At 36.0% G+C, this 98,726-nt stretch carries 95 protein-coding genes, 5 tRNA genes and 1 pseudogene (1 of these 101 only partly in view); 39 read left to right on the top strand and 62 right to left on the bottom strand.

Going from position 1 to position 98,726, the window contains the following annotated elements:
- Together ACUTSE_RS10820 and ACUTSE_RS10815 are read left to right on the top strand one after the other, a co-directional pair.
- Nucleotides 1-314 (top strand): annotated as a pseudogene (locus ACUTSE_RS10820) (hypothetical protein); the annotation flags it as partial.
- Nucleotides 315-407: 93 nt separating this feature from the next.
- The gene (locus ACUTSE_RS10815) at nucleotides 408-2,177 is read left to right on the top strand and encodes a hypothetical protein (protein WP_445640238.1); all 1,770 of its coding nucleotides are present in this window, start codon (nucleotides 408-410) and stop codon (nucleotides 2,175-2,177) included.
- 109 nt (nucleotides 2,178-2,286) lie between these two features.
- Here the strand turns inward: ACUTSE_RS10815 and pstB are convergent, their stop codons facing one another.
- The 6 genes from pstB to ACUTSE_RS10785 form a co-directional block, all read right to left on the bottom strand.
- Nucleotides 2,287-3,033 (bottom strand): phosphate ABC transporter ATP-binding protein PstB, encoded by a 747-nt coding sequence (pstB, locus tag ACUTSE_RS10810; RefSeq protein WP_002991260.1) that lies wholly within the window; start codon nucleotides 3,031-3,033, stop codon nucleotides 2,287-2,289.
- A complete protein-coding gene (gene pstA, locus ACUTSE_RS10805) occupies nucleotides 3,023-3,880 on the bottom strand; it encodes a phosphate ABC transporter permease PstA (RefSeq protein WP_445640237.1) in 858 nt (285 codons plus the stop codon). The genes pstB and pstA overlap by 11 nt, the downstream gene beginning before the upstream one ends.
- Nucleotides 3,870-4,760, bottom strand: a complete 891-nt coding sequence (gene pstC, locus ACUTSE_RS10800) for a phosphate ABC transporter permease subunit PstC (RefSeq protein WP_002991264.1) — start codon at nucleotides 4,758-4,760, stop codon at nucleotides 3,870-3,872. The genes pstA and pstC overlap by 11 nt, the downstream gene beginning before the upstream one ends.
- On the bottom strand, nucleotides 4,750-5,532 hold the full coding sequence (locus ACUTSE_RS10795; protein ID WP_445640236.1) for a substrate-binding domain-containing protein: 783 nt from the start codon (nucleotides 5,530-5,532) through the stop codon (nucleotides 4,750-4,752). The genes pstC and ACUTSE_RS10795 overlap by 11 nt, the downstream gene beginning before the upstream one ends.
- A 303-nt stretch (nucleotides 5,533-5,835) precedes the next feature.
- The gene (locus tag ACUTSE_RS10790) at nucleotides 5,836-6,657 is read right to left on the bottom strand and encodes a hypothetical protein (RefSeq protein ID WP_445640235.1); all 822 of its coding nucleotides are present in this window, start codon (nucleotides 6,655-6,657) and stop codon (nucleotides 5,836-5,838) included.
- A gap of 1 nt (nucleotide 6,658) precedes the next feature.
- The gene (locus ACUTSE_RS10785) at nucleotides 6,659-7,258 is read right to left on the bottom strand and encodes a hypothetical protein (RefSeq protein ID WP_445640234.1); all 600 of its coding nucleotides are present in this window, start codon (nucleotides 7,256-7,258) and stop codon (nucleotides 6,659-6,661) included.
- 305 nt (nucleotides 7,259-7,563) lie between these two features.
- Between ACUTSE_RS10785 and ACUTSE_RS10780 the strand changes: the two genes are divergently transcribed.
- Nucleotides 7,564-8,664: a hypothetical protein gene (locus ACUTSE_RS10780; RefSeq protein WP_445640233.1), complete on the top strand. Its 1,101-nt coding sequence runs from the start codon at nucleotides 7,564-7,566 to the stop codon at nucleotides 8,662-8,664.
- 46 nt (nucleotides 8,665-8,710) lie between these two features.
- On the opposite strand, the gene ACUTSE_RS10775 is transcribed toward ACUTSE_RS10780, so the two are convergent.
- The 14 genes from ACUTSE_RS10775 to ACUTSE_RS10710 form a co-directional block, all read right to left on the bottom strand.
- A complete protein-coding gene (locus ACUTSE_RS10775; RefSeq protein WP_445640232.1) occupies nucleotides 8,711-9,277 on the bottom strand; it encodes a hypothetical protein in 567 nt (188 codons plus the stop codon).
- Between the two features lie 102 nt (nucleotides 9,278-9,379).
- Nucleotides 9,380-10,174, bottom strand: a complete 795-nt coding sequence (locus ACUTSE_RS10770) for a hypothetical protein (protein ID WP_445640231.1) — start codon at nucleotides 10,172-10,174, stop codon at nucleotides 9,380-9,382.
- A 281-nt stretch (nucleotides 10,175-10,455) separates the two neighbouring features.
- Nucleotides 10,456-10,926 (bottom strand): lipocalin family protein, encoded by a 471-nt coding sequence (locus ACUTSE_RS10765; RefSeq protein ID WP_445640230.1) that lies wholly within the window; start codon nucleotides 10,924-10,926, stop codon nucleotides 10,456-10,458.
- Between the two features lie 154 nt (nucleotides 10,927-11,080).
- Nucleotides 11,081-11,236 (bottom strand): hypothetical protein, encoded by a 156-nt coding sequence (locus tag ACUTSE_RS10760; RefSeq protein WP_445640229.1) that lies wholly within the window; start codon nucleotides 11,234-11,236, stop codon nucleotides 11,081-11,083.
- A 339-nt stretch (nucleotides 11,237-11,575) separates the two neighbouring features.
- Nucleotides 11,576-11,899: a hypothetical protein gene (locus ACUTSE_RS10755; protein WP_445640228.1), complete on the bottom strand. Its 324-nt coding sequence runs from the start codon at nucleotides 11,897-11,899 to the stop codon at nucleotides 11,576-11,578.
- A gap of 243 nt (nucleotides 11,900-12,142) precedes the next feature.
- Complete coding sequence (locus tag ACUTSE_RS10750) at nucleotides 12,143-12,670, bottom strand: GNAT family N-acetyltransferase (RefSeq protein WP_353103308.1); 528 nt, start codon at nucleotides 12,668-12,670, stop codon at nucleotides 12,143-12,145.
- A gap of 385 nt (nucleotides 12,671-13,055) precedes the next feature.
- Complete coding sequence (locus ACUTSE_RS10745) at nucleotides 13,056-14,498, bottom strand: hypothetical protein (RefSeq protein WP_445640227.1); 1,443 nt, start codon at nucleotides 14,496-14,498, stop codon at nucleotides 13,056-13,058.
- A gap of 1,365 nt (nucleotides 14,499-15,863) precedes the next feature.
- Complete coding sequence (locus tag ACUTSE_RS10740) at nucleotides 15,864-17,162, bottom strand: TolC family protein (RefSeq protein WP_445640226.1); 1,299 nt, start codon at nucleotides 17,160-17,162, stop codon at nucleotides 15,864-15,866.
- Nucleotides 17,119-18,369 carry a hypothetical protein gene (locus ACUTSE_RS10735; protein WP_445640225.1) on the bottom strand — a complete coding sequence of 417 codons (1,251 nt, stop codon included), beginning with the start codon at nucleotides 18,367-18,369 and terminating at the stop codon, nucleotides 17,119-17,121. The genes ACUTSE_RS10740 and ACUTSE_RS10735 overlap by 44 nt, the downstream gene beginning before the upstream one ends.
- Nucleotides 18,362-20,104, bottom strand: a complete 1,743-nt coding sequence (locus ACUTSE_RS10730; RefSeq protein ID WP_445640224.1) for an ATP-binding cassette domain-containing protein — start codon at nucleotides 20,102-20,104, stop codon at nucleotides 18,362-18,364. Before ACUTSE_RS10730 ends, ACUTSE_RS10735 begins: the two co-directional genes overlap by 8 nt.
- Nucleotides 20,097-20,519: a cysteine peptidase family C39 domain-containing protein gene (locus ACUTSE_RS10725; RefSeq protein ID WP_445640223.1), complete on the bottom strand. Its 423-nt coding sequence runs from the start codon at nucleotides 20,517-20,519 to the stop codon at nucleotides 20,097-20,099. Before ACUTSE_RS10725 ends, ACUTSE_RS10730 begins: the two co-directional genes overlap by 8 nt.
- Nucleotides 20,512-22,113: a hypothetical protein gene (locus tag ACUTSE_RS10720; protein WP_445640222.1), complete on the bottom strand. Its 1,602-nt coding sequence runs from the start codon at nucleotides 22,111-22,113 to the stop codon at nucleotides 20,512-20,514. Before ACUTSE_RS10720 ends, ACUTSE_RS10725 begins: the two co-directional genes overlap by 8 nt.
- Before the next feature lies 1 nt (nucleotide 22,114).
- A complete protein-coding gene (locus ACUTSE_RS10715; protein ID WP_445640221.1) occupies nucleotides 22,115-22,522 on the bottom strand; it encodes a hypothetical protein in 408 nt (135 codons plus the stop codon).
- Between the two features lie 4 nt (nucleotides 22,523-22,526).
- Nucleotides 22,527-23,345, bottom strand: coding sequence for a hypothetical protein (locus tag ACUTSE_RS10710; RefSeq protein WP_445640220.1), 819 nt, complete (start codon nucleotides 23,343-23,345; stop codon nucleotides 22,527-22,529).
- A gap of 998 nt (nucleotides 23,346-24,343) precedes the next feature.
- Between ACUTSE_RS10710 and ACUTSE_RS10705 the strand changes: the two genes are divergently transcribed.
- Nucleotides 24,344-24,778 (top strand): DUF3408 domain-containing protein, encoded by a 435-nt coding sequence (locus ACUTSE_RS10705; protein ID WP_445640219.1) that lies wholly within the window; start codon nucleotides 24,344-24,346, stop codon nucleotides 24,776-24,778.
- Nucleotides 24,779-25,194: 416 nt separating this feature from the next.
- Here ACUTSE_RS10705 and ACUTSE_RS10700 read toward each other — a convergent pair whose 3' ends face one another.
- Together ACUTSE_RS10700 and ACUTSE_RS10695 are read right to left on the bottom strand one after the other, a co-directional pair.
- Nucleotides 25,195-25,512, bottom strand: a complete 318-nt coding sequence (locus ACUTSE_RS10700; RefSeq protein ID WP_006260864.1) for a DUF6922 domain-containing protein — start codon at nucleotides 25,510-25,512, stop codon at nucleotides 25,195-25,197.
- A 39-nt stretch (nucleotides 25,513-25,551) separates the two neighbouring features.
- Nucleotides 25,552-26,235, bottom strand: coding sequence for a nucleotidyl transferase AbiEii/AbiGii toxin family protein (locus tag ACUTSE_RS10695; RefSeq protein WP_445640218.1), 684 nt, complete (start codon nucleotides 26,233-26,235; stop codon nucleotides 25,552-25,554).
- Nucleotides 26,236-26,561: 326 nt separating this feature from the next.
- On the opposite strand from ACUTSE_RS10695, the gene ACUTSE_RS10690 reads away from it, so the two are divergent.
- Nucleotides 26,562-26,816, top strand: a complete 255-nt coding sequence (locus ACUTSE_RS10690) for a DNA-binding protein (RefSeq protein ID WP_445640217.1) — start codon at nucleotides 26,562-26,564, stop codon at nucleotides 26,814-26,816.
- A 110-nt stretch (nucleotides 26,817-26,926) separates the two neighbouring features.
- On the opposite strand, the gene ACUTSE_RS10685 is transcribed toward ACUTSE_RS10690, so the two are convergent.
- Nucleotides 26,927-28,246, bottom strand: coding sequence for a site-specific integrase (locus tag ACUTSE_RS10685; RefSeq protein ID WP_445640216.1), 1,320 nt, complete (start codon nucleotides 28,244-28,246; stop codon nucleotides 26,927-26,929).
- Nucleotides 28,247-28,518: 272 nt separating this feature from the next.
- Nucleotides 28,519-28,603 (bottom strand) — tRNA-Ser (locus tag ACUTSE_RS10680).
- Between the two features lie 227 nt (nucleotides 28,604-28,830).
- On the opposite strand from ACUTSE_RS10680, the gene ACUTSE_RS10675 reads away from it, so the two are divergent.
- On the top strand, nucleotides 28,831-29,169 hold the full coding sequence (locus ACUTSE_RS10675) for a n-acetylglutamate synthase (RefSeq protein WP_445640215.1): 339 nt from the start codon (nucleotides 28,831-28,833) through the stop codon (nucleotides 29,167-29,169).
- A 57-nt stretch (nucleotides 29,170-29,226) separates the two neighbouring features.
- Here ACUTSE_RS10675 and ACUTSE_RS10670 read toward each other — a convergent pair whose 3' ends face one another.
- The 4 genes from ACUTSE_RS10670 to ACUTSE_RS10655 form a co-directional block, all read right to left on the bottom strand.
- Entirely contained in the window at nucleotides 29,227-29,694 is a 468-nt protein-coding gene (locus ACUTSE_RS10670; protein ID WP_002991314.1) for an RES family NAD+ phosphorylase, read from the bottom strand.
- The gene (locus tag ACUTSE_RS10665) at nucleotides 29,694-30,245 is read right to left on the bottom strand and encodes an antitoxin Xre/MbcA/ParS toxin-binding domain-containing protein (RefSeq protein WP_445640214.1); all 552 of its coding nucleotides are present in this window, start codon (nucleotides 30,243-30,245) and stop codon (nucleotides 29,694-29,696) included. The genes ACUTSE_RS10670 and ACUTSE_RS10665 overlap by 1 nt, the downstream gene beginning before the upstream one ends.
- Nucleotides 30,246-30,450: 205 nt before the next feature.
- A complete protein-coding gene (locus ACUTSE_RS10660) occupies nucleotides 30,451-31,473 on the bottom strand; it encodes a quinone-dependent dihydroorotate dehydrogenase (RefSeq protein ID WP_002991318.1) in 1,023 nt (340 codons plus the stop codon).
- 142 nt (nucleotides 31,474-31,615) lie between these two features.
- Complete coding sequence (locus ACUTSE_RS10655; protein WP_115089809.1) at nucleotides 31,616-31,975, bottom strand: DoxX family protein; 360 nt, start codon at nucleotides 31,973-31,975, stop codon at nucleotides 31,616-31,618.
- A gap of 1,130 nt (nucleotides 31,976-33,105) precedes the next feature.
- On the opposite strand from ACUTSE_RS10655, the gene ACUTSE_RS10650 reads away from it, so the two are divergent.
- The 8 genes from ACUTSE_RS10650 (at nucleotide 33,106) to ACUTSE_RS10615 (ending at nucleotide 40,174) form a co-directional block, all read left to right on the top strand.
- Complete coding sequence (locus tag ACUTSE_RS10650) at nucleotides 33,106-33,480, top strand: winged helix-turn-helix transcriptional regulator (RefSeq protein ID WP_445640213.1); 375 nt, start codon at nucleotides 33,106-33,108, stop codon at nucleotides 33,478-33,480.
- Nucleotides 33,481-33,585: 105 nt separating this feature from the next.
- The gene (thrS, locus tag ACUTSE_RS10645) at nucleotides 33,586-35,538 is read left to right on the top strand and encodes a threonine--tRNA ligase (RefSeq protein ID WP_002991323.1); all 1,953 of its coding nucleotides are present in this window, start codon (nucleotides 33,586-33,588) and stop codon (nucleotides 35,536-35,538) included.
- Nucleotides 35,539-35,640: 102 nt separating this feature from the next.
- Entirely contained in the window at nucleotides 35,641-36,147 is a 507-nt protein-coding gene (gene infC, locus ACUTSE_RS10640) for a translation initiation factor IF-3 (protein WP_002991325.1), read from the top strand.
- A 62-nt stretch (nucleotides 36,148-36,209) separates the two neighbouring features.
- Complete coding sequence (rpmI, locus tag ACUTSE_RS10635) at nucleotides 36,210-36,407, top strand: 50S ribosomal protein L35 (protein ID WP_002991327.1); 198 nt, start codon at nucleotides 36,210-36,212, stop codon at nucleotides 36,405-36,407.
- A gap of 113 nt (nucleotides 36,408-36,520) precedes the next feature.
- Nucleotides 36,521-36,865, top strand: coding sequence for a 50S ribosomal protein L20 (rplT, locus tag ACUTSE_RS10630; RefSeq protein ID WP_002991328.1), 345 nt, complete (start codon nucleotides 36,521-36,523; stop codon nucleotides 36,863-36,865).
- A gap of 490 nt (nucleotides 36,866-37,355) precedes the next feature.
- Nucleotides 37,356-38,453, top strand: a complete 1,098-nt coding sequence (locus ACUTSE_RS10625) for a DegT/DnrJ/EryC1/StrS family aminotransferase (RefSeq protein ID WP_445640212.1) — start codon at nucleotides 37,356-37,358, stop codon at nucleotides 38,451-38,453.
- Entirely contained in the window at nucleotides 38,453-39,748 is a 1,296-nt protein-coding gene (locus ACUTSE_RS10620; protein ID WP_445640211.1) for an O-antigen translocase, read from the top strand. The genes ACUTSE_RS10625 and ACUTSE_RS10620 overlap by 1 nt, the downstream gene beginning before the upstream one ends.
- Nucleotides 39,749-40,174 (top strand): sugar 3,4-ketoisomerase, encoded by a 426-nt coding sequence (locus ACUTSE_RS10615; RefSeq protein ID WP_445640210.1) that lies wholly within the window; start codon nucleotides 39,749-39,751, stop codon nucleotides 40,172-40,174.
- Here ACUTSE_RS10615 and ACUTSE_RS10610 read toward each other — a convergent pair.
- Nucleotides 40,157-41,248, bottom strand: coding sequence for a glycosyltransferase (locus tag ACUTSE_RS10610; RefSeq protein WP_445640209.1), 1,092 nt, complete (start codon nucleotides 41,246-41,248; stop codon nucleotides 40,157-40,159). The genes ACUTSE_RS10615 and ACUTSE_RS10610 overlap by 18 nt on opposite strands.
- Before the next feature lie 41 nt (nucleotides 41,249-41,289).
- Between ACUTSE_RS10610 and ACUTSE_RS10605 the strand changes: the two genes are divergently transcribed.
- Nucleotides 41,290-42,441, top strand: a complete 1,152-nt coding sequence (locus ACUTSE_RS10605) for a glycosyltransferase (protein ID WP_445640208.1) — start codon at nucleotides 41,290-41,292, stop codon at nucleotides 42,439-42,441.
- The gene (locus tag ACUTSE_RS10600) at nucleotides 42,423-43,517 is read left to right on the top strand and encodes a glycosyltransferase (protein ID WP_445640207.1); all 1,095 of its coding nucleotides are present in this window, start codon (nucleotides 42,423-42,425) and stop codon (nucleotides 43,515-43,517) included. Before ACUTSE_RS10605 ends, ACUTSE_RS10600 begins: the two co-directional genes overlap by 19 nt.
- On the opposite strand, the gene ACUTSE_RS10595 is transcribed toward ACUTSE_RS10600, so the two are convergent.
- Entirely contained in the window at nucleotides 43,492-44,355 is an 864-nt protein-coding gene (locus ACUTSE_RS10595; RefSeq protein ID WP_445640206.1) for a glycosyltransferase family 2 protein, read from the bottom strand. The two genes, ACUTSE_RS10600 and ACUTSE_RS10595, sit on opposite strands and share 26 nt — an antisense overlap.
- Before the next feature lie 6 nt (nucleotides 44,356-44,361).
- Complete coding sequence (locus ACUTSE_RS10590; RefSeq protein ID WP_445640205.1) at nucleotides 44,362-45,045, bottom strand: cell division ATP-binding protein FtsE; 684 nt, start codon at nucleotides 45,043-45,045, stop codon at nucleotides 44,362-44,364.
- Between the two features lie 273 nt (nucleotides 45,046-45,318).
- On the opposite strand from ACUTSE_RS10590, the gene ACUTSE_RS10585 reads away from it, so the two are divergent.
- Nucleotides 45,319-46,080, top strand: a complete 762-nt coding sequence (locus tag ACUTSE_RS10585) for a hypothetical protein (protein WP_445640204.1) — start codon at nucleotides 45,319-45,321, stop codon at nucleotides 46,078-46,080.
- Nucleotides 46,077-47,759 carry a metallophosphoesterase gene (locus tag ACUTSE_RS10580; protein ID WP_445640203.1) on the top strand — a complete coding sequence of 561 codons (1,683 nt, stop codon included), beginning with the start codon at nucleotides 46,077-46,079 and terminating at the stop codon, nucleotides 47,757-47,759. The genes ACUTSE_RS10585 and ACUTSE_RS10580 overlap by 4 nt, the downstream gene beginning before the upstream one ends.
- A 261-nt stretch (nucleotides 47,760-48,020) precedes the next feature.
- On the opposite strand, the gene ACUTSE_RS10575 is transcribed toward ACUTSE_RS10580, so the two are convergent.
- A complete protein-coding gene (locus ACUTSE_RS10575; RefSeq protein ID WP_445640202.1) occupies nucleotides 48,021-49,007 on the bottom strand; it encodes a Ca2+-dependent phosphoinositide-specific phospholipase C in 987 nt (328 codons plus the stop codon).
- A 193-nt stretch (nucleotides 49,008-49,200) separates the two neighbouring features.
- Here ACUTSE_RS10575 and ACUTSE_RS10570 point away from each other — a divergent pair, with 193 nt between their 5' ends.
- Both ACUTSE_RS10570 and ACUTSE_RS10565 read left to right on the top strand, forming a co-directional pair.
- Nucleotides 49,201-52,275, top strand: a complete 3,075-nt coding sequence (locus ACUTSE_RS10570) for a SusC/RagA family TonB-linked outer membrane protein (RefSeq protein ID WP_445640201.1) — start codon at nucleotides 49,201-49,203, stop codon at nucleotides 52,273-52,275.
- A gap of 2 nt (nucleotides 52,276-52,277) precedes the next feature.
- Entirely contained in the window at nucleotides 52,278-54,059 is a 1,782-nt protein-coding gene (locus ACUTSE_RS10565; RefSeq protein WP_445640200.1) for a RagB/SusD family nutrient uptake outer membrane protein, read from the top strand.
- A 607-nt stretch (nucleotides 54,060-54,666) separates the two neighbouring features.
- Here ACUTSE_RS10565 and fahA read toward each other — a convergent pair.
- Nucleotides 54,667-55,953, bottom strand: coding sequence for a fumarylacetoacetase (gene fahA, locus ACUTSE_RS10560; protein WP_036463088.1), 1,287 nt, complete (start codon nucleotides 55,951-55,953; stop codon nucleotides 54,667-54,669).
- Between the two features lie 112 nt (nucleotides 55,954-56,065).
- Here fahA and glyA (ACUTSE_RS10555) point away from each other — a divergent pair, with 112 nt between their 5' ends.
- A complete protein-coding gene (gene glyA / locus ACUTSE_RS10555) occupies nucleotides 56,066-57,340 on the top strand; it encodes a serine hydroxymethyltransferase (protein ID WP_445640199.1) in 1,275 nt (424 codons plus the stop codon).
- Between the two features lie 188 nt (nucleotides 57,341-57,528).
- On the opposite strand, the gene ACUTSE_RS10550 is transcribed toward glyA (ACUTSE_RS10555), so the two are convergent.
- The 10 genes from ACUTSE_RS10550 to ACUTSE_RS10505 form a co-directional block, all read right to left on the bottom strand.
- Nucleotides 57,529-58,950 (bottom strand): MFS transporter, encoded by a 1,422-nt coding sequence (locus ACUTSE_RS10550; RefSeq protein WP_445640198.1) that lies wholly within the window; start codon nucleotides 58,948-58,950, stop codon nucleotides 57,529-57,531.
- Nucleotides 58,951-59,093: 143 nt separating this feature from the next.
- Complete coding sequence (locus ACUTSE_RS10545) at nucleotides 59,094-59,906, bottom strand: helix-turn-helix domain-containing protein (RefSeq protein WP_002991360.1); 813 nt, start codon at nucleotides 59,904-59,906, stop codon at nucleotides 59,094-59,096.
- 52 nt (nucleotides 59,907-59,958) lie between these two features.
- Nucleotides 59,959-60,702, bottom strand: coding sequence for an acyl-[acyl-carrier-protein] thioesterase (locus tag ACUTSE_RS10540; protein WP_002991362.1), 744 nt, complete (start codon nucleotides 60,700-60,702; stop codon nucleotides 59,959-59,961).
- Between the two features lie 6 nt (nucleotides 60,703-60,708).
- A complete protein-coding gene (gene miaA / locus ACUTSE_RS10535; protein ID WP_445640197.1) occupies nucleotides 60,709-61,629 on the bottom strand; it encodes a tRNA (adenosine(37)-N6)-dimethylallyltransferase MiaA in 921 nt (306 codons plus the stop codon).
- Nucleotides 61,613-62,467, bottom strand: a complete 855-nt coding sequence (locus ACUTSE_RS10530; protein WP_002991366.1) for an ion transporter — start codon at nucleotides 62,465-62,467, stop codon at nucleotides 61,613-61,615. The genes miaA and ACUTSE_RS10530 overlap by 17 nt, the downstream gene beginning before the upstream one ends.
- Nucleotides 62,468-62,478: 11 nt before the next feature.
- Nucleotides 62,479-63,828, bottom strand: a complete 1,350-nt coding sequence (locus ACUTSE_RS10525; RefSeq protein ID WP_445640196.1) for an exonuclease domain-containing protein — start codon at nucleotides 63,826-63,828, stop codon at nucleotides 62,479-62,481.
- 7 nt (nucleotides 63,829-63,835) lie between these two features.
- Nucleotides 63,836-64,519 (bottom strand): YggS family pyridoxal phosphate-dependent enzyme, encoded by a 684-nt coding sequence (locus ACUTSE_RS10520; protein WP_002991369.1) that lies wholly within the window; start codon nucleotides 64,517-64,519, stop codon nucleotides 63,836-63,838.
- A gap of 12 nt (nucleotides 64,520-64,531) precedes the next feature.
- Complete coding sequence (locus tag ACUTSE_RS10515) at nucleotides 64,532-65,749, bottom strand: DUF1015 domain-containing protein (RefSeq protein WP_445640195.1); 1,218 nt, start codon at nucleotides 65,747-65,749, stop codon at nucleotides 64,532-64,534.
- Between the two features lie 86 nt (nucleotides 65,750-65,835).
- A complete protein-coding gene (locus ACUTSE_RS10510; RefSeq protein WP_002991373.1) occupies nucleotides 65,836-66,723 on the bottom strand; it encodes a 3-hydroxyacyl-CoA dehydrogenase family protein in 888 nt (295 codons plus the stop codon).
- A 33-nt stretch (nucleotides 66,724-66,756) separates the two neighbouring features.
- The gene (locus ACUTSE_RS10505; RefSeq protein ID WP_002991374.1) at nucleotides 66,757-67,722 is read right to left on the bottom strand and encodes a Gfo/Idh/MocA family protein; all 966 of its coding nucleotides are present in this window, start codon (nucleotides 67,720-67,722) and stop codon (nucleotides 66,757-66,759) included.
- Nucleotides 67,723-67,869: 147 nt separating this feature from the next.
- Between ACUTSE_RS10505 and ACUTSE_RS10500 the strand changes: the two genes are divergently transcribed.
- The gene (locus ACUTSE_RS10500; RefSeq protein ID WP_060873251.1) at nucleotides 67,870-68,511 is read left to right on the top strand and encodes a protein-L-isoaspartate(D-aspartate) O-methyltransferase; all 642 of its coding nucleotides are present in this window, start codon (nucleotides 67,870-67,872) and stop codon (nucleotides 68,509-68,511) included.
- A 69-nt stretch (nucleotides 68,512-68,580) separates the two neighbouring features.
- Here the strand turns inward: ACUTSE_RS10500 and ACUTSE_RS10495 are convergent, their stop codons facing one another.
- On the bottom strand, nucleotides 68,581-69,015 hold the full coding sequence (locus tag ACUTSE_RS10495) for a DsrE/DsrF/DrsH-like family protein (RefSeq protein ID WP_445640194.1): 435 nt from the start codon (nucleotides 69,013-69,015) through the stop codon (nucleotides 68,581-68,583).
- 125 nt (nucleotides 69,016-69,140) lie between these two features.
- Here ACUTSE_RS10495 and ACUTSE_RS10490 point away from each other — a divergent pair, with 125 nt between their 5' ends.
- Nucleotides 69,141-69,326: a hypothetical protein gene (locus ACUTSE_RS10490; protein WP_002991380.1), complete on the top strand. Its 186-nt coding sequence runs from the start codon at nucleotides 69,141-69,143 to the stop codon at nucleotides 69,324-69,326.
- Between the two features lie 390 nt (nucleotides 69,327-69,716).
- Here ACUTSE_RS10490 and ACUTSE_RS10485 read toward each other — a convergent pair whose 3' ends face one another.
- The gene (locus tag ACUTSE_RS10485; protein WP_002991381.1) at nucleotides 69,717-70,082 is read right to left on the bottom strand and encodes a MerR family transcriptional regulator; all 366 of its coding nucleotides are present in this window, start codon (nucleotides 70,080-70,082) and stop codon (nucleotides 69,717-69,719) included.
- A gap of 119 nt (nucleotides 70,083-70,201) precedes the next feature.
- On the opposite strand from ACUTSE_RS10485, the gene ACUTSE_RS10480 reads away from it, so the two are divergent.
- Entirely contained in the window at nucleotides 70,202-71,086 is an 885-nt protein-coding gene (locus tag ACUTSE_RS10480; RefSeq protein ID WP_445640193.1) for an alpha/beta fold hydrolase, read from the top strand.
- 496 nt (nucleotides 71,087-71,582) lie between these two features.
- Here ACUTSE_RS10480 and smpB read toward each other — a convergent pair whose 3' ends face one another.
- From smpB to ACUTSE_RS10465, 3 genes are all read right to left on the bottom strand, one after another.
- Nucleotides 71,583-72,035: an SsrA-binding protein SmpB gene (smpB, locus tag ACUTSE_RS10475; RefSeq protein WP_002991385.1), complete on the bottom strand. Its 453-nt coding sequence runs from the start codon at nucleotides 72,033-72,035 to the stop codon at nucleotides 71,583-71,585.
- Between the two features lie 140 nt (nucleotides 72,036-72,175).
- Complete coding sequence (locus tag ACUTSE_RS10470) at nucleotides 72,176-72,751, bottom strand: porin family protein (RefSeq protein WP_002991387.1); 576 nt, start codon at nucleotides 72,749-72,751, stop codon at nucleotides 72,176-72,178.
- Between the two features lie 132 nt (nucleotides 72,752-72,883).
- On the bottom strand, nucleotides 72,884-73,684 hold the full coding sequence (locus ACUTSE_RS10465) for a helix-turn-helix domain-containing protein (RefSeq protein ID WP_445640192.1): 801 nt from the start codon (nucleotides 73,682-73,684) through the stop codon (nucleotides 72,884-72,886).
- A gap of 69 nt (nucleotides 73,685-73,753) precedes the next feature.
- Here ACUTSE_RS10465 and ACUTSE_RS10460 point away from each other — a divergent pair, with 69 nt between their 5' ends.
- The 6 genes from ACUTSE_RS10460 to hmpA all read left to right on the top strand — a co-directional run bounded on the left by ACUTSE_RS10460 (nucleotide 73,754) and on the right by hmpA (nucleotide 79,473).
- Entirely contained in the window at nucleotides 73,754-74,908 is a 1,155-nt protein-coding gene (locus ACUTSE_RS10460) for an Atu1372/SO_1960 family protein (RefSeq protein ID WP_445640191.1), read from the top strand.
- Nucleotides 74,909-75,495: 587 nt separating this feature from the next.
- Nucleotides 75,496-76,470 carry a hypothetical protein gene (locus ACUTSE_RS10455; protein ID WP_445640190.1) on the top strand — a complete coding sequence of 325 codons (975 nt, stop codon included), beginning with the start codon at nucleotides 75,496-75,498 and terminating at the stop codon, nucleotides 76,468-76,470.
- 6 nt (nucleotides 76,471-76,476) lie between these two features.
- Entirely contained in the window at nucleotides 76,477-77,145 is a 669-nt protein-coding gene (locus tag ACUTSE_RS10450) for a hypothetical protein (protein WP_002991396.1), read from the top strand.
- A gap of 11 nt (nucleotides 77,146-77,156) precedes the next feature.
- Nucleotides 77,157-77,582: a GNAT family N-acetyltransferase gene (locus ACUTSE_RS10445; RefSeq protein WP_445640189.1), complete on the top strand. Its 426-nt coding sequence runs from the start codon at nucleotides 77,157-77,159 to the stop codon at nucleotides 77,580-77,582.
- Between the two features lie 104 nt (nucleotides 77,583-77,686).
- Entirely contained in the window at nucleotides 77,687-78,124 is a 438-nt protein-coding gene (locus tag ACUTSE_RS10440; protein WP_002991399.1) for an RrF2 family transcriptional regulator, read from the top strand.
- Nucleotides 78,125-78,273: 149 nt separating this feature from the next.
- The gene (gene hmpA / locus ACUTSE_RS10435; protein WP_445640188.1) at nucleotides 78,274-79,473 is read left to right on the top strand and encodes an NO-inducible flavohemoprotein; all 1,200 of its coding nucleotides are present in this window, start codon (nucleotides 78,274-78,276) and stop codon (nucleotides 79,471-79,473) included.
- A gap of 158 nt (nucleotides 79,474-79,631) precedes the next feature.
- Here the strand turns inward: hmpA and ACUTSE_RS10430 are convergent, their stop codons facing one another.
- Genes ACUTSE_RS10430 through ACUTSE_RS10420 form a run of 3 tightly spaced genes read right to left on the bottom strand, consistent with a single transcriptional unit; the run spans nucleotide 79,632 to nucleotide 83,608 of the window.
- Nucleotides 79,632-81,221, bottom strand: coding sequence for an MFS transporter (locus ACUTSE_RS10430; RefSeq protein WP_445640187.1), 1,590 nt, complete (start codon nucleotides 81,219-81,221; stop codon nucleotides 79,632-79,634).
- A complete protein-coding gene (locus tag ACUTSE_RS10425; RefSeq protein WP_002991407.1) occupies nucleotides 81,218-82,270 on the bottom strand; it encodes an HlyD family secretion protein in 1,053 nt (350 codons plus the stop codon). Before ACUTSE_RS10425 ends, ACUTSE_RS10430 begins: the two co-directional genes overlap by 4 nt.
- Before the next feature lie 9 nt (nucleotides 82,271-82,279).
- Nucleotides 82,280-83,608: a TolC family protein gene (locus ACUTSE_RS10420; RefSeq protein ID WP_445640186.1), complete on the bottom strand. Its 1,329-nt coding sequence runs from the start codon at nucleotides 83,606-83,608 to the stop codon at nucleotides 82,280-82,282.
- Nucleotides 83,609-83,699: 91 nt separating this feature from the next.
- On the opposite strand from ACUTSE_RS10420, the gene ACUTSE_RS10415 reads away from it, so the two are divergent.
- Nucleotides 83,700-84,503: a helix-turn-helix domain-containing protein gene (locus ACUTSE_RS10415; protein ID WP_445640185.1), complete on the top strand. Its 804-nt coding sequence runs from the start codon at nucleotides 83,700-83,702 to the stop codon at nucleotides 84,501-84,503.
- Nucleotides 84,504-84,517: 14 nt separating this feature from the next.
- Here the strand turns inward: ACUTSE_RS10415 and ACUTSE_RS10410 are convergent, their stop codons facing one another.
- Nucleotides 84,518-85,285: an aminoglycoside adenylyltransferase family protein gene (locus tag ACUTSE_RS10410; RefSeq protein ID WP_445640184.1), complete on the bottom strand. Its 768-nt coding sequence runs from the start codon at nucleotides 85,283-85,285 to the stop codon at nucleotides 84,518-84,520.
- 60 nt (nucleotides 85,286-85,345) lie between these two features.
- A complete protein-coding gene (locus tag ACUTSE_RS10405) occupies nucleotides 85,346-85,768 on the bottom strand; it encodes a PH domain-containing protein (RefSeq protein WP_445640183.1) in 423 nt (140 codons plus the stop codon).
- A gap of 231 nt (nucleotides 85,769-85,999) precedes the next feature.
- On the opposite strand from ACUTSE_RS10405, the gene glyA (ACUTSE_RS10400) reads away from it, so the two are divergent.
- The 4 genes from glyA (ACUTSE_RS10400) to ACUTSE_RS10385 all read left to right on the top strand — a co-directional run bounded on the left by glyA (ACUTSE_RS10400) (nucleotide 86,000) and on the right by ACUTSE_RS10385 (nucleotide 89,905).
- Nucleotides 86,000-87,280 (top strand): serine hydroxymethyltransferase, encoded by a 1,281-nt coding sequence (gene glyA / locus ACUTSE_RS10400; RefSeq protein WP_445640182.1) that lies wholly within the window; start codon nucleotides 86,000-86,002, stop codon nucleotides 87,278-87,280.
- Between the two features lie 352 nt (nucleotides 87,281-87,632).
- Nucleotides 87,633-88,769, top strand: coding sequence for a DegT/DnrJ/EryC1/StrS family aminotransferase (locus tag ACUTSE_RS10395; RefSeq protein ID WP_445640181.1), 1,137 nt, complete (start codon nucleotides 87,633-87,635; stop codon nucleotides 88,767-88,769).
- Between the two features lie 65 nt (nucleotides 88,770-88,834).
- Complete coding sequence (pdxY, locus tag ACUTSE_RS10390; protein ID WP_445640180.1) at nucleotides 88,835-89,668, top strand: pyridoxal kinase; 834 nt, start codon at nucleotides 88,835-88,837, stop codon at nucleotides 89,666-89,668.
- A gap of 167 nt (nucleotides 89,669-89,835) precedes the next feature.
- Nucleotides 89,836-89,905, top strand: a tRNA-OTHER gene (locus ACUTSE_RS10385).
- Between the two features lie 106 nt (nucleotides 89,906-90,011).
- Here the strand turns inward: ACUTSE_RS10385 and ACUTSE_RS10380 are convergent.
- From ACUTSE_RS10380 to ACUTSE_RS10370, 3 genes are all read right to left on the bottom strand, one after another.
- Nucleotides 90,012-90,092 (bottom strand) — tRNA-Tyr (locus ACUTSE_RS10380).
- Between the two features lie 40 nt (nucleotides 90,093-90,132).
- Nucleotides 90,133-90,213 (bottom strand) — tRNA-Tyr (locus ACUTSE_RS10375).
- Nucleotides 90,214-90,271: 58 nt separating this feature from the next.
- Nucleotides 90,272-90,352: transfer RNA gene (locus tag ACUTSE_RS10370), tRNA-Tyr, on the bottom strand.
- Between the two features lie 466 nt (nucleotides 90,353-90,818).
- On the opposite strand from ACUTSE_RS10370, the gene ACUTSE_RS10365 reads away from it, so the two are divergent.
- Together ACUTSE_RS10365 and ACUTSE_RS10360 are read left to right on the top strand one after the other, a co-directional pair.
- A complete protein-coding gene (locus ACUTSE_RS10365) occupies nucleotides 90,819-91,418 on the top strand; it encodes a GrpB family protein (RefSeq protein ID WP_445640179.1) in 600 nt (199 codons plus the stop codon).
- Nucleotides 91,419-91,437: 19 nt separating this feature from the next.
- On the top strand, nucleotides 91,438-92,280 hold the full coding sequence (locus tag ACUTSE_RS10360) for a GNAT family N-acetyltransferase (RefSeq protein WP_445640178.1): 843 nt from the start codon (nucleotides 91,438-91,440) through the stop codon (nucleotides 92,278-92,280).
- A 21-nt stretch (nucleotides 92,281-92,301) separates the two neighbouring features.
- Here ACUTSE_RS10360 and ACUTSE_RS10355 read toward each other — a convergent pair whose 3' ends face one another.
- Nucleotides 92,302-92,859 carry a GNAT family N-acetyltransferase gene (locus ACUTSE_RS10355; protein WP_445640177.1) on the bottom strand — a complete coding sequence of 186 codons (558 nt, stop codon included), beginning with the start codon at nucleotides 92,857-92,859 and terminating at the stop codon, nucleotides 92,302-92,304.
- 48 nt (nucleotides 92,860-92,907) lie between these two features.
- Here ACUTSE_RS10355 and ACUTSE_RS10350 point away from each other — a divergent pair, with 48 nt between their 5' ends.
- Entirely contained in the window at nucleotides 92,908-93,642 is a 735-nt protein-coding gene (locus ACUTSE_RS10350; protein ID WP_445640176.1) for a GNAT family N-acetyltransferase, read from the top strand.
- 29 nt (nucleotides 93,643-93,671) lie between these two features.
- On the opposite strand, the gene ACUTSE_RS10345 is transcribed toward ACUTSE_RS10350, so the two are convergent.
- From ACUTSE_RS10345 to ACUTSE_RS10335, 3 genes are all read right to left on the bottom strand, one after another.
- A complete protein-coding gene (locus ACUTSE_RS10345) occupies nucleotides 93,672-94,463 on the bottom strand; it encodes a carbon-nitrogen hydrolase family protein (protein ID WP_445640175.1) in 792 nt (263 codons plus the stop codon).
- Nucleotides 94,464-94,528: 65 nt separating this feature from the next.
- Nucleotides 94,529-94,897, bottom strand: a complete 369-nt coding sequence (locus ACUTSE_RS10340) for a DUF1801 domain-containing protein (RefSeq protein ID WP_445640174.1) — start codon at nucleotides 94,895-94,897, stop codon at nucleotides 94,529-94,531.
- On the bottom strand, nucleotides 94,897-95,358 hold the full coding sequence (locus ACUTSE_RS10335; RefSeq protein ID WP_445640173.1) for a GyrI-like domain-containing protein: 462 nt from the start codon (nucleotides 95,356-95,358) through the stop codon (nucleotides 94,897-94,899). The genes ACUTSE_RS10340 and ACUTSE_RS10335 overlap by 1 nt, the downstream gene beginning before the upstream one ends.
- A 309-nt stretch (nucleotides 95,359-95,667) precedes the next feature.
- Between ACUTSE_RS10335 and ACUTSE_RS10330 the strand changes: the two genes are divergently transcribed.
- Complete coding sequence (locus ACUTSE_RS10330) at nucleotides 95,668-96,324, top strand: DNA-binding response regulator (protein ID WP_002991447.1); 657 nt, start codon at nucleotides 95,668-95,670, stop codon at nucleotides 96,322-96,324.
- 249 nt (nucleotides 96,325-96,573) lie between these two features.
- On the opposite strand, the gene ACUTSE_RS10325 is transcribed toward ACUTSE_RS10330, so the two are convergent.
- Together ACUTSE_RS10325 and ACUTSE_RS10320 are read right to left on the bottom strand one after the other, a co-directional pair.
- Nucleotides 96,574-98,565, bottom strand: a complete 1,992-nt coding sequence (locus tag ACUTSE_RS10325; protein ID WP_445640172.1) for a tetratricopeptide repeat-containing sensor histidine kinase — start codon at nucleotides 98,563-98,565, stop codon at nucleotides 96,574-96,576.
- A gap of 91 nt (nucleotides 98,566-98,656) precedes the next feature.
- A protein-coding gene (locus ACUTSE_RS10320) for a hypothetical protein (protein ID WP_445640171.1) crosses the window boundary here: on the bottom strand, nucleotides 98,657-98,726 show its 3' portion. It continues 242 nt past the right edge of the window; the window shows 70 of its 312 coding nt (coding positions 243-312); the start codon falls outside the window, past its right edge; its stop codon occupies nucleotides 98,657-98,659.

Genomic DNA, 98,726 nt, shown 5'->3' with positions numbered 1-98,726 from the left:
AAAGAGATTTATATCAGGATTATGTCAATCAATTTACTGGTGGCGCAGCTGGAGCAGCTAATGCGACCTATTTTATTTCGCATGGAGCAACAGGAGGAAGTATGCCTTATTCGGGCGGATTAATTAAAAATCCTGGAGCAACCTCGCCTGATATTGTGATTTATAATAAAAATCAAATGGATTATTACATTACCTATTATGATACCTCAGTATTAGCCAATGTACGATTGGATGATGATGGCGTATTAACATACGATATCATTGGAAATGCAACAGCAACATCCTATATGAATATTGTATTTGTAATTAAATAATAGAGTAAAGAAAAAGTAAAATATTGTTATACGATGTTCGTTTTTTGCCTTTAGATAAAATAGAATTGAGGTTTAATTAAAAAATAGATTGAGATGAATCGGTATACAACCTGCATTTTTTTAGGTGTGATATGGCTAGTACTCCTCTTCGGAACTAGTTTTGAAACGTATGCACAAGATTGTGTTTATGAACCTGATTATGAAAATGCCTATTTAAATAGTTCAAATCCTAATACCATTGAGTATGATAATATGGTTAGTGGTCATCGTGCAACAATCGCGAGAGGATATGATGGAAAAGTCATGGTGTGGGGATGGAGTATAGGGCCAAATGGAGAAGACATAGCCCCACCCTTGGAACTCAATGGGGATAATTATGGAATTGGAGGAAATAAGTTAACTGGTTCCATTTTAAAATTTACTACAGGAGGAGAAGGACAATTCGCAGTATTAACAACGGCGGGATTGTATATATGGGGAAAAACAGGAGGACTAGTTGATCCTGACATTTTAAATGCTGCAAATAACAGTTTTAGAAAAGTGTCCATTGGAACATACAATGTTCAGCAAGAGGAGCTTAAATCAGATGGTCTACCGCAGGGAGTGCAACCGACTGCAGTAAAAATGATGTTTGGAACTAAGCATGGCCTCGCTATTGTTACGTGTGATGGCCAAGCATGGGTAATGGCGATGAATGCATATGCATATGGAGATGGTGCAGCAGGCACAGTTGATAATAATCGCTTATGGCATCGTGTAAGTACAGCTCTAGATACACCCTTGGAGAATGTTGTTGCAGTACGTGGAACCTATGAAGCTTTTATGGCACTCACGGCAGAAGGAAAGGTTTATACTTGGGGAGCACGCACGTTTTTAGGAGACAATACAGGACAACAGTCTCAACCATTTGCTACGCTAATGACCCCAATAGATGGTGTAAGACCCAAAATGATTGGTATGACAAGTGAATTAGTTGGGAAGTCTTATTATCTTTTAGGAACAAATGGAAAAGTGTATAGTTTGGGAGATAATAATTACCATCAGTTAGGTGATTATACTAATACTGCTCGGTATACAACATGGCGTAATGTTGTAGGAAGGCCTGTTACAAAGGGAAGGGAAACCTTTAAGTTAGAGGATAATATAGCATGGATTAGTCCACAAGAACATTATGGTGATGATGCAGCTGCAATAAATGTATTGACAAAAGAAGGAAAATTATGGGCTTGGGGATTTAATCGAGCAGGTCTGTTAGGCACGCACGAGTATTCGTCGTATCCAGTATTTATGCCTGCGACCTATTTTAGGCCTATAGGTTTAATATATGAGGATTTCCTCACAGCTGTAGAAACAGGAGGGGGAAACAGTATCATAATTAAACAGTGCTTACCTCAATTTGGTTTTGTAGGGAGTGATGCAAATGGAAGTATGGGATATTTTGGCGCTGATGTTATGGTGTGGATGCAATACGTGTTTCGTAATATTGTAAAGGTACCCCTTTATGGAGCTGTTTATTCACCTATTTTAACCGATAGAAAAATATGTAATGGTTCTACTTTTGATTTAAATGATGCTATACCAACTGTACTTCCTCCAGGTGGTACGGGAATTGAGTGGTGGATGGATGTAGATGGAACAATTCCTGTTGCTAATCCTGAGGCAGTAACGCCTGGAACTTATTACGGTACTGTTACTGGACTTATAATAAAGTGCCCAACCGCAATAACAATTTCAGCCTATACCGCTTCAGACCCAGAATTTGAGATTTGTAAATCTTATTTTATCAGTAATCCTTTAGTGCGACAATTGATGCAAAATGCAACAGATGCTACTGAAAAAAGAAACCAATTTATTTCGCGCTAGATAGCAGAGTAAAAACGCTTGGACTATAGACAAAAATAAAGGATATAAGTACTGCATAGCATAGTACTTATATCCTTGTTGTTTTAAGGGGTAGAAAAAAGAATTTTATTTACCCAAATACTCCATTGATATAATTCTTGGTCATTTCGTGTTTTGGATGTTCAAAAATATCCTGTGTCAATCCACTTTCTTTTACTTCACCCAAGTACATAAAATACGTGTGATCTGCAATACGTTGCGCTTGTTGCATGTTGTGCGTAACAATGGCAATGGTATATTTTTCTTTTAGATGAAGGATTAATTCTTCAATTTTAATGGTACTTACAGGGTCCAAAGCCGAACAAGGTTCATCCATTAAAATCACTTCTGGACGTAGTGCAACAGCTCTTGCAATACAAAGGCGTTGTTGTTGCCCCCCTGATAAACGATGAGCAGGCATTTTTAAATCATCTTTTACTTCATCCCATAAGAACGCTTCGGTTAATGCTTTTTCAATAACGCTTTTGTCATGGGGTAAATTATTGATTTTTAATCCATAAGCAATATTATCGTAAATGCTCTTTGGAAAAGGGTTTGCTTTTTGAAAAACCATTCCAATGCGCTTTCTAATCTCCGTTACGGGGATGTTTTTCGCATAAATATCTTGATCTTCTAATTTGATTGAACCTTGGATTTTAGCATAAGGAACCAAGTCGTGCATGCGGTTAAAACTGCGCAATAATGTACTCTTTCCACAACCAGATGGACCAATTAAAGCGGTAATCTTATTTTCTTCAAATTGTACACTTACATTCTTTAAAACGTGTTTGCTTCCAAAGCTAATGTTTAAGTTGTCAGCAGCTAATTTAGTTTTCATTTTTTCTGAATTTATAACGGATATAAAATGCGCTTAAGTTTAATAAAAACACCACAAGGATCAAGATTAAAGCAGTACCATAAGCAATAGGTCTTACTTCATGAATAGATTGGTGTTGGGTAGATAACATATACAAGTGATACGGTAAAGCCATGAACTCTTGGTTGATATATCCATTGGTATCACTGATGTAAAAGGCTGCTCCCGTAAATAAAATAGGAGCGGTTTCTCCAGCGGCTCTTGACAAGGTTAAGACAACACCGGTTAAAATTCCTGGAACCGCAGAAGGGATTACAACATCCTTGATTGTTTCAAATTTTGTTGCACCTACTGCTAAAGCCGCTTCTCTTGTACTATTGGGAATCTGCATCAAGGCCTCTTCTGTTGTCGTGATGATATATGGAAGGGATAATAAGCCTAGGGTTAATCCCGCAGCTAATAAAGACGTACCTAGTTGTAAGGTTTGTACAAATAAAGCCAATCCAAATAACCCATAAATGATCGATGGTACACCAGATAAATTTCGAATAGCAGCACGGATGATACGCGTCAACCAATTATTTTCTGCATATTCATTCAAGTAGATGGCACAACATACCCCAAACGGAATACTGAATAAAGCAGTAATGAGCGTAATGAGGACTGTTCCTATAATGGGGGTTAGGATTCCTCCTTTTGTCATTCCCTCTTTGGGAACACTAGAAATAAATTCCCACGAGATACTTCCAGCACCTTTCGTTATAATTTCTAAGAGGATGACAACCAGAAAAAAGCAAACGATGAGTGTTGTTCCTACTAAGGTTCCCCATTCGATGATAGAAGATAATTTAAATTTATTAAGCTGCATGGTATTTTCTTAATCGGTTGATAAAATATTCTCCTACAAGATTGGCTATTAAGGTCATAAAGAATAGAACCGTAGCTAAAGCATATAATCCGTAGTAGTGTGTCGTTTGGTAGGGAACTTCCCCCATTTCGATTGCAATCGTAGCGGTCATGGTTTTTACAGAATCAAAGAATCCCGTTGGAATCAAGGCTGCATTTCCTGTTGCCATCAGCACAGTCATGGTTTCTCCAATCGCTCGACCTACACCTAGCATAATAGCAGAGATAATTCCAGGTGCAGCAGCAGGGATAATGACTTTGCGCAAGGTTTGCCATTTGGTAGCCCCAACGCCATAGCTGGCTTCTTTATAGGTTTTAGGAACGGCGTGAATCGCATCTTCCGCTATTGTGATGATTGTGGGTAAAGCCATAACAGCGAGTAAAATAGCACCATTTAAAGCATTTAGACCATTCGGCAATCCCGCCATATCCGCTAAACCTGGACTTACCACAACAATACCCAAAAATCCGATAACTACTGAAGGTACAGCGGCTAGCATCTCAATTGCAGGTTTTAAGATGTTTTTTAAACGAGTTCCCGCATATTCAGAGATAAAGGCTGCAGTACCTATCCCCAGAGGAATCGCAATTAACATAGCTCCAAAAGTTACGAGGGTCGTACTCAAGATGAGCGGTAACATGCCATAAGCTGGGTTTTTAGCGGTTGGATTCCATTCCATTCCCGTGATAAAATCAAGCGGCTTCACATCCATGAAGAAGGAAAAAGAATTGTAAATTAACAAGGCTAAAATTCCACCCAATAAGCACAGAACTAAAAGACCTGTTGCTTTGAAGATATATTTGAAGGCAATATCTAAACTAATTCTAACTTTATATTTCATTTTGTGGTCGTTCTATGATGTAATACCCGTGTTCTTTAATGAGTTGTTTTCCCATTGTACTATTTTCAAAATCAATGAATGGCTTTACCTTTTCCCATGAGTCTTCCAAAATAAATTGATAAAGAGGGCGTTGAAAAAAGTATAAACTGTTATTGATGGCGTGTGAATCAATAGGAGAATAAGCCGTAGAAGTTGGGGTTTCTTTAATGCTTAAAATTTTTACCGTTGGATTCGTAGCAGATTCATGAGAGATATAACCCGCTCCAACATAGCCAATTCCCGATTTATCGGTTTTAATTCCTTCAAGAATTTGAGCATTTCCCGTCATTTCCTTGGCCGCATTAGAAAATTCTATTTTGAGTTTCTTTTTGATGAAAGAATGCGTTCCTGAACTACTTTGACGTCCGTAAATATTAATAGGTAAATCGACCGAGGTCAGTTGATTCCAGTTGGTGATTTCGCCTTTCATGATTTTGGCTAAGGTTTCAAGATCAATCACATCGATAGGAAGGTCTTTATGAACAACAAAGGCGGTGGCATCTTCTGCAAAAATCACAGTGCGTACTTTGATTTTCTTATCTTCAAATTGTTGAATCTCTTTGTCGGACAAAGGGCGAGAAGAATTCGCAATATCCGCTTGACCATTTAATAAAGAAGTAATTCCGATTCCTGAGCCTCCTCCAGAGATTGCAATACTAAAATTGGCATCTACTTCTGTATACTTTTCTGCTAAGTTTACCGCAAGGTTCACCTCTGTATCCGATCCTTTCATCTTGATGGAGTGGTTCTTGTCTCCACATGAAAATAGTAGTAAAGACGAGAGAATAAGCAGACTTTTTCGTGTAAGAATATATAGCTGTTTCATTAGCACAAAAAACATCGTTTACTTTAAAGTAAAGGTTACTCCAATATTATCAATATGTTAACTCTGAATGGTAAAAAGAGATAACTTAATGTAGCGTTCTTACATTAGTTAAATAGGATAAAATCAGTAAAGAAGGGATTCGATTGAAAAAGCCAATAACGAGAGGTTATTGGCTTTTATAGTAAGCAATAGTTTACACCAAGAGTGTGCTTATTGTAATTTTATTGTAATGATATAATTACCATATTCTGTCTGACTATCGTGAATCGGACAAACAAATAAATAGTTGTTCTTCGTGATTTGACGATAATAAACATGAGCATGTAGGTCTGTATTCGGCGGAGTAGCGGTGTTAGGAAAAATTTCTAAACTATCTACAATAAGAGTTTTAGTTGATAGACTTGTATCTTGCATCTTGAAAAAAGTTTCAATAGCAGATAACAATCGGTTCACAATAAAAACAGCGGGAACAATAGGATAATGATCAAAATGACCTGCACATTGTTCGGCTGAAAAAGCTTGGATGATGACCTGAAAATGGGAGGAACAAAGTGGTGTTACCGTCACTTCATTTCGAAATTCAACGGGGGTGTTTAACGCAAGTTCGGCCGTATAAAACGATTTAAAAACGCGTTGAAAAGAATCTTCCGTAAAAATAATATAATCCAGCTCAAAGGTATAAGCCAATTGCTGGTGTTGATCAAAGATATTAACTAAGGATTTTCCCTTTCGTTCCGAAAATAACAAACTCTCAGCTTGGTATTTTAATTCATCACTAATTTCGCCTTGTGGAATCTTTCGTATTCTCAGTTTTTCACCTAAGAAAAAGGTTTTAGAAACAACATCCATTTTTTGGAGCAGTGCTATACTTCCCAATGAGGAGGCTATTTGCAGTACTTTATAAAACGCTTCAAAAGAATTTGAGAGAGCTATTGACTCGGTATATTCTAAGGTCGTATCCTGAATAACCAAAGAGTTTAGAGGAAATAAATAAGGCGAATTTTCACCTAACCGTTGCGCTATATCTTTCATATTATACAAGCTTTTTTTTAAAGGTGTAAGTATTCGTTACCTTGGAGTTGGCGTCATACGAAGTGTCAGAGGCTGTTATTTCTACCTCGTTTAGTTCTAAGTAGTCTTTGATTCCCTCCATAAAGGCAAGAAGCGTCGGAAAGCATAGCATGGTGTCTATATTAAATTGTTTCGCAGCTCTGTGGTAGCGGTCAATTCCAGCTAAAGAAACGATAGCTTCATCCGCAGTAAACTTTTTAACGGTAAAGGTATACTCCGGACTTGAAGTGTAAATGGCCGAAATAAGAACGAAAATAAAAGATCGACAATCTCGAGGCATGGTTGGATCCTTGAGTAACGCTTGTTCAGCTTTTACCCTGCCAAGATGGTGGAAAAGCGTTTCAGAGTGCTCTTGTACAGCGGCTACACCATATTTTGCACCAATAGATTGTAAAAGCAACGCGTAAAATTGCGAGGTAATATTGGATAAGTTAAGCGCTAAATCCGATACGGATGTAGGCAAATACGATTGGATTAATTGATCTTTGATTTCCTGAGAAGGATAATGATCATTTCCCCTTAGGGGGTCCAATTGCTCAATTAAGGTGGTTTTTGTTGACATTTTTTTATAGTGTTTTGTGTTTTTTTTATATGTGAATTTATTTAAATATATAGTAAAAATAAAATTAAATTTTACAATAAAATGAATTATGTATAAAATAATAACATAATGAGATGTTTTTTACTATCAGATTTAGTTGACTAAATCGTCGGACTTCCACTCCACACTGCATCTTAACTGGGGAAGCTTGAAAAAGAAAATCTAGTATCAAGCTACATTTTTTGAAAGCCCTATTTTTTATTTATAATTACTACCTTTGAGTAAACAAGAGTGCGAATTTTTACTCTTTCACAACCCAACCCATAATGAAACATTTCCTTCTGCTATTTCTTTTAACTTTTTGGAGTTGTACGATGTTTGGACAGAACCAAGATCGTTGGACTGCTTTTTTTGCTACTGATAGCATTCGAATTGGTTATAAAGACCAACAAGGAGTAGTTCAAATAGAACCCAAGTTTGTCGGGTATTCCTATGCCTATAAGTTTGACAATATTATAGCAGTATCAGAAGAAGTAGGAGAAAGTTGGAAAAATTACTACTTGACGAAAGAGGGGAGAAGTGTAGGCGTGGATAGTTTGTATATTTTTGACAACGGAGCAGACTGTGAAAGCGAAGGTTTTATTCGTTTCAGGGATTCAAAAACAGATCAAGTTGGGATGTTCAATAGCAAAGGAGACATTGCTATTCCTGCTGTGTATAGTGATTTAACGAGGGTAAGAAACGGAATGATAGTCGGATTAAAGGAAGCCGAAAAAAAATATTGGTCTGTTGGAGATCATGCAGGATGTAATCATTTCAGCTGGTCAGGTGGACAAGAAGTATTGCTTGATACCTTGAATAATATCTTGGTCGAAAATTTTTCGTATGATCATACGCTCAACTTTTACTCCCTCGAGAAAACGAAAACCCCTCCTGCGGATACTAACCGAAAAGTGTTTTTAGGAAAAGACGGATGGTATTATTCGTTTATGGATTTCGAAACCGAATTTAGACAATGGTTGATCAATGACTTGTTTGTCGATTTAACAGAAGAGAAATTAATACAAGCATCTTATAATACGATGATATGGGAATCAACTGAAGGATGGGCAAATGCTGAAAAAAAGGCGTTTATTCGCGCTAATTTTCCAGTACTAAAAAACGAGTTATTAGCCATTACCCAGCCCAATTGCGAGTATTTTATTTCTAAAGATGGACTAAATCCCTTCCTATTTGAAGGTGCCGAGTTTGACCCCTATTTTAATGGTTGTAGAGAAGCAAAGGATTGGGAATATCCTACCCTGACGATTGTGGTTTCTCATCATAATAAAAAGAAATTTACTCAAAATCACTTTGAGTTTTTACGAACAAATGAAGGGTATAAATTGATTAGTGTGACCATTAGAAATGAACAAGTAAAAGGATAGCTTTTTTTGTTATTTGTTGAAGAAGCTATTTTCCTTTTATTTTTCTTTAACTACCACAAGCGATATAACAAGTAGGTAAATCATTGATGAGGGTTGGGGTTTCATCCGTACCTTCAAAAAATACGTGATCCCCCAGTTCTTTGTTTACCTGTTGATTATGCGTTTTTAATAGAAACTCTAGAGCCGTAAAATGCTTGCCATTGTCAGCGGTAAAGGTTGCTAAAAGCTCCACCTGATACATATCATCCTCTTCTTCATAAGGTTCTTCCTCAAAAACATCTCGATCCTCTTCAATCAATATTTCATTTTCAAGTAAATCGGACGCACCTTTTACCCAAGCCATGTACTGAATTTGTAGTTCAGGAACATCAAAAACAACCGCGTTGGGTTTCCAATTTTCATTTGTTTTATAAATAAGATTTTGGTAATCGATTACTTCTTGGTTAAACTCTTCCGCATCCGTATAAAACTTAGCCGAAAAAGTCCAAGCAATGTGGTTCAAGGTAAAAGGGGAGTGGTTTTCCGCAGTTGTAGCTGGTTCCGCAGTTGGTTTTATCTCGTTGACTTGTTGAGGGGTGCTTTTTGTCCCGAATAGTTTACTGAAAAAAGACATAGATGATATGGATTTATGTTATGGATGAAGTTGATCTATTGTTGTAAATACGTAGCAAAAAGCATTGAACTCAATACAAAATAAAGCCGAAATCAAGCCGTTTTACTTGCCAAACAGTTTTTGCCAAAAGCTTTTTTTCTTTTCAGGAACTACTTGTTCATGGGTGATGATTACGCGTTCCGTATTTTCAAGAATTTCGTTGTCATTTAACCCTTGATTCCCTTCCAATTCCCTTAGTTGTTCAAACATCGCCTCTTCATACAACAAGGCACCTTCGGTATCGCAATGGAATAAATTAGAATAACAAGTCGATTCGTTGAGATTCATAGGATTGGGCTCAACTACTTCAGTAGCTTCTAAAAGTCCAAGGTTATGTTCTTTTGCATAAGTTAGTGCTTTCAGAAAAACATTGATTCGGTTATGCGAATAAAAATCGTCTAACTCTCTTTTTACTTCCTCCTTTGTTTGGTAATCGGACAACAGAGCTACCACCTGATTTGCATTGATATAAATACCAGAGCTGTAGTTTTCAACTAAAGTATTTGCGATAGGGTTGGGCACTTTAACTTTTAAAATATCTTCCCAAGGCGTGGTATATGCTTTAAACTGTGGCTTGTCTTGAATGAAAAAGGAAAAGGCAGTACCTCGGGTGTAAAAGTACGTCCTGAAAAAGCCTTGTATTACCGCAATATAATAGCCGTGTGTCTTGTCAAAGTAATCTGTAGGAGCAGTTGCTTTAGCTACTTCAATCGTATTGATATATTTCTCAACGTAGAATTCGTCAACATCATGCTCTTGGGCTAGTTTTTCAATACTCGATTCGTCTTCTAGTACATCGAAATACCAGGTTTGTATTTCTTGTTCACTTATTGGATGGTAGCTGATATCAAATCCCATAGCTTCTTTTTAGTGTTAATGCAATGTTTTGCTTAGTACGAATTATAAATGTAAGAAATAAAAATACGTAAATAATGGGTAAAAAGATGTAGGCTAAGATAATTAACATTTGGTTTTCAAAAAAGCTAAAAGCTTGAATTAAACTAAATTTAGGTATGTTAATCAAAAGGAACGTATTCAAAATGGTGTTTCGATTATGGTCCTTTCTGCCATTATCTGTTCTTGTATGATGTAATCAAATAACGATCACTTTGTATGAAGTCTTTGAGGCGAATCTTTTTCTACTTCACTCGCTTGCACGTAATTTCCGTGTATTTAATAGCATTAGCCTTATCATCTATAGGATTAGGTAAGGAAGTCATAAAAGCGAATTCATCTTCTGTCAAATGGGTAATGAGCATTTCTTCTTTTACCCCTGTATCGTCTGTCGTATGGATGGTGTTGTTTTGCAGGGTATAGCTTAATCGAATAACTTCTTCCATACAATGCCCCTCTTCATCTTTTCCTACATACGTGTGAATCTCGATTTGATCTGCAGTGAAAATCCACGTTAGCGGTTCGCAGCCCATTTCATTCTTAGGGCTAGTATCGGATAAAAACTTTGCCTCTCTATCGTAAATCTTAGCCGATGCAAATTCCCAGCTGCCGATTAGATTTTCTATTTCATAGCTTTTAGTTGCTTCTTGTTCTTTGCAACTACTCATTCCCAAAAGCAATACAGATACTAACAAAAAGGAGAATATCTTTTTCATCTCATTCTATTTTTAGGTAAAAATAAAACTTTCAAGAGACTTTGTGAAACGTGATATTTAACTTTTTGTGAATTGATAGTAAAAGTAAATTTAAGCAGTCCTAGATTTAGTTTTTGCGATAAACTAGAAATATGGAATCAGCCCGTGATTGTGTTTATCTTTCAAAAATCCATGATCCCAATATACCATACACAAAAGGAATAAAAGCGAGAAATAATTGGGGTATAAACTCTGACCAATTGGATTGTCTTGTTTCTTTATCTTGACCGAATTTCGTTATAAAATAGATAGGACGATTATATTTTCTCATACTTCTTTGATTGATTTCTTTATAGAGTAATAAAAAAGTTAGAGGGCTCAAAGACATTAGGGAGTTGGATTTTTCCAAGGGTGTTAAACTACCTTGAAAAAACAATAGAGCTGAAAGTAGAATAGGAACAACAGCTAAAATCAAAGCAATACTATAATTATTTTTTTTTCGTAAGATCCTATGTGTGGGAGGATAGATAGCAGTTGGTATCAAAATGAAAAACAGAGAGTAAAATAATAAAAATAAAGACATAATATTCCTTTAATTAAGGCTAATATAACTAGTTTTTGAATTAGAGGAGTACCGAATTAGTAGAATTTTAAATTAGGATAATATTGTTTATAAATCGATTTCTACTTTTTCAAAATTTTCTGCGATTTCTAAAATTGAATTTATTAGAAAAAGACATTCTTGGTTATTTTCGGACATTAGGAAAACAAAACCCCATGTATCTTTTGAAAGAATGAATTCTCCCATTTCGGAATTTACATTTATTGAAATTTCATCATTCATCCATAAATCCTCAAAGTCTACAACTTCGGGCTTTAATATTTTAATTGCATCAAGGAAATCAGAAAGAAATTCTTCTTTTTCTAAACCATTAAAGATTTCAATCAAAAGTTTCTCTGATCCATATCCTGGGCGAAAATGATACTTATACATTTTATTTCAGTTGTTTATTTCGCAATGTTGAGATGAGCTTGCAGATAACGCTCCGGGGCTTAGCGTCAGTAGTGGAAATTGAAGTGAAAATTTTCAATTTATCGATACAGTAAGCAAAAGCCAATTAATGGAATAAATTTAGAAAAAATGCCTATGTAATGGTTTTTTATATATTATTCTAAAGTTTTACTTCTGTCATAACCCGCCATTTTGAATAATACATATTAGTAGCAGTTTGCCTTTTTATTCGTAAAATTCTTTCGGATATTCCACAATTCCATTTATGTTTTTCAGAGCATTTTCAGTTAATTCGATTAACATGCAGTTTTCATCAGGTACATCAAAAGGCAGCTTTATGCCATATTTATTTGACATCTCATAACCGAATTTTGGATAATAGTTTTCATGCCCAAGTAAAATCACAGAATTGAAATTCAAATCTTTTGCAATTTTATGAGCTTTTACTATCAATTGACCACCAATTCCTTTGCCTTGATATTTTTTCAAAACAGCTACGGGAGCAAGTGCTAAAGAAATTGTTTCTTCAAAATTTACGTTTATAATTTTAATTTTCGTCAATAAAATGTAGCCAACAATTTGATTATCCATTTCAGCAACAAGAGATAATTCAGGGATGAAAGATTCAGATTTTCTTAAGCGTTCAACTAAAAACTGCTCCTGATGATCACTAAATTCTTCATCTTTAAACGCATTTTCAATAAGTTTAAAAACGTCATCATAATCTTTGATTTCTTCTTTTCGGATATTCATTTTTAAAATTTAAGAGATAGGTTTCTACGTTGGAGAATTGCTACTAACATCGTGTTTTATGAAATAAAATGCAAGTTGTTTCGTGACAAAACACGATACCCTTATTTCGTAAAATCGCTAAGCTAAAATAATTAATTTTTTGTAAACAAGCTATTTATATAAAAATAGTAGAGTGATAACGAAACAAGTTCTTTTAAAATAAGATTCTATAAATAGGGATAGCAAAATAGGCTTATATGTTCTATAATCAATAATATAAGGATAAGTTTTATCAAAATTAAATTCCAACCATCTAGAAAAACAACCTGATCTCTTAGGTTTATTTCATAAACACCAATTGGGAATCTCTTTGTATTCTAGTTGAATCATTAAGGATGATAATCCATTAGTTCACTTTGTACTGGATGATTTTCTTCGTATCAAAAAACTGTAGCGCTTTCATTTGTTGCACAAGTGTTTCCATTTCCATGTCATTGATGACAGACAAAATAATAATGGGTCTATTCAAGTGATCGTAAAAACTTAGCAGCGTATGATGCGTTAAATCAATGTCCGATATTTTCAACAATTGTGGGAACAATTCTTTTAAAGCCTTCAATGTTTCGTGATGATTTTTGTCAATAATAACCAATTGCGTTTGAGGACTACTTTGTAGCGATTCCAAATTCTGTGGAGCTAAAATAGGAGAGGATAAACTGCTGTGCGTCATTTGAAAATGTTTCCCGAAAGCTTGTCTTATTTCTGTTCTTTCTATATTGGTTTCAGCATCCGTGTAAATGGATACTCGATTGAGTAGCACGCTATAATCCGTTCGTGTATTGGGAAACTTTGCTGCAAATAAAGCAATGGCATGATCAATAAAAGGTTGATCTATTGGTTGTTGTTTGGCTAGGTATTCCTCAACAGATGGATAGAGTTCTTTTGCAAATCCATTGATATATTCGTTGTTATACCAATCTTTTGTAAGTAAGCTTCCAGTGATGTTTTTATGCACCCAACCGTTTCCTATGGCTGTAGCTAAGGCTTCATCAAAAAAGTTATAGGCATACTGCTTGTATGGAGAGGGATTTGCTTCAAACCACTGATCGATTTGCTGCTGAAATTCTGGCGTTTGCTCATTAAAGAGTACATGACACATTTCGTGAAAAACAACACCCATTCGTTCAACACCTCGAGTATCATTCGTCAAAACACCAATACAAAGACTATTGGCATGTGGCGTAGCTGTTGAAATTCCCTTTTGTCCAGGAATGGGGTAAAGACTAACAAGAAAAGGAATATCTGCCGTCCACGTGGAACGATAAAAATGACGGATTTTATCAAATATTTCCGATGATTGGGGAACGTATGTTTCTAATTTTTTTCGTTGTTCCATTATATTTTCTTCATAATCATCCCAGATTAGAAGGTCGTAATACGTTTCTGCTTGTTTAAGAATAGTCACTAATTTCTGCTGCTCACTATGGGGTAAAATCCCAATCGACCGCTGTTTAAATTCGTCTATTGTATTCGCATTGACTAAAGCGATAATGAGCAAATCCTGCGTTGAACGATAAGAATTTCTATTTGCCGGATACCCTTCTAATTGATAGTGGTAATTCAATTTTAAATGTTGAAAATCAACACAAAGTTGTCGAAAAACGCTATCCTTTGCGATGTTTGGTACAATGTATTCTCTCAAAGTAGGAGAAACGCCTTGCTGGGTCGTCATTGTTTCCATGAAATTAAATACACAATAGGGTTTACTTACCTTAAACTGCATGATTTCCTGTGCAATTGAAAGCTGTGCAAAAGCCAATAGGCAGAATAAGAATAGTCGTTTTCTCATGTATTCTTTTTTTAGAAGGAACATTTAGGGATGTAGATTGGAAATTTTAATGCTTCAACAATAGAAGAAAATCCAAGGTATAAATCAAATATAGAAAAAAAGAACTTCAAAAAAGCATCGGATGCTATTTCATCAAATACGAAGTGAAAATAGGAGTGATGTTTTGGTTTTATTAATATCCCCTAAAATACACTTATACTACATTCCGCTAAAACCTCCTGTTCATCCATGATTCATTTTTTTCCATAATCTTGCCTTTTAATTGGTTATTACTTTTTTATGAGCCACACCTAGCAGCTAGCTTTACTATTGCACTCGATACAAAACTAAAAAAGCAGCAAAACAAGGGCAATACCCACTTCCGTTTTCTTCCACTTTTGGGATAAAAAAGGAGTTTTTTTCCTTTCTTTTCCGAATTGTGAAATTGTAAATAATTGATTTTTAATATTTTGACATGAAGTAATAAAGGGCATGTAAAGGGTTTGTTAGGGGAAAGTAAGCACCAGCAAGGGTTTTAGGCCATTTTACCAATGTTACCCCTTACAAACCCTTTACAATCTACTTGGAGAGTGAGAGGGTGTGGTGGTGAAATCGAAACGAAGTGAAAATCGGAACGAAGTGTAGATTCATCGAAAACGAAAACAAAATAGCAACTCGGTGAGATATATTCATCAAACACAAAAACCAATATAAAATTTGTGAGATAGAAGGTGTGGTGGTGAAATCGAAACGAAGTGAAAATCGGAACGAAGTGTAGATTCATCGAAAACGAAAACAAAATAGCAACTCGGTGAGATATATTCATCGAACACGAAAACCAATATAAAATTTGTGAGATAGAAGGTGTGGCGATGAGATGATGAGGCGGTGAGATGATGAGGTGGTGTGAGCAAACCTCACAAAGAACAAACCTCACAAAGAACAAAAAATGAACCTCACAAAGAACAAAAATGGCAATTCACCCTAATAACATGAAAATTTATTTCAAAAGGGAGGAGGGATTATAGATCCCCAAACAAGGTAAATTGACACAAAGAAAACCGATAACTCTCGTTATCGGTTTTCTTTGCGGAGAAAGAGGGTTAGCCTCTTTTATGCCGTATACTGTATAAATAGGGATGTTCACTTTTTTAAATTGTGGTGAGCACCTTATTCGGAAAAGTTTTATACTATGATTGGGACTTATAATTCTAGGTAAAAATAGAAAAAAGTTTAATTTTAAAAAACATTCCTTTTACAAATCATTTTAAATATGCTTAATAAAAAGCATGCAATTTTTTTATCTATTTTACTTTAATTACAACATACAGATATAATTAAAAAGAGTATACATAGAAAATCTTATTTTTTGTAGCATTTATACTTTTAAAATAATGATTGTATAACAAATTTCTTTTTTAATAAAGAATATTTAAAATTAACGGACTCTATATTTATGTATTTCAATTCTTTGTATGATTCGAGGAACTCAATTAATGATATTTTATTGTAATCAAATTTTATCTTATTTAAAGTAAAAATTTCAGCCAGTATATCTGTTTTTTCCTTAAGGACTTCATAAATAATGATATTATCATCGTAATTTTGAAACAAATCTTTATAATGTTTTTCTATTTTCATATTTTGAAGCCTCCTTTCTTCAACTAGTATTTCATTGTTTATTTTATTTATCATTAACCTACTTTTGTTTTCTCTACTATAAATAGGTAGATTTAAACTTATTCCTATAGTCATAAAAGAATTTAAGTCTAACTGATTTAAAAACAAATAATCATTATTCATTCTTGAGCTATAATATGTTCCAAGTGAACTAAACAAATTAATAGATACTTTATTTGATATAAAGTTTTTTCTTAAACTTAAGCTATCTATTTTGTTTAATACCTTGTTTAACTCTATTTCTGGTATTTGTGATATCAAATCTTTATGATACAAAAATTTAATATCTTCATCAACTGAAGCTATTGTTATGTTTTTTTCTAATGTTAAGTTCTCTAGTTTATATACAAAATCTCTTGTTCTTTCTTCATAAAATAAAATTTCTTGTTCAATATTTAATAGTTCTTTTTGAGTTCTAAGTAGATCTATTTTATTAATTTTATTAGCGTTATAAAGAATTTTATTTTTATCCACAAGCTCAACAATATGTTCTTTATGTAATAAAGTTATATTTTTTAATTCTTGATTTAAAAGAACGTCATAATAGTATTCAGATATGTTTGTGATTAATCTTTTTTTACTATCTAAATATACAAGATTGTTGAATGTCTTATTTTCCTTTGAAATTGTATTATTCACTTTTGCCAATAGTAATTTTGATAATTGTTGTTGTATCTTAATACTAATACTAGTCGAATTATAATATTCGTCACGTGGATTTATTGTTCCTGATATTTGATCAAAAGATCTTCCCAAATTTGTTTGTTCTGAGATATCTAACGATATAGTAGGAGAAAAAAACCTGTTCATTTTTTCTTCATTAATACTTTTCAACGTATTTAAATCATATAATTCATCAAGGCGATTATTCTTTATAGCTTTATCAATTAAAGTCGTAAGATCAATCTGTCCAAAAGTATTACATGATATAAAACTAAATAGAACTAAAATAAAAACCTTATTAATTAGCACCGATTTCCCGTTTAACTCTTTTAAATATTTCACTTAATAATCTTTCGTTATTAATTATTATTTGTGCATTTACAGGCATCGTATAATGCATATTTATTTCTTTATCAATATCAGTTATCCCCTGATTAATCATCGAAAGTTTTAAAAATGTAGAAAATTGATTTTCTCTGTCAATATGTTTCAAATATATTATATCTTGTACTTCCCCCCTTAAATAACCGTAATCGATAGATGGATACTCTTGTAGTTCAATTAAACATTCTTGTCCTTTTTCTATCTTACCAATTCCTTCAACATTTATTTTTACGACAACCTCATGCGAATTTTCATTGTTAATAATAGCAAATAATTGCTCATCTTTTTGAACAAAATCATCCTTTTTCCAATATTTATAATACTTTAATTTACCAGAAATAGAAGCAATCATTAAGTTACTTTTTTTCCATTCTTGAATATGATAAATCAATTTTCCATATTGCTCTATTGTATGATTATATTCAAGAGCTATATTTAACTTTTCATTTTCTATTATTTTTCCTTGATCTAAATTCAATAATTCATTTAGGTTATCCTCAGTATTAAATTGTTTATATAAATTATTATAGTTTGTCAACATTTGTAAATAATTATTTTTTGTATAGACTAATTCATCAACAGATATTAATCTTTGAGCAAATAAAATTGAATCATTTTTAAAATTTTTTTCAACTAGATCCAACCTAGACTTGGCTTCTTCAATTATTTTTTTATTAATTACTTTATTATCTAGATTTTGATTAATCTTTGTTTGTAAACTACTTATCTCGTATTTCGTAAGATTCAGTCTTTTTAAATTAAATAATTTATGTAATTGATTATAGAAGGCAATATATGAAGTAGAAACTTCACCTAATTTACTAACATCAGCATTTATTAATCGATTATATATAACTTCTAATTCCTGTATGTCAATACTTAAATTAATATCTTTTGTTAAGAGACTATCTAGATTCATAATTGAGCGATAGTCTGCTAGATCATTATACACTAAAATCACATCACCTTGATTTACTATTTCATTATCATTAGTGATAAATGAAATAACACCATCGCGATTCGCTCTAAAATCAACGATATTTTCATTCACAAGAATTCCTTTACCTTGCAAAAATTTAGGCACTTTTAAAAAATATGATACAACTAAGAATGATATAATTATAAACAGTAGAAAGAACCAAATATTTAAAATATTCTTAGACATGATTATTCATTTTTGTTTGAGCGTTTAACATGATATTATATAGTCCTCTTCGATCGACAAGCTGATCATGAGTTCCATATTCACTGATAATTCCTTTATTTACAAAGAAAATCATGTCAAAATCTTTAATTAGACTAATATTATGTGTACAAACTATCATTGTTTTCTCTTTATAATGAGACCTAATATTATTAAAAATCACATACTCATTCATTAAATCTAAAGAGTTTGTGGCTTCATCTAAGACTATGAAATCCTTATTCTGATATAACGCTCTTGCAAGAAGTATTCTCTGTTTCTGTCCCTCACTAATACCTTTTGAGTCGTTGTTAATTACATCAAACATTCCTTTTTTATAGTTAGAAATTACATCTTCTAAATTGGTTAATTTAATGACTTTGTCTAACCAATTATAGTCTACATTTTCATTGTAGTATACAATATTCTCAACAATAGTTCCCTTAATTAATCTACTTTCCTGAAGCACACATGAAAAATGAGTTCTATAGGATTCTAAATTAATTTCTGTAGATTCAACTGCATTAATCTTAATTATCCCTTCACTAGGTGCATATAATCCCAATAATAACTTTAATAAACTTGATTTACCACTTCCACTCCTACCAACAATGGCATATTTTTTTCCTGGCGTTAACTTTAGCGTAATACCAGATATAACATAATTATTACCTCCTGGATAAACTAACTTTACCTTATAAAGTTCAATTAATTTTATTTCATTTGATATGGCTATACTATTATCTGAATTAATAAATTCATAACTATTGTAGCTTGCATTGATTTCTTCTAATGAAATTTTATAAATCTCATATGAAGCAAGAAAATTGATGAAACTTGTAACGGGATTATTCAAAAAACCTATGATAAATTGAATCGAAATGAGAGTTCCCATAGTCATCTCACCTTCTAAAGTCTTATGAACACATAAATATAAAATAGCAATATTTTTAGTACCATTTAACATGAAGGTCCCAAATTCATGTTTACTCTTTGTGACATTGTTTTTGAAAATTGAATCTTCAAATTCATTATTATCTTTTTCCCATGTATTCAATAATTTTTTTTCTTTATTGTATACTTTTATATCATAGATATTATTCAATAAATCATACCAATAATTATTTTCCCTAATCTTGCCTTCTCTCAATTTTAGCTCGATAAGCTTTTTATAAGAAATAAAGATATATTCCCAAAAAAAGCTTAGTATTAGGAATAGTATAAAAATCACAAACACACTTTTGCTAAAAATCAATAAAATACAGGAATAAATAACTGTCATAAAAACAGCATTAACAAAATAGACTGTATTAGTGGTTATAAAACTACTTAAGTACCCCAAATCGCCTATTTTCGTCTGTAATTTACCAAAGCTCAACATAGTCAACGAATTAACTTTACTCAAAAGTATTGTCACATAATCGTAGATTAATTCACTTTTAAATTGACTAGAAAGAAGTAATGAATAATAGTTTTTAACTATATTTCCAAAAGCAATAGATAGAATAAGCACGAAATAACCTATAAATATTACATTTAAAAAAGAATAATCATTTCTATTGCGGCCTAAATCAATGATTACTCTAAATAAAAATGGGGTTAATGCTTGAAGTATGGTTAATACAAATAAAATTATTCCTAAATGATTAAATAGTTTTCTTCTTTCCTTACACTTAGAAAATAAATAACTTTTATAACTCTTAAATTTATTATTCATCAATAGTAAAATGGGCTTTATTACTTAATATTATCTTTCCAATGTTATCTTCATTATTGAATAACATTTTTTCAAAAGTTTCTCTATTCAAATCTAGTCTCCCTTTAATTGGATCAGAAATAGAAATAAAATTTTTTTCGTATCTATAAACAATAACAAAATGCATATCATTTAAGATAGTTAAAAAAGGAAAAGGAAGTTTATACACCACCTCAATATTAGACACCACTAGAGGTTTAGTTTCGATGTGTAATTTTTCTAGGATGTTTATTATCTCATAGATAGACAATCTTTTTTCTAATAATTCTTTTCTAAAAATAGGCACCTTCTGATTATAATACACGCATAACATTTTAATACAGGCAAGCCCACAATCCTTATCTCCTTTTTGTAAGAAAAGAGGAAAATCAGTCATCACTATATGCATTCTGAGCAACAACAAGAAAGACTGCATATAGCCCTTCTTTGATTGCTAAAGTTTTTAATACATTATCCAATAAATTTAAATAGAGATAGAACTTCCCAATTTCATCGCTTTCATAGGAACGAATAATCTTAGAAAAAAATGGAGAAATAAAATTAGAATCGTCTAATTGACATTCTTTTAATTGAGAAATTGTAGATTTCAATTCTAAAATTGATGGCAATTGATTTTCAACTTGATTTGAAAAATTAGATTCAATAATTAATTTCTTAAAGGTCTCAATAATATCCTTATTTTCCTCTTTAAACTTAGTATCAATGGTTTCAAAAATAATATTCATTCTATCAATACTATGATGGTCTAATTCTTGATAGTAGGAATTTTGTCTGTATTTTAATCTTAAAAAAGACAGTAAATTCTGAACCATCTTTGTTGAAGTTTGCATTTTGATTTCTTCAACGATGTAAATAAATAAAGGAATTAATTTCTTATAAGCGAATTTTTTTTCAGTTTCTAATAATTGAACTACAGCAATATTTACTTGTTTTAAAACTACTTCAGAGCTATTTACCAATCGCTCATCGTTTACTAGTTCTGAAATGTAAAAAGCATCTATTGTTTCATATTTAAAAAAGTGTATACTAGTCTTATGAACTAATAGGAGTAATTGATTAAGAACTTGATTTATATTATTATTTTTAAAAACCAAAAGATACTCATATTTAAAAATTGCATTCTTAAATACTCTTTGGCCATATAAAAATTGCTGTGCTAAAAACTCATTTTTTAAAATATTTTGCACTATCTTCATATAAAAAAGATAGCTGTTTTCACCACCAAATGATACATTCAAAATATACTTTTCATCGGATATTTTTCCAGTATTTAATAATGAAAAGTTTAAAAATCTATCGATTTCATTAAGGATATATTTATTTTCTTTCGTGCTTAAATATTCTTGAGAAATTTTATTTATAGTATGTAAAAACTCTAGACCCTCTACCGTTTTGCTCAATAATTTACTTCTTCGATACCCATCAAATCCATATTTACCATTTTCTTTAAAAAATAAATAAGCTTTACTGATATTGATAAGAAAATCTGCTAATGTTAACGGAATTTGTTCTTCATTTAAATCTTTAGAGAAATTTTTTTTAAGCTTTATAAGGGATCTTCTTATACCTCTAGACTCATTAAAATAGTTTATATTTGTTCCTTGATAAAGCAACTTACAGTATAGTTTTAAATTGGCTTCTAATTCCAATTTATCAGATATGAATATACCTTTAATAATCATATCAATTATTGTATTACTACTAGAATAACAGCTATCTATCAACACTTCATTAAGAGAATGCAAACCAACTCTAGTAAAATCAACTTTATATCCTTGATAGAGCATACCAGCAGAAGAAACTCCTGACAATCTAGAATCTATAATTAGAATGTCAATATCACTAACCACAGATACAAATTCCTTTTCTAATTGACTTCCAGTTAGTATAAAACACTCGACATCAGGATAGGTCTCAGAAAATAAAGTTTTGGATACCTCCAAAACTTTATTTATATCATATAATTCCAATTTATTGTTCTTTAAGTTTAATGGTTACAATACCAAAATAATAACCTTGCAACCCATATATTCTACTTACAACTGACTTCTCAAAAGTAAATGCTTTTATATCATCAGGCGTATAGTCTTTAAAATCTGAAGATTTCATATTAATTTGTTTGGAATCTTTGTCTAAGAGAATAACATTAAATTCTCCTTTCTCTACTAAAGGTAAAGCCCCTTCATTGAAATATTTTGAAGAAGTTATATATAAATTTTCGATAAACTCTTGTAAATTTACTTTGTTTTCTATCTGAATTTCTTCAGATTTAACTTGAATAATTGGAATTGTTGTACTTGGTGGTAATTTTTTTACATCTTCTTGGCTGAATGCTAAACAAGTAGAGCATAGCATCATTAAAATTAGTTTTTTTTTCATGTTATTAACTTCTGCTAAATGAACTATAATCTACTATTACAAATCCTCCTCCTCCGTTGTTATTACCTGTACTTGAGGTCCTAAATTCTTTATAAATATATTCGACTTCACCTTCATCATTTATTTCCGTCATATTCAAAACATCATCTGGTGTAATTGTTTTATACCCTGTCCCTTGCTCAATATATTCTTGAAATTGATAAGCATTCACTTCATCCATTACATCATAGTCTGCAAAATTCCCATTTTTATCAAATGATAATTCTCCATTTTCTATTTGATTAAGATGCTCTAATTCATGCATAAGCAGTCCCAAATATTGAGATGGTGTTCCAGGTATAGTGACAACATATTCATTGGTATTAGGATCATATGAAGTACCTCCTTTTGGGTTTTTTCCTGGCTCATGATAATCTGGATTAACATCAAATCTATAATTTTTATCAGAATCTCTTAGTCTATCGAGAATATCTAAACCTTTTTGATAAGCATCCATTAAAGCTTTTCCCTTTATGGGATCTATAGCTCCATTGTCTATTAAGTTTTTTATAGCCTCTAAGTTATCTTTTAGATAATTTTCTGTAAAATCCATCATGTTATGAGGATCATTGATATCGCCTTGATTGGTAGGGTAATCAGAATCACCACCTCCAATACCTCCTCCACCTCCTCCATAACTAAAACCTGGATCTGAGAAAGAGAAATCTCCCCATGACCAATAAAAACTAGGATCAGGACCTCCAGGAGGTATAATTATTGTAGGAAGTGTAGTTGTACCGCTCCAATGCCCTCCCTTAGTTTTCTTTTGTTGGTAAATTGCCATTTCCTTTATATCCTTAGATAGTTCAAAAATGTTTTTCATATTAAATGTTTTTTTTATTAAATGCAAATATATAGTATTTAACAAAAAAAACACAAAATACACTATTATTTTATACTAAAAAACCAAAGCAATACCAATTAAAATATAGTAAAAATGTTAATTATTGCGTTTTTAATAAAAAGAAAAACAATATTAAAATAAATATTAAAATAATATCGACCTTATGTTGGCTTATTCATATAATGAGAATTTATATGTAAATTATTTTCTCAAATTATAACATAACATCTTAAAAAAAATCAACATAATGATAATCAATGTATTAAAAACGAATACTATATAAGAGATTTTAAAATCTGATTTTGAAAATAACAAAGCAATGTGATTATTAATCATCAAGTTTAATACTTGTCTCTTGATTCTAAAAACGAAATATATAATGGGAAAGTATTTTCTACAAGTTTAGATTTTTGTTTACTTTAATTGTGTTGCTTCTTACATCTCCATTTATCACATCTCCATTTTAATAAAAATTTAGGGAACTGACCTTTATAAACTAGCGACTTCGGAGTAGTTTTCCAGCCGGCTGCAAGAGCAAGTCGTTTTGATAACTCGAACCTTAATTTCGAGTGCCTCAAAACATAACTTGCTGTTACCTTTTCGGTAACTTTTTCAACATATTTACAATATGTTTTTTATAATGTGAATACTGTTTAAACACCTATTATTTAACGCCAAGTATACCACTTAAATACCTTTTTTTCATTCTTTGTCTATATCTCTAGTTATTTGTCTAATCAATGTTTTGGTTAGACAAACGCAATATCGTAGCTATGACTTTACATAGCTCCCAACGATTAAACACACAAATAGACTGTTGATAAAATCTTTACACAGTTTAATGTCTGAAACATTGGAATTGTAACTAAAAGGACAGCATAATATTTAACTAACTACATAACTAGACAAAACTATAAACAGCTAAAAAACTATAAATTATGAACGAAGAATTTAAAAAGAAACCTAGAATTGACGAAGAAGCGATGATGGCACTAATGGTTGACGGCGTAAGGCTTAAGGGATTTACAGAGGCTGAACTAAATGCTCCTGGTATAAGAGATGAAGATGAAAAGACTATGAATGAACCAAAGAACCGAAGACGTGTAAAAAAAGAACAGAACTCTACTAAAGAGTGTAAAGTAGTGGATTATGAAGAATTCTTTTTTAAAGATGTCAAAAGCACAGCACGTCATGGAAAGTCAGTTTACATTGATCCTGAGCACCACAAAATCCTTTCTCGTATTATTCAGGTTATCGCAGATGATAAACTTACGATTTATGCTTATCTATATAATCTATTAGAGCACCATTTCAATGAATTCGAACAGCAGATAACTACAAGCTTCAATGAAAAGAACAAGCCTATCTTTTAAGTATTTCAATAAAAGAATAAAGTTGTAAAACTGTAAAGATGCTTTTACAGTTTTACAACTTTAAAAGTACAAAGACATCTTTAAGATACCTTTATCTGCAAACTATTGTACCTGTTATTCCTCTCGAAGAATCGTCTAATATCCCAAATACTTTATTATTATTTGAAAGCATGAGCACTTATTCAATCTTATTACTATCCCAAGTCTTTAGTGCTGCTCGATATGTACTATAAGAAGATGCGATCTGAGGGCTCTGTAAAGTCTTTACATTTGATTTATAAATTAATTCTTTTATTAAAATAAAAACTATAATCATTTTGTAAGTAATACTCAATCTCATTAATTGCTTTTAAAATACTATCTAAAAAAGAAAAAGGTAGAATACCATCCATAGTAATTCTACCTTTTTTTATTGTTTATATCCAATGATAGGATTCGTCTTTTCTGTTTTGATAACAAAGCATATCCTCTTTTCTAAGTTCTGGGAAAAATCTAATAGCTCTTTCAATAGCATAATTAGGCAAGAACTTAATCTCCTTACATATTGTAAGAAGTACTTTCTCTTTGTTATATAATCGAACTATTTCATCTATTTCACTTTGATCTCCACGTTCAATTACACGTGCTATAATGGGAATATATGCTTTCTGATAATCAAGATTATTAATATCAGTATCCCAAAATAATTGAGTCCCTAAAGTTGAAATATCTGTTAGTTTTTGCTCTTTTTTCATATGATAAATATAGTGATTTTAAAGAGGTTAAACAATTATTTATCTGCGTATTCCTCTTTTTCTAACATGCTGATCTATTTTTTTATCGGGTTCTAAATCGAATTGAAAAGAGGGATTTGCAACAGCTTTTTCTAAACGTTCTTTCATTCTATTCCAATTACTTTCTTTTCCATGCATCAAGGTAACCTCAAAATCTCGATAGATATTCTCATAAAAAGTTAATGCATAGGATGCTAATGCAGTATTGCCACCATACTTATTTTTATATGCATCTAAATAGGTTTGCAAAGGATTGTGCTCTAAAAGAAAATACATATCAACAAAGTCTTTGATACGCGTTCCGCTTTGAAAAATAGCATGAAGTTTCATTGCTCCAATATCTTCTAAAGAAGCTAATCGCACATTGTCTATATGCAATACTTCTTTTTGTAAAGGGTATTTATGTGCAATAATATCTACTTTAACCTGATCAATATCCATTAAAATAGTATTGTTAAACATTTCCTTCACATTGGCATTAAGTTTTTGTTTTAAATGTTGTGATATCGATTTATAATCAAAATCTTTTGTTGAAAATAGGTCTATATCAATACTAATTCGATGACCTATTTGAAGGCTTAATGCTGTTCCTCCTACAAGAATAAAATCTTGTAACTTTTCATCTTGCATAAGCTTTTGAAGCAAATTCCAAAGCTCATTGATAACGGTGTCTGTATGTAACATAATTTAAAATTTTTCAGAAAAGTATTCCTGAAAAATTCTCATATTATATTATTGACTTCCTGTGGAATCAATTGGCTTTTTGCTACACAAAAAAGCCTAACCAAAAGGTTAAGCTTTTATAATATATCCAAGTTTTGTCTATTTGCTTTGAATCAGTCTCTCTAAACGATTCATCATTTCTTCCTCAGTGTATTTTATGTTCCATAATTAGTACCTGAGTTTAATAAGGGCTCAAAGACAAAGCCAAATAAACTTCAAAACTGCCAAAAACCAAGTGAAATCTGTTTTGTTCTTAGTTTAGTTGTTTAACCTAAAAAACAACTATCATGGAAAATCAAATCACAAAAGAAGATTTAAGATTGTTTGCTCAAACAATCATTGGAGAGCTGAAAGAACTATTAACTAAACAAAACAAAGAGAATTCTCTTGATTGGGTAAAGGCTAAAGTAGCAAGGCAATTACTAAGCATCTCTCCAGCTTCCTTACAAACACTGCGCATCAGTGGGAAATTGCAGTATCGAAAAATACTTGGCTCGTATTACTACAACAGAAAAGATATTATGAACCTTTTTAATGAGTAGAAGTTAACTTCTATTCACTAAAAAGGTTGAAAATGGGCTCCCCTAAATTCCTTACTACAAATACTACAGTTGAATTATTAGAAAGTGTAGAGAATCCAAGGGAGTTTTTATTATCCATTTAACTGATTAATAAAAGTAGTTAGCTGAGCTAATTTATCAGGATTTAGCTTTTTTAAGCTCTCAAGTAAATCAGTAAAATTATCTGTTTGCTTATTTGCTTTTTCTTCAAGCTTACCTTTTAATATCTGCATTTCGGTCTTGATAGATTCTTCCTCTGTGAGAGCGTATTCCTCAGTCTGCTTAACAGAGTGATGTCCCAACATTTCTTTTACTACGTGAATAGGAACTCCATTACCAAGAGTTACAGTACTTCCAAAAGTTCTTCTTGCTTTATGGGTGTTTAAGTCGCTTATCTCACAAAGTGAAGCAATCTCTTTTAAATACTCATTCATCTTTTGATTAGAGCGAACAGGAAGTACAACATCTTTTCCAATACAATCAGGATGGTCTTTATACTTATCCATTATCTCAATAGCTTTTGGAAGCAATGGGATAGTAATATTAGCATCAGTCTTTTGTCTATTGATTCTAATCCACAAATTACCTTCTTCATCTTTTGTGATATCGCTTTTCTTTAGCTGAAATACATCGATATAAGCAAGTCCTGTATAACATTGAAAAACAAATACATCTCTTACGGTACTTAGCCTTTCATTGGTAAATTCTTTGTTTTCTAAAATTGATAACTCTTCTTTGCTCAATGGCTTTTTATTGAGCTTCGTCTTTTTAGGTTTGTATTGCACAAATGGATTCGAAGGAATAATTCCCTTAGCAACTGCTCTTAGAACAATCTTCTTAAAGTTTGAGATATACTTTATAGCGGTATTGTTCGAACACACTCTAACGGTCTTTAAATAATGCTCATAGCCAAGTACAAACTCATAGTTGAGTTCTCTGAACTCGATATCTTCTTTACCATAGATGTAACGAATGTACTCTGCTACATGTGATCTTGCTGTTACATATCTTTCATGTGTTCCTATAGCATACTCTTTAGGCACTAACTTAAAAACTTCATCATTATGCTTTTGGAATTCTTCTAAAACTTTAGCTTTACTTGTTCCCTTACCTTGGATATAATCCATAAGTACAGTAGCAGTAATAGGTTCTTCATTGCTTAAGAGCTCTAATTTGTACTTGGTAATCTTTGATACAATTGTATCTAATAGGTAGTTTAGCGTTTTAGCATCTTCTTTAGCGCCATTGGCACGACCTGCTTTTTGATTCCATCTTTTGATATCCCATTTGTGACTAAGGGAAGTCTCTTTGCGAATACCATCTACTGTGATTCTAAGGTAAACACCTCTTAAATCACTTTTCTCTCTAGTTGGTTTGAGAAAGAAATTAATTGATAACTGTTTTTCTAACATAATTCAACTGTTTTAAATATTAATAAATGTCGAATTAAAACGTTCCAAAAACACAGTTTAAAACTCTCTGGCACCCTTTGGCGTCTGGGTTTACTCAGTTGAAAGGTGCGCATCACTTGAATGTCTTTTTGTGCACCGAATCTATAACTTTTTTAGGTGCACTTTTGAATAAAATGCGATACCCCTAAAAAATAAAAAACCTATAACTCATTATGAATCATAGGTTTTGTGCTTTTTTACTAACTTTTGAAAAGTTACTATTTATAATTTCGCGGAGAAAGAGGGATTCGAACCCCCGGACCTGTTACAGTCAACAGTTTTCAAGACTGCCGCAATCGACCACTCTGCCATTTCTCCAGTAGTCTGCTTTACTTCCGTATTGCGAGTGCAAATATAGTATAATTTGTGTGTAACACAAGGCTTTGTTCGGGATATTTACTGCTTTTTTTACAGAAAAGATGTAAGTGGTTTATTCTGTGGGAATTAATTTTGAAGTTTTTTCTGAGGTTTGTGCTTTTTTCGATCGGTGCTTTGTTTTTAAAGTTATATTAGCTTTTAAATAAGAGCGGAAATACAGTATAACTATGATCAACTACAACAATAAAACATTTCGACCGGTGAGTAATACACCCAATGGAGAGACCTCTGGTGAAACCGTTTTTCACTATAAACAAGAGGGAAACAGACTAACTTCGGTATACAGTGGAGGAAAAATAGCATATGGTCATTTATTGGGGTTGGTAGATGAACACGGGATCATTAATATGCGTTATCACCAAGTCAATGATAAGGGTGAATTGATGACGGGAATTTGTCGATCGACACCCGAACTAATGGGAAATGGAAAAATCCGCTTGCATGAAGTATGGGAATGGACCTCTGGGGATCGATCCAAAGGCACATCAATACTGGAAGAAGAATAGACTCTAAATAAGAAATCCGCTAATTAGCGGATTTTCTAATATAGGTTACGCGATATGTTAATGCTTATCTGTTTTTAATCGTTGGTCAATGGGGAGTTCCAAGAACTCGATGATTTCAATCTGACCAAAGTTTTTATACAGTGGATTTAAAATGAAATTACATTCCAAAGGAATAAGCGTAGAGGGAACTTTCAAACCGAAGAAATTCCTGTCTTGTGCTAGTGTTGTAAAAACATTAGTCGTTTTAGTAGAATAGGGGTATTGATTCCAATGTTCTGGTAAATCGACCAATTCGGTAATAATAAAATCATCGGGTATTTCAATCTTAGCGACTAAAATATGCTGAGGTAGATTGGCAATGTTTTCAGAGTGCACATAGTATTCCAATAAAGCTAAAGCGATATTTTCAGAACAATATACTGCCCGAGTTCCGATTTCATTCCACCGACCACCCACTTTTTCTGCACCAATTCCAGAAAGTGTAGCATCCTTGTATTTTACATTGGCAACGCGATAAACAACCATTAGCTGTATACGTTATATTGGATTCGCGCAATTTCATTTTCTACAATTTCAAAACCAAAACTGCTGTCTAAGAGTTCAAATGGTTTTTTGTGGCCCAAAGCTTTAGAAGGCGTTAGAAGCCAATTTTTAAATTGCTCAAGGCTGTCAAAAACTTCAGACCCTAACCCAAATAATCTGGAAATCTCATAAATTCGCTCAGATGTCTGTAAGCTATAAACCTCTTTCTTTTGCATGCTGCTAATCGAAGTAGGCAAGATAAATTCAAATTCTTTTTCTGTCGCCCCAATAGCAGAAATTAATTCTTTCCATTCCATTTTTTTAACCCCTTCTCGGATCTTAGCAATCAATTCGAGTTTATAGTCTGGCGAATCTTTGGGATGCAAAACCACCCAAGCAGGGGAGAATTTCTCCAACTCGGTTGATTTTCTACTTGTTGTTTTTTGTGTAGCCCTCGTTTTTGTTGTCGTTCTAGAAGATACAATACGAGACTTCTCAGCAGGTAGAACCGCTGGTTTTTTCTTGTCGCTTGTGGGTTTGTTGATTGCCTTCATAGGTAATAATCGTATTTTTCCGATTGGGTATGCGTAAAATTACAATTTTAAAAATGGGAATCCAATTTTTTTATGTTTTTTGTGTTGCTAAAATAAAACGTAGGGATTAATGGTGATTTACCTGTTTGACGAGATATCGTGTTTAAAAACAAAGGATTATACTAAAAAAGTAAAAACAAAAAATCCGCTCATCGGCGGATTTTTCTTAGTTATATTGTTCTAGTATTTTCTTGTTGATGGCTTTGATTAGTGCTGGCCCTTCGTAGATGAATCCAGTGTATAATTGGATTAAAGAGGCTCCAGCTTCTAATTTCTCTATCGCATCTGCCGGAGAGTGGATTCCACCCACCCCAATGATAGGGAAAGCGCGGTTGCTCTTATCTGCTAAGAAGCGAATAACTTCTGTACTGCGTTGAGTCAACGGTTTACCACTTAATCCTCCCGTTTCTACTTTCTTTTCAGATTGTAATCCTTCGCGGCTAATGGTTGTATTCGTAGCAATGACACCTGCAATTTTTGTTTCCGCCACAATGTCAATGATGTCTAATAACTGACTATCCGTTAAATCTGGTGCGATTTTTAAAAGAATAGGTTTGCTTTTTGGTTTGCCGTTGTTTTTAGCTTGTAAGGCATTTAATAAAGCAGTTAAAGGTTCTTTATCTTGTAAAGCACGTAAATTTGGCGTGTTTGGCGAACTTACATTCACGACAAAATAATCCACATAAGGGAAAAGAGCATCAAAGCAAATTTCGTAATCGTCAATGGCTTGTTCGTTTGGTGTTACTTTGTTTTTACCAATATTTCCACCAATTAAAGTTCCTTTATTTTTCTTTAGGCGTTCAATAGCTTGGTCAATTCCACCGTTATTAAATCCCATGCGGTTAATTAGGGCATGATCTTCAACTAAGCGAAATAAACGCTTTTTAGGATTCCCATCCTGTGCTTTAGGTGTAATCGTTCCGATTTCAATAAAACCAAAACCAAAATGCTCCAATTCACTGTACAATTTCGCATCTTTATCTAAACCAGCGGCTAATCCAACCGGATTTTTGAATTTTAATCCAAATACCTCGCGTTCCAATCGCGGGTCATTCACCTGAAATTTCGAGCGAATAATAGCCGATACACCTGGAATTTTGTTGATGAATTTCAACGAATTGAAGGTAAAATGATGCGCCTTCTCTGGGTCTAAAGAAAAGAAAAACGGTTTGAGAATACTCTTGTACATAAAATGTGTGTGTTGCGTTGTAAAATACAGTGCGAAAGTACACTTTTTGTTATAATTTTTGAAACCTTCTGCAAAGAATACTTCGTTTTTCGATGGTAAGCCCTCGTAAAGCGGGAAATTAGGATAAGAATACCTAGCGCATTTAGGCTACTTCTTTTACTTGTGAAAAATAAGAAGTACCCAATAAAGCTAGGGCGACAACAATCATCGTTAAAGAACTAATTCCTTCACCAATGGCTAAATGAGCAATGGCAGCACCGATAATATTAATGGTAAATCCTGCATAAGCAAACCCTTTGAGTGTACGGGGTATAAAAGGAAGGAGTATAGCAAGTACACCTAAGATTTTAGCAATGGCCAATTCAATGCGGAAATAATCGGGATACCCTAAATAAGCAAATGCGTCTTTAAAGGTAGGATCTGTAAAATAGCTGTAAGCGCTAAATAACATAAAGGCACTAAATAAACCGGTTGATATCCAATAGATTAATTTTTTATTCATGGTGTTTTGTTTTTGATTTGTGAGACAAAGTTAGGGCGATTGTAAGAAAGAAACGGGGAGAGTAACCGGAAGGTAAGTGGTTACCTGAAGGTAATTGGGTGAGGTGGTGAGAGGGTGAGAGGGCGAGGTGGTGAGAGGGTGAGGTGGTGAGAGGGTGAGGTGGTGAGAAGGTGAGGTGGTGAAATCGGAACGCAGTGTAGATTCATCGAATACGAAAACAAATATAAACCCATGAGATATAGGGTGAGGTGGTGAGAGGGTGAGGTGGTGAAATCGGAACGCAGTGTAGATTCATCGAATACGAAAACAAATATAAACCCATGAGATATAGGGTGAGGTGGTGAGGTGGTGAGGTGGTGAGAGGGTGAAATCGGAACGCAGTGAAAATCGAAACGAAGTGTAGATTCATCGAACACCAAAACCAATATAAGATTAGGTGAGATAGGTGGTGAGGTGGTGAGAGGGTGAGGTTGGTGAGAGGGTTTCTAATTAAAACAGAGTTCTTCTTTCATTAAATCGATAAATCTTACAACTTCACGAAAAAGCAAAAAAGCGACTTCACAAAGAACAAACCTCACAAAGTACAGCGTATTATGTGAGCGGAGTATGCGACCCCTCCTTCGTCGGGGTGACATACTGGGTGTGAATTACGAGACGATGAGGGACTATCTCATAACCATAATCTCATAACTCATAACCTTCTCGCTTTTTTGCAACAATCCTCTTTAATCGATAAATCTTGCGATTTTACAAACCTCACAAAGCACAAACCTCACAAAGTACAGCGCATTATGTGAGCGGAGGATGCGACCCCTCCTTCGTCGGGGTGACATACTGGGGGTGAATTACGAGACGATGAGGGACTATCTCATAACCTTCTCGCTTTTTTTCAACAATCCTCTTTAATCGATAAATCTTACGATTTTACAAACCTCACAAAACAATTGGAGAGGAGAAAGTGAAAAAGGGAGAGAAGTAAATTTTCGATTAAAACAGAGTTCTTTCATCAATCGATAAATCTTACAACTTCACGAAAAAGCAAAAAAGCGACTTCACAAAGAACAAACCTCACAAAAAGCAAACCTCACAAAAATTTCGTATCTTTACCTGTAGCACAATTGCGTACAGCCATGGAGGAACAACGAGCAAACTGTAAAACAAATGTAATGGGAATCAAAGATAGCATGTCTATCTTGAGTGGGAAATGGAAACTTCATATACTGGGTACTTTATTGCTTCACGATAAATTGCGCTTCATGGAACTTCAACGAGCTTTAGGTGATATATCAGCCAAAGTACTCAGCAAAGAATTGCGAGATTTAGAACTCAATCAGCTGATTTATCGAACGGAGATTGACGGGGCAATTGTTGCGGTAGAATATGAGATATCTCCCTTTGGAATTACCCTGACTCCCGTGATTCAATCCCTAGCACATTGGGGGAATACCTACCGCCAAGAAATCATCCAACAGATGGAAAAAAACAAGGGTTTGAAAATGAAGTAAGCCTTCGAGAACTTATTTCAGCAGAAAAGCGTGGAAAGCGAATAAAATGTATTGTTATTATTCGCTAAAACCTGTATCTTTGCAACTCATTTTTTAAAAATAATTATGATAAAAATTACATTACCAGACGGATCAGTGAAAGAGTTTGCCTCAGGGGTAACTCCTTTCGATGTTGCTAAAAGTATAAGTGAAGGTTTAGCAAGAAATATTATTTCTGCCAACTTCAATGGTACCACCATCGAAACCACCACTGCTTTGACGACGGACGGTAGTTTAGTTTTATATTCATGGAATGATACAGAAGGGAAAAAAGCATTTTGGCATTCTTCTTCTCACGTAATGGCGCAAGCGTTATTAGAATTATTCCCAGGCATCAAGTTGACAATTGGTCCAGCAATCGAAAATGGTTTCTACTATGACGTTGATTTTATGGATCACAAAGTAACGGATGCTGATTTTAAGAGAATTGAAGATAAATTTTTAGAAATAGCTAGAGGTAAACACGAGTTTACAATGCGTTCAGCTTCTAAAGCAGAGGCATTAGCTATGTATAAAAAAGAAGAAAACCCATATAAAGTTGAATTAATCGAGAACTTAGCAGATGGTACCATTACATTCTGTGATCACGATACATTCACTGACTTATGTCGTGGAGGACACATTCCAAATACAGGAATTATCAAAGCGTTTAAAATCTTATCTATTGCTGGTGCATACTGGAGAGGAGATGAGAAAAACAAACAGCTAACTCGCGTATATGGTATTTCATTCCCTAAACAAAAAGATCTAACGGATTATTTAGCTTTATTAGAAGAAGCAAAAAAACGCGATCACCGTAAGTTAGGAAAAGAATTAGAATTGTTTACATTCTCTCAAAAAGTAGGACAAGGGTTGCCTTTATGGTTGCCTAAAGGAGCTGCTTTAAGAGATCGATTGGAATATTTCTTGCGTAAAGCACAGAAAAAAGCAGGATACGAACAAGTAGTAACACCACATATCGGACAAAAAGAGTTGTATGTTACTTCAGGTCACTATGCGAAATATGGAGCAGATAGTTTCCAACCTATTCATACACCAGTAGAAGGGGAAGAGTTCTTGTTAAAACCAATGAACTGTCCACATCACTGTGAAATTTACAACGCAAGACCTTGGTCATACAAAGATTTACCAAAGCGTTTTGCTGAGTTTGGAACGGTTTACCGTTATGAGCAATCAGGGGAGCTACACGGATTAACACGTGTACGTGGATTTACTCAAGATGATGCGCATATTTTCTGTACACCAGACCAGTTGGATGAAGAATTCAAAAAAGTAATTGACTTGGTGCTTTATGTTTTTGGATCTTTAGGATTTGAAAACTTTACCGCTCAAGTATCTGTTCGCGATTTAAGCAATCCAGATAAATATATCGGATCTGTAGAGAACTGGGAAAAAGCAGAACAAGCGATTATTAACGCAGCAAAAGATAAAGGATTAAATTACGTGATTGAGAGTGGTGAAGCTGCTTTCTACGGTCCAAAATTGGACTTCATGGTAAAGGATGCCTTAGGAAGAAGCTGGCAGTTAGGAACAATCCAAGTAGATTACAACTTACCAGAGCGTTTCGAATTAACGTATAAAGGATCTGATAATGAGTTGCATAGACCTGTGATGATTCACAGAGCACCATTTGGATCAATGGAGCGTTTTATCGCAATCTTGTTGGAGCATACCGGTGGAAATTTCCCACTTTGGTTGATGCCAGAGCAAGCTATTATACTGTCTTTGAGCGAGAAGTATGAAAAATATGCGAAAAAAGTTTTAGATTTGCTAGAAAATGACGAAATTCGCGCGGTCGTTGATAATAGAAATGAGACGATTGGTAAGAAAATTCGTGAAGCAGAGGTACAAAAATTCCCTTATATGCTGATTGTAGGAGAAGAGGAAGAGAAAAATGGTACGATTTCTGTGCGTAAACACGGAGATGCTGGAAAGTCAAATCAAACGATGAAAATTGAAGAATTTATTGCTTTTGTACAAAAAGAAGTGAGTTCATCAATGAAACAATTTGGAGAATAAAACAAATGATGTATAACGCTTGTAGAACCAAGCATTTAAATTTTTAAAGCCATAGCAGTAAGACAAAGAGGGGGATTTAGACCTCGCGAAGAGAAGAAGGATTTGCACCGAGTAAACAACGCAATCCGTGTTCCTGAAGTTCGACTTGTCGGAGACAATGTCGAAACGGGTGTATATAAACTAGCAGACGCTTTGCGTTTAGCTGAAGAGCAAGAATTAGATTTAGTGGAGATTTCTCCCAATGCAGAACCGCCCGTTTGTAAAGTAATTGATTATAAAAAATTCCTTTACGAGCAAAAGAAGCGCGAGAAAATGTTGAAAGCTAAATCAACGCAAATTACCGTTAAGGAAATTCGTTTTGGTCCGCAAACTGATGAGCATGACTATGAGTTTAAGAAAAAGAATGCAGAAAAGTTCTTAAAAGAAGGAGCTAAATTAAAAGCATTCGTATTCTTTAAAGGTCGTTCTATCATCTACAAGGATCAAGGACAGATTTTGTTATTGAGATTAGCGCAGGATTTAGAAGAATTCGGAAAAGTAGAGTCTATGCCTGTATTGGAAGGAAAACGTATGACTATGTTTATCGCTCCTAAAAAGAAGACAAAATAATTCTTTCAGTGAAAGAATAAAAAATAGAATTAAGTAAGATAATCATAATACCTAGGAACAAAATGCCTAAAATGAAAACTAAATCTAGTGCTAAGAAGCGTTTCAAGCTAACAGGTACTGGAAGAATCAAAAGAAAACACGCTTTCAAAAGTCACATTTTGACTAAAAAATCTAAAAAGCGTAAATTAGCTTTAACTCACTCTACTTTAGTATCTAAAGCAGATGAGCACAGCATCAAAGATCAATTAAGATTAATCTAATTCTAGGAAACTAGAACTGGATTCGGTTAAATTTATTTAATAACCCTGGAGTGGCGCTTAGTAATTTAGAAGAACTTGTAAAAGTCGCCCACTACAAAAACACTTGTAAAGAAATGGCAAGATCAGTAAACTCAGTAGCTTCAAGAGCAAGAAGAAAAAGAATTTTGAAGCAAGCCAAAGGTTACTTTGGAAGACGTAAAAACGTTTGGACAGTAGCTAAAAACGCGGTAGAAAAAGCAATGCTTTATGCTTACCGTGATAGAAAACAAAAGAAAAGAAACTTCCGTTCTCTTTGGATTATGCGTATCAACGCTGGTGCAAGATTACACGGATTAAGCTATTCTGTATTCATCGGTAAATTGAAAGCTAATAACATCGAATTGAACCGTAAAGTTCTTGCAGATTTAGCTACAAATCACCCTGAAGCTTTTGCAGCTATCGTTAATAAAGTAAAATAAGAAACGTTTGTCAAATCAGATTATTCTTACTTAATATAGTGAAAAGCCCTACTCAAGAGTAGGGCTTTTTTGTTTAGGGGTTGGGACGAAGCCTTTTTGTGAGGTAGGGGTTATGGGGTAAGGGTGAGGGTGAGGCGATGAGGGGGTGAGGCACCTCGAGATATGGGCGTTCACTCACCACCTCACCAATCTCACCAATCTCACCACCTCACGGGACTCACCATCTATCTCATGGGTTTATATTTGTTTGTGTATTCGATGAATATATCTCACCAAGTTGCTATTTTGTTTTGGTGTTCGATGAATCTACACTTCGTTTCGATTTTCACTGCGTTCCGATTTCACCCCCTCATCGTCTCACCTCCTCACCCTCTCACCAATCTCACCCCCTCACCATCCCACCGCCTAATCTTCTCACCTCCCCACCGTTCACCGTACCATTTTTTACTGTATATTTAGAACATAAATTAACTCATACTGCTCTACATCCATGATAGCATTTTTAGACTTACAAAAGATCAATTCACCTTACGAAGAAGCCTATCTACAGCGCGTAAAACAACTGTTTCATGATGGGATATACATGCTTGGGCAAGAGGTTGTTACCTTTGAAGAGCATTTTGCTGCTTATTGTGGAACTTCCTTTTGTGTAGGGGTGGGCAATGGATTAGATGCGTTGAAGTTAATTTTTGATGGCTACATCAAATTGGGTAAACTAAGTGTAGGTGACGATGTTTTAGTTCCTGCGAATACCTATATCGCGACTATTTTAGCCTTGTTGGACTGTGGATTAAACCCCGTATTCGTAGAACCTAATCTAGATAGTTATACCCTAGATGTGCATGGAATTGCGTATTCCATGACGTCCTCTACCAAAGCCGTGCTTGTTGTTCACTTATATGGACAAGTTTATGAGATGGACAAGATCAAACACTATTGCCACGATAGAGGATTACTGCTGATTGAAGATGCGGCACAAGCGCATGGTACAACCTTCAAAGGATGCAAAGCAGGTGCCTTTGGTGATGCAGCAGCTTTTAGTTTTTATCCGAGTAAGAATCTAGGTTGCTTAGGAGATGGTGGAGCAATTACCACCAACCATTTGGATTTGGTAGAAGTTATTCGTGCGACTCGTAATTATGGTTCGCACATCAAATATCAAAATAAGTACAAGGGATACAATTCACGCTTGGATGAAATCCAAGCGGCCATCCTCAATTTGAAGTTACCCAATCTCGATACAGACAATCAAAAGCGACTGAAAGTGGCTTACCGTTACATGCGTGAGATTAAAAACGTCAAAATTATTTTACCTCACCTTTCGTCTGAGGCAGCACATAATTTTCATCTTTTTGTTGTTCGTGTAGCAGAACGCGAGCATTTTCAACGTTATCTATTGGAGAAGGGGATACAAACGTTAATTCATTATCCGATTCCACCCCATCATCAACCCGCATTGGTGGAGTTTAGTTATTTGCAATTGCCCGTAACAGAATTAATTCATCAAGAAGTGGTGAGTATTCCTATTTCACCCCTTATGACAGAAGACGAAATCACACAAGTAATACAAGCAATAAACGCATATTAATGAGTAGAGGAGTTTGGCAAAAAATAAAGAAGAGCGAGTTTACTGCGGTTACCCTATTGAATACAATAGGAATCGTTGTACGACTCATTACGGCTTTGTTTTCTGCTAAGATACTCGCCTTGTTTGTGGGGGCTTCTGGGATGGCGTATATGGGGAATTTTCGCAATATGCTAGCCTCATTAGAAGCTTTTACTTCCTTTGGATTAGCCAATGGGATTGTACAATATGTGGCTTCCCATCGAGAAGATAAGCAGCGAATTGAGCAGTTTGTAACCACTTTGCTGCGCTTTATGCTTGGTATTTTATTGGTTGTTTCCTTGGGATTGTTTTTTGGACGAGAACAAATCGATCAGTATCTCTTTGCAGGGGCTTTTTCCATGCCCAAACTATTTATCTGCTTGGCTTTTGTTTTCCCTTTACAAGTGTTAAACGGAATATGGATTGCCTTTTTGACTGGATTAGCACAGTTTAAAAAAGTTATATACCTCAATATTATAGGCAATATATCAGGATTGCTCTTAACTTTTTACCTCGTGTATACCCAAGGGTTAAGTGGAGCCTTGTTTGCGATGATCCTAAGCCCTGTAATTCTGTTTTTTGTTTCCCTTTTTTGGGTGAAGCAAATGCTGCAACTAAAATGGCAACCGTTTGATTTTTCCTTGATCAAACCGTTGTTCTCTTATGCTGTAATGGCCTTGTTTTCTGCCGTTGTTAGTCCGTTGTGTTTGTTGTGGGTACGCAAGTTACTCATGCTCAATACAGGAGTGGAGCTCGCTGGTATTTGGGAAGGGATTCAACGTATATCGGGGATTTATATGTTGTTTATTACCACTTTGGCTTTTACTTATTTTTTACCCAAATTAGCAGAAGCCCAACAGTATCAAGAGAAGAAAAAAGTCATCCGACTCTACCTAACTGGTGTATTGCCGTTGTTTGCCTTGGGGTTACTACTCGTTTATTTTACGCGTAGCTGGATTATTCCGTTGGTTTTGGACGATAGCTTTAGCCCTATGATTGAGTATATGCAATGGCAATTGGTGGGTGATTTTATTAAAGGAGCTGTTTTGATTTATGGATTGTTATTCTATACTGAACGTTTATTGTGGCCCTATCTCCTTTGTGAAACGCTGTTTTTTAGCTGTTTTTACGGATTGACCTACCTCTTGATTGGGCATTTCGGTATCGAAGCAGCAACTTTAGGCTATACTTTGGCGTATATAATTTACAGTTGTGTTTTAGTTGTCTATTTTTCTTGGTATTTTAGCCGTTCAGAGTCTAAACATAGCCAAGGATAAATGAAAAAATATACCATTTTTGATTGTAGTGAGATTATTGTCCCTGAAATAAGTGACGAAAGAGGAAATCTCGCTGTGATTCAAGGGGAAGTCATTCCCTTTGAAATAAAACGCGTATTTTTTATTTACGATGTTCCTCAAGATAAAAGTAGAGGAGGGCATGCACACAAAGAACAGACCACGGTGCTCTTTGCACTTAATGGAAGCTTTGAAGTGATGTTGGATGATGGCATCCAAAAGAGAAAAGTAGTGTTAAACGATCCAACAAGAGGATTAATACTGCAACCTGGCGTTTGGAGTGTCTTGGAAAACTTTCATCCAGGTACGATTTGTTTGACCGTTAATTCTGGGGTATATGATGAAAGCGATTATATCCGATCCTATGATGTATTCCTAGAATCTGTAGCTTTAACGCAAGAGTGCTAACCACTGTTGACCAATTGCCTGAATATCAAAAGGCAAGACTGATTTTACTGCGTTTGCTTGTAGTGTATTTCGTTTAGTATCATCTAAGGCAAGTAATTCTATTGCCTCTTTTAGTGCTTCAAAATTTTGATTCTCAAGGAGTAATCCATTGTAATTGGATTGAATAATTTCACTCGGCCCCGTTGGGCAATCAAAACTAACAACCGGTATCCCACAAGCTAAAGCCTCTAATAAAACAGTCGGAAAACCTTCTAGTCGACTGCTGTGCACAAAAAACAAAGCGTCTTTAAAAATCGGAAAAGGATTTTCTAGGAATCCAGGTAAGTGAACTGATGTTGTTAGCTGTAGGGCTTGTATTTGTTCGTCTAGTTGTTGTTTATATGGACCCGAACCTATAATAACTAAATCAATACCTTGTTTGGGTAGTACGCTTTGGGCATAGGTTTCAATTAAGCGATCGAATTGCTTGATGGTCGAATCCATTCGGCCACAAGCAACAATATAGCGCTTCCCTTGAAAAGGAGAGCTGCCTTGCGCTTGTTGTTGAATAGTTGCTAGATCGATGGGATTGTACAGCGTTTGCACTTGCGTATAGTGATAGGTCGCTTTGACTTGATCCGCAATGGCTTGACTCACACAAATAATCTGTTTGGCTTTGCGATAGATGCGTTTGCCCCAAAAGAGACGCGTTGTAAAGTACCAAGGAAGATGGGAGCTGTGAACCGTTGGAATATACCGCTGATCAAAGACCCAATACTGAAGTAAAACTTCAGTCAACGGCTTACTTCGCGTTCTAAAATCAATGAGATAATCGAAAGCATTGGTTTGAATATACTGACGGAAAAGCTGAAAGCGTTTGAATTTATTGCGCAGTGAAAAATGAGGCGTTTGGAACAGCCCTAGATTGTATAATACACCTCCATACGGATAAGCAATAGCATCTAAGTTGATGATGTTGTGTACTTCAAAACCTTGTTGTTCCAAATACAAAGAGAGCGTACTGTGGATGCGTTCTGCACCTCCATTTGCAAGGGTATCACCAAGTAGAGCTATTTTTATTTTCCTTTGAGACATAAAAAGATAAACGTACATTTGAGCAAATCACGGCTAAGATAATGAGAATACTTTTAATTGGAGATTATAGTGGATTACATTCTGCCTTGAAAAAAGGACTATCCCAACACAAGGGGGTAGATGAAGTTGTGTTGATGGGAGATGGAGATAAATTCAAAGATTTTCAAGTAGATCTATCTATTCGTCCTTCTTGGACAAATAGCCGATGGGGCACGTTTATTCGCAAAGCCATACACAAGATTATTCGATGGGATATCGCTGAATTAGAAACAGGATGGAGAGCCCAACGACAGCTGAAGAAATTGAAAGATTTTGACGTCGTTCAATTGATTAATGATCGCCCGATTCAAACAGGGGCATCTTGGGAAAGGAAACTGCTCAACCAAGTGTTTGCCCAAAATAAAAAAGTATTCCTTCTTTCTTGTGGAATTGATGTACATGGTTTACAGTACTTGACCGCGCATCCAGCAGAAGTGTCTTTGCTCCAACCGTTGTTTACGCATCCCGAATTAAGAACGCATTACGCCTATGTGGATGTATATCGCAAAAAAGGGGTAATCAAAACCCAACAGCTGATTGTGGAACACTGCAAGGGGATTATTGCTAGTGATCTGGATTATGTTAATCCAAACAAATTCCACCCCAAGTATGTAGGGTTAATCCCACATCCCGTAGTATTAGAGGGGATTCAACCGTTCAAGGCTAAGGAAATCAATCGCGTGTGTATTTTCTTGGGGATCAATCGCGGTAATTACTATCAAAAGGGAATTGGGTATTTTGAAGAAGCCTTAGCACATATCCAAACAAAATATGGAAAGCAAATCGAAGTAGTCATTGCAGAGCAATTGCCTTATGCTGCTTATCAAAAAGCACAAGAAAAAGCACATATTGTTTTGGATCAAGTGTTTTCGAAAGATCAAGGGTACAATGCCTTAGAAGCCATGGCCAAAGGAAAAGTAGTATGCACCGGTGCATCAGCGGATTTTTTACTTCAATATCAACTCAAGGAAGATGAGGTGTGTATTTCAGCTAAACCTGATGTTGCCTATTTAGTCGATAAATTGAGTGAATTGATTGATAATAAGGCTGTAATAAATGAAATCGGACAACGAGCACAAGCGTTTGTACAGCAGATTCACGACTGTAAAATAATTGCCAATCAGTACATCAATACATGGGAATCAAGAAACTAAAAATACTGTATATCACCACGTCTAGTACAGGCGGTGGAGGAGTGGCGCGTATACTCAGCCAAAAAACAGCAGCTTTTGTTCAATTGGGACATCAAGTGCGAATTATTAGCACAAATGACACCAATGAGCAACCTTTTTATGTTTTTGATGCTCGGGTACAATGGCAGTTTTATTCTTCGCCTGTTCGCACAATGACCCAGATGCGATGCTATTATAATTTCGTTCAAGAACAGGGAATTGCAGCGTTTCATCCGGATGTTATTTTTGTTTTAGACAACGGAATTAAAGGGTATTTTGCTTCTTATTTCTTACAGACGAAGGTTCCAATGTATTTTGAAGTACACGGATCGCGCAATTTTTTATTGACCCCTATTCAATCGAAGGTTAAACGCATGCTCGTGGATCGCATTACCTTGTGGTTGAGTAAGCGTTTTACTGGACTTATCGTCTTAAATGAACAGTCAAAAAAAGATTGGAAACACAGCAATATAACGGTGATACCTAATTGGATTGAACTAGAGCAAACTACACACAATCAACCGTCATCTACGAGTCAGCAGGTTATTGCTGTTGGTCGTTTGGTTCCAGAAAAAAACTATGAAGCGCTTTTAGCTATCTGGAAACAGGTGCAGGCAGTAGAACCCGATTGGCGTTTGGTGATTTGTGGAACAGGAGCTCCTTCTTATGTTGCGCAATTAAAAGAAAATACCAATGAATCCGTAATCTGGAAAGGGGAAGTGGAAGAGGTTTATCGCGAAATACAAGCCAGTGCGTTTCTGTTGCATACCTCTTGGATGGAGGGGATGCCCATGGCTTTTTTAGAAGCGATGTCTCTAGCGGTTCCTGTTGTTGCCTTTGATGTGGATTATGGTCCTGCGGATTTGATTAATAATGGTAAGAATGGGTATCTCGTCCCATTGAATGACGAGCAAACGATGATCGATTGTTGTTTGAATCTAATGCGTCAACCTGAAATTCGAAAACAATTGGGGATGCAAGCGCAAAAAGACATGCAACAGTATGATCAATCTGTTGTGCTACAGCGTTGGATTACTTTTTTGAATGCGCTCGTCTAGCCTTGTGAAAGGCTAATAATTTAAAAAGTTGGAACCCTGTCATGGACGGATTGGATCCCAAGAGGTTGCGTTGAATACGAGTACCTAAAAGCCAATCAATTCCCGAAAGAAGAGCTGTTAGATGCAATTGCGCTAGTTGGTTATATCGGCGACTCAGTTGTACGTCTTCTGCATTGATCTTGTTCTGATCAATTAAACGCACCAATTCCCAACACGCTTGTTTGCTGCGTTCTAAATAGGTATGGTTGCTTTCTGTACTGTGGTGAACAACTGGATTCGGTAATCGGATAACGTCAACCTGACGTTTGGCTAAGGCCAAGAAAAATAAAGTATCTTCATATCCATAGGTCGTAATTGTTTCATCAAACTGAAGCTGCAGTACGTTTTGATTAAAAAAGAGATTACAACAAGAGTGAAGGTGGTTGTGCTGTTCAACTGCCCGACCATAAGTTAAGCGAAGCGATTGCTGTTGACCAGCTTCGATAGGAGGATAAGTAAATCCACCTTGAAAGAATACCCCTGTTTCGCGTTGGGCAAGGTAATCTTGAATAAAAGTAGGAGAAACAGGCATAACATCTGCATCTAGGACTAAAATCCAAGGATATTGCGCTTCTTTTAGCAGTCGATTACGGGTATAGGCCACGTGTTGATTCACTGTATTAGTCAACCAACGAGTATGGGGTAATGCTTCAATTTGTTGCTGATGAAATACCTGAGTCGAAGCATCGTCACAAACCAAGAGCTCAAAAGGGAGGTTTAAAGTAGACGCTTCTTGATGCAATCGTTCTACGAGAGGTAGAATATTGTAATTATATACCGGTATAACAATAGATAACATAGGGTGTTATGAGGTGCGGTGAATCACTTCAAAAAGAGAACCATCATCACATTTTAGTGTTTTAGCAGGATATTTCAACAAGAGGGCATAGTCATGCGTAACCATAATAATAGTACGTCCATTTTTGTTGATTTCTAACAACAATTCCATCACTTCAGCACTTGTTTGTGGATCTAAGTTTCCAGTAGGCTCATCCGCTAAAATCAAATCAGGATCATTTAATAGTGCACGTGCAATAGCAATACGCTGTTGTTCTCCACCCGAAAGTTGATGTGGCATTTTCTTTAAATGCGACAACATACCCACGCGCTCCAATACTTCTTCAATACGTCTGTCAATTGCTTCTTGCTCAGACCATCCGGTTGCCTTTAAAGCAAATTGTAGATTACCATAAACATTGCGATCAGGGAGTAGTTTAAAGTCTTGAAAAACAATACCCAATGAACGACGTAAAAAAGGAATGTCTTTTTCTTTTAATTGCTTTAGATCATAGTCAACAATCGTTCCTTCTCCTTCAGTTAAGGCTAAATCAGCATAAAGCGTTTTCATGAAACTACTTTTTCCTGCTCCTGTTTTACCAATAATATAAAGGAATTCACCTTTATTCACCTCTAAGTTTACATTAGATAAAACCTGGTGTTTGTTTTGGTAAATATTTACACCTGCTAAAGATAAAATTACTCTTGACATAGTTCCGTACGAATTAAAAGGTAAAAGTACAAAAAAGACCTGATTTATGGAAGGAGAACGATGGGTTTTACACCAGAGTTTTTAAAAAAGTAACAGATGCTACTTTAAATTAGTGTAAGGAAGCGAGAAGTAGAAGGTCGAATTTCTTAGTTTAGGGTTAACTCTACTTTAAGTTATGGGTAGTGTCTCATTTCGGAATGGCATTCTTTATACTTTTAACCGCTGTGAAACCCAAAGAAATAGGGAGATAGACAGTAGAACAAGAGAAAAAGTATGAGAAAAATAACTTTTATTTTAGGATGGCTTTGTTGTTGTACCCTTGTACAAGCACAAAACAAAGCGATTCGATTTCATTCGCACAATGATTATGATCGAAATGTTCCCTTTTGGAACGCCTATAGTCAAGGGATGAATTCCATTGAAATTGATTTAGTTTTAGTTGATCAAGCGTTGTTTGTAGCACATGATGTGGAAGATGCTAAACTAGAGCGAACAATAGAGCGTTTGTATTTAGAGCCCTTACAACAAGCAGTTAATATGGGATTTGGTCACCCAGACCATCTACAGTTTTTGGTGGATTTGAAAGGAGATGCACAAGCTTCGATGGCGTTGTTAGTGCCGCTATTAAAAAAGTACGAAAGGATGATTGAAAAATACAAGATTCAATTCGTTATTTCAGGAAATAAACCGTCGCTTCGTTCTTTTTTGAATGTACCAGCTTATGTTCTGATCGATTTACAAGTGCAGGATACTTGGCAGAATGAAGCTGATATTCTAGAAAAAATTGGCCTGGTGAGTTATAATTTTCAATCCCTCTCTACTTGGAAAGGAGTAGGGGAATTGCCAGAAAAAGACAAAGCAGAACTAAGACGAAGAATTGTACAAGCGCAGCAAATGCAAAGGCCGATTCGCTTTTGGGCTACGCCAGATACACCAGAAGCTTGGCAAACTTTATATGATTTAGAAGTGGATTACATCAATACGGATACACCTGCTGCTTTGAGGTTGTATTTCGAAAATAAAACAGGAAAATGATGAAGCGATTTTATGTTGTTCTTTTGTTTTGGAGTACTTGTGCATGGGCACAAGAGGGAGTGAAAATCGGTGTACTATCTGATCCTCATTTACATGCCATTTACCTCAAAGAACCCACGGCTGCTTTGCAGCCCTTTTACAATTCACAAACAAATACGTATGAATTTATACGGTCATTATCGGGTCAGATGGCTTCTACGCGATTGTTTAATGAAAATTATTTTGCTTTTCGACAAGCGTTAGTTGACTTAGCAACGCAAGGGGTGCGTATCGTACTGATCAGTGGAGATTATACCGATGATGGGCAAGAGTTAAACCTCAGAGCAACCCAAGCTTTATTGACAGAATTCGAAGAAAACTATGGGATGCGTTTTCTGCTGACGAATGGCAATCATGAGGCAGTCAATCAGTTGGATCGAGAAAGCGGAAAAGCAGATTTCTTAACGCAAGGGGGACGTGTAATAGGCGTGTATTCTGATGTCAATCTAGTGAAAACGAAAGAGGATCAGGTCTATCCTCCAATGAAAGAACTGGGTTATGCTTCCATGTATCCGTACATAAAAACCTTCGGACTCCAACCAAGAGCAACGGATGTGTTTTATACCACGCCTTTTCATTCATTTGCGTATGAAACGTACACCAAAGAAGAAGACTTTAGTTTGACACAACGACAATATGTAAGTCAAGGGGCAACTTATACTGATTTTACTTACCTCGTGGAGCCTGTAGAAGGGGTGTGGATTTTAGCGATTGATGGTAATATGTATCAACAAGTGAATGCAACTACGTTTAAAAATAAAAGCGATGGATATCATCAAATCGAAGAGAGAATGTATTTGCTGCATTGGATTAAAACCGTAGTAGAAGAAGCGAAAAAAAGAGGGAAAAAACTACTCGCTTTTGGGCATTATCCACTGTTGGATTTTAATACAGAACAAACGGCTGCTTTAACTGCACTATTGGGGAAGAATCAATTTCAGTTGAATCGCGTTCCCAAAGTAGAAACCCAACAACTGTGGTTAGAAACAGGCTTGTCTTTACATTTTGCGGGTCATATGCACATTCACCAACAAAGTGTGAAAAAACAAGGAAATTTAGCCTTACAGAATATACAGGTTCCTTCTTTAGCCGCCTATCCACCTGCTTACAAAATAGTCGAAATTAAGAATGAAGAAATAGCTATTCAAACGGTTGAATTACAAGAGGTAACACAATTTGATGCGCTGTTTGATCGCTATCAAAAAGAAAATACACAAGGGCAGTATGACGATTTCCTACAAGCAAAAAACTATTATGCTCTGACTAAAAATCACCTCAAATACCTCAGTGAACATCGTTTCTATCACAGTGATTTTGGACATGAAAAATGGAAACCATACAAAGAAGCAACAAGCTTAGAGCCATTCATTCCCGTTGAAATGAAAGCAACGTTGGGCAAAGGCAGTGTGTTAGAAGCACAAAAGTTAGATTTTAAAACATTGCTCTTTGATTTGTATTTGCTTCGAAACGGCAGTGATATTGGCCTGAGAGAAATCAATCCAGAGCGAATCGAATTGTATACCCAATGGAAACAATGGATTGTCAAACAAGATAATACCAATGATTTAGAAAAATTAATTGTAATTCTGTGCAATTTGATTCCCACGTCCGTAGGGGCGAATGGGAATTTGTCTATTTGAATTGATTATCAGGTATAACAAGGTTATGGGTTTGGAGTTATGGGGTATGGGTGAGGCGGTGAGATTGGTGAGGGGGTGTGATGTAAAATCCCGTAGGGGCGAATGGCAATTCGCCAAGTAACAAGATAAATTAAGAAAAAAAGAGATGAGGCGATGAGGGGGTGAGACACTTCACAAAGCACGAACCTCACAAAGCACAAACCTCACCACCTCACCAATCTCACCCCCTCATCAATCTCACCTTCTCACCAATATCACCATTTACTGCATTCGCACATAAGTACCCTGATCAAAAATAACTTTATATGTAGAAGGAAAAAGCTGACTAGGAATATAATAATCCGTTGTAATAATTTGAGCTTTTGATTTCTTTGCTTGTTCAAATGTAGAATAATCATTTGCTCTCGCTTGTTTTGTACTATCATCCGCTCGTGTTCGGATAATCACTCCTTTTTCAGCTAATTTGGAGATCGTTGCATCATAAGGGTCATTGAGAATCATACATCCCGCTTTTGGGTGCGTAAAGGGAACGTTAAGAAATACAGCCAAATCACCCAAGTTAATGGCATCAAATAAGTCCAAACGGTAATCTGTATTGTCAATGATCCATACAAATTTTCCTCTACTTTCATCCACTGTAGGCCATTGAATAAAGTCAGCCTTGCGTTTTAATTCTTTTGGAGTAATCAGGTGTTTACTGGTCAATTCTTGAGCAATAAGGGTATTTATTTCTTGAATATTGGCTTGCGTAAACACGGTAGTAGCATCTTTTTTATCATCCTTTAATTCCAGGGTAATGAAGATCGTTTCATGCGTTGGATTTTGTTCTGACCATTGTTTTAACTCTCGAAGCTGTTGGATAAAATCGGGCTGATGGGTTTCAAAATCAACATCAGGCATATGGAAAATTTTATACCCTGGCTTAGCCATGGCAGCCATCCATTCATAGGTTTCACCTGAGATAGCCGTCCCACTCGGATTCGCATATTTATTTCCTTGCTCATCCTTCCAGATATCCAGCTCTAAATTTCTCAACCCTAAGTTTAATTGTGTTTCTATTGAGGGATGCTCATAATAAAGCGTTTGAACCTGCGCATTTTTTTCTAGCAAATGCTGATACAATTTGGGGTGAATAGCTTTCTTATAACTATTGTGCGAACCGATGACTTGAATTTGGTGTAAAGGCACTTGTTGTGCATAACTCGCTAGTGAACCTCCAATAAGGAGTGTAAAAATAAATTGTTTCATCTTCTTGATTTCTTTGGGCCTAAAATACAGGGATACCTCTTGTTTAGGGCTATCTCCTTTATTATGTGATTGTTATTCTTTGTTTACTATCAACCCTTTTTGGTAATGATTTAATCAAGGTATTATAAAGTTGAAATAAACCTGAGATAACATTGGATGCATTCTTTTGCAAGACTGAAACTAAAACTAAATCATGAAGAGAAGACTCATTCATTTTCATTTATTAAAAGCCCTTTTTAAATGGAAATCATTCGGTACTTGTATGATTCTTTTGTGTTCAACAACAGCATTCGCTCATTTAAAACCTGGAGCCCATGTGATTACAAAAGAAGAATTGACATTTGTACAGGAAGAAAAAATCAAAGGAAAAATTGTAGACGAGAAAGGTTCACCTGTTGCATTTGCTACGGTTTACATCAAAGGAACACAACGTGCAGTGCAGTCTGACGAAAATGGGACATTTGAAATAAAGGCGCGCATTGGAGAAGTGGTGGTTGTGGAATTTATTGGTTACCAAACACAAGAAAAGAAGATTGCGCAAAATACGGTGCAAATCGTGGTGAAGGAAAGCCAAGAAATGCTAGATGAGCTTGTGGTAGAAGTAGGATATGGAAACAAGCACAGAAGCGATTTAACAGGTGCGATTTCACAATTAAGTCCTACAACCTTTAAAGATGGGGTGAATATTTCACCAGATCAACTATTACAAGGAAAAGTATCCGGTGTTCGTGTGGTGCAAACCAGTGGAGAACCTGGTGCAGGAGTCGATGTTTCGATTCGCGGAATAGGATCAATTCGCAGTGGATCTACTCCTTTATTTGTGGTAGATGGAATGCCTTTATCCAATGAAAATGTATCACCAGGTGGAAGTAACGTTGGTTTTGGAAGCTCAAGTGCTAAAAATCCATTGAACTTCTTGAATGCAAGTGATATTGAATCCATGACAATCTTAAAAGATGCCTCTGCAGCTGCTATTTATGGAGCTAGAGGATCGAATGGTGTGGTTATTATTACAACCAAAAAAGGAACTTCTCAAGAGCCGACGCTAACATTTGATAGCTCTGTTGGTTTTTCGAGTGTCATCAAAAAACTAGACGTCTTATCGGCGGATGAATACCGCAACAAGATTACGGAACCTGCGTTTGATCATGGTGGAAATACCGATTGGCAAGACGTAATTCTGAGAACAGCTATGACGAGAAATAACAGCTTGTCTTTTGGAACACGTTCCAAATCTGGAGGAAGTTATTTTGCATCGATCTCTAATTTGAAACAGGAAGGAATTATTCAAAATAGTGAGTTCAATCGAAATAGTGCTCGTTTCAATGGAGAAGAAAAATTCTTTAATGACCGTTTAACCATTAAAGCGAATTTAACAGCAAGTGAAATCAAAGAAGATGGTGTGCCAACTTCTGATGACGGAGGTTCAGATGGACAGCTGATGATTCACGCGCTTATGGCTAATCCAACGTGGAGTGTAAAGGATAAAAATGGAGAGTTCACTAATTTCAATATGAATGCGCATTATAACCCTGCCTATTTATTGGATATTTATGAAGATGAAACAAGAACCCTTCGCGCATTAGCTAATTTAGAATTAGGATATAAAATCTTACCTAACTTAAATTATAAATTCAACTTTGGATATGATTTGAGTAATTCAGAACGCAATACAACCATCTATCCAAATATCACAGATCGCTCTCCTCGTGGGCAATATTATCAAGCCAATGTGGAAAGTAAATCCCATCTATTAGAACACTATTTGACCTATGACTTCTCTTTTGGGAAACATCAGTTTGATGTTTTAGGAGGTTTTTCATATCAATATTTCTACAATACAGGAACAACGATAAACTTTACTGAAATAGCAGATCGAAATGATGGGGTATCTCCAAAGGATAACCCTGGATATAAAGGAAAGTTCAACGGAGTTTCTGGTTATAGTCAAGAAAATGAATTACAATCGTACTTTGGGCGTTTTAATTACTCTTTTGATGGTAAATACCTCGTTACAGCTTCAGTAAGAGCGGATGGTTCTACGCGTTTTGGAGAAAATAACAAATACGGTTATTTCCCTTCATTCGCTTTGGGATGGAATGTCAACAGAGAAAACTTTTTGATGGATTCTAATGTAGTCAATAACTTGAAGGTAAGAGCGAGTTGGGGACAAACAGGAAACCAAGAAGTGAAAAATAAAATTACACAAGCCAGCTATTCTCAATCTTATAGTGATGGATATTATCTCAATGATGATGGAGAATTAATGCCAGGTATTACCATCTCTAGAACACCAAATCCCGATTTGAAGTGGGAGGTTGTAACTCAATTTAACGTGGGTGTGGATTTTAGTTTATGGAATGATAAGTTGTATGGAACACTAGATTACTTCAATAAAACTACTACAGATGCAATCTTGAATATCCCTTCTAAACCATTAAGTCCAACGTCTGATGTTTGGGTAAATATTGATGGAGAAATCGTCAATAAAGGTGTTGAGTTTATGTTGGGATCCAACCTTATTGATAAAGGCGATTTTTCTTGGAATGTAGACGTAAATGGAACATTCTTATCTAATACCATTAAGAATTTACCTGTTTCTCAAATCCTGTCTGGAAGTATTTCAGGACCTGGACAATCTGGTGTAACGGCTAATATTTACAAAAGTGGGTATGCTTTAGGTAGTTTTTATGCCTTGGATCACATCGGATATGATGAGGAAGGTAGAGATATGTACCGCGATGTCAATGGAGATGGTATTATCAGTATGGATGACCGCGTGATTGCTGGAAGTGCAATTCCCGATTTTACTTTTGGTATCAACTCGTATATGAAGTATAAGAACTGGGATTTCTCCTTCTCTATTATTGGACAAACAGGAGGATATTTAGCGAATAATACGATGTTAAATGCGTTGAATATCAATAACCTTGCCTCTGATCGAAATGTCGCTACACAATACGCCAATTCAGGAGCCAATAGCAGTAATCCACCTCAGTTTTCGGATTTATACATTGAGAAATCCGATTTCATTCGCTTGAATTCCGTTCGTTTAGGTTATACTGTTCCACTGAAAGATTTAAAATGGTTGGATAGCATGAACTTTTATGTTAGTGGACAAAACTTATTGACCCTTTCGGGTTATTCAGGATATGATCCGCTAATTAACTCAAACAAAGCAACAGGTGGAAACCAATCAATAGGCGTTGATTATACATCTTATCCAACGTCAAAAACATTCCTATTTGGATTAACTGTGAAATTTTAATTATGAAGAATACAATATTCAATAAAGTAAATGGATTACTTGTAGTAGGGGCACTTTTGGCAGCTACTTCATGTACGGATTTGGAAGAAAAAGTGTTAGATGAAAATTTGGGTTCATCTGAGATTAATCCCGTTGCCGCATTGACCTCTGCTTATGCTCGTATGGGACAAAATTTATTTGTAGGAACGGGTGGATTATTTGCCTTACAAGAACTAAGTAGCGATGTGGCTATTTTACCAACGAGAGGAAGTGATTGGGGAGATGCAGGAAAATGGAGAGCCATCTCGGAGTTTACTTGGGCTTCAGATAACGGATTAGTACAAGGAAATTTCAATGATTTAACGAATGGCGTTACGCGTTCTTATACCGCAATTGAAGCTATTACCTTGAATGGAGAAGGGGCTTCAAAAGAATTTTACCTAGCGGAAGCAAAGGGATTGTTGTATTTCTATATCGCACAATTGTTGGATTTATACGGGCAGGCTCCTTATAAAGACCTCAATAACCTTAAAGGACCAATTCGAATTTTGAAGGCAGAATCAGATATTGACTTTGTGATTGCAGAAGTAGAAGGGTTACTTCCTTCTTTGCCAAGTTTAGGTGAAAATCAAACGCATGTAGGGCGCTTTACAAAGCAAGCGGCTTATGGGCTATTAGCGGAGCTTTATATGAATCGCGCCGTGTATAAGGATCGTTATAATGCTAGTTCTGCTTTTGATTTCAATGCTAATGCAGCAGATGGTTCGAGCTCTAATATGGATAAAGTTATTCACTATACGAGTTTGTTAATTGATGAAGGACGTTTTCAATTAGAGGAAAATTACTTCCACAATTTTGCGATGGATAATCATACATCGAAAGAAATGATTTTTGCAGTTGTTCAGCGTGTTTCTGATATCAAAGGCTCAAGTAATGATTTGGCTTATAATACGATGGAGCGAAATCAACGCGTAACGGCTAAAAATAGAGGAACAAATGCTAGTGCAATTCGCCCCGAGTTTTTCTATAGTTGGAATGGCAATCAAGATGATCCTCGTTTTCAACGCAGCTATCAATATGAAGATGGTACTTGGTTCAAAAATGATGGAACGGATGTATCAGTACCAGCGACATCGATTGCACCTGGAACCTCAGAGCCTTGGTTTCACTTCAATAGAGGGATTCAATTTGGACTTCAACATGGTCCTAAGTTAGTACAAGCAACGGGGAAATTTGAAATGACAACAGATGGGCGTATTAAAGTCATGCCTTTGGTGATGGAGAAAAGTTCAACAACACCGATGGATTTTACCCCTGATTTTAATTTTGATAATCCTACGGAAGCGGTTTTTAAACAAGATCAAATCAATCGTGGAGCTCGTTGTTTTAAGTTTGAATTTGATGCTTCTAAAGGGGAAAATGGTTCTTCAGAAGTAGATATTCCAATCTACCGTTTAGGTGGAATGTACATGCTACGCGCTGAAGCTTATTTCAGAAAAGGGAATGTAGGATTAGCCTTGAGCGATATCAATACCGTTCGTACTACTCGTACACATGATGCTTTACACGCAACTGCAGCAGGTAAACCAATCGGTGCTTTAGATGCTGAGGTATTGTACAAAGAATTGGGATATGAGCTGTATTGGGAAATTAAACGCAGACCACAGATGGTGCGTTTCGGAAAGTTTGATTTGCCTTTAGCACAATCCGCTAAACCACAATCACAACCATACCGTAGAATTTTCCCTATTCCACAGACGATTATCGATATTGATGCTACGTTTGAACAAAATAAAGGGTATTAGAGGAATGGTTTATGGTGAGGTGGTGAGGTGGTGAAATCGGAACGCAGTGTAGATTCATCGAATACGCAAACAAATATAAACCCATGAGATAGAAGGTGAGTGGATGAGGAGATGAGGAGGTGATGAGGTAGTGAGGTGGTGAGAGGGTGAGATGTAAAATCTCGTAGTGGCAAATGGTAATTTGCCAAATAACCGGATGATTTCCGACAAAGGCGGTGAGAGGGTGAGGTTGAAGAGACAGAGTTCCTGCTTTAATCGATAAACCTACGATTTAACAAAAAACGTCGGGGTGACATACTGGGGGTGAGTGACTAGCATAAAACCATTGCAATTATTGAGAAGTGAATAATCTTTAATCGATAAATCTAACAAAGCACAAACCTCACAAAGCACAAACCTCACTTAATGGGTGGTGAGCAAAAATCAACTAGCTAAAGAAAATTCTTCTTTAATCGATAAATCTCACAAACCGAGCAAACCTCACAAAGCACAAACCTCACAAAGCACAAACCTCACAAAGCACAAACCTCACAAAGCACAAACCTCACAAAAAAACAACCCTCACTTCATAAAAAAAGGATTTCTCACTCGAGAAATCCTTTTTTTATTACTTCATTGTTGCTGTTGAGGGAAGTAGCATACTCCTTACTTCTCCAAAGCCAATGCGGATGTCGTCATTCTGGCAATATCCCTTCATGGTGATGGTATCGTAGTCTTCGATAAAAGTACGTGTACTACCATCTGCTAAGGTTAGTGGATTTGCACCTGCCCAAGTTAATTCCAGTAAAGAACCAAAGCTATTGGGTGCAGTTCCTGAAATTGTTCCAGATCCCATTAAGTCTCCTGCGTTAATCTTACAACCGTTAACTGTATGATGCGCCAATTGTTGACTCATAGTCCAGTACAAATATTTGAAATTTGATTCACAAATTAGGTTGTCTTGACCATTTTCTGGTTGAAGATATACCTCTAAGTTGATGTCAAATGTTTTATCTCCTGTTTGTTGTAAATACGGTAGAGGAGTAGGGTCCTGTTTTGGACTCGCTGTTCTAAATGGCTCTAAAGCATCTAGGGTAATCACCCATGGAGAAATAGAGGTAGCGAAGTTTTTAGCTAAGAAGGGCCCTAGTGGAACATATTCCCATGTTTGAATATCACGGGCACTCCAGTCGTTTAATAAGACCATTCCAAAGATGTGCTCTTCAGCTTCATCAACTGGAATACTTTCTCCAAACAAATTGGCATCTGTAGTGATAAATGCGGTTTCTAATTCAAAGTCAATGCGAGTAGAAGGTCCAAAAATAGGTTGTGATTCTCCTTTTGGTAACGTCTGTCCCATTGGTCGTTTTACGTGAATACCAGAAGGAATAACAGTCGAACTTCTACCGTGATAACCTACTGGAATGTGAAGCCAGTTTGGCAATAAGGCATTTGCTGGGTCTCGGAACATTTTACCAACATTGGTTGCATGCTCTCTGCTCGAGTAAAAATCCGTGTAATCACCAATGTATACTGGTAATTGCATTTCCACTTCTTCTATTTTAAAGATAACTGCCTCTTTGTGTTTGGCATTGTTTTGTAAGGTTGGGTCTGCTTTGTCGAAAATATCAGCGATTCTATTTCGAACTGCACGCCATGTTTTCTTTCCACTAGAAATGAAATCATTAAGATTGTCTTGTAAAAACACATCGTCTGTCAGTTCGATTCCTTTTAAATACCCTAACATTTGTAAGGCACTTAAATCGATGGCATAATCGCCAATACGAGTTCCAATTGTTACAATATCATCTTTCGTAATAAAAACCCCAAAAGGAATATTTTGGATCGGGAAGTCAGATTTTGCCTGAACTTCTAACCAAGATTCTCTTTTCGGATCATTTGCCGTAATCATCATATTTATTGCTTAATTAATTGAATGAATAGTTTAATCAAATATATAATTATAGGGCAAATTAACAAACGAATTTTGTACATTTGAGGTCAATTTAACGAAATATACAATTCAGATGAGAAGAGATACAGAAATTTTCGACTTAATCGTAGAAGAAGGGGATAGACAAGTACACGGTATTGAGCTAATTGCCTCTGAAAACTTTGTAAGTGAGCAAACGATGGAAGCAGCCGGATCTTGTTTAACTAATAAATACGCAGAGGGATATCCAAACAAACGTTACTACGGAGGATGCGAAGTAGTAGACGTTGTAGAGCAAATCGCTATTGATCGCGCAAAAGCTCTTTTTGGTGCTGAATATGTGAATGTTCAACCTCACTCTGGATCACAAGCGAATACAGCTGTTTTTTCTGCTTGTTTAAAACCAGGAGATAAAATCTTAGGATTTGACTTGTCTCACGGTGGACACTTAACACACGGATCACCAGTGAATTTCTCTGGAAAATTGTATAATCCAGTATTTTACGGTGTAGAGCAAGAAACAGGTTTATTAAACTACGATAAAATCGCAGAAATCGCGAAAAAAGAGCAACCAAAATTAATCATTGCTGGTGCTTCTGCTTATTCTCGCGATATGGATTTCAAACGCTTTAGAGAAATCGCTGATAGCGTTGGAGCGCTGTTAATGGCAGATATTTCTCACCCTGCGGGTTTAATTGCAAAGGGATTGATGAATGATCCAGTACCTCATTGTCATATCATTACAACAACGACACACAAAACATTGCGTGGACCACGTGGAGGAATGATCATGATTGGAAAAGATTTCCCTAACCCATTTGGTTTAACAACACCAAAAGGAGAAGTACGCATGATGTCTGCTTTATTGGATAGTGCAGTATTCCCTGGAAACCAAGGAGGACCTTTGATGCACATTATCGCTGCAAAAGCAATTGCTTTTGGAGAAGCGTTAACAGATGAGTTCTTTACTTATATGTTGCAAGTACAGAAAAATGCAAAAGCAATGGCTGATGCATTTGTAAAAAGAGGATATGACATCATTTCTGGAGGAACAGATAACCACATGATGTTGATCGACTTGAGAAACAAAAATATTTCAGGAAAAGACGCAGAACAAGCGTTAGTAAAAGCTGAAATTACAGTAAATAAAAACATGGTGCCATTTGATGATAAATCACCATTCGTAACTTCAGGTATCCGTATTGGTACACCTGCAATCACAACAAGAGGATTGAAAGAAGAAGATATGGAAACAATCGTTGCTTTAATTGATAAAGTAATCCTTAACCATACAAACGAAGATATCATCGAGGAAGTTGCAGATGAAGTAAATGAAATGATGGGTGAACGCCCAATGTTCGTTTGGTAGACTTTTAGAGAAAGGAAAATGGAGAAGGGAGATGAATCTCGATAAAATTGATATAAAAAAAAGGTTTCTATTGAATTAGAAACCTTTTTTTATGGATATATGTCCCGTTCTGAAATAGTGACTATAAAAAACAATCCTTATAGTTGAAGAATGAAAGTATAAGCTACCTGTAAATTTGATAGGATCGATTAGTTGGTTTTGTTTTTAACTCGAAGGAACAAGACAATAGCAACTAAAGGAGTTATTGCAAAAATAGAGTATAGATATAGCGATGAGTTTGTTATAGCTACTATATCTGTTGACTGGGTAATACCACTTAGATTGGTGACTAATCCCGCGAGGGCAGCTCCAAATGAGGTGGCTATAAGTTGTACGGTTGTGATAGAGGAAGAGGTTAAGTTTTCCTCTCCTTTGGGAGCTAAGGCAAACACTTTAGTTAATAAATGTGGCCATCCCATTCCAATACCTGCACCTATTGCTAAAAGAAAAATACAGTTCAATACAAGCTGCCAAGTAGGTGCGAAAGTATGTTTGAAACTAATGTAACTCAAACCTATTAATCCAACAAACATAAGAAAGGCCCCTAGTAAGATGATGTTGCGAATAGTTTTTCCTTTGCAACCAGAAAATAAAATAGAGGATATCGTCCATCCTAAGGCTATTAAAACAGTTAGGTATCCTGCTTGTATAGGAGTAAAACCATTGATTACTTGGGCGTAATAAGGAACGTAAATTTCAATAGCGGTAGCGATTGTCAGTAATGCCATAATTGCATAGGTTGAACCAAGTGTGGAAGATATTTTATAAGCACCTGTTGGAAGCAATCTGTTTTTACTGTTTTTTTCTAAATAGATTACTCCAGCAAGCAATAAAATAGCAATACTAACCCCTAGGAGATTCTTCGCTATACTTTGCTGAATACTTCCGATCGAAACGGCTAAAACAGACAAGGTAAGTAGTAGGAGTTTTACTGTTGGAATTGGACTTGCCGTTTGTGCGTTGTGTTTCTGAGGAATTATAATGGTGGCTACCAGTAAAATAAATAAACAAAAGAAGAGTAAAATACCGAAAGACCATCTCCAATGCCCGTGTTCAGCAAAGATTCCTCCGATAAAAGGCCCCGAAAAAGCAGCAACTCCCCACATAGCAGAAACTAAAGCCATGGCTCTTGACCATAGATTTTCTGTAAAGACTAAGCGAATCATTGCATAGGATAAGGCAAAGAGCAATCCGCCACCATACCCCTGAATAAATCGACCAAGAAGTAAAATATACATTGTTGGTGCAAACGTACACAGTAGTGTACCCAATGAAAAGAGTAAAATTACAATCTGATAAGCCTTTCGAGGTCCTGATTTAGTCATTTGATTGGCTGAAATAACAGACCCAATGACAGAGGCAACAACAAATATTGTGGTGTTCCATGCATAGTATTGAATTCCGCCAATTTCTTTTATAATTGAAGGCATAATAGTTGTCGCTAAATAAACATTGGTTGCGTGTAACATCACGCCTAAAGCAAGCACAATTGCTTTTAAAGCATTCCCTTTTGAAAAAAGAACCGCCCAAGAAGCTTGTGTATGGGTAGGAGATACTTCCATATCATTCATTTTTAAATAATTAAAATTACTTTGCAAAGTTCATGAACAAGGAAGGGGGGAGCAATATCCAATATTCGGAAAAAAATTCAATTTTTTCGGAAAGGACAGCCTGATTGTGTAGTTTGAGTTTTTGAAAAAGAACAATAAGAAGGTTATTGTTTTTTTCTATACGCGTGAGGAGAAATATTCATATGACTTTTAAAAAATCTCGAAAAGTAAGAAGCCGTTTCAAAACCAAGAGCCAAAGCACATTCCTTTATTGATTTTGTTGAGTGTTTTAATAAAAATTGACTTTCCAACAAGATTCGTTCATGTATGATTTGAAGGGCAGTATGTCCTGTTTCCTCTTTGACAACTTCGGTTAAATGTTTTGCAGATACATTGAGGGTAGAAGCATATTGACCAATAGAGTTCCAAGTTGAAAAATACTGATCAACTAGTTTTTTAAATTCATAGGTGACTTGATAATTCCGATTCATGTTTTTTTCAAATCCCAATAAACAGAACTCACAAGCACGGTTGTATTCATACAAAATTTCCATTACTAACAGTCGCACAATATCAAGGTGATAAGCATATTGCAAATCAATTTCATTTTTAATCGCTGTAAACTTATCTGCAACAAGCTGAAATCTTGTATGTAATTCATACATAGGTGGATAATTATTATTGAGTAATAATAGTTCATCAACAATTTCATCCTTCAAAAAGATCTTTTGTAAAAAAGTTTTGGTAAAAAATAATTGTTTGACTTCTAAATCAGGAGAAATATCACTGGTAGAGAGTATAACATTAGGAGAGATAATTGCAATTGTACCAGGATTTAATTTGAATTGGTGAAATCCAGCTTTGATAGTACTAAAACCATGATGACAGATTAAAATAGTATAATAATCATTTTTTGTAGGAATCTCTATTTTTAGGTTTTCGATTCCTTCATAATATTTTAATTCTTGGTCTATCATCTCAGTTTATTTAGCGTTAAAATGTAAGAATAACGCTACTTCATGTTTGCAATTATTCTTCTACCTCCATCAAGCAATAAAAATGAACCACTCTATCCACACAAATTTGGTAGTGTAATTGGTTGTTTTCTTGCAGAAGATGCACTTCACAAGTGTCGTTGATTCGCGTTTCTTTTAAGAAGTGCATGTCAATGACCTGTATTTTATCTACGGCTTGTTGGCAAGCAAAAGCGGCGTCAATACACCATTCCAAATATTTGATATTCGTTACGTGATGTACCATATCCAAATCAGATAGCTTAACGCGTAGCTCATCAATTTTGTGATAGGCTCCTTTGTGCAGTTTTGCAAATTCTGCTTGCGTTACCTTTTTATCCGTGTATTTGATAAAATGTTCGTGGGGTAAAGCAATGAGTTCCGGTCTACGGCGTTCTGTATTGATAATCACCCATAGAGATGAAGCCACCGCAATGAGCTGTTCACCAAGATAAACCTCAAAATTTCGAATAGATCGTACACCATCTAAGCGTTCAATCCAAGTGCTAATGGTAATCTTATCTTGCCATTGAGGTAGTTCAGCCTTCTTTTCTACTCGAAACTTGCTGAGTACCCACGCTTGGTTGTGTTTTTTTAAATCCCAAAAACTAATTCCACCAAGCACCGAATGATCTGCTGAAACACTTTGAATGAGTTTACATAAATCTACCCATTTTAGATGTCCAGAAGGAGAGCATGCAAAGAAGTCTATTTCATAAGATTGTTGGTGAATGGATGTAAATTGGTTGGAAATGGGCATAATTGATTAATTTAGTTGCTCGGTAATCGCTGCTATAATCAGTTTTGGGTCTGTTTGATAGGGATACCAAGTGGCGTTTGGCGTTCTTTTGAACCAAGTAATTTGTCTCTTGGCAAATCGACGCGTATTTTTTTTGATTTCTTCGATTGCTTCTTCAAGCGTACCTTCTCCATTAAAATAATGGAAGAGTTCACGATAGCCTACGGTTTGTAAGGCATTTAGTTCTTGATAGGGCAGTAGGGCTTGTACTTCTTCTAAAAGTCCTCCTTCTAGCATGAGATCCACACGTTTGTTGATGCGATCATACATGATTTCACGCGGAGCTTCTAAACCAATAACGATGGGAATAAAGTTGCGCTGAACCTTCTTTTTCGCTAGAAAACTAGAATAGGGTTGTCCTGTTCCAATCGAAACCTCTAGGGCACGTGTAACACGTTGCGGATTGTCTAAGGCTACCTTTTCGTAGTGCACCGGGTCTAACTCCTTGAGTTGAGCTTGAAGATAAGGCAAGCCTTTTTCTTCCAGTGCTTGATTGAGTTCTTCTCGTATACGCGGATCAATATCTGGGAATTCATCCAATCCCTCTAAAATGGCATTGACATACAAACCAGAGCCACCAACCATTACTTGCACGTTGTTTTGCTCAAATAGGCGGTCCAAATGCGCAATGGCATCACGTTCAAAATCCCCTACAGAGTAGGAATCTTGAATGCTGATATGTTGAATAAAGTGATGCGGTACCGCGGCGAGTTCCTTTTGGGAGGGAACAGCAGTACCTAGTGTCATTTCTTTAAAGAATTGACGGCTATCACAAGATAGAATTTCACATTGAAAATGTTGAGCTAATTGTATAGCTAAAGCCGTTTTTCCGATGGCTGTTGGGCCAATAACGACAAGTAAATAATGGGGTTTATCGGGTAAAGACATCTCCTAATTTTTGGCCGCAATTATAGCAATAATTGGCGTCATCATCATAAATTGTTGTTGTACAAGAAGAACAAGTTCTTCTTCGTCTAGCATCAATGCTTTTATTTCGTTTTAAGCTTGTAAATTCCGCTGTTACAATTCCAGTAGGAACGGCAATAATACCATATCCCATAATCATAATAAACGAAGCAATCATCTGTCCGATTGTGGTCTGCGGAGCAATATCTCCATAACCAACTGTCGTAAGGGTTACAATACACCAATAGATACTTTTCGGTATACTGGTAAAGCCATTGTCTTTGCCTTCAATAACATACATCAAGGCCCCTAGTAAAATCGAAACAACCACGATAAAGTAGATGAAAACAATGATTTTCGTTCTACTCGCTTTGATTGCAAGCTTTAAGTTGGACTCTTGTCCGATGTAAGGAACTAAGTTTAAAATACCGAATAAACGCAGTAAACGCAGGGCTCGAACTACAGATAAAATACCTAAATCCGAAACAAAGAACGACAAATACATCGGCATAATCGAGATTAAATCGACAATACCATAGAAGCTGAAAATGTACTTCAGCGGTTGTTTGTTACAGATAATCCGCAACACGTATTCAATCGTAAAGAAAATAGTAATCACCCATTCCAATACCTTCAGTAGGGTGTGATGTTTCATGTCGTAGCTCTCAATTGACTCCAACATAACCAAAATCACACTCAATAGAATCACTGCAAGTAGAACTAAATCGAATAGTTTACCAGCAAATGTATTGGAACCATAGATGATGATATAAATCTTCTGTTTAAGAATATCCCACTTATTTTTTAGTCTGCGTCTCAACGTATATACTTTTAATAATGGATTAATTTATAACCGGTTTTCTTATTCAAATAATTGAGAATAATATTTCTGTTGTTGCGGTGAAAGGTAATAGGCGTAAGGTTTGCCGCAATCCTTGCGGGATCGTTGATTTGGTAATTCAAATCGTAAAAACAATAGCCAGCTAGCTTTCCACTTTCTATCACCACAGCGCTTCTCTCGTTGATGGTGCGTCCCTTGTCGAGGATTAGCACATTGCCATCATCCAGGTTGTAATGTTGTAATAAGTTAATTAATAACGTATTGTAATCTTGAAATGCTAAATCAAATGTAGTACAAAAAGTCTCTTCTGTTACTTTTTTTGATTTTTTTTCATGTAAAACTTCCAAGTAAAAAGGCTGTTCAAAATCAGCCGTGATTTTATCTACAAATTTTCTCCCTTCAGCTAAGGAAGTAAAAGCCATGTGATTTCTTTTACGGCCATCTGTTTTTTCTAAGCTGAAATAAAAATAACCTTGTAGATTGGTTTTTACATACAGCGAATAGGGGAAAATCCCTTTTTTGGTTACTTTGTTGTATTTGGGCTTATTTAAAAGTACTTCTTCCGCTTCTTTTAAAATAGCAATCAGTTCATTTCCTGTTTTTTCAAAAGTAACGGTATACGTTTCTTTTTGAACCTTTTTGAATAGGACTGAATTATTGGTAAAGTGCTGCATGATCTTCTTCTTGATGTTGCGACTTTTACCAATGAAGATAATTTCACCTTCTTCGTTGTGGATATAGTAAATACCAACCGAAGTAGGGAGGTTATCTGTAATATCAAAAAACTTGGGATTAAGTCCTGTTTTAATATCCGACTTAATCATGCTAGTTAGTATTGTCTTTTCGGTGTCTTTTGATAAGAGTAGCTGAAATAGTTTGAGTGTTGCCAGGGCATCACCATAAGCACGATGACGGTCTGCCAAGGGAATTCCCAAGGTGCGCACCAATTTTCCCAAACTATACGAAGGCATTTCAGGTAACAGCTTTTGAGCGAGCTCAACAGTACACAATGTATCCTTTTGAAAATCGTATCCCAAACGGCTAAATTCATTGCGCAACACGCGATAATCAAACGCTGCATTATGTGCTACCAGCACACAATCTTCTGTCATTTCGATAATGCGTTTCGCTAATTCATGAAATTTTGGTGCTAAGCGAAGCATAGCACTATTAATCCCTGTCAGTTTTACCACGAAGGGTTGTATTTCTTTTTGGGGATTGACTAAACTAATGAGTTGGTCAACAATCTGATGACCATCAAATTTATAAATGGCAATCTCGGTTATCCCTTCTTCATTAAACTGACCCCCTGTGGTCTCTATATCTAAAATTGCGTACAATATTATCCTATTTGTTTAATTCGTAATTGCGTTCTCCGAAAATAGTACTTCCTATTCTAATCATCGTACTTCCGCAGTCGATAGCGATAGGGTAGTCATTACTCATCCCCATGGATAATGTTTTGCATTCCACATTGGGTAAGTGATTGTAGGTTTGTACCTTTTCAAAAATATGGTGTAGTGTAGAAAATTCTTGTCTAATTTGATCTTGGTTTTCAGTGAATGTTGCCATTCCCATTAGCCCTTGGATCTTAATGTGGTGTAAGGCTTTGAAAGCTTCACTGTCTAGAAGTTCGAATAGTTCGTCTTCACTTAAGCCGAATTTCGTTTCTTCATCGGCAATAAACAGCTGCAATAAACATGGAATAACGCGATTATTTCGCTCCGCTTGTTTATCGATTTCAGTTAGTAAACGCAGACTATCAACAGCGTGAATCAAAGCGACGAAAGGAGCCATATACTTTACTTTATTGCGCTGTACGTGCCCAATCATATGCCACTCTATGTCTTGAGGGAGAGCGTCATACTTATCCGTCATTTCTTGTATCTTATTCTCACCGAAAACTCTTTGTCCTGCTTCATATGCTTCTAAAATAGCCGCATTGGGTTTAGTTTTAGAAACAGCAACCAACTGTACCTGTGCAGGTAAGTCAGCTTTAATTCGTTTTAGATTCTCAGCAATCATTGACATCATATTGTATTTTTAAATTTCGTAGGTTAATAACCCATTCATGAACTTAGGTTCAATATAGGTGCTCTTTGGCGGCATGATTAAATCATTATCCGCTACTAGTTTGATTTCATGTACATTGGTTGGGTATAACATAAAACCAACCTCATATTCTCCATCATCAACTAATTCTTTAATCGCTACAATGGATTCATTTCCGGGAATGTAATCAATTCTAGCATCATTTCTTAAATCATCCAATCCTAAGATAGGATTTAAAACAGCGTCATATAAAATTTGTGCATCGAGCTGCATTAAAATATCGTCTGTTTTAATTTTATCCTTGAGTTTGAGGGAGTAAAAATCTCCATCCAAGTACATGCCAAATTCCATCTTTTTGGAGGGTTTCCACAACTGTTGTTGCTTGTTTTTTACGTTGAACTTCTCGCTTAATAAAGCTAAAAACTCCTCTTTACTATGATTGTTTAAATCGTGGATAATGCGATTAAACTCATAGATTTTAATGTTGTTTTCTGCAATTAAGAACGTCATGACCGTATTGCTATGTGAATGCGGTTCAAAACCATTTTCTTTTTTGAGTAATGCGGCAGAGGCAAAGCGATGGTGTCCATCCGCAATATACAGCTCTGAAATAGAATCAAATTCTTGGCATAACCAATCAATACACGCCTGATCATCCACTTTCCAAATCGTATGTCGCTCTTTGGTTACGGTTGTAAAATCGTAAATGGGGCGATTCTCTTTGTAGGTTGCAATCCACGCATTGATATCTTCTTTATCAGGATACATCATCAGTACGGGTTCAGTATTAAATCGACTGTGATACAAGTATTCTTTAAAGAGATTGACACGGTATTCTAGCGTATCTTCATGCCTTTTGATGATGTTATTTTCGTAATCTTCAATGCAAGTTCCCGCAACAATACCTGTGAATTTCCAGTTTTTTGTCTCAATTTGATAGAGATATAAAACGGGAGTGTCTTCCTTTGTTAAGATTCCTTCCTTTTTAAAATCATTAAACTTAGCTGCAACCATTTTAAAACGCTTATCGCTAGTTACCTTTTGAGGATTGACGTAAGCTGGGTTTAAAACGTGTAGAAATGAAAAAGGATTGTAATCTAAAAGATAGGCTAATTCTACCGCATTGTAGTCTTCAAAGGACCTACAAGTTACCAAATTAGCTTTATCTCGTGTTGGGCGTATACCCTGGAAAGGAATTATTTTTGCCATTCTTTACTATATGGTATCAAAAAATAAGACAATCGACAATGATATCGATTGTCTTGGTATGATTGTTTGTTTTATTTACTGTTCAATTAAGAAAACATTTTCGCCACTTTCTCTGCTTTTTTGCTTTCTGAATAGTCATAAAATCCTTCTCCTGATTTTACACCTAATTTACCAGCCATTACCATATTTACTAATAACGGACATGGTGCATATTTAGGGTTTTTGAAACCGTCATACATTACGTTTAGAATAGATAAACACACATCTAAACCAATGAAGTCAGCCAATTGTAAAGGTCCCATTGGATGAGCCATTCCCAATTTCATTACCGTGTCAATTTCCTCAACACCAGCAACACCATTGTACAATGTTTCAATCGCTTCGTTGATCATTGGCATTAAGATACGGTTTGCTACGAAACCTGGGTAATCGTTTACTTCAGTTGGTGTTTTATCCAATTTCAACGATAAATCCATAATCGCTTTCGTTACTTCATCCGTTGTATTGTATCCTCTGATGATCTCTACCAATTTCATGATTGGCACTGGATTCATAAAGTGCATACCGATTACGCGCTCTGGGTTTTTTACAACCGATGCAATTTGCGTGATAGAAATAGAAGAGGTATTTGATGCTAAAATCACATCCTCTCTACAAACAGCGCTTAATTCTTTGAAAATATTTAGTTTTAAATTGATATTTTCTGTTGCTGCTTCAATAACTAAATCCGCATTTACAACACCATCTTTAATTTCTGTATAGGTGATAATATTTTCGATTGTTGCTTTTTTGTCTGCTTCTGTAATAGAACCTTTCGCAATCATTCGATCTAAATTTTTGCTAATCGTATTCATTCCTCTTTCAATCGCTTGTTCAGAGATATCGATTAAAAGTACTTTAAAGCCTTTTTGAGCAAAAGTATGAGCAATTCCATTTCCCATTGTTCCTGCACCAATTACAGCAATATTTTTCATAAGTTAAGTATGTATTTACGAGTTAATGATTTGTTAGTTTTTAAATGCGTCTATGATTTGATAAGCTAAACGCAAAGCTTTTGTACCATCTTCTAGAGTTACCACGGGTCTTGTTTGATTGACAATCGCATCGTGAAACGTTTCTAGTTCATCTAAGATAGCATTATTTGGTAAAACCTTAGGATTATCATAGTAAATTTGTTTCTTTAATCCTTCGGCATTTTGCAAGATAAGATCGAAATCCCCAGGTGTTTCTGGAGCGTCTTTCATTTTTACTACCTCACATGTTTTCTCTAAATAATCGACAGAGATATAAGCATCACGTTGGAAAAAACGCGATTTACGCATGTTTTTCATCGAGATTCTACTTGCTGTAACGTTAGCCACACATCCATTTTCAAACTCAATACGAGCATTGGCAATGTCTGGTGATTCACTTAAAACAGATACCCCACTAGCACTCACGTGTTTTACGGGTGAATCTACTACGCTAAGAATAGCATCTAAATCGTGAATCATCAAATCCAATACAACAGGTACATCCGTTCCTCTAGGATTAAATTCCGCTAAACGATGTGTTTCAATGAACATGGGATTTTCAATTTTTGAACTTACCGCAACGAATGCTGGGTTAAAACGCTCCACATGTCCCACTTGCCCTAAAACGTTGTATTGTTTGGCTAAGTCAATAATAGCTTCGGCTTCTTCAACTGTAGTAGTAATGGGTTTTTCTAAAAAAACGTGTTTTCCCGCTTCAATGGCTTTTTTTGCACAGTCAAAATGGGAGAGTGTAGGAGTCACAATATCAATAACATCAACGGCTTGAATTAATTCGTCAATGCTGTCAAATTTGGTGTAACCAAACTCTTGTGCTACTTTGTTTGCATTTTCTGCAAAAGGGTCATAAAAACCTACTAATTCGTATTTTTCTGATTGGTTCAGCAAACGCAAGTGAATTTTACCTAAATGCCCAGCTCCCAATACGCCAATTTTAAGCATAAAAAATTATTTTGAACAAAAATAAAACTTATTTATGGAATGGGTAAAATTTCAGCTTTAAATCTTTTGCAATACTTTGTTTGGAAGGGATTAAAAGGTGTATTTTATAAAAATATTGGTTACTTTTGTATAAATTATTTAATTACAGTGAAGGATTCTACGAAGCATCAGGGATTGCGCAATCAGTTGGTTGAAGCATTGAAGGAAAAAGGCATTGAAGATCAAGCCGTACTTCAGGCGATTAGACGCATTCCTAGGCATTTATTTATAGATTCAAGTTTTGAAAATTTTGCCTATCAAAATACCGCTTTTCCTATAGGTGCAGGTCAAACCATCTCGCATCCTTATACCGTTGCTTTTCAATCGCAGTTGTTGCAAGTGAAACCAGAGGATAAGGTATTGGAAATAGGAACGGGGAGTGGCTATCAAACGGCTGTTTTAGTTGCGATGGGAGCCAGAGTATACAGTATTGAACGCCAGTTGGAATTATATAAGAAAACGGCTTTATTGTTGCCAAAACTGGGCATTCGCGCTAAATTGCTAACCTTCGGCGATGGCTATAAAGGATTACCGAATTACGCCCCTTTTGATTCAATCATTGTAACAGCGGGCGCTCCTTTTATCCCACAAGCGTTAATGGGACAACTCAAAATAGGAGGACGCATGATTATTCCTGTAGGGGAGGATCAACAAACGATGATTGAACTCATCCGCCTCAATGAAACTCAATTTGAAAAACACGAACACGGCGATTTTAAATTCGTACCGATGTTAGAAAATAAAAATTAAACGAATTAAAAAAGCATCCCTCGGGATGCTTTTTGTTTGGAAAAAGGGACTTGTTAAGTTGTTGTTTATTTAAATTGAAAGTGTATTATAGTTCTTTTCGTTTAATTGAAACATATACTTATGAGCATTAGGCGTTCCAACAAAGTAAGGTGGTAGATCTTTTAAGTTCACCCCATATACTTGAAGTGCAAATTCACATACCACTAATTTAATTCCAGCTTTGTTTGCTGCATCTAAGGTTGGACGTAATTCTTTATCGTTTAATTCCTGTACCATTTGCCCCATCATGATAATTTCAAAAGCAATAGCTGGATTGTCTTTTTTCATTTCTGAAGCTGTCATAATAGAAGCGCGTAAGTTCTTTGTTGATTGAACTAAAATCGCATACTGATTTCCCGTTGTTGCTTGTAAAGTTGCTTCGTTTACGGTATGCGTAAGGTTTGTCGCATTGACCATTGTTGTGGTTCCAATTAGTACGGCAATAGCCCAAAGCATTTTTCTCATAATCGTAAGTTTTGATATTTATGTAGAGCAAATCTAGCTGTTGTTTGCTCAGTATACAGTAACAATTGTTACAGTAAATCAAAAAAGATAAACTTACTTTTGGGTAAATTAAAATGAAGGATGATATGGAAACGATAATCACGTACTTTAAGAAATGGACCCCTGTACGCTATGTCCGATTAGGACTTGCTTTTTTACTGCTCTTTCAAGCTATTGATGCGCGAGTTTGGATTTTATTGGTTCCCGTGGTATACTTGATTATCCAAGCTGTATTTAATTTCGGGTGTAAGAATGATTCTTGTCGAATTTGATTGATTTGCTTTTTTGTGAAGTTGTTTTTTGCTCTTTGTGAGGTTTGTTCTTTGTGAGGTTTGTTCTTTGTGAGGTTTGCTCATCGCCTCACCACCTCACCTTCTCATCACCTCATCATTCACACCCAGTATGTCACCCCGACGAAGGAGGGGTCGCATCCAGCGCTCACATAATACGCTGTTCTTTGTGAAGTCGCTTTTTTGCTTTTTCGTGAAGTTGTAAGAATTGTCGATTAAAGAAGGCTCTTTGTGAGGTTTGCTCATCGCCTCACCACCTCATATTCTCACCCTCTAACCTTCTCATCGCCACACCACCTCATCGCCACACCACCTCACCACCTCACCACCTCACCTTCTCATCGCCTCACGACCACACCCTTCCCACCACAATTAACTTAAATCATGTTCAATATTAAACTTACAAAGGCCAATTTGTTTCTTCATGGCTTTGAGTTCTTTCATTTTCTCATCAATTTGTTTGAGTTTTAAGTTTAAGACTTCCAATTTGGCTTTTTTCGTTAATTGCTTTTCGTACCAAGCATCAATAACTTCCTTTATTTCGGATAGAGTAAAGCCAACGGCTTTAGCCATTTGAATGAATCTCAATTTATCGATGACTTCTTCATCGTAATATGCATAGTTATTTGTGGTAACTTCCTCTTTTATTATACTACTAAAAAGACCCTTTTTTTCATAGAATCGAATGGTTGCAATGGGAAGACCTACTTCTTTGGCTAACTGACTAATTAACTTCATCTGTTAAATTTTTTTTAAATTACAAACTATGAAGTGTACTTCATGGTTGTACGATGTAAAAATAGTATTTAGTTTTACGGTGTACAAATGAAAGTTGACGAAATACTAAAGGAATAGTTATGGAAAAATACGAAACCAATCAGTTGTTAAATAGTGAATTAGAGGGGTTTGAAAGTAAATTTGCAACCGTTAATTCTACGCAATTACACTATGTAATTGGAGGGCAAGGAGAACCTTTACTTTTACTGCCAGGGTATCCTGAAACTTGGTGGGCTTATCATAAAATAATGCCACTGCTTGCTGAAAAGTATCAGGTAATTGTCGTTGAAATGAGAGGGATGGGAGAGTCAGACAAACCCTTTCAAGGCTATGAAAAGAAAAATATGGCAAAAGATATTGATGCCCTTGTTCAACAACTAGGTTTTGATCGCGTTTACATTGGCGGCCATGATATTGGAGCTCATGTGGCTTTTAGTTTTGCGTGTAATTATCCAGAGAAAACAGCGAAGTTAGTGATGTTAGATACCCCTCATCCAGATGCAGGGATGTATCATTTACCTATGTTGCCAATTCCTGGTGGAAATTATACTTATCCGTGGTGGTTGGCCTTTAATCAAGTAAGGGAACTACCCGAACAGTTAGTAGAAGGCCGAATGGGGATTATGATTCATTGGTTATTTAATCAACTGACCGTAAATAAAGAAGCCATTTCTGAATTTGATCGAGACCTTTATGCCCATGCTTATAATTCAAAAGAAGCAATACGCGCCTCTAATGCTTGGTATCAAGCCTTTGGTCAAGATATTGAAGACAGTAAAACGTATGCAAATTTAAATATGCCTGTATTGGGAATAGGAGGGAGTGGATACGAAATACTAAAAGGGGCTTTGGTACCAGTGGCAACAAACTTAAAGTTAGTGCAGATTCCAAATTGCGGCCATTTTATATTGGCTGAAAAACCAAGGGAAATGGCAGAGGAAATGTTGTTGTTTTTAGATAAATAATGGAAAAGTGGAGTTGTGAGGTTTGTTTTTTTGTGAGGTTCGTGCTTTGTGAGGTTTGTTCTTTTGCTCATCGCCTCACCATCACACCGTCTCATATTCTCACCCTCTTATCGCCTCATCATTCACACCCAGTATGTAACCCCGACGAAGGAGGGGTCGCATCCAGCGCTCACATAATACGCTGTTTTTTGTGAGGTTGTTTTTTTGCAAAATCGTGAGAATTATCGATTAAAGAAAGAGCTCTATTTTAATTAGAAACTTCTCACCACCTTATTTTCTATCTCACCGAGTTGCTATTTTCTTTTGGTGTTCGATGAATATATCTCACCTACTTAATATTGGTTTTGGTGTTCGATGAATCTACACTGCGTTTCGATTTTCACTTCGTTTCGATTTCAGCACCTCAAAATCTCACCTTCTCATCGCCTCACCATTCACACCATAACCCATACCTCCAAACCCATAACCCATAACTCCAAAACCATAACCCTTAAAATTAAAACGCTTTTTTCAAGCGATCTAATGCAATTTTATTGTCTCGATCTTTAATCGTTTCGCGTTTGTCGTAGTTTTTCTTTCCTTTACACAGCGCGATGTCCATCTTAGCTAACCCTTTCTCATTGATGAATAGGCGTAACGGAATAATAGTTAATCCTTTATTCTGAACACTTTTGTGTAAACTCTTTAATTCTTTCTTATTTAATAACAGCTTGCGTTCTGTTTTTGCTTTGTGATTGAAATGACTACTGTTGGCGTATTCTTCAATTTGAGAGTTAATCACAAAAAGCTCTAGGTTTTGGAATTCACAGAAACTCTCTGCAATACTAGCTTTACCTAGTCGCAAAGATTTAATTTCTGTACCTGTCAGTACAATTCCAGCAGTATATCTATCTAAGATCTCGTATTCGAACTTAGCTCGTTTATTTAGAATGTTGATGTTCTTTTGCATAGCACAAAAATAATAAAAATTTAAAGTAAAACTAGTGTTGAATACAAACTGTTCAATGCCTGTTGCAAAATAAGGGAGGAAATAAAAAAAGGCTATCACTACGCATAGTAATAGCCTTTTCTTTATAATGGGAAGTGGGATTATAGAAATTTATATCCAACAGCAATAAACCAAGTATTTGGTTTTGATGAGAAACTCTTACTTACGTTGTTTAAACCTCCATCATAAGAAACGTCTACAGTGAATTTTAAAATATCCACACCAGCACCTACACGGTATCCGATATTAGATTTATCAAATTCATTGAATGCATTATCGACAGAACCTTTAGATAAGTCGTTCAAAACAACAGAGTATACACCACCACCAAAAACTCTTAGGTTATACAATGGACTTTTTAATAATTTGTATCCATATACCACAGGAATTTCGATGTTTTTCATCTTTGTTTTATCACTGCTAAGATCAGATTCAAACTTGATGCTCTTTTCTGAATACATCAAATCTGCTTGAATATACGAACGATTTAAGTTAATACGCGCCATAGCACCTACTCCGAAACCAGAAGCTGTTTTGCTGCTATAGTCTTTTGGATTACTTGAAAAGTTTGTAAAGTTAGCGCCCGCTTTAATCCCTACATTAATAGGTGATTGAGCATAAGAATTAAAAGCAAATGACGTCAGTAAAATGCTAAAAAGTAGGCCTAATTTTTTCATATTTAGTTTTTTTTAATTAGAGGCTAAATTAAGTAAAAAGAATGGGTTACATGCAAAGGAGTGTGAAAAAAGTATAAAAACTTCGCAAATAGAGGGGGAAGGTTTAAACAATTGGGGGGATCGTTAGTACTATTATTTGTGTTTGTGTGGTTTGGATTTCATAATAGTATTATAGGATAGCGTAAAAGCGGATAAGCTGCTATATCCTACTAGATGTGCAATTTCACTTAATGTATATTGCTGCGTATCACGGAGTTCAATGCTTTTTAAAATGCGAATGAGCTGAGTGTATTTCTGAAGGGTAATACCTGTTTCTTGCTTAAAAAGGCGCTGTACACTTCGGGTAGACATCTGGGCAATACCAGCTAAATCAGCTGTTGCACAGTTGGTGTGATAGTGTGTATGAATGTAAGTACAAACTTCCAATAAACGCGGATGCGTAGGAACCGGTACACGCAGCGATTCATTCTCCTGACAGAATTCAGGAAGATTTCTCAGAATGGCTTGGATGAAAAGCGCTTGATCTGGATTTTCATCAACGACTTGATTCCACTTACTTGCGTACAACAGCATTTCTTTCAATACAGGAGGAGCTGAAAAAACGTGTACTTGTTGAAAGAAATCATCTTGCGGTACGGTTTTAAATAAGGCAACGCGCAAGTGTACCGTTTTAGCTTCAGAACTGATGCGATGCTCCGTATGAGAGGGAATCCAAATGACGTGATGTTGTGGAACTAAATAGGTTTTATTGTCCAGATGGAAATACTGATACCCTTGTTCTACATAAGTCAATTGGTAGCGTTGATGGGAGTGGGTATACGCATCATGTTGCCAATCTTGGACATACCAAAAATAGGCATCAATGGATAGCTTATCCTTATAATTCCCCTGATTTTGTTCAATCAATCCACATTTAGGTGTGTCGTTTTGCATATACTTTTTGGCAAAGTTAATAAAAAAAGCAAGTGTATCTTTGTATAGAACAAGTCAAAATAGATAAAAATGAAACAAGTATCGATCCTGCTTTTCGCAATCGTATTAACTTTAAGTACCCAACGCATTATGGCACAAGAACCAACCACTCATATTTTAGTACTCCTTGATTCGGATCAAGGAGGTACGTATACTTTAGCCAAAGAAATCGCTCAAGGTGTTGAGCGCTGGCCAGGAGCTAAGGCGACAATTAAAAAGGTAAAAGAAAACAATAATCCAGCATTGGCTGCTGTTCCTTTGGTACAAGTAGATGAATTGCCTCAATACGACGGAATTGCCTTTGGTTCTCCCGTTTATTTTGGCAATATGAGCACAGGAATGAGTGCTTTCTTTGCACAAACGATTGACCTATGGACGGCACGTGCATTAGAAGAAAAACCAGCGACAGTGTTTATGTCAGGGGGGAGTGGAGCAGCAAATGAATTAGCGTTGCAAGCTTTTTGGAATACATTAGTTGTTCATGGAATGTTGTTAATTCCCAATGGTATTCAAGGATTTGATCAAATAGATACCACCAAAAAGCAAGGGAACTCCGTATTGGGCGTTACGAGTCCGATGTCTATTAACAAAGGAGAACGACCAACTCAAGAGGAGCGTTATTTGGCCCAAAATCAAGGAGAGAAATTAGCTCGAGTTGCAAGTGCATTACGCGGAACTAAAAAATCACCATCCATAGTGAAACCCAAGGAAACTCAAGCTGCGTTAGATGTTAATCAACAGCTGAAGGATAAAAAGATAGTATTACCTAGCTTGCCTAAACCAGTCGGTAATTACGAACTGTATGTGCGTTCGGGTAATTTGGTGTTTATTAATCAAGTTGCCTTGAAAGATGGTAAAATATTCAACCCAGGAAAATTAGGCGTAGATGTAACGGAAGAAGAGGTAAAAGAAGCAACAAAAGTAACCATGCTGAATGTGTTAGCTATTTTGAAAGATGCTGTAGGAGGCGATTTGAATAAAGTACAGCGTTGTGTTCAATTAATCGGAGCTTTTAATACGGTAGATACCTATACAAAACATGCAGTATTGATGAATCCAGCGTCAGATTTGGTCGTTGAGGTACTGGGAGAAAAAGGAAAACATACGAGAAATACGGGAGGCGCAAGTTCATTACCACTGGGATCAAGTGTTTCGATCCAAGCGATTTTTGAAGTGAAGGAGTAGTTTTTTGAGAAGGTGAGGGGGTGAGAAGGTGAGCGGTAAAATTCCGTAGTGGCAAATGGCAATTTGCCAAGTAACAAGATAAATTATGGAAATAACGGATCTACTTTACAAAGCACAAACCTCACATAGGTAGGTTGCTTTTTTGTTTTTTGCGAAGTTGTAGGGTTTATCGACTAAAGGCGATTTGCAAAAAAGCCTCTTCCAAAGAACAACCCTTCCAAAGAACAGCGTATTATGTGAGCGCTGGATGCGACCCCTCCTTCGTCGGGGTGACATACTGGGTGTGAATGGTGAGAAGGTGAGAAGGTGAGAAGGTGAGAAGGTGAGATTGATGAGGTGGTTTCTAATTAAATCAGATTGCCTTCTTTAATCGACAATTCTCACGATTTTGCAAAAAAGCGACTTCACAAAAAAGCAAAAAAACGACTTCACAAAGCACAAACCTCACAAAACACAAAGCACCCCCTTTCGCTTTACTCCGTTTTATTGTTTTTTTTGTAGTTTTGTAGAATCATCAAACAAAAAATAGATTTCTACTAGCGTTTTACCTTCACCTTACACGAAAAAACTAAACAAAAAACACGTACATGAGTAAGATTTTTGGGCTTTTTTGGCTTTTGTTTTTCTTGTATTTTATTTTCGCTCATCCTGCAATTATCTATTATGGGAGTGAATTTCAAAGGCATCATTTAGAAACTGTAAACCCGACAGAAGCGTTGGTGTATCTAGGATTGAGTATCACCCTTTGGGTGGTTATATTTTCTGTTTTATTGTACTGGGTCTTCAAGTATACGATTCAGTCTAAGCGAAATATTACGCAAATTAATCAAACGGGAAAACGCATTGAGGCACGTATTGCTCAAGTGAGTTCAAATGCAATTTTTAAAAACAACATAGCTATGCGATCCTTGGTTTTGAAGTTGCATAATCTAGAGAACGAAAGTATTGAGCACAAGATGGATATTAATGACTCCAAGCCGGAACAAAACCGTTTTGTCGAAGGGAAAATGATTCATCTACGCGTAGATTCAACCTTTAAGAAACAGCCCTATGTTATTTTGGAAGGAACCAAAGGACGAATAAATGGATTGTTCTTTGCGTTGTGGTTGCTTTTCTTAGCGGGGGTGTTGTACTACTATACGTTCTCCTATCAATTAGAAAGTGAAGGCTATGGTTGGCGTTTTCTAACGTTGAGTCATCCTTTAATCAGTAGTGCTGGTTTTTTAATTCTATTTACGGGCATTATTTACGTGATTGTAAAGTTCTTGATTTTTAGAAAAATGAATATTGGAACGTCTAGTTTGGCCTTGAAATTTAGAGGTAAACGAGCCAATGGAACCATTGTAAACGTTCAACAAACAGGAACCTATATCAATGAACAACCCGAAGTTCGATTTGATGTAGAATACACCGATGATAAAGGGATAATCCATCAAGTAAAAATAAAGAAAATAGTGTCTTTACTCGAGGTGGGGAGTATTAAAAATCAAACCTATTGTAGCTTGTTCTATGACCCCAAAGAACCGTCAAAAGCACAATTTGAACAAGATATTAATCCCTAGTAAGTCATGAAGAAAAGAACTATAGTTAGACATAGTGTACTTGTATTCGCGCTTGTTTTTTTGAGTTCGTGTACAGATTTTTTGAAGTCGATTGAAGCTACAAAAAACGGAAGCACAACCAGTCAATCAGTTGAAGGAAAAGAACAGGTAGTAGAAGAGGAACTTCCTATAGAAACAGCAGCGATTACTCAACCTCAAAAGAAGACCGAATTTGCAGCACATAGAGCAGATTTACAAGAGGTAGAAACCGCGTTGCGCAACCTTCCGCAATTGAAAGACAAACCAATTTATGTCTATCAATCCATTCATTTTTACGATAACCATCGCGTTTTACTGCAGATTCAAAACCCAGATAATGCCAACTATGTAGATGAATACTATTATGTTGATGGACATTGGCAGGAACCCAAACCAATTGTATTGTCAAAACACACGAAAGTTAAGGAAGACATCGTATCTTTAGATGAGATTCCTTTTGTACATGCAAACAATGTGTATGAAGCATTAAAAGAAAAAGTAGAAGAAATAGGAGGAAATCCTTCCGATTTAACGGTGTATGTGATCACGAGAAAAAATCGAGTGCGTTGGTATCCTAGAACGATTAGCAATGAACGTGAGAGGTATTCCATCGAATTTAAAAAAGACGGAACCTTACTTTCTTTTGAACAAGACTAAAAAGAGCAAAGATGAAGATACGAACTATGGAAGAAAAAGATGCAGCTGTCGTTGCTGATCTTTTAACACAGCTAGGTTATCCAGATACGTTAGATTTTTTACCTGCTAAAATTGTCAATATGAGACAGGATAGCCGAGAAAAATTACTGGTAGTGGAAGAGCAAGACCAAGTCATTGGCTTCATCTCATTGTCTCTCATTCCTCAATTAGCCGTGCGTGGTGATTTTATGCGAATCAGCTATTTCGCTGTAGATGCAGAAACAAGAAGTAAAGGAATAGGCAAACAGGTGGAGGACTATGTTGCTGCTTTAGCAAGACAAATGGGCTGTGATCGCATTGAATTACACTGTCATAGCAGGAGAACCCAAGCCCATGAATTTTATTTGAGACAAGGGTATGAAGAGGTGCCTAAATATTTCGTTAAATACTTGAAATAAAAAGAGGTACTAGCGAATCGCAATTCATTCATTGAGGAATAGAATACGGAAGAATTATCATACATTTGCCACCGAGAAGCATACAATACTAGATATAAGAAGTTATGGGGATTTTTTCAAAAACTTGTGAATACGCATTAAGAGCTGTTTTATACATTGCCAAAAGAAGTGAGGAAGGACATAAGTCTGGAATAAAGGAGATTGCGCAAGAAATCAATTCTCCAGAACATTTCTTAGCTAAAATTCTCCAAAAATTAAGTCGTGAGGGCCTTATTCAATCAACGAAAGGACCGAATGGAGGTTTTTTTCTAGAACGAGAGGATTTTAATCGCCCCTTGGCAGAAATCGTAGAAGCAATAGAAGGCAAAGAACTCTTTGTAGGCTGTGCAATGGGATTGAGTTATTGCTCAGAAACAAACCCATGTCCTTTACACAATGATTTCAAGCAGATTAGAGATAACTTAGCTCACGTATTGAAGACTACAACTATTGGCCAATTCAATTTAGGTTTGATTGAAGGGCAGTTTACACTAAATAAATAAAAAAAAGGAACTAAAAATAAGTTCGTCTTTTACTTGAATAAAAGAGATAAAAGTCTTTTATTTGTAAACAGGTAGAATAAACCTACCAAGAGTATGAGTAAATAAAAGATAAAAAGCTCTTTTTATCTGGATAACAAAACAAGTAAATCATGACAACAGAACAAAAAGAATTAGTAAAAGCTACGATTCCTATTCTAAGAGAGCACGGGGTAGTGCTAACAAAACATTTTTATCAACGCATGTTTCAACACAACCCAGAGTTGCAACATGTTTTTAATAGAGGAAACCAACAAAATGAAAAGCAGCAAACCGCTTTAGCTATGGCTGTTTTAGCGTATGCAGAGCACATTGATGATCCGAGTGTTTTATTTCCAGTGGTGGATTCTATTGGACATAAACATACCAGTTTGGATATCCGAGCAGAGCATTATGCAATTGTAGGAAAACACTTGATTGCTTCTATTAAAGAAGTACTGGGTGATTTAGCTACGGATGATTTATTAGGTGCATGGGCAGTAGCTTATCAAGAATTGGCAGATTTGATGAGTGGACATGAACAAAATATCTACAACCAAAAAGTAAATGAAAAAGGAGGATGGACAGGTTGGAGACCTTTTGTGGTTAAAGACAAGGTAGTAGAATCTGCGGAGATTACTTCGTTTTATCTATACCCAGCAGATCAAGGACCAATTGCTGGTTTTAAACCAGGGCAATACCTTAGTTTGCGTATGTTCTTACCAGAACTAAACCTATTACAGCCAAGACAATATAGTATTTCTTGTGCGCCAAATGGAGAATATTACCGTATTTCTGTAAAAAGAGAAAGTGGAAGTCAACATCCAGATGGATTAATTAGCAACCGTTTGCATCAGGTTATTCAACCAGGAGATTTAGTGGATCTTTCAGCACCGTCTGGTGTATTTGTTTTACAAGATACCCCAGCAAAAACAAAAGTATTCATTAGTGGAGGAATCGGACAAACGCCGCTTTTAGCTATGTTGGAATCACTTGTTCAAGGGGAGCAGAAACCAGCAATTAAATGGGTACACGGTTGTAGAGATTTAGAAGTTCACGCATTTAAGCAACGCCTAGCGGAAGTAGAACAAGCAAATGCGAATGTGACGCAACATATTTTTTATGATACTGTAGAAACAGCTGCACCAAATACATACACAGGTTGGGTGGAATTAGCGCAAATAGAAAAGGATATTGTATCACAAGAAGCGGAATACTACATTTGTGGACCTCGTGGATTTATTGAGAAACACTACCAGTATTTGGTAGATCAAAAAGTAGATAAAGCAGCTATTTTCTTTGAAGAATTTGGACCTGCTTCTTTAACCTTGTAATTTTTTTTTGTTATAATCGCTTTTTTATAGAAATGGAACTACTTCAATGGAGGTAGTTCCATTTTTTAATTGAGGCAATTTTGATTTGATTGGAAGAAGACATAAAAAAAAGGAACCCATGTTTAGCATGGATTCCCCGTTGAAAAAAGTACAAAAGCTTAGTAAGGAATAAAATTTCTACTCAATTTCGCAATGACCTTTTTAGTTGGTTTGGCGAGTAAAACCATTAGAATAACTCCTGCCAATCCCCAAATCGCCCAGCTGTAATAATCCATGGAAGCGCGGTAATTGACTTGTTGTAAAATATGAGTGTTGTATAATTTGCTTGCCAGTTGTGTACCTAACGCAGCATCTTTACCATCTAGAAGCACCTGTTGTTGAAAATGTTGAATTGTTGCTGTATGAAACGGATTTAGTTCCGTTACATAGTCTGCGGTTCGGTTGTAATGTGAACTTCTATTAAATAGCTGAAAGTAGTTGGTTAAGCCTATGGTAACCGAAAAACTCAAAAATCGAAAGCTGATTCCCAAAAAGGAAACGGCATTGGAAATAGCAGGTGGAATAGAAGCTGCTGTATAAACTATAAGGGGAATATGTAGGGCTGCCATGGCCATTCCTTGAATAAAGAAAGGGAGAATAAAAGAATCTTGATCCCCTTGACTTGAAAATAAGAAATAGACTTGGACATGGTAGATGAGCAATAAGGCAAATCCACCCAGTACAAGGTATTTAATTGCAGTTCCGTTTAATAAGAGTCTAGAAGTAATCAATAATCCAGCGAGCGTTCCCAATAGATTGCCTAGGTAAATAGGAGTTAAATTGATGGACTCCACCCCCAAAGCTGTTTGTAAATACGTATAAGCAAATCCCGTTGTTCCTTTAAAAAAATAGTATACCATTAACAGCGCAATACCCAAACAAAAGTCTTGGTATCGGAATACGGCTAGGTTGATAAAAGGTCTTTTTAGTCGTTGTTGCCTCAAGACGAATAAGAGAATCGAACATAATGTGAGAAGGCTTAAGCCTCTAATGGTTGCATCTTCTAAGTAGTTTAATTTTTGTCCATACACAAAGATGTAACCGATGGAACATATAATCACGGTAAAGTAGATATAACTAACCCAATCCACTTGATACAAGGGGAGTCTTGGTTTTAAATATACATTATTGGTCGTAATCAGCAGTAAAATCGTTCCAGGTACTTGACATAAAATCAAGAGGTACCACAAGAGTTCAAAGGGATAAGACTGTAAAATATAGCTACATAAAATACCACAAAGGGGAACACAAACTAAGAGTGTCCCATAAAAAATGGTATAGCCAATGACTCTTGCTCTTGCTGAGTTTAATCTCGGAAAGAGTAAGTTTAAACAAATGCTGCAAAAGAGCGCACAAACAGCGCCTTGAATAAAACGACAGACAAATAAGATGGTTAAATCTCTAGTTATTGCGCATACCACATAGGTAATCGTGTTAATTGTTACTCCAAGGAGAAGGTATTTTCGCAAGCTAAAATACTTGACCAATCGATCATCTAAAGGCAAAAAGCAAACTAAGGCACCGTACATTAGTAAAACAGAATATTGCACATCACCCGCTTCTATTCCATAATGTCCCATAGTGTCTAAACTATTGCTATAATAAAAAGCAAAAACAGCTAAGGCTGGAAATAGCAGCAGAAAGATGGTAATGCGAATAAGGTAATCAGGTACCCAAGTTTTAAACGTTGGGAGGGGAGCTAGTTTCATGGTTTGTCGATATAAACATTAGCATTCATTCCTGCAGATAGATTGGGATATTGAGATAAATCTTCTACTAATTTGATTCGTACAGGAACGCGTTGAATGATGCGAACGAAATTTCCTGTTGCATTGTCTGGAGGCAAAAGAGAATAACGTGAACCTGTTGCAGGGGAGATGGATTCAATTTCCCCTTTAAATTCTTTATCAGGAAAAGCATCTAGGGTTATTCTAGCGCTTTGACCAAGGTGAAATTTGCCTATTTGCGTTTCCTTAAAGTTGGCAACAATCCATTTCCCACTTTCTTCATTGATAATATAAGATAGGGTTTGCCCTGGTTGAATCAATTGCCCTTCTTGAATGGTTTTTTTGCCAATTCTACCCTTGTAAGGAGCCTGAATAACAGTATACCCCACATTAAGTTGATTCTTGTTTAAAGAAGCTTCTTGTTTTTTAATTTCAGAAAGGGCAGCTAATTTTTGCGCCTTGATATCTTCAATTTTAGCCAAGGCTACTTGGTAGCTATTTTGGGTGACTTGGTACTCTGATTGCGCGATATCAAGTGCTGTTTTAACATTGTCAAATTGTTGTTGGGTGGTCGATTCTTCTGCAAGTAGATTGGCATATCGTTTAAACTCTTGTTGTTGTCTGGTGAGTTTGGCTTGTGCCACTTTGATTTGTTCTTTGGCTACTTGGGCTGTATTGTTTAGGGTATTGATATTGGAATCGAGAATACTCAATTGCGCTTGGGCATGTTCTAGAGAAGCTGCAGTTTCCGACAAGGTCGCTTTGTAATCTCGACTGTCTAAGATTAAAAGCGTATCCCCAGCCTGAACCAGTTGATTCTCCTCAAAGTAAATACGTTGAATATACCCGCCAACTTTACTGTTAATTGGGTTGACATATTGTTCCACTTGGGCATCATTGGTCGATTCGTATTTGATATATTCTACACTCGCCAATAAGCCGTAAATCACTAACCCCGTTAAGAGGATTAACGCTAAGATCTGAGTGGTTTTTAAAATAAGATGATCGGTTTTTGTAGTATGTTTATTCATGATAGACGCTTATAATATTCCGGTTATTTTTTGGATTTGATAGTATTCAATTTTGGCATTAATTTTCGCACTTGTAAGTGAAAAACGCGCTTGTAAAACTTGCGTTTCGGCATCTAATAAGTCGATGAGTAAGGCCTGTTGATTAAAGTAACTGTTGCGTATAATGCGCAGCGTTTCTGTCGTTTGACGGATGGTTTTTTCCGCTAATGCAATGCGATCTAAACTTTCTTGATACTTGACCACATAGGTTTGGAGCTCATTTTTAATCTGATCTTGCTGTTGCTCTTTCTCTACTTGTTGTTGGAGCATGACGATTTGCTGGCTGTTTTTTTGGTGTTTCGTATGGTATAAATTAGAAATAGGAATATTTAATTTTAACCCCACTTGACCAATATGATATAACGCTTGAGCATACGGATAGGTTTTGTTTTGAGGGTAATTAAGTCCATAATCAGCAAATAAGGATAACTTAGGTAACACGGCAGACGAGATTTGTTTGAGTGTCAAAGCTCCTTTTTCAATTTCTTGATTGGCTAGTTGAACGGAATAAGCTCCCAATAAGGCCTGATTCAAATGCTCTTCATAGCTGATAAACGTTGGTAATTGATCTAAATCAGCATATTGAGGAAGTAACGCATCCGTATCCTTTCGTCCCATCATCAGATTTAATTGTTGGGTCACAACAACGAGGTTATTCTCAATTTCTTTTAAAAGCATGTTGTGATTCGATAGCGTTACCTCAGCGCGCAATACATCACTTTTTAGAATCGTGCCATTTTCATATAAACTCAGTATATCTTTCAATTGTTTTTCATCCTGTGCAATCTCTTTCTCTACTAACTCTTGGTAGTTCAGATGTAAAACTAGGGCATAGAACAACTTTGTACTTTCAATTTTTGCTTCCGCTGTAGTTTGTTGAAGTTGCGTTTCGATGGAGGCAAGTTCTACTTTTTGAATTTGAAGCTGTCTATTTTTCTGATTTCCCTGATACAGCACCAAATCGGTAGATAAAGAAGTACTGTATTGGGTGGATCGAATGGGAATCACAGTGGGCTGATGAAGAAATCCATCTTCATACAGGGATAAATCAGATCGTTTGCCATAGCTTCCTTCAAGTTGTACCGTTGGCAATCGACTGCTTTGGGTTTGCTTTATATTTTCTTGTTTATCCTGGGCATGTAAACGGATAATCGCAAGTTTTTTATAATTATCTTCGGTGTACTGCCATACTTTTTGCAAATCAAAAGTAGCAGCTGATTGAGTAGCCTCTTGACTGAATAAGAAATGATAATTGGCTAGCAAAAAGAACAGAAGTAGTATGTTTCGACTTTGTTTCATTGTTTTATATCGTTTGTTCTATGCAAAACTAGAATAGAATGATTCTAAGTATTTTATATAACTAGCCAATATTTTACTTATTTTAGCCAGTATGAAAATCTTACAACAAGCAGAAAAAGATATTGACGAATATCCAAAGAGCATTTACATCATGCGCGAGCAATTGGAACATCGTTTTCCTCCACATAAGCACAATAAAAGTCAGATTCTATTAGTTTCGGGCGGAATTGCCTATTTGAAAACGAAGGAAAGGGAGTATTATATTCCCGCTCAGCACTATGTTTGGATTCCGAAAGGAACGATTCACAATGTAAAGTCAAATACAACAGAAATTGTGCTTTTGAATATTTACTTTCACGAGGAGGAAATGGATCAAAAGTATCATTTTATGGATGAACTAGGGATTTATCCCGTTAGTCATCTGATGTATGAAATGTTAGTGTATGCAAGACAATGGAAAGGCGTTATATTTCCCGATACTTGGGCCTATGAATTTCTAACGACGATGAAGCATTTTATCATGCAAGATCCAGGAAAACCTTTTTCCATTCAATTGCCAACGACAGAAGATAGTCATATGTTGGCTATCACAGACTTTATGCATCAAAACTTAGGAGAAGAACTGACCTTGACGTATCTGGCCGAAACGTTTGGCTATAGTGTACGGTCATTGACGCGTTTATTTAAAACACATTTGGCCATTTCTTTCTTACAGTATTTAAAAATGTTGCGCATGATTAAAGCCATGGAATTACTGATGGAGAACAATAAAAATGTAAGTGAAGTTGCTTTTGAAGTCGGATACTCTAGTATTGCTGCTTTTAGTAATACATTTCAACAATTGCTAAACATTAGGCCGAGTGATTTCCAATTTTCAGTACGCAGTAAATCGTAGAAACTACAACATCACTACACGGATTGAATCAGTTCAGCCATTATCGCACCAAAATCAGCAAGGCGTTTTGGATCTGTTGTTGGGGTCGAAGTTGTTGTACCCAAATAGGCTTCTTTTGCTTCTTCTACCAAGGCGTGAAAGGGGAGTGGAAGATAAGGCAAGCAATAAGTTGCAGCTTGATCTTTGGGTAGAATTTGCCCCGTTTGAACAGAATACAGCATGCGACAAAGCGTTAAGATGACATTGGTTTGATCCTCTTCAATTTCCTGAATTAGTTGAGGGACATTGGCTTGAATGGCTTGTATAAACGCTGCATTTGAAACCGCAGGAATTACTTCCATTGCCTCTTTTCCATACAGGGTTATACTGTTTTGTTTGACTTTTCGCAAGAGAATAGTCAAGTCCGGATCTATTGTTTTTTGTGGAATAAATCCAGTGAGATAATCGGTTCTCAGCCATTCTCCATATTGAAATTCTCGTTGGATGGGAAAAGTACCTTTGTCCAGTTCTTCTTGATGCACCAATGTTACTTCCAAATAACGCAAACCTGCCGTATTGCCAATAGCTCCTGAAATTTGGAGTAAGGCTTGTACGAGGCGTTGTTTTTCTTCTTCACTTACCGTTGCATCAACTACTACAAAAAAATCTAAATCACTTTGAGGACGCAATCCACCATCAACAGCTGAACCATATAAATAAATACCTACCATTTTTACAGGTAATATCTCAGTTAGCGCTGTTGTTGTTTTGTGTATTTGTGGGTATGTAGTAGAAAGGTACATAAGAATAAAGTAGTGAATAAAAGATTGAATTTACGAAAATTATAGCGTTTGGAGAAGATACTATTTGTTTTTTGGAATAAACTCAATATCTGAATTATACGTTTGTATTTGCGTAATAAAATCGATTGGGTTTTCTGGAGAAATTAAAATACTATCATAGGTTTTATAGTAAATTTCTAAACGTTGGTTGGATAAAGCTGGTCCGCTGACTGCACTTTTTGATTCTTCTATCTTGCGAATGCTTTCTATAGGAATTTTTTTATTTACAAATATTCCCCCTTTGATACGCAATAGGTTTTGAGTTGTGTCGATTTCATAATAGGTTTGAAAGTAAACGTCTATAAGCATAGCCAACACAATTAAGGCAGTCAACCAAATGTACCAAATTTCAATAAAAAATGCAGCCAGAAGGCAAGCGATTCCTATGGTAAGAAAGAGTGTTATTGTTCCTAGTGACACTTTACTGTTGTATTTTGTTTTCATAGTTAACCAAAATGAGGTTGAATTTAAGAGAAAATCAAAGATAAATAAGTTTAACAACAGAGAAAAGAGAAATGGATTGATGCTTGATTTAAAGTTTATCTGGACTACTAGATATTGTTAATCTGTGTTGTTTTATTGCTCCATGATAGACCTACTTTTGTGCTCAAATAAAGTAGATGACGTATTTGGAACTACTTTATTGTGGTTTAACAACAAGTAAATGCAACAATCATGAACAACTACAACAACAAGCTTCTATTTGAATTAATTAAAAGAGAAGAAACAAGGCAACGAGAATCATTAGAACTGATCGCTTCCGAAAATTTTGTCAGCGAAGAGGTATTAAGAGCTAATGGATCAATTTTAACGAATAAATACGCGGAAGGTTATCCAAGTAGAAGGTATTATGGGGGATGTGAGTATGTGGATTTAGTGGAGAATATGGCTATTGAAAGTATCAAGGCCATCTTTGGAGCGACTTATGCGAATGTACAGCCCCATTCAGGTTCACAAGCTAATTTTGCCGTCTTGGCTGCGTGTTTACAACCGGGTGATAAGATTTTGGGGTTTGACTTAACTCACGGAGGACATTTGACTCATGGATCAGCAGTAAATTTTTCAGGAAAACTATACCAACCTGTTTTTTATGGAGTAAATAAAGAAACAGGACTATTGGACTATGATGCGATACAAGCCATTGCTTTGAAAGAAAAACCCAAGATGATTATTGCAGGAGCGAGTGCATATTCCAGAGGCATTGATTACGAGCGTTTCAGAGCTATTGCTGATAGTGTACAAGCCATTTTACTAGCGGATATGGCGCATCCTGCAGGATTAATTGCAAAGGGATTATTAAGTGATCCTGTTGCACATTGTCATATCGTGACGACGACCACACATAAAACCTTACGTGGACCTCGAGGAGGAATTATCTTGATGGGAAAAGACTTTGAAAATCCACAACAATTGAAAACGGCAAAAGGCGAGATTCGAATGATGTCATCGGTGTTGGATTCTTCTGTATTTCCAGGTAACCAAGGGGGACCACTCATGCATACTATTGCAGCAAAGGCGGTGGCATTTCACGAGATTTTAACGGATGATTTTACGACCTATGCCCAACAAATTCAAAAGAATAGTCGTGCGATGGCAGCGGCTTTTTTAGATAAAGGCTATACGTTGGTATCTGGAGGAACAGACAACCACTTGATGCTCGTAGATTTAAGTAGCAAAGGAATCACCGGAAAGGAAGCTGAAATTGTCTTGGAACAAGCGGGAATTACCCTGAATAAAAACATGATTCCCTATGATCAACAATCAACAGCCATCACATCTGGTATTCGCGTGGGAACACCTGCAATTACTACCCGAGGATTGTTGCAAAAAGAGATGTACATCATTGTCGAATTGATTCACGAAGTGTTGCAAAACAAAGACAACGCAGTGAAACACCGTCAAATTAAAGATGAGGTGCAACGCCTGATGCAAGATTATCCCATGTTTGCCCGTTAATAGGTTTTAGTGGAAGGATAAAAATAAAATAAGGATACGGTTTAAGTGCAATTTTCTTTATATACAGCGTGAAATGAGCGCTAGATTTAATTTGTTAAGTAAGATACCTCGCAGCGAAAGTGGCGAGGTTTTTTTTATATCCTATTGAAAATGAGTAGGCTATTGTGCGGAAGATGAAGGAAGAAGTACATCAATTTGCTGGACTATACAGAAGTTGTAAACTGGTATAGCATGATGATCCAAATAGCGGTTACTTTTGTACCCAACAAAACATAGGGATAGCCACTTAGGCTCCCTTGAATGAAGTGCGATAGGAAGAACATAAACACAAACTAATTCACAAAGGTACACTATGGATACAATTCAAATGGTCGATTTAAAACGACAATATCAAAGCATCCAAACTGAAATTGATGCAGCAATCAAAGAAGTGATTGATAGTACTGCATTTATCAATGGTCCTGCTGTTAAAAACTTCACCACTCAATTGGCTTCTTATACCAAAGCAAAGCACGTCATTCCGTGTGCGAATGGAACAGATGCCCTGCAAATAGCCTTGATGGCGTTGGATTTACAACCAGGAGATGAGGTAATAACGCCTTCTTTTACCTTTATTGCTACAGTTGAGGTGGTAGCCTTATTGGGACTAACGCCTGTATTCGTCGATGTAGATCCAGATACCTTTACCTTAAATATGGAGAGCTTGGAACAAGCCATTACTTCCAAAACAAAAGTAATTATCCCCGTGCATTTATACGGACAATGTTCGAATATGGAGCCCATTATGAAGCTTGCAGAAGCCCATAAGATTGCTGTAATTGAAGATAATGCACAAAGTATCGGGGGAAATTATAGTACAGCAAATGAAACTAGAAAGACAGGAACAATCGGCACCATTAGTTGTGTTTCGTTTTTTCCTTCTAAAAACTTAGGAGCTTATGGTGATGGGGGAGTGATTATGACAAACTCCGATGAACTGGCAGCAAAAATGATGAAAATTTGCAATCACGGTTCTGAAAAGCGCTATTATCACGAGATTGTTGGAGTAAACAGTCGATTGGATAGTATTCAGGCAGCTATTCTGAATGTAAAATTGAAATATTTGGATGAATATTGCGACAAAAGAAGGGCTGTAGCGGCGTATTATAACCGTGCATTTGCTAACCATGCCAATCTAATTACTCCTTTTGAACCTGCTTATAGTCACCATGTCTATCATCAGTATACTTTGATTTTAGAAGGCGTCGATCGAGATCTTGTCCACCGTGAATTAGCAGAACGAGGCGTACCAACGATGATTTATTATCCCGTGCCTTGTCATCAACAAGAGATGTTTAAGAATTTACAAGATCGCACATACAAATTGCCTCATACAGAATACTTGGTATCAAGAGTGCTGTCGTTGCCTATTCATACAGAATTGACAGAAGAAGAGCTATCCTTTATCTCGACACAGCTTCTAGAAGTAATTGAAAAAATAAAAAAATAAAGCCGTATTGCGAATAATTCGCCTTGAGATGTAGTAAATTTAAGTGTCTTTTTTTTAGTACGCCAATGAAGAGCAAGAAAACAATTATCATTCACAGTAAAGTGGCTTATGGATATGTAGGGAGTAATACAACTTCCCTCGTTCTACAAGTTGCAGGTCAAGATGCTATTACCGTTCCAACGGTTATCCTATCAAACCGATATGGGTTGCCAACAGTAGGAGGGGGACTCATGCCTAGTGCATTATTCCAGGAGGTGTTAGAGGGGATTTTGAAACTAAATATACTCGATGAAGTTTCTTCTATTGTAACGGGTTACATCGGATCAGCTGCATTAGTGGAACAAACAGCCGCGTTTATTCGCACCATCAAGAAGAGTCATCCAGCAATACTCTATCTATGTGACCCTGTAATGGGAGATCAACCACAAGGGTTATACGTCAATCAAGAAGTTCCAAAGGCAATCATAGAACATTTGTTGCCCTTAGCGGATGTATTGACACCCAATCAGTTTGAAATAGAAACGATACTCAATCAACCCGTTACTTCCTATGAAGCACTAGTACGTGCAGTAGAGAAGCATCCAATCTTACAATCCAAAGACATCCTTATAACTGGTTGTCGATTTAAAGATACAACCGATCAATTGCTTCATATTGTTGTTAAACAAAAAGAAGCCTACAAGGTGGTAAAAATCGACTATGTCCCCATCGATCCACCTGGTACAGGAGAACTCTTTGCTGCGTTGGTTTTATTACTTAAATTGAAGGAGTACGAGGCGTATGCAGATTGTGCCAAAGAAGCAAGTATTTTGATTAAAAGAGCTTTGCGCCGCATCGTAAAAGAAGGAAGAAGTGAATTCGATTTAAACGATATATTGGCGGTGCATGCGGAAATGTAGGGGTGCATGGTAATGTCCCATATACGTAGGGGTGCATGGCAATGCACCCGTATATTCGAAAAATAAAAAAAGAGGATGATATGGGGCGAATTGCCATTCGCCCGTACGTATTTGGAAATCAATGAAATATTTTGTATATTGATTAGTTAATAATGTAAACTTAACAAGGTTCCGTGGCCGATTGGGAGGCCTGATTACGCAATAATCAGTAGATTGGTTCGAATCCAGTCGGAACCTCGAGATGGTGTACGGTGTATAGTTGACAGTTTGCAGTTGACAGTTAACTAAACATCGTAAACAAAAAAAGCCTTCTAATTTTTATTAGAAGGCTTTTTTTTCGGTGTGGGGAGAGCAGGATTCGAACCTGCGAAGGTTACCCAACGGATTTACAGTCCGTCCTCGTTGGCCGCTTGAGTATCTCCCCTCCTTATATTGTTAAACTAAAATAGCATATGTATGTTTTGTGGGGAGAGCAGGATTCGAACCTGCGAAGGTTACCCAACGGATTTACAGTCCGTCCTCGTTGGCCGCTTGAGTATCTCCCCCTCTGGTATTTTTTATTTTAGTCTAACAATAATGTATAAGATCGTGTATGTTTTTATGTGGGGAGAGCAGGATTCGAACCTGCGAAGGTTACCCAACGGATTTACAGTCCGTCCTCGTTGGCCGCTTGAGTATCTCCCCTTCAGCGTATGCCTCAGTTCTTAATTAGAACGGTGCAAAGATAGCGCTGTTTTATTAATCTGCAAGCGTTTTGTCGCTTTTTTTTGCTCGCCACCTCCTCAAGATTCATTAACTGTTTGGTTATAAAAAACTAAGCCTTTGAAAATTTTTGTAAACTTTTTTTACAAAAAATAAGAAACACCCGAAAACAGACTTCTTTCGTGCCGTTTTTAGTCGATATAGCGTAGGAGATGTTCCCATTCATTTTTCCTTTATTTCTGATTTATGTAGGAGAATCAAAAACTCGAAAAGGGGAACATAAATAGATACGTGTATTGGGTTGACCTAAGGCTTTTATCCTTTGTTTGTCATAAACCTTATAAATTGAACACAAATGAAAACAAATAGTAGCCCTCCTTTTTTTGGTTTTGCCTACTTTTGTTTTAGACGATGATAGTAAAGTGAACCTAAAGAATAAGATAGATAGATGATTTTACCTTTCGAGCCCTATAATCCCAAGTGGAAAGAACAATTTGAAAACATAAAAAGCGAATTAGCCCTTCGTTTAAAAGAGTTGCAACCTCGCATTGAGCATATTGGTAGTACATCCGTTGAAGGATTGGCGGCTAAACCTATTATTGATATTATGGTTGGTGTTCGCAACGAAGAAGAGCTAGATGTAGTTCCAGCCTTATTAGCAGGACAAAATTATGTGTATTATCCCAAGTATAATGTCGATATGCCCTATCGCCGTTATTTTGTTTTGTTGCAGGACGCTCCAAGTGCATTAGCTTTACCTGAGGTCATTGATGTACAGGATGAAATACCCGAGAAAATGCACGATCACAACCTGCGTTTAGCCCATATTCACGTTATTCCTACCACGTCTGAAAATTGGACACGCCATTTAGCCTTTCGCGATTATTTGCGTACACATCCATCAGTTAAAGCCGCCTATCAGGCCTTGAAAGAACAGTTGGTACAGCAACAGTGGGAGACAGGAAATGATTACAACGATGGTAAAGATGCATTCATCCAAAGAGAAGAGCAAAACGCGATACGTTGGTATAAAGAAAATGAGAAGTAGAAAGAAGCACGATTAAAATATGAAAGTAATAGATTTAAGTCAAGTAGATAAAGAAGCCATTGTTCAGGTATTGAATGAATCCTTTGCGGATTACATCATTCCTTTACAGCTTACTGTGGAACAATTAGAAAATAAAATAGCAGCTGAAAACATCCAGTTGAATCTTTCTGTGGGTGTTTTAGATCAAGAGAAGTTAGTGGGGTTTATGCTACATGCACTCAATACGGTAGAAGGGAAACTAACGGCTTATAATGCTGCTACAGGCGTAGTGCCTTCGCATCGAGGGCAAGGCCTAGTTGCTAAGATGTATGCCTGGTTATTCGAGCAATTAAGGCCTTTAAAAGTAGAACAATTAGTCTTGGAAGTAATCGAAGGAAACCATGCTGCTATTCGCGCTTATGAAAAAATGGGCTACCACAAAGCCAGAAAATTAATCTGTTTTGAAGGAGAAACAGACGTGAACCAGATGAATAAACCAATTGAAATTAAGGAATTGACTGATTTTAATTGGGCTGTTTTTTCTTCTTTTTGGGATATTCAGCCGTCTTGGCAAAACGCGGTATCCGCATTGGAAAACAGCAAAGCCCGTTGTCACATCTTAGGCGCGTATAGTGAAGGGAAAATGGTAGGTTACCTTATTTTCAATCCAACGTCTAAACGCGTGCTCCAATTAGCTGTAGATGCAAATCACAGAAGACAAGGAATTGCAACACAATTAATTCAAACCATGCAGCAAATCACCGAATCTAAGGCAATATACGTTTACAATATTGATGATGCATCCGCGGCAATGGCTGCTTTTTTCAATCACTTGCATTTGACTAGTGACCTAGCTCAATTCGAAATGAAAAGAACACTTTAATTAGTCCTAAATTTGTAGGTGTTAACGCATTTGATAGTCTCTTTTTAAAAGAGAGAAAATCTCGGCATCTACAAATTTTCCTTTTTCAAAAAAATAATCACGTAAAACTCCTTCTGCTTGTAAGCCTACTTTTTCAAGTAATTTACGAGAAGAAATATTAGTAGGGTCGATAAACGCTTCAATGCGGTGTAAATCAAATGCTTCAAAACCAAAAGGAATAAGAGCTTGAATCGCCTCGGTCATAATACCAGTTCTCCAAAAGTTAGGATGTAGTTCATACCCAATCTCTGCACGAGCATTTTCAGTAGAAAAATTGTGAAACCCACAAGTGCCAATCAATTGGTCAGGTCTTTCCTGTAAGGTAATGGCCCAACGAATAGCATTGTCGTCTTGATAGCGTTCTTGCCAAGCCAAGAGTAATTCTTGCGCTTCTTGAACAGATTGGAAGGTAGGCAAATCGTAAAATTCCGTAACCTCGTCTCTAGAGAAATAATCAAATAGTGCTGGTGCATCTGTAAAATGAAGGGCTCTTAAGAGGAGTCGATCAGTCTGTAAGGTTGGGAATTCGTTGAAAAACATAAGACGTATTGAAGTATAAAAAAGTAAAAATAAGAAATAAAAGTGAACATGGATACAAAATCCCCTTTTTCTACACGGGTAGAAGACTATTGGTTGAGTCAGCAAGGAGAAGAGCTTTCGTGGTTTGAATCTCAAAATTTTGTTGTGTATCAAAATTCAGCACTTAACAAAGAATATCCTGCGGTTTTATTAGATCGAGATGAGAAGCCAAAACAAGTACTTAGTCTACATCCTATACTCGTTCAAAAAATAAAAGAAACAGGACAGGTTCCGATAACAGTTGAGGAAGTAGAAAAAGCATTAAATTTTCAAGGATTTACCTTATATACAGCTGATTGTCTTTATTATTACTCACAAGAAGAGCAAGAAGAGTTGAAAAAAGAAATTCAGGATAGGAGTTGTCGACAGCTTACGTCAACTGATGCTGCTTTGTTTGAGGCATTTACGCAAGCCAATAGTGAAGATGACATAGATGCAGCTTATGTAGAATTATCACATGAGGTTGTTTTTGCCTGTTTTGATGGTGATATTATGGTTGCTATAGCAAGTGCTTATCCTTGGGAGGGCACAAAAATTATGGATTTAGGCGTATTGACCCATGTAAATCATCGTGGTAAAGGTTATGCTCAACGATTGGTACGTACGATAAGCCAGTATGTAATTCAACAAGGAGGTGAATTACAATATCGTTGTCAATGGGATAATTGGCCTTCTATTCGCTTAGCGCAAGCTTGTGGTTTGCGTTTCTTCGGACGTTGGCGTATAGCGATTCAAAAAGAATAAAAAAGCGCGTTCCTAGGAACGCGCTTTGACTATAAATTAATCTTGTATTTGTTGTGTTCAGACTGAAAGTCTTTCGTAATTAAACTGCCAAAATCAGGGTGATTTACCTCGTTTACGTCAATGTCAATCAACGTTAGACTTTCTGTGTCTGCAGCTTTTGCAATTACCTTTCCATCGGGATTGACAATTTGACTTTCCCCTCGATAGGATTCCAATTCGCCTTCGAAATATTCTTCGCCAATTCGATTGCAGCTGATATAGAAACATTGGTTTTCCAAAGCCCTAATAGGAATAATCGTTGGAGTTACAGGCCCTCCAAAGCAAGAAGAATGACAAATAACATCCACCTCTTGGAGTTTCAGGAGCGATGTGTGTTGCGGAAACCAACAATCAAAGCAAATGGTTAAACCAATAGTTGCTTGCGCAGTTTGATGTACAATAGCTGTATCGCCCGGTTGGAAAAAGCGCTTTTCATAATCGGGTAGGTGTATTTTTCGATAAGAAGCAACTAATCCTGCTGCACCAACTAAAATAGAGGTGTTGTATAAAACACCCTGATCGATTTCAGGTATTGTCCCTGAGATGAATCCATTTCCTGTTTCTTGGAGTAAACGCGTTAGAAATTGAACTGTTTGGCTGTTGTTTAAATCTTCCACAAAAGGTAAAATCTCTTCTCGTGTATCCATTGCATAGCCTGTTGTAAAGAACTCAGGCAATACCAATAAATCAAATGTTTCTTGTTTCACCTTTGCTGCTATATAATCTAGATTCGCTTGAATATCTCTCCAGATGACAGCATATTGAAAAAAACCTACTCGCATCGTTTTCTGTTAATTGAAATTAGTTACTTGCTCCAAAGATAACCCAGAATGGAGAGAAAAAGGGATTATTTCGATTTAATTTGCCCCGATTGATACAGGTGTAAAGTAGCATCGAGGATGTCTTGAATAGGAGCGAAGGGCAAATCTGTTGTTGGATCAATAGTCAGACTTTTCATTCGTTTTCTCGTTCCTACTTCCAAGAGCGGATGCTCAATGCGATGTCCTTCTACCAAGAGTAGATAAGGCGTTTGAGGTGCTTTCGTAAGTGCTAAAAAGCAAAACATCCGATTTCGAAAAGAAAAACAAGGCGTACCCCATTTCAACGATTCCGTGATACGAGTATCCTGTTGCAGAATAAAATCACGCAAGGCTAATAAACAGCTTTGATTGGGCTCTGGTTGTTTAAAGTAAAAAGAGTCTACTGCGTTTAACATTATGTTGTGGCTAAATATAGGAATACTTCTGCTTGTGAAGGATTTTGGGCTTTCGGTCCATAGACTTCAAAATCCGAAGTGTAAGTTCGTTCAAGATTTGGTGAATTCCAAATTTTAACCCACGCATTGATGACAATATTTTCGAGTAAATTACCCTGTACATCAATCTTCGTATACGATCCACTCGGGATAATATGTCCCACCATTCCTTCGGGAATTTCGGCTAATGATTGTACTTCACAACCTATAATGGTGGTATAAGGAGCTGTAAAATCACTTTCGTAATCCGTGTATATTGCATAGATATCTTCGCTTCGTTTAGCTGGGATTTTTGCTTGGATTTGCTGCGTATGAAAATCGTTCCAGAGCTGTGGAATATCCAGAGCAGATTGCTCGTTTTGATTGGTTGTACGAATAGCGATTCCAATGATATACTTAGCGGGTACTTGAATCTTTTGCATGCTTGTATTTATTTTTAATGTTGTGTACAAATGTAGATAGGGGGGATGACAACCCTATGTCAAGAGGATAAATAAAAGTGACAATTAACAGGTTGAGGGGCAAGGAAATTCAGAAGTAAAAGTGGAAAGTGAGTTCATTTATAAAATTGTTTATGTAGTGCTTGAAAAATTATCAAAAAATGAATAAATTTTTAATTTAACTCTATTTTTTGAATATATTTTATAGTTAATCTAAAGTGGTATGATGGATAGTGGGAAAAAAAAGCGTAATTTTGACTGAAAATTTTCTTATTTCTAATTGTATCTATTATGAATTTATATAATCCTGTATTTCTAGTAATTGATGATCATCCGATGATTTTGACTAGTTATATTCGCTTACTTCGAGAAAATTTTTTAGAGAGTACCTTTTATGCAAGTGAATCTATTCCGAAGGCATTAGAATACCTCGATGAATTGGAAAGTATTGACATGCTGATTATTGACTATAATTTGGCGAAAAACTTTGATGTTCAACTGCGTATTTCTGATGGGCAAAAATTAGCCTTGTATGCCCAAAGTAAATTTCCGAAAGCAAAAATCATAATGATTACAGGCCATGAAGAAGCGTTGTTGATTTACAGCATTCACAAAAAAGTAAGGCCTGATGGATTACTAATGAAAGCCGATGTTACTGACGAATTATTGATTGAAACAATTCGCCAGTGTATGATTGGACAGGTTGTATATAGTCAAGGAGTGAAAAATGTATTAAGTCTATTGGCTAAACGTCAATTGATGCAACAAGAACAGTATATCGAAATTCTCATGTTATTGGATAAAGGATACAAAGTACAAGAAATATGTGAAATTGTATTTAAAAGTCAGAGTACGGTGCAGCGCATGTTGACTACCATGAAAAAGGAGTTTGAAGTGAATGATTTGTCCGAGCTATTGAAGCAAGTAAAACTCCAAGGTTTCATCTAATTTTAAGAAATCAACCCCTTGATTTTAGCCAAAATGAATACTCAACTTTCATTTTTGTTAAAAAAAGAGTGGGAAGCTTTGAATACAGTGGTCTTATAGCTACTTTAGTTCTTGATAAGATCATACAAGCACATTTGTTAGGGTCTTTGAACAGTGTTTTATACCTGATCAAAGTAAACAAATGATTTAAAAATGAGTATCTATTGATTAATTTAGGTAAGTAGGGATTGGTTGTGGGGACACCAATCCCTATTTTACTTTAGAGAGGATTACCTCGATGATAGTTCCTTTCTTTTCTGTGGAATTTATCGTTAGAATGGCATTCATTTGGTTGACGCGATACTGAATATTCTTTAATCCTATTCCTTTTTTTACTTCACTAACTTTAAATCCAACACCATTGTCTTGAATTTTAATATGATAATTGGAAGTAGATTCAACAATCGAGATAATGGCTCTAGTCGCTTGTGCGTGTTTAATGATATTTTGAATCGACTCTTGAATGATGCGATAAATATTCATCTTCGTTTCATAATCAAAAGTACTCCAGTCAAAATTACGTGCAATGAGCAAGGTAAACGCATGTTGATCCGTAGAATTCTTCTCAATTAAATTTTCTAGAATAGGAGTAAAGCTCCCTAGTGTCAGGGTTTGATCTTGAAGGTTATGCGAAATTCTTCGAATTTGCTGTTGCGCTCCTTCTATTTCAGAGGCAATGAGCTCGCGATTTTCCTGTTTGCATTCATTGGATAGCATTAAGCGAATGTTGAATAAAGTATTGATGATGCCATCGTGTAGTTCTGCACTGATACGCGTTCTTTCGTCAAGTAAAGTGTTTTTGGCAATTTCTTCTTGTTGTAAAATTAATTTGTATATTAATTCACGGTCATTTTGTTGGTGTTGTTCAAATAAAAGGCGTTTTTGTATCATCTTTTGTTTGAAGACAATATAGATTAGCACCGATAAGAGTACACCCAAGATAGATAAGATACTGAATAACGTAAGGCGCTGAGAGAGTAACTCATTTCGAGCTTCTAGTTGTGCTGTTTCATATTCAATACGGGCGAATTTCGTTCTATTTTCAATTTGTAAAGTCTTTAAGCTATCGTTGATTTCGTAATAGCGTTGGGCATATTCCATCGCATTTTTTTGATCATATAAGCTGAGGTAACGCAAATTGGTTAAAGCCGTATTACGCGCTTTCACTTGCTCTGATGTTTTAAAACCTTTTTTCCAATAGTCAATGGCTTGTAAAGTGTCTTTCTTAGCTAAGTACAGTTCTCCTAAGCGACTGTAACTCGAAATAAGCCCTTGAGGGTTTTGAAGGCTATCACGGATGACAAAGGCTTCTAAAACGAATTTTTCAGCTTTGTTTAGCTGGTTGGTCTTGATGTAAGTAAATGCTAAGTTATTGAGAAGCATAGCATGGAAAATAGAATTTTTTGAATTGGCATCTAAGAGTACGAGGCCTTCTAAAAACGTTTTTTCTGCTTTTTCATACTCTCTTAAACTATTGTATTGGTACCCAATATTGTTGTAAATGCCCAATTTGGAATAGGTAGTGTATTCTTTTGAGTTTAATGTATTAATGAGACTCAAAGCTTTCTGGTTGTAGAGAATGGCTTCTTCTTTTTGGGAATTTTGATCTAAAATGCCAGCTACTGTTGAATAGGCTTCAATGAGTAATTTTTTATCGTTGTAGTGATTCAGGTTCTTCAGTGCATTGAAGGCTTCTACTTCTGCTTGATTAAAAAGTCCTTCTTCAAATAGAATAACCGCCATGGATTTTTGCATCATACCAATATGCAAGGTGTCTTTTTGGGTTTCATAAAACTTAACTGCATAGGAATATGAAGCATAGGCGCTATCTAGCTTTACAATATCTTCATAATAATCGCCCAAATAGTAGTAAGACCGAGCAATATGGGCGGTATCTTTATCTTTTTTGGCTAACTCCAATAGGTTTTGACTAATGCGCAAATATAAATCCAAATGCTTGACATTATAAGCCGTATTGGCTGCGTCAAATAAAAGCTCCCGATGTTGTGCGTTATTGGAATTGTGAGCGAGGTGATCAAATATAGAGTCCAGAACGCGGTGCTTTTTCTGCATGGAAAGGCTATCCTCTTCAAGGCTATCTAATACTGTTGAAATGGCCGAATGTTTTTCCGCAAGGGGACGATCAGAACAACTGAGGAGTGAAAAGAATAGGAAAAGGATAAAACAAGATCTGTATTGCATAAGTAGAAGGTAATGAATACAAATAAACTAAAAAAAAAACAATCCCCAATCTGTTGCAACACAAAGGGGATTGATTATCTGATGAAATGACTTATTTTCTTTTGTCTTTTAATATGGCAATATCACCGTTCTCTTGTGCACTAGACGAACTGTTGATGATT

It is taken from the genome of Myroides sp. TSA_177.3 (assembly GCF_052691955.1).
This window is presented reverse-complemented; position numbering and strand designations above follow the sequence as displayed.

Coding starts and splice junctions, on each gene's coding strand:
- ACUTSE_RS10815 (WP_445640238.1), top strand. CDS start 408: ATGAATCGGTATACAACCTGCATTTTTTTAGGTGTGATATGGCTAGTA.
- pstB (WP_002991260.1), bottom strand. CDS start 3,033: ATGAAAACTAAATTAGCTGCTGACAACTTAAACATTAGCTTTGGAAGC.
- pstA (WP_445640237.1), bottom strand. CDS start 3,880: ATGCAGCTTAATAAATTTAAATTATCTTCTATCATCGAATGGGGAACC.
- pstC (WP_002991264.1), bottom strand. CDS start 4,760: ATGAAATATAAAGTTAGAATTAGTTTAGATATTGCCTTCAAATATATC.
- ACUTSE_RS10795 (WP_445640236.1), bottom strand. CDS start 5,532: ATGAAAGGATCGGATACAGAGGTGAACCTTGCGGTAAACTTAGCAGAA.
- ACUTSE_RS10790 (WP_445640235.1), bottom strand. CDS start 6,657: ATGAAAGATATAGCGCAACGGTTAGGTGAAAATTCGCCTTATTTATTT.
- ACUTSE_RS10785 (WP_445640234.1), bottom strand. CDS start 7,258: ATGTCAACAAAAACCACCTTAATTGAGCAATTGGACCCCCTAAGGGGA.
- ACUTSE_RS10780 (WP_445640233.1), top strand. CDS start 7,564: ATGAAACATTTCCTTCTGCTATTTCTTTTAACTTTTTGGAGTTGTACG.
- ACUTSE_RS10775 (WP_445640232.1), bottom strand. CDS start 9,277: ATGTCTTTTTTCAGTAAACTATTCGGGACAAAAAGCACCCCTCAACAA.
- ACUTSE_RS10770 (WP_445640231.1), bottom strand. CDS start 10,174: ATGGGATTTGATATCAGCTACCATCCAATAAGTGAACAAGAAATACAA.
- ACUTSE_RS10765 (WP_445640230.1), bottom strand. CDS start 10,926: ATGAAAAAGATATTCTCCTTTTTGTTAGTATCTGTATTGCTTTTGGGA.
- ACUTSE_RS10760 (WP_445640229.1), bottom strand. CDS start 11,236: ATGAGAAAATATAATCGTCCTATCTATTTTATAACGAAATTCGGTCAA.
- ACUTSE_RS10755 (WP_445640228.1), bottom strand. CDS start 11,899: ATGTATAAGTATCATTTTCGCCCAGGATATGGATCAGAGAAACTTTTG.
- ACUTSE_RS10750 (WP_353103308.1), bottom strand. CDS start 12,670: ATGAATATCCGAAAAGAAGAAATCAAAGATTATGATGACGTTTTTAAA.
- ACUTSE_RS10745 (WP_445640227.1), bottom strand. CDS start 14,498: ATGAGAAAACGACTATTCTTATTCTGCCTATTGGCTTTTGCACAGCTT.
- ACUTSE_RS10735 (WP_445640225.1), bottom strand. CDS start 18,369: ATGTCTAAGAATATTTTAAATATTTGGTTCTTTCTACTGTTTATAATT.
- ACUTSE_RS10730 (WP_445640224.1), bottom strand. CDS start 20,104: ATGAATAATAAATTTAAGAGTTATAAAAGTTATTTATTTTCTAAGTGT.
- ACUTSE_RS10725 (WP_445640223.1), bottom strand. CDS start 20,519: ATGACTGATTTTCCTCTTTTCTTACAAAAAGGAGATAAGGATTGTGGG.
- ACUTSE_RS10715 (WP_445640221.1), bottom strand. CDS start 22,522: ATGAAAAAAAAACTAATTTTAATGATGCTATGCTCTACTTGTTTAGCA.
- ACUTSE_RS10710 (WP_445640220.1), bottom strand. CDS start 23,345: ATGGCAATTTACCAACAAAAGAAAACTAAGGGAGGGCATTGGAGCGGT.
- ACUTSE_RS10705 (WP_445640219.1), top strand. CDS start 24,344: ATGAACGAAGAATTTAAAAAGAAACCTAGAATTGACGAAGAAGCGATG.
- ACUTSE_RS10700 (WP_006260864.1), bottom strand. CDS start 25,512: ATGAAAAAAGAGCAAAAACTAACAGATATTTCAACTTTAGGGACTCAA.
- ACUTSE_RS10695 (WP_445640218.1), bottom strand. CDS start 26,235: ATGTTACATACAGACACCGTTATCAATGAGCTTTGGAATTTGCTTCAA.
- ACUTSE_RS10690 (WP_445640217.1), top strand. CDS start 26,562: ATGGAAAATCAAATCACAAAAGAAGATTTAAGATTGTTTGCTCAAACA.
- ACUTSE_RS10685 (WP_445640216.1), bottom strand. CDS start 28,246: ATGTTAGAAAAACAGTTATCAATTAATTTCTTTCTCAAACCAACTAGA.
- ACUTSE_RS10675 (WP_445640215.1), top strand. CDS start 28,831: ATGATCAACTACAACAATAAAACATTTCGACCGGTGAGTAATACACCC.
- ACUTSE_RS10670 (WP_002991314.1), bottom strand. CDS start 29,694: ATGGTTGTTTATCGCGTTGCCAATGTAAAATACAAGGATGCTACACTT.
- ACUTSE_RS10665 (WP_445640214.1), bottom strand. CDS start 30,245: ATGAAGGCAATCAACAAACCCACAAGCGACAAGAAAAAACCAGCGGTT.
- ACUTSE_RS10660 (WP_002991318.1), bottom strand. CDS start 31,473: ATGTACAAGAGTATTCTCAAACCGTTTTTCTTTTCTTTAGACCCAGAG.
- ACUTSE_RS10655 (WP_115089809.1), bottom strand. CDS start 31,975: ATGAATAAAAAATTAATCTATTGGATATCAACCGGTTTATTTAGTGCC.
- ACUTSE_RS10650 (WP_445640213.1), top strand. CDS start 33,106: ATGGAGGAACAACGAGCAAACTGTAAAACAAATGTAATGGGAATCAAA.
- thrS (WP_002991323.1), top strand. CDS start 33,586: ATGATAAAAATTACATTACCAGACGGATCAGTGAAAGAGTTTGCCTCA.
- rpmI (WP_002991327.1), top strand. CDS start 36,210: ATGCCTAAAATGAAAACTAAATCTAGTGCTAAGAAGCGTTTCAAGCTA.
- rplT (WP_002991328.1), top strand. CDS start 36,521: ATGGCAAGATCAGTAAACTCAGTAGCTTCAAGAGCAAGAAGAAAAAGA.
- ACUTSE_RS10625 (WP_445640212.1), top strand. CDS start 37,356: ATGATAGCATTTTTAGACTTACAAAAGATCAATTCACCTTACGAAGAA.
- ACUTSE_RS10620 (WP_445640211.1), top strand. CDS start 38,453: ATGAGTAGAGGAGTTTGGCAAAAAATAAAGAAGAGCGAGTTTACTGCG.
- ACUTSE_RS10615 (WP_445640210.1), top strand. CDS start 39,749: ATGAAAAAATATACCATTTTTGATTGTAGTGAGATTATTGTCCCTGAA.
- ACUTSE_RS10610 (WP_445640209.1), bottom strand. CDS start 41,248: ATGTCTCAAAGGAAAATAAAAATAGCTCTACTTGGTGATACCCTTGCA.
- ACUTSE_RS10605 (WP_445640208.1), top strand. CDS start 41,290: ATGAGAATACTTTTAATTGGAGATTATAGTGGATTACATTCTGCCTTG.
- ACUTSE_RS10600 (WP_445640207.1), top strand. CDS start 42,423: ATGGGAATCAAGAAACTAAAAATACTGTATATCACCACGTCTAGTACA.
- ACUTSE_RS10595 (WP_445640206.1), bottom strand. CDS start 44,355: ATGTTATCTATTGTTATACCGGTATATAATTACAATATTCTACCTCTC.
- ACUTSE_RS10590 (WP_445640205.1), bottom strand. CDS start 45,045: ATGTCAAGAGTAATTTTATCTTTAGCAGGTGTAAATATTTACCAAAAC.
- ACUTSE_RS10585 (WP_445640204.1), top strand. CDS start 45,319: ATGAGAAAAATAACTTTTATTTTAGGATGGCTTTGTTGTTGTACCCTT.
- ACUTSE_RS10580 (WP_445640203.1), top strand. CDS start 46,077: ATGATGAAGCGATTTTATGTTGTTCTTTTGTTTTGGAGTACTTGTGCA.
- ACUTSE_RS10575 (WP_445640202.1), bottom strand. CDS start 49,007: ATGAAACAATTTATTTTTACACTCCTTATTGGAGGTTCACTAGCGAGT.
- ACUTSE_RS10570 (WP_445640201.1), top strand. CDS start 49,201: ATGAAGAGAAGACTCATTCATTTTCATTTATTAAAAGCCCTTTTTAAA.
- ACUTSE_RS10565 (WP_445640200.1), top strand. CDS start 52,278: ATGAAGAATACAATATTCAATAAAGTAAATGGATTACTTGTAGTAGGG.
- fahA (WP_036463088.1), bottom strand. CDS start 55,953: ATGATGATTACGGCAAATGATCCGAAAAGAGAATCTTGGTTAGAAGTT.
- glyA (WP_445640199.1), top strand. CDS start 56,066: ATGAGAAGAGATACAGAAATTTTCGACTTAATCGTAGAAGAAGGGGAT.
- ACUTSE_RS10550 (WP_445640198.1), bottom strand. CDS start 58,950: ATGAATGATATGGAAGTATCTCCTACCCATACACAAGCTTCTTGGGCG.
- ACUTSE_RS10545 (WP_002991360.1), bottom strand. CDS start 59,906: ATGATAGACCAAGAATTAAAATATTATGAAGGAATCGAAAACCTAAAA.
- ACUTSE_RS10540 (WP_002991362.1), bottom strand. CDS start 60,702: ATGCCCATTTCCAACCAATTTACATCCATTCACCAACAATCTTATGAA.
- miaA (WP_445640197.1), bottom strand. CDS start 61,629: ATGTCTTTACCCGATAAACCCCATTATTTACTTGTCGTTATTGGCCCA.
- ACUTSE_RS10520 (WP_002991369.1), bottom strand. CDS start 64,519: ATGTCAATGATTGCTGAGAATCTAAAACGAATTAAAGCTGACTTACCT.
- ACUTSE_RS10515 (WP_445640195.1), bottom strand. CDS start 65,749: ATGGCAAAAATAATTCCTTTCCAGGGTATACGCCCAACACGAGATAAA.
- ACUTSE_RS10510 (WP_002991373.1), bottom strand. CDS start 66,723: ATGAAAAATATTGCTGTAATTGGTGCAGGAACAATGGGAAATGGAATT.
- ACUTSE_RS10505 (WP_002991374.1), bottom strand. CDS start 67,722: ATGCTTAAAATTGGCGTATTGGGAGCTGGGCATTTAGGTAAAATTCAC.
- ACUTSE_RS10495 (WP_445640194.1), bottom strand. CDS start 69,015: ATGAGAAAAATGCTTTGGGCTATTGCCGTACTAATTGGAACCACAACA.
- ACUTSE_RS10490 (WP_002991380.1), top strand. CDS start 69,141: ATGGAAACGATAATCACGTACTTTAAGAAATGGACCCCTGTACGCTAT.
- ACUTSE_RS10485 (WP_002991381.1), bottom strand. CDS start 70,082: ATGAAGTTAATTAGTCAGTTAGCCAAAGAAGTAGGTCTTCCCATTGCA.
- ACUTSE_RS10480 (WP_445640193.1), top strand. CDS start 70,202: ATGGAAAAATACGAAACCAATCAGTTGTTAAATAGTGAATTAGAGGGG.
- smpB (WP_002991385.1), bottom strand. CDS start 72,035: ATGCAAAAGAACATCAACATTCTAAATAAACGAGCTAAGTTCGAATAC.
- ACUTSE_RS10470 (WP_002991387.1), bottom strand. CDS start 72,751: ATGAAAAAATTAGGCCTACTTTTTAGCATTTTACTGACGTCATTTGCT.
- ACUTSE_RS10465 (WP_445640192.1), bottom strand. CDS start 73,684: ATGCAAAACGACACACCTAAATGTGGATTGATTGAACAAAATCAGGGG.
- ACUTSE_RS10460 (WP_445640191.1), top strand. CDS start 73,754: ATGAAACAAGTATCGATCCTGCTTTTCGCAATCGTATTAACTTTAAGT.
- ACUTSE_RS10455 (WP_445640190.1), top strand. CDS start 75,496: ATGAGTAAGATTTTTGGGCTTTTTTGGCTTTTGTTTTTCTTGTATTTT.
- ACUTSE_RS10450 (WP_002991396.1), top strand. CDS start 76,477: ATGAAGAAAAGAACTATAGTTAGACATAGTGTACTTGTATTCGCGCTT.
- ACUTSE_RS10445 (WP_445640189.1), top strand. CDS start 77,157: ATGAAGATACGAACTATGGAAGAAAAAGATGCAGCTGTCGTTGCTGAT.
- ACUTSE_RS10440 (WP_002991399.1), top strand. CDS start 77,687: ATGGGGATTTTTTCAAAAACTTGTGAATACGCATTAAGAGCTGTTTTA.
- hmpA (WP_445640188.1), top strand. CDS start 78,274: ATGACAACAGAACAAAAAGAATTAGTAAAAGCTACGATTCCTATTCTA.
- ACUTSE_RS10430 (WP_445640187.1), bottom strand. CDS start 81,221: ATGAAACTAGCTCCCCTCCCAACGTTTAAAACTTGGGTACCTGATTAC.
- ACUTSE_RS10425 (WP_002991407.1), bottom strand. CDS start 82,270: ATGAATAAACATACTACAAAAACCGATCATCTTATTTTAAAAACCACT.
- ACUTSE_RS10420 (WP_445640186.1), bottom strand. CDS start 83,608: ATGAAACAAAGTCGAAACATACTACTTCTGTTCTTTTTGCTAGCCAAT.
- ACUTSE_RS10415 (WP_445640185.1), top strand. CDS start 83,700: ATGAAAATCTTACAACAAGCAGAAAAAGATATTGACGAATATCCAAAG.
- ACUTSE_RS10410 (WP_445640184.1), bottom strand. CDS start 85,285: ATGTACCTTTCTACTACATACCCACAAATACACAAAACAACAACAGCG.
- ACUTSE_RS10405 (WP_445640183.1), bottom strand. CDS start 85,768: ATGAAAACAAAATACAACAGTAAAGTGTCACTAGGAACAATAACACTC.
- glyA (WP_445640182.1), top strand. CDS start 86,000: ATGAACAACTACAACAACAAGCTTCTATTTGAATTAATTAAAAGAGAA.
- ACUTSE_RS10395 (WP_445640181.1), top strand. CDS start 87,633: ATGGATACAATTCAAATGGTCGATTTAAAACGACAATATCAAAGCATC.
- pdxY (WP_445640180.1), top strand. CDS start 88,835: ATGAAGAGCAAGAAAACAATTATCATTCACAGTAAAGTGGCTTATGGA.
- ACUTSE_RS10365 (WP_445640179.1), top strand. CDS start 90,819: ATGATTTTACCTTTCGAGCCCTATAATCCCAAGTGGAAAGAACAATTT.
- ACUTSE_RS10360 (WP_445640178.1), top strand. CDS start 91,438: ATGAAAGTAATAGATTTAAGTCAAGTAGATAAAGAAGCCATTGTTCAG.
- ACUTSE_RS10355 (WP_445640177.1), bottom strand. CDS start 92,859: ATGTTTTTCAACGAATTCCCAACCTTACAGACTGATCGACTCCTCTTA.
- ACUTSE_RS10350 (WP_445640176.1), top strand. CDS start 92,908: ATGGATACAAAATCCCCTTTTTCTACACGGGTAGAAGACTATTGGTTG.
- ACUTSE_RS10345 (WP_445640175.1), bottom strand. CDS start 94,463: ATGCGAGTAGGTTTTTTTCAATATGCTGTCATCTGGAGAGATATTCAA.
- ACUTSE_RS10340 (WP_445640174.1), bottom strand. CDS start 94,897: ATGTTAAACGCAGTAGACTCTTTTTACTTTAAACAACCAGAGCCCAAT.
- ACUTSE_RS10335 (WP_445640173.1), bottom strand. CDS start 95,358: ATGCAAAAGATTCAAGTACCCGCTAAGTATATCATTGGAATCGCTATT.
- ACUTSE_RS10330 (WP_002991447.1), top strand. CDS start 95,668: ATGAATTTATATAATCCTGTATTTCTAGTAATTGATGATCATCCGATG.
- ACUTSE_RS10325 (WP_445640172.1), bottom strand. CDS start 98,565: ATGCAATACAGATCTTGTTTTATCCTTTTCCTATTCTTTTCACTCCTC.